The 115,343-nt window shown below is 46.3% G+C and carries 105 protein-coding genes, 3 tRNA genes, 6 pseudogenes, 2 CRISPR repeat arrays, 2 riboswitches and 2 other annotated features (2 of these 120 only partly in view); of the genes and pseudogenes, 64 read left to right on the forward strand and 50 right to left on the reverse strand.

Features of this window, described 5'->3' with window-relative positions:
• From ACX4JR_RS04395 to hydF, 3 genes are all read left to right on the forward strand, one after another.
• Positions 1-1,049, forward strand: the 3' portion of a protein-coding gene (locus ACX4JR_RS04395; RefSeq protein WP_476059200.1) for an IS1182 family transposase. The gene continues 385 nt to the left of window position 1, outside the view; the window shows 1,049 of its 1,434 coding nt (coding positions 386-1,434); its start codon lies beyond the left edge, outside the window; the stop codon is at positions 1,047-1,049.
• Positions 1,050-1,216: 167 nt separating this feature from the next.
• The gene (locus ACX4JR_RS04400; RefSeq protein ID WP_476060468.1) at positions 1,217-2,632 is read left to right on the forward strand and encodes an aspartate ammonia-lyase; all 1,416 of its coding nucleotides are present in this window, start codon (positions 1,217-1,219) and stop codon (positions 2,630-2,632) included.
• A gap of 18 nt (positions 2,633-2,650) precedes the next feature.
• On the forward strand, positions 2,651-3,874 hold the full coding sequence (hydF, locus tag ACX4JR_RS04405) for a [FeFe] hydrogenase H-cluster maturation GTPase HydF (RefSeq protein WP_476059834.1): 1,224 nt from the start codon (positions 2,651-2,653) through the stop codon (positions 3,872-3,874).
• Here hydF and ACX4JR_RS04410 read toward each other — a convergent pair.
• A complete protein-coding gene (locus tag ACX4JR_RS04410; RefSeq protein WP_476059835.1) occupies positions 3,853-4,506 on the reverse strand; it encodes an HAD family hydrolase in 654 nt (217 codons plus the stop codon). The genes hydF and ACX4JR_RS04410 overlap by 22 nt on opposite strands.
• A gap of 168 nt (positions 4,507-4,674) precedes the next feature.
• Positions 4,675-4,740, forward strand: a riboswitch (Fluoride riboswitch).
• Positions 4,741-4,802: 62 nt separating this feature from the next.
• Between ACX4JR_RS04410 and crcB the strand changes: the two genes are divergently transcribed.
• The 4 genes from crcB (at position 4,803) to glnA (ending at position 7,901) form a co-directional block, all read left to right on the forward strand.
• A complete protein-coding gene (gene crcB / locus ACX4JR_RS04415; RefSeq protein WP_476059836.1) occupies positions 4,803-5,174 on the forward strand; it encodes a fluoride efflux transporter CrcB in 372 nt (123 codons plus the stop codon).
• A gap of 360 nt (positions 5,175-5,534) precedes the next feature.
• The gene (locus ACX4JR_RS04420; protein WP_476059837.1) at positions 5,535-5,714 is read left to right on the forward strand and encodes a hypothetical protein; all 180 of its coding nucleotides are present in this window, start codon (positions 5,535-5,537) and stop codon (positions 5,712-5,714) included.
• 168 nt (positions 5,715-5,882) lie between these two features.
• The gene (locus ACX4JR_RS04425; RefSeq protein WP_476059838.1) at positions 5,883-6,464 is read left to right on the forward strand and encodes an ANTAR domain-containing response regulator; all 582 of its coding nucleotides are present in this window, start codon (positions 5,883-5,885) and stop codon (positions 6,462-6,464) included.
• Between the two features lie 105 nt (positions 6,465-6,569).
• Positions 6,570-7,901, forward strand: coding sequence for a type I glutamate--ammonia ligase (gene glnA / locus ACX4JR_RS04430; protein ID WP_476059839.1), 1,332 nt, complete (start codon positions 6,570-6,572; stop codon positions 7,899-7,901).
• 244 nt (positions 7,902-8,145) lie between these two features.
• On the opposite strand, the gene acsB is transcribed toward glnA, so the two are convergent.
• Both acsB and cooS read right to left on the reverse strand, forming a co-directional pair.
• Positions 8,146-10,344: an acetyl-CoA decarbonylase/synthase complex subunit alpha/beta gene (gene acsB / locus ACX4JR_RS04435; protein WP_476059840.1), complete on the reverse strand. Its 2,199-nt coding sequence runs from the start codon at positions 10,342-10,344 to the stop codon at positions 8,146-8,148.
• A 36-nt stretch (positions 10,345-10,380) separates the two neighbouring features.
• Entirely contained in the window at positions 10,381-12,402 is a 2,022-nt protein-coding gene (cooS, locus tag ACX4JR_RS04440) for an anaerobic carbon-monoxide dehydrogenase catalytic subunit (RefSeq protein WP_476059841.1), read from the reverse strand.
• A 432-nt stretch (positions 12,403-12,834) separates the two neighbouring features.
• On the opposite strand from cooS, the gene ACX4JR_RS04445 reads away from it, so the two are divergent.
• The gene (locus ACX4JR_RS04445; RefSeq protein ID WP_476059842.1) at positions 12,835-12,975 is read left to right on the forward strand and encodes a hypothetical protein; all 141 of its coding nucleotides are present in this window, start codon (positions 12,835-12,837) and stop codon (positions 12,973-12,975) included.
• Positions 12,976-13,033: 58 nt separating this feature from the next.
• On the opposite strand, the gene ACX4JR_RS04450 is transcribed toward ACX4JR_RS04445, so the two are convergent.
• A complete protein-coding gene (locus ACX4JR_RS04450; protein ID WP_476059843.1) occupies positions 13,034-13,468 on the reverse strand; it encodes a CBS domain-containing protein in 435 nt (144 codons plus the stop codon).
• A 287-nt stretch (positions 13,469-13,755) separates the two neighbouring features.
• On the opposite strand from ACX4JR_RS04450, the gene ACX4JR_RS04455 reads away from it, so the two are divergent.
• Positions 13,756-14,103, forward strand: a complete 348-nt coding sequence (locus ACX4JR_RS04455; protein WP_476059844.1) for a hypothetical protein — start codon at positions 13,756-13,758, stop codon at positions 14,101-14,103.
• A gap of 254 nt (positions 14,104-14,357) precedes the next feature.
• The gene (locus ACX4JR_RS04460) at positions 14,358-15,155 is read left to right on the forward strand and encodes a carbon-nitrogen hydrolase family protein (protein ID WP_476059845.1); all 798 of its coding nucleotides are present in this window, start codon (positions 14,358-14,360) and stop codon (positions 15,153-15,155) included.
• A gap of 244 nt (positions 15,156-15,399) precedes the next feature.
• Here ACX4JR_RS04460 and ACX4JR_RS04465 read toward each other — a convergent pair whose 3' ends face one another.
• Positions 15,400-15,774 (reverse strand): PepSY-associated TM helix domain-containing protein, encoded by a 375-nt coding sequence (locus ACX4JR_RS04465; RefSeq protein ID WP_476059846.1) that lies wholly within the window; start codon positions 15,772-15,774, stop codon positions 15,400-15,402.
• 300 nt (positions 15,775-16,074) lie between these two features.
• Between ACX4JR_RS04465 and ACX4JR_RS04470 the strand changes: the two genes are divergently transcribed.
• The 7 genes and pseudogenes from ACX4JR_RS04470 to ACX4JR_RS04500 all read left to right on the forward strand — a co-directional run bounded on the left by ACX4JR_RS04470 (position 16,075) and on the right by ACX4JR_RS04500 (position 21,401).
• The gene (locus ACX4JR_RS04470; protein ID WP_476059847.1) at positions 16,075-16,248 is read left to right on the forward strand and encodes a Spo0E family sporulation regulatory protein-aspartic acid phosphatase; all 174 of its coding nucleotides are present in this window, start codon (positions 16,075-16,077) and stop codon (positions 16,246-16,248) included.
• 307 nt (positions 16,249-16,555) lie between these two features.
• Positions 16,556-16,762, forward strand: coding sequence for a hypothetical protein (locus ACX4JR_RS04475; RefSeq protein WP_476059848.1), 207 nt, complete (start codon positions 16,556-16,558; stop codon positions 16,760-16,762).
• A 175-nt stretch (positions 16,763-16,937) separates the two neighbouring features.
• Positions 16,938-17,073 (forward strand): annotated as a pseudogene (locus tag ACX4JR_RS04480) (IS256 family transposase); the annotation flags it as partial.
• Positions 17,074-17,562: 489 nt separating this feature from the next.
• Positions 17,563-18,747, forward strand: coding sequence for a methyl-accepting chemotaxis protein (locus tag ACX4JR_RS04485; RefSeq protein ID WP_476059849.1), 1,185 nt, complete (start codon positions 17,563-17,565; stop codon positions 18,745-18,747).
• A gap of 246 nt (positions 18,748-18,993) precedes the next feature.
• A complete protein-coding gene (locus ACX4JR_RS04490) occupies positions 18,994-19,221 on the forward strand; it encodes a hypothetical protein (protein WP_476059850.1) in 228 nt (75 codons plus the stop codon).
• Between the two features lie 487 nt (positions 19,222-19,708).
• Positions 19,709-20,995, forward strand: coding sequence for a group II intron reverse transcriptase/maturase (ltrA, locus tag ACX4JR_RS04495; RefSeq protein ID WP_476059851.1), 1,287 nt, complete (start codon positions 19,709-19,711; stop codon positions 20,993-20,995).
• A 256-nt stretch (positions 20,996-21,251) separates the two neighbouring features.
• Positions 21,252-21,401: a DUF2786 domain-containing protein gene (locus ACX4JR_RS04500; RefSeq protein ID WP_476060469.1), complete on the forward strand. Its 150-nt coding sequence runs from the start codon at positions 21,252-21,254 to the stop codon at positions 21,399-21,401.
• Positions 21,402-21,494: 93 nt separating this feature from the next.
• Here the strand turns inward: ACX4JR_RS04500 and ACX4JR_RS04505 are convergent, their stop codons facing one another.
• From ACX4JR_RS04505 to ACX4JR_RS04520, 4 genes are all read right to left on the reverse strand, one after another.
• Entirely contained in the window at positions 21,495-22,514 is a 1,020-nt protein-coding gene (locus tag ACX4JR_RS04505; protein WP_476059852.1) for a recombinase family protein, read from the reverse strand.
• A gap of 37 nt (positions 22,515-22,551) precedes the next feature.
• Positions 22,552-23,232 carry a recombinase family protein gene (locus ACX4JR_RS04510; protein ID WP_476059853.1) on the reverse strand — a complete coding sequence of 227 codons (681 nt, stop codon included), beginning with the start codon at positions 23,230-23,232 and terminating at the stop codon, positions 22,552-22,554.
• Positions 23,233-23,588: 356 nt separating this feature from the next.
• Positions 23,589-24,347 (reverse strand): IS21-like element helper ATPase IstB, encoded by a 759-nt coding sequence (istB, locus tag ACX4JR_RS04515; RefSeq protein WP_476059854.1) that lies wholly within the window; start codon positions 24,345-24,347, stop codon positions 23,589-23,591.
• Entirely contained in the window at positions 24,329-25,321 is a 993-nt protein-coding gene (locus ACX4JR_RS04520) for a Mu transposase domain-containing protein (RefSeq protein ID WP_476059855.1), read from the reverse strand. The genes istB and ACX4JR_RS04520 overlap by 19 nt, the downstream gene beginning before the upstream one ends.
• 776 nt (positions 25,322-26,097) lie before the next feature.
• Here ACX4JR_RS04520 and ACX4JR_RS04525 point away from each other — a divergent pair.
• On the forward strand, positions 26,098-26,880 hold the full coding sequence (locus ACX4JR_RS04525) for a hypothetical protein (RefSeq protein ID WP_476059856.1): 783 nt from the start codon (positions 26,098-26,100) through the stop codon (positions 26,878-26,880).
• A 34-nt stretch (positions 26,881-26,914) separates the two neighbouring features.
• Positions 26,915-27,871, forward strand: a complete 957-nt coding sequence (locus ACX4JR_RS04530) for a hypothetical protein (RefSeq protein ID WP_476059857.1) — start codon at positions 26,915-26,917, stop codon at positions 27,869-27,871.
• A gap of 159 nt (positions 27,872-28,030) precedes the next feature.
• Here ACX4JR_RS04530 and ACX4JR_RS04535 read toward each other — a convergent pair whose 3' ends face one another.
• A complete protein-coding gene (locus ACX4JR_RS04535; protein ID WP_476059858.1) occupies positions 28,031-28,528 on the reverse strand; it encodes a DUF3231 family protein in 498 nt (165 codons plus the stop codon).
• A 299-nt stretch (positions 28,529-28,827) separates the two neighbouring features.
• Positions 28,828-29,286, reverse strand: coding sequence for a ferritin-like domain-containing protein (locus ACX4JR_RS04540; RefSeq protein ID WP_476059859.1), 459 nt, complete (start codon positions 29,284-29,286; stop codon positions 28,828-28,830).
• 266 nt (positions 29,287-29,552) lie between these two features.
• On the opposite strand from ACX4JR_RS04540, the gene ACX4JR_RS04545 reads away from it, so the two are divergent.
• Both ACX4JR_RS04545 and ACX4JR_RS04550 read left to right on the forward strand, forming a co-directional pair.
• Complete coding sequence (locus ACX4JR_RS04545; protein WP_476059860.1) at positions 29,553-29,825, forward strand: hypothetical protein; 273 nt, start codon at positions 29,553-29,555, stop codon at positions 29,823-29,825.
• A complete protein-coding gene (locus ACX4JR_RS04550; RefSeq protein WP_476059861.1) occupies positions 29,818-30,372 on the forward strand; it encodes an HNH endonuclease in 555 nt (184 codons plus the stop codon). Before ACX4JR_RS04545 ends, ACX4JR_RS04550 begins: the two co-directional genes overlap by 8 nt.
• Before the next feature lie 102 nt (positions 30,373-30,474).
• Here the strand turns inward: ACX4JR_RS04550 and ACX4JR_RS04555 are convergent.
• The 8 genes and pseudogenes from ACX4JR_RS04555 to polA all read right to left on the reverse strand — a co-directional run bounded on the left by ACX4JR_RS04555 (position 30,475) and on the right by polA (position 37,940).
• A tRNA-Leu gene (locus tag ACX4JR_RS04555) sits at positions 30,475-30,559 on the reverse strand.
• Positions 30,560-30,662: 103 nt separating this feature from the next.
• Positions 30,663-30,836: a hypothetical protein gene (locus ACX4JR_RS04560; RefSeq protein ID WP_476057841.1), complete on the reverse strand. Its 174-nt coding sequence runs from the start codon at positions 30,834-30,836 to the stop codon at positions 30,663-30,665.
• 54 nt (positions 30,837-30,890) lie between these two features.
• Complete coding sequence (locus ACX4JR_RS04565) at positions 30,891-32,318, reverse strand: ISLre2 family transposase (protein ID WP_476057840.1); 1,428 nt, start codon at positions 32,316-32,318, stop codon at positions 30,891-30,893.
• A gap of 128 nt (positions 32,319-32,446) precedes the next feature.
• Positions 32,447-33,013, reverse strand: coding sequence for a lytic transglycosylase domain-containing protein (locus ACX4JR_RS04570; protein ID WP_476059862.1), 567 nt, complete (start codon positions 33,011-33,013; stop codon positions 32,447-32,449).
• 63 nt (positions 33,014-33,076) lie between these two features.
• Positions 33,077-33,706 carry a dephospho-CoA kinase gene (gene coaE / locus ACX4JR_RS04575; RefSeq protein ID WP_476059863.1) on the reverse strand — a complete coding sequence of 210 codons (630 nt, stop codon included), beginning with the start codon at positions 33,704-33,706 and terminating at the stop codon, positions 33,077-33,079.
• 14 nt (positions 33,707-33,720) lie between these two features.
• Positions 33,721-34,389: pseudogene (gene ytaF / locus ACX4JR_RS04580) on the reverse strand (sporulation membrane protein YtaF); the annotation flags it as partial.
• Positions 34,390-34,449: 60 nt separating this feature from the next.
• Positions 34,450-35,277, reverse strand: coding sequence for a DNA-formamidopyrimidine glycosylase (gene mutM / locus ACX4JR_RS04585; RefSeq protein WP_476059864.1), 828 nt, complete (start codon positions 35,275-35,277; stop codon positions 34,450-34,452).
• Positions 35,278-35,288: 11 nt separating this feature from the next.
• Complete coding sequence (gene polA / locus ACX4JR_RS04590; protein ID WP_476059865.1) at positions 35,289-37,940, reverse strand: DNA polymerase I; 2,652 nt, start codon at positions 37,938-37,940, stop codon at positions 35,289-35,291.
• 138 nt (positions 37,941-38,078) lie between these two features.
• On the opposite strand from polA, the gene ACX4JR_RS04595 reads away from it, so the two are divergent.
• From ACX4JR_RS04595 to ACX4JR_RS04615, 5 genes and pseudogenes are all read left to right on the forward strand, one after another.
• On the forward strand, positions 38,079-39,599 hold the full coding sequence (locus ACX4JR_RS04595) for a S41 family peptidase (RefSeq protein ID WP_476059866.1): 1,521 nt from the start codon (positions 38,079-38,081) through the stop codon (positions 39,597-39,599).
• A 60-nt stretch (positions 39,600-39,659) separates the two neighbouring features.
• A pseudogene (locus tag ACX4JR_RS04600) lies at positions 39,660-39,725 on the forward strand (SEC-C metal-binding domain-containing protein); the annotation flags it as partial.
• An 18-nt stretch (positions 39,726-39,743) separates the two neighbouring features.
• Complete coding sequence (locus tag ACX4JR_RS04605) at positions 39,744-40,874, forward strand: DUF7986 domain-containing protein (protein WP_476060470.1); 1,131 nt, start codon at positions 39,744-39,746, stop codon at positions 40,872-40,874.
• A gap of 91 nt (positions 40,875-40,965) precedes the next feature.
• Positions 40,966-41,556, forward strand: a complete 591-nt coding sequence (locus tag ACX4JR_RS04610; RefSeq protein ID WP_476060471.1) for a DedA family protein — start codon at positions 40,966-40,968, stop codon at positions 41,554-41,556.
• Between the two features lie 16 nt (positions 41,557-41,572).
• Complete coding sequence (locus ACX4JR_RS04615) at positions 41,573-42,181, forward strand: DedA family protein (protein WP_476059867.1); 609 nt, start codon at positions 41,573-41,575, stop codon at positions 42,179-42,181.
• A gap of 88 nt (positions 42,182-42,269) precedes the next feature.
• Here the strand turns inward: ACX4JR_RS04615 and ACX4JR_RS04620 are convergent, their stop codons facing one another.
• Positions 42,270-42,983, reverse strand: a complete 714-nt coding sequence (locus ACX4JR_RS04620; RefSeq protein WP_476059868.1) for a polysaccharide deacetylase family protein — start codon at positions 42,981-42,983, stop codon at positions 42,270-42,272.
• A 121-nt stretch (positions 42,984-43,104) separates the two neighbouring features.
• Here ACX4JR_RS04620 and ACX4JR_RS04625 point away from each other — a divergent pair, with 121 nt between their 5' ends.
• Positions 43,105-44,217, forward strand: a complete 1,113-nt coding sequence (locus ACX4JR_RS04625; protein ID WP_476059869.1) for a D-alanyl-D-alanine carboxypeptidase family protein — start codon at positions 43,105-43,107, stop codon at positions 44,215-44,217.
• 81 nt (positions 44,218-44,298) lie between these two features.
• Here ACX4JR_RS04625 and acs read toward each other — a convergent pair whose 3' ends face one another.
• The 5 genes from acs to ACX4JR_RS04650 form a co-directional block, all read right to left on the reverse strand.
• A complete protein-coding gene (gene acs, locus ACX4JR_RS04630) occupies positions 44,299-46,266 on the reverse strand; it encodes an acetate--CoA ligase (RefSeq protein ID WP_476059870.1) in 1,968 nt (655 codons plus the stop codon).
• Between the two features lie 148 nt (positions 46,267-46,414).
• Positions 46,415-47,554, reverse strand: coding sequence for an acyl-CoA dehydrogenase (locus tag ACX4JR_RS04635; RefSeq protein ID WP_476059871.1), 1,140 nt, complete (start codon positions 47,552-47,554; stop codon positions 46,415-46,417).
• Positions 47,555-47,614: 60 nt separating this feature from the next.
• A complete protein-coding gene (locus ACX4JR_RS04640) occupies positions 47,615-49,567 on the reverse strand; it encodes an acetoacetate--CoA ligase (protein WP_476059872.1) in 1,953 nt (650 codons plus the stop codon).
• Positions 49,568-49,746: 179 nt separating this feature from the next.
• Entirely contained in the window at positions 49,747-51,099 is a 1,353-nt protein-coding gene (locus ACX4JR_RS04645) for a sigma-54-dependent transcriptional regulator (RefSeq protein ID WP_476059873.1), read from the reverse strand.
• A gap of 32 nt (positions 51,100-51,131) precedes the next feature.
• Complete coding sequence (locus ACX4JR_RS04650; RefSeq protein ID WP_476059874.1) at positions 51,132-52,838, reverse strand: ATP-binding protein; 1,707 nt, start codon at positions 52,836-52,838, stop codon at positions 51,132-51,134.
• A 628-nt stretch (positions 52,839-53,466) separates the two neighbouring features.
• Between ACX4JR_RS04650 and ACX4JR_RS04655 the strand changes: the two genes are divergently transcribed.
• From ACX4JR_RS04655 to ACX4JR_RS04670, 4 genes are read left to right on the forward strand one after another with little or no spacing between them, the layout of a single operon-like run.
• The gene (locus ACX4JR_RS04655) at positions 53,467-55,011 is read left to right on the forward strand and encodes an acyl-CoA carboxylase subunit beta (RefSeq protein WP_476059875.1); all 1,545 of its coding nucleotides are present in this window, start codon (positions 53,467-53,469) and stop codon (positions 55,009-55,011) included.
• A gap of 49 nt (positions 55,012-55,060) precedes the next feature.
• Positions 55,061-55,843, forward strand: a complete 783-nt coding sequence (locus ACX4JR_RS04660; protein ID WP_476059876.1) for an enoyl-CoA hydratase-related protein — start codon at positions 55,061-55,063, stop codon at positions 55,841-55,843.
• Positions 55,844-55,848: 5 nt separating this feature from the next.
• On the forward strand, positions 55,849-56,865 hold the full coding sequence (locus ACX4JR_RS04665; RefSeq protein WP_476059877.1) for a beta/alpha barrel domain-containing protein: 1,017 nt from the start codon (positions 55,849-55,851) through the stop codon (positions 56,863-56,865).
• Between the two features lie 11 nt (positions 56,866-56,876).
• Positions 56,877-57,767: a hydroxymethylglutaryl-CoA lyase gene (locus ACX4JR_RS04670; protein ID WP_476059878.1), complete on the forward strand. Its 891-nt coding sequence runs from the start codon at positions 56,877-56,879 to the stop codon at positions 57,765-57,767.
• 370 nt (positions 57,768-58,137) lie between these two features.
• Here the strand turns inward: ACX4JR_RS04670 and ACX4JR_RS04675 are convergent, their stop codons facing one another.
• The gene (locus ACX4JR_RS04675; protein ID WP_476059472.1) at positions 58,138-59,361 is read right to left on the reverse strand and encodes an IS110 family RNA-guided transposase; all 1,224 of its coding nucleotides are present in this window, start codon (positions 59,359-59,361) and stop codon (positions 58,138-58,140) included.
• A gap of 212 nt (positions 59,362-59,573) precedes the next feature.
• Positions 59,574-61,022, reverse strand: a complete 1,449-nt coding sequence (locus tag ACX4JR_RS04680) for an IS1182 family transposase (RefSeq protein ID WP_476059879.1) — start codon at positions 61,020-61,022, stop codon at positions 59,574-59,576.
• Positions 61,023-61,125: 103 nt separating this feature from the next.
• Between ACX4JR_RS04680 and ACX4JR_RS04685 the strand changes: the two genes are divergently transcribed.
• From ACX4JR_RS04685 to ACX4JR_RS04710, 6 genes and pseudogenes are all read left to right on the forward strand, one after another.
• Positions 61,126-61,317, forward strand: a complete 192-nt coding sequence (locus ACX4JR_RS04685; RefSeq protein WP_476059880.1) for a biotin/lipoyl-containing protein — start codon at positions 61,126-61,128, stop codon at positions 61,315-61,317.
• Between the two features lie 317 nt (positions 61,318-61,634).
• A pseudogene (locus ACX4JR_RS04690) lies at positions 61,635-61,718 on the forward strand (electron transfer flavoprotein subunit beta); the annotation flags it as partial.
• Between the two features lie 130 nt (positions 61,719-61,848).
• Positions 61,849-62,005 (forward strand): annotated as a pseudogene (locus ACX4JR_RS04695) (thiolase family protein); the annotation flags it as partial.
• A 132-nt stretch (positions 62,006-62,137) separates the two neighbouring features.
• Positions 62,138-63,565, forward strand: a complete 1,428-nt coding sequence (locus tag ACX4JR_RS04700; RefSeq protein ID WP_476057840.1) for an ISLre2 family transposase — start codon at positions 62,138-62,140, stop codon at positions 63,563-63,565.
• Positions 63,566-63,619: 54 nt separating this feature from the next.
• The gene (locus ACX4JR_RS04705; protein WP_476057841.1) at positions 63,620-63,793 is read left to right on the forward strand and encodes a hypothetical protein; all 174 of its coding nucleotides are present in this window, start codon (positions 63,620-63,622) and stop codon (positions 63,791-63,793) included.
• A 90-nt stretch (positions 63,794-63,883) separates the two neighbouring features.
• Positions 63,884-63,958, forward strand: a tRNA-Val gene (locus tag ACX4JR_RS04710).
• 120 nt (positions 63,959-64,078) lie between these two features.
• On the opposite strand, the pseudogene ACX4JR_RS04715 reads toward ACX4JR_RS04710, so the two are convergent.
• Both ACX4JR_RS04715 and ACX4JR_RS04720 read right to left on the reverse strand, forming a co-directional pair.
• Positions 64,079-65,313: pseudogene (locus tag ACX4JR_RS04715) on the reverse strand (tyrosine-type recombinase/integrase).
• Between the two features lie 68 nt (positions 65,314-65,381).
• Complete coding sequence (locus ACX4JR_RS04720) at positions 65,382-65,834, reverse strand: HIRAN domain-containing protein (protein WP_476059881.1); 453 nt, start codon at positions 65,832-65,834, stop codon at positions 65,382-65,384.
• A gap of 169 nt (positions 65,835-66,003) precedes the next feature.
• On the opposite strand from ACX4JR_RS04720, the gene ACX4JR_RS04725 reads away from it, so the two are divergent.
• From ACX4JR_RS04725 to ACX4JR_RS04735, 3 genes are read left to right on the forward strand one after another with little or no spacing between them, the layout of a single operon-like run.
• Positions 66,004-66,231 (forward strand): helix-turn-helix domain-containing protein, encoded by a 228-nt coding sequence (locus ACX4JR_RS04725; RefSeq protein WP_476059882.1) that lies wholly within the window; start codon positions 66,004-66,006, stop codon positions 66,229-66,231.
• Positions 66,224-66,457 (forward strand): type II toxin-antitoxin system HicB family antitoxin, encoded by a 234-nt coding sequence (locus tag ACX4JR_RS04730; protein WP_476059883.1) that lies wholly within the window; start codon positions 66,224-66,226, stop codon positions 66,455-66,457. Before ACX4JR_RS04725 ends, ACX4JR_RS04730 begins: the two co-directional genes overlap by 8 nt.
• Positions 66,454-66,687, forward strand: a complete 234-nt coding sequence (locus ACX4JR_RS04735) for a type II toxin-antitoxin system HicA family toxin (RefSeq protein ID WP_476059884.1) — start codon at positions 66,454-66,456, stop codon at positions 66,685-66,687. Before ACX4JR_RS04730 ends, ACX4JR_RS04735 begins: the two co-directional genes overlap by 4 nt.
• Positions 66,688-66,915: 228 nt before the next feature.
• Here the strand turns inward: ACX4JR_RS04735 and ACX4JR_RS04740 are convergent, their stop codons facing one another.
• The 3 genes from ACX4JR_RS04740 to ACX4JR_RS04750 all read right to left on the reverse strand — a co-directional run bounded on the left by ACX4JR_RS04740 (position 66,916) and on the right by ACX4JR_RS04750 (position 67,870).
• A complete protein-coding gene (locus ACX4JR_RS04740; protein ID WP_476059885.1) occupies positions 66,916-67,068 on the reverse strand; it encodes a hypothetical protein in 153 nt (50 codons plus the stop codon).
• Between the two features lie 255 nt (positions 67,069-67,323).
• Positions 67,324-67,497, reverse strand: a complete 174-nt coding sequence (locus tag ACX4JR_RS04745; RefSeq protein WP_476059886.1) for a hypothetical protein — start codon at positions 67,495-67,497, stop codon at positions 67,324-67,326.
• A gap of 82 nt (positions 67,498-67,579) precedes the next feature.
• On the reverse strand, positions 67,580-67,870 hold the full coding sequence (locus ACX4JR_RS04750) for a hypothetical protein (protein WP_476059887.1): 291 nt from the start codon (positions 67,868-67,870) through the stop codon (positions 67,580-67,582).
• A 299-nt stretch (positions 67,871-68,169) separates the two neighbouring features.
• Here ACX4JR_RS04750 and ACX4JR_RS04755 point away from each other — a divergent pair, with 299 nt between their 5' ends.
• Entirely contained in the window at positions 68,170-68,754 is a 585-nt protein-coding gene (locus ACX4JR_RS04755) for a hypothetical protein (protein WP_476059888.1), read from the forward strand.
• 2 nt (positions 68,755-68,756) lie between these two features.
• Here the strand turns inward: ACX4JR_RS04755 and ACX4JR_RS04760 are convergent, their stop codons facing one another.
• Positions 68,757-68,978, reverse strand: a complete 222-nt coding sequence (locus ACX4JR_RS04760) for a hypothetical protein (RefSeq protein ID WP_476059889.1) — start codon at positions 68,976-68,978, stop codon at positions 68,757-68,759.
• Positions 68,979-69,445: 467 nt separating this feature from the next.
• On the opposite strand from ACX4JR_RS04760, the gene ytxC reads away from it, so the two are divergent.
• Positions 69,446-70,339: a putative sporulation protein YtxC gene (gene ytxC, locus ACX4JR_RS04765; protein WP_476059890.1), complete on the forward strand. Its 894-nt coding sequence runs from the start codon at positions 69,446-69,448 to the stop codon at positions 70,337-70,339.
• A 100-nt stretch (positions 70,340-70,439) separates the two neighbouring features.
• Complete coding sequence (locus ACX4JR_RS04770) at positions 70,440-71,357, forward strand: selenium metabolism-associated LysR family transcriptional regulator (protein ID WP_476060472.1); 918 nt, start codon at positions 70,440-70,442, stop codon at positions 71,355-71,357.
• A 59-nt stretch (positions 71,358-71,416) separates the two neighbouring features.
• Here the strand turns inward: ACX4JR_RS04770 and ACX4JR_RS04775 are convergent, their stop codons facing one another.
• The 9 genes from ACX4JR_RS04775 to ACX4JR_RS04815 form a co-directional block, all read right to left on the reverse strand.
• On the reverse strand, positions 71,417-73,138 hold the full coding sequence (locus ACX4JR_RS04775; RefSeq protein WP_476059891.1) for an NADH-dependent [FeFe] hydrogenase, group A6: 1,722 nt from the start codon (positions 73,136-73,138) through the stop codon (positions 71,417-71,419).
• 23 nt (positions 73,139-73,161) lie between these two features.
• Positions 73,162-74,955, reverse strand: a complete 1,794-nt coding sequence (nuoF, locus tag ACX4JR_RS04780) for an NADH-quinone oxidoreductase subunit NuoF (RefSeq protein WP_476059892.1) — start codon at positions 74,953-74,955, stop codon at positions 73,162-73,164.
• Positions 74,956-74,968: 13 nt separating this feature from the next.
• Entirely contained in the window at positions 74,969-75,328 is a 360-nt protein-coding gene (locus tag ACX4JR_RS04785; RefSeq protein WP_476059893.1) for a (2Fe-2S) ferredoxin domain-containing protein, read from the reverse strand.
• Positions 75,267-75,875, reverse strand: a complete 609-nt coding sequence (locus tag ACX4JR_RS04790; RefSeq protein ID WP_476059894.1) for an ATP-binding protein — start codon at positions 75,873-75,875, stop codon at positions 75,267-75,269. The genes ACX4JR_RS04785 and ACX4JR_RS04790 overlap by 62 nt, the downstream gene beginning before the upstream one ends.
• Positions 75,876-75,906: 31 nt before the next feature.
• Entirely contained in the window at positions 75,907-76,401 is a 495-nt protein-coding gene (locus ACX4JR_RS04795) for an NADH-quinone oxidoreductase subunit NuoE family protein (protein WP_476059895.1), read from the reverse strand.
• Between the two features lie 115 nt (positions 76,402-76,516).
• A complete protein-coding gene (locus tag ACX4JR_RS04800) occupies positions 76,517-76,879 on the reverse strand; it encodes a DRTGG domain-containing protein (RefSeq protein ID WP_476059896.1) in 363 nt (120 codons plus the stop codon).
• Positions 76,863-78,197 carry a [Fe-Fe] hydrogenase large subunit C-terminal domain-containing protein gene (locus tag ACX4JR_RS04805; RefSeq protein ID WP_476059897.1) on the reverse strand — a complete coding sequence of 445 codons (1,335 nt, stop codon included), beginning with the start codon at positions 78,195-78,197 and terminating at the stop codon, positions 76,863-76,865. Before ACX4JR_RS04805 ends, ACX4JR_RS04800 begins: the two co-directional genes overlap by 17 nt.
• Entirely contained in the window at positions 78,197-78,640 is a 444-nt protein-coding gene (locus tag ACX4JR_RS04810) for an ATP-binding protein (protein WP_476059898.1), read from the reverse strand. The genes ACX4JR_RS04805 and ACX4JR_RS04810 overlap by 1 nt, the downstream gene beginning before the upstream one ends.
• A gap of 19 nt (positions 78,641-78,659) precedes the next feature.
• Positions 78,660-79,001: a DRTGG domain-containing protein gene (locus ACX4JR_RS04815; RefSeq protein ID WP_476060473.1), complete on the reverse strand. Its 342-nt coding sequence runs from the start codon at positions 78,999-79,001 to the stop codon at positions 78,660-78,662.
• Positions 79,002-79,349: 348 nt separating this feature from the next.
• Positions 79,350-79,569, forward strand: a binding site (T-box leader).
• A gap of 50 nt (positions 79,570-79,619) precedes the next feature.
• Between ACX4JR_RS04815 and thrS the strand changes: the two genes are divergently transcribed.
• The 14 genes from thrS to ACX4JR_RS04885 all read left to right on the forward strand — a co-directional run bounded on the left by thrS (position 79,620) and on the right by ACX4JR_RS04885 (position 96,838).
• On the forward strand, positions 79,620-81,530 hold the full coding sequence (thrS, locus tag ACX4JR_RS04820) for a threonine--tRNA ligase (protein ID WP_476059899.1): 1,911 nt from the start codon (positions 79,620-79,622) through the stop codon (positions 81,528-81,530).
• A gap of 276 nt (positions 81,531-81,806) precedes the next feature.
• Positions 81,807-82,331 (forward strand): translation initiation factor IF-3, encoded by a 525-nt coding sequence (gene infC, locus ACX4JR_RS04825; protein ID WP_476060474.1) that lies wholly within the window; start codon positions 81,807-81,809, stop codon positions 82,329-82,331.
• A gap of 15 nt (positions 82,332-82,346) precedes the next feature.
• A complete protein-coding gene (rpmI, locus tag ACX4JR_RS04830; protein ID WP_476059900.1) occupies positions 82,347-82,541 on the forward strand; it encodes a 50S ribosomal protein L35 in 195 nt (64 codons plus the stop codon).
• A gap of 34 nt (positions 82,542-82,575) precedes the next feature.
• Positions 82,576-82,935, forward strand: a complete 360-nt coding sequence (gene rplT / locus ACX4JR_RS04835) for a 50S ribosomal protein L20 (protein ID WP_476059901.1) — start codon at positions 82,576-82,578, stop codon at positions 82,933-82,935.
• Between the two features lie 218 nt (positions 82,936-83,153).
• Positions 83,154-83,954: a TrmH family RNA methyltransferase gene (locus tag ACX4JR_RS04840; RefSeq protein WP_476059902.1), complete on the forward strand. Its 801-nt coding sequence runs from the start codon at positions 83,154-83,156 to the stop codon at positions 83,952-83,954.
• 120 nt (positions 83,955-84,074) lie between these two features.
• Positions 84,075-84,167, forward strand: coding sequence for a YqzL family protein (locus ACX4JR_RS04845; RefSeq protein WP_476059903.1), 93 nt, complete (start codon positions 84,075-84,077; stop codon positions 84,165-84,167).
• An 18-nt stretch (positions 84,168-84,185) separates the two neighbouring features.
• Positions 84,186-84,449 (forward strand) — a binding site (T-box leader).
• 78 nt (positions 84,450-84,527) lie between these two features.
• The gene (pheS, locus tag ACX4JR_RS04850) at positions 84,528-85,550 is read left to right on the forward strand and encodes a phenylalanine--tRNA ligase subunit alpha (RefSeq protein ID WP_476059904.1); all 1,023 of its coding nucleotides are present in this window, start codon (positions 84,528-84,530) and stop codon (positions 85,548-85,550) included.
• Positions 85,551-85,588: 38 nt separating this feature from the next.
• Complete coding sequence (pheT, locus tag ACX4JR_RS04855) at positions 85,589-88,015, forward strand: phenylalanine--tRNA ligase subunit beta (RefSeq protein ID WP_476059905.1); 2,427 nt, start codon at positions 85,589-85,591, stop codon at positions 88,013-88,015.
• Positions 88,016-88,152: 137 nt separating this feature from the next.
• Positions 88,153-88,482 carry a cell division protein ZapA gene (locus tag ACX4JR_RS04860; RefSeq protein WP_476059906.1) on the forward strand — a complete coding sequence of 110 codons (330 nt, stop codon included), beginning with the start codon at positions 88,153-88,155 and terminating at the stop codon, positions 88,480-88,482.
• 101 nt (positions 88,483-88,583) lie between these two features.
• Positions 88,584-90,305, forward strand: coding sequence for a DNA polymerase/3'-5' exonuclease PolX (gene polX, locus ACX4JR_RS04865; RefSeq protein ID WP_476059907.1), 1,722 nt, complete (start codon positions 88,584-88,586; stop codon positions 90,303-90,305).
• Positions 90,298-90,900 (forward strand): DNA-3-methyladenine glycosylase, encoded by a 603-nt coding sequence (locus tag ACX4JR_RS04870; protein WP_476059908.1) that lies wholly within the window; start codon positions 90,298-90,300, stop codon positions 90,898-90,900. Before polX ends, ACX4JR_RS04870 begins: the two co-directional genes overlap by 8 nt.
• 31 nt (positions 90,901-90,931) lie before the next feature.
• The gene (locus tag ACX4JR_RS04875) at positions 90,932-91,885 is read left to right on the forward strand and encodes an NGG1p interacting factor NIF3 (protein ID WP_476059909.1); all 954 of its coding nucleotides are present in this window, start codon (positions 90,932-90,934) and stop codon (positions 91,883-91,885) included.
• A gap of 16 nt (positions 91,886-91,901) precedes the next feature.
• Entirely contained in the window at positions 91,902-94,439 is a 2,538-nt protein-coding gene (locus ACX4JR_RS04880; protein ID WP_476059910.1) for a U32 family peptidase, read from the forward strand.
• A gap of 38 nt (positions 94,440-94,477) precedes the next feature.
• Positions 94,478-96,838 (forward strand): endonuclease MutS2, encoded by a 2,361-nt coding sequence (locus tag ACX4JR_RS04885; RefSeq protein ID WP_476059911.1) that lies wholly within the window; start codon positions 94,478-94,480, stop codon positions 96,836-96,838.
• Between the two features lie 46 nt (positions 96,839-96,884).
• Here the strand turns inward: ACX4JR_RS04885 and ACX4JR_RS04890 are convergent, their stop codons facing one another.
• Positions 96,885-97,301: a secondary thiamine-phosphate synthase enzyme YjbQ gene (locus ACX4JR_RS04890; RefSeq protein ID WP_476059912.1), complete on the reverse strand. Its 417-nt coding sequence runs from the start codon at positions 97,299-97,301 to the stop codon at positions 96,885-96,887.
• Positions 97,302-97,325: 24 nt separating this feature from the next.
• Positions 97,326-99,668: a transglycosylase domain-containing protein gene (locus ACX4JR_RS04895; RefSeq protein WP_476059913.1), complete on the reverse strand. Its 2,343-nt coding sequence runs from the start codon at positions 99,666-99,668 to the stop codon at positions 97,326-97,328.
• A gap of 205 nt (positions 99,669-99,873) precedes the next feature.
• Between ACX4JR_RS04895 and ACX4JR_RS04900 the strand changes: the two genes are divergently transcribed.
• The 3 genes from ACX4JR_RS04900 (at position 99,874) to cobT (ending at position 102,905) form a co-directional block, all read left to right on the forward strand.
• On the forward strand, positions 99,874-100,398 hold the full coding sequence (locus ACX4JR_RS04900; RefSeq protein WP_476059914.1) for a ferredoxin domain-containing protein: 525 nt from the start codon (positions 99,874-99,876) through the stop codon (positions 100,396-100,398).
• The gene (gene fni / locus ACX4JR_RS04905) at positions 100,398-101,483 is read left to right on the forward strand and encodes a type 2 isopentenyl-diphosphate Delta-isomerase (protein ID WP_476059915.1); all 1,086 of its coding nucleotides are present in this window, start codon (positions 100,398-100,400) and stop codon (positions 101,481-101,483) included. Before ACX4JR_RS04900 ends, fni begins: the two co-directional genes overlap by 1 nt.
• A 53-nt stretch (positions 101,484-101,536) precedes the next feature.
• A riboswitch (cobalamin riboswitch) is annotated at positions 101,537-101,743 on the forward strand.
• Positions 101,744-101,834: 91 nt separating this feature from the next.
• The gene (cobT, locus tag ACX4JR_RS04910; protein ID WP_476059916.1) at positions 101,835-102,905 is read left to right on the forward strand and encodes a nicotinate-nucleotide--dimethylbenzimidazole phosphoribosyltransferase; all 1,071 of its coding nucleotides are present in this window, start codon (positions 101,835-101,837) and stop codon (positions 102,903-102,905) included.
• A gap of 58 nt (positions 102,906-102,963) precedes the next feature.
• On the opposite strand, the gene fbp is transcribed toward cobT, so the two are convergent.
• Together fbp and ACX4JR_RS04920 are read right to left on the reverse strand one after the other, a co-directional pair.
• Complete coding sequence (fbp, locus tag ACX4JR_RS04915; RefSeq protein ID WP_476059917.1) at positions 102,964-104,070, reverse strand: fructose-1,6-bisphosphate aldolase/phosphatase; 1,107 nt, start codon at positions 104,068-104,070, stop codon at positions 102,964-102,966.
• A gap of 140 nt (positions 104,071-104,210) precedes the next feature.
• A complete protein-coding gene (locus ACX4JR_RS04920; protein ID WP_476059918.1) occupies positions 104,211-104,762 on the reverse strand; it encodes a pyruvate kinase alpha/beta domain-containing protein in 552 nt (183 codons plus the stop codon).
• A gap of 150 nt (positions 104,763-104,912) precedes the next feature.
• Between ACX4JR_RS04920 and pyrE the strand changes: the two genes are divergently transcribed.
• Positions 104,913-105,494, forward strand: coding sequence for an orotate phosphoribosyltransferase (gene pyrE / locus ACX4JR_RS04925; protein WP_476059919.1), 582 nt, complete (start codon positions 104,913-104,915; stop codon positions 105,492-105,494).
• Positions 105,495-105,551: 57 nt separating this feature from the next.
• Here the strand turns inward: pyrE and ACX4JR_RS04930 are convergent.
• Positions 105,552-105,628 (reverse strand) — tRNA-Ala (locus tag ACX4JR_RS04930).
• Between the two features lie 105 nt (positions 105,629-105,733).
• Here ACX4JR_RS04930 and ACX4JR_RS04935 point away from each other — a divergent pair.
• Positions 105,734-106,360 (forward strand): EcsC family protein, encoded by a 627-nt coding sequence (locus ACX4JR_RS04935; RefSeq protein WP_476059920.1) that lies wholly within the window; start codon positions 105,734-105,736, stop codon positions 106,358-106,360.
• Between the two features lie 40 nt (positions 106,361-106,400).
• On the opposite strand, the gene ACX4JR_RS04940 is transcribed toward ACX4JR_RS04935, so the two are convergent.
• A complete protein-coding gene (locus tag ACX4JR_RS04940; protein ID WP_476059921.1) occupies positions 106,401-106,640 on the reverse strand; it encodes a hypothetical protein in 240 nt (79 codons plus the stop codon).
• A gap of 438 nt (positions 106,641-107,078) precedes the next feature.
• Positions 107,079-109,634: direct repeats of the CRISPR family, unit length 30 nt; unit sequence GTTTGTAGCCTACCTATAAGGGATTGAAAC.
• 93 nt (positions 109,635-109,727) lie between these two features.
• Here ACX4JR_RS04940 and ACX4JR_RS04945 point away from each other — a divergent pair.
• Positions 109,728-110,977 (forward strand): IS3 family transposase gene (locus ACX4JR_RS04945; RefSeq protein ID WP_476059922.1). Its coding sequence is split into 2 segments (ribosomal slippage): positions 109,728-110,037 and positions 110,037-110,977, totalling 1,251 coding nucleotides; the frame shifts between segments, so codons are not numbered across the junction.
• A gap of 295 nt (positions 110,978-111,272) precedes the next feature.
• A CRISPR array of direct repeats spans positions 111,273-112,245; the repeat unit is 30 nt; unit sequence GTTTGTAGCCTACCTATAAGGGATTGAAAC.
• A 247-nt stretch (positions 112,246-112,492) separates the two neighbouring features.
• On the opposite strand, the gene ACX4JR_RS04950 is transcribed toward ACX4JR_RS04945, so the two are convergent.
• Positions 112,493-113,332, reverse strand: a complete 840-nt coding sequence (locus ACX4JR_RS04950) for a hypothetical protein (protein ID WP_476059923.1) — start codon at positions 113,330-113,332, stop codon at positions 112,493-112,495.
• Between the two features lie 117 nt (positions 113,333-113,449).
• Positions 113,450-115,042: an ABC transporter substrate-binding protein gene (locus ACX4JR_RS04955; RefSeq protein WP_476059924.1), complete on the reverse strand. Its 1,593-nt coding sequence runs from the start codon at positions 115,040-115,042 to the stop codon at positions 113,450-113,452.
• A gap of 181 nt (positions 115,043-115,223) precedes the next feature.
• On the opposite strand from ACX4JR_RS04955, the gene ACX4JR_RS04960 reads away from it, so the two are divergent.
• On the forward strand, positions 115,224-115,343 hold the 5' portion of the coding sequence (locus ACX4JR_RS04960; protein ID WP_476059925.1) for a TIM barrel protein. 738 nt of this gene lie beyond the right edge of the window; 120 of the gene's 858 nt are visible here — the first part of the coding sequence; the start codon lies at positions 115,224-115,226; its stop codon lies beyond the right edge, outside the window.

Here is a 115,343-nt window from a genome sequence, read left to right on the forward strand (position 1 = left end):
TTATGCAAGCAATTAAGAAAGGACTAATAGATGGAAAAGAGTTATTTACGGACTCTACACATTTAAAGGCCAATGCCAACAAAAATAAATTCACACTCGAAAAAGTGAAACGTTCAACTCAAGCTTATTTGGAAGAACTGGAGCATTCAGTGGAGGATGATAGAAAAAAGCATGGAAAAAAGCCGTTGAAACCAAAAGAAGAACAACTTGAAAAAAACAAAGAAATACGGGTGAGCACCACGGACCCGGAAAGTGGCTACATGGTTAGGGACGGCAAACCCCAGGGTTTTTATTACCTTAACCACGTAACGGTTGATGGAAAGCTAAGCTTGATTACCGACGTATATGTTACCCCCGGAAATGTGCATGATTCTGCACCTTACATAGACCGTTTGGACCGTCAGATAAAGCGCTTTGGCTTTGAAGTGGAAGCAGTAGCCCTGGATGCCGGGTATTTAACCATGCCTATATGCCATGAACTGCAAAAAAGAGATATTTTTGCTGTTATAGCCCATCGACGTTACCATCCTAAGAAAGGCTTATTTCACAAATGGCAATTCAAATATGATAAGGAAAATGACTGCTATATATGTCCTGCCAAACAGAAACTTACCTACCGTACCACCAACCGCCAGGGGTTCCGGGAATATGTTTCAGACCCCCGGATATGCAAAATCTGCAAATATTTATCTAAATGCACCCATTCCAAAAGCTATACTAAAGTAATTACTCGACACGTTTGGGAAGATAGCAAAGACTGGGTAAGACAGAACCGCCTCAGTGAGCGGGGGAAAGCCTTATACAAAAGAAGAAAAGAAACTGTTGAGCGGAGTTTTGCTGATGCCAAAGAACTCCACGGGTTACGCTATGCCCGTTATAGGGGTAGAGCAAAAGTTATGGAACAGTGTTTATTGACAGCTGCCTGTCAGAATATGAAAAAGATGGCAAATTATCTCTGGAAGAGGGGTAACCCTCCTTTTTTACCACTGCTGGTTCGGATAATACAAAAGTTTTCGCAAAAGCAATTTAGCTTGAAATATGCAATGTAAAGTTAAACCCGGGGCAAAACCCGGGTTTGTCAGCAATCTCGGTTTATTTTATAAACTAGGGTTTTTGTGTTAAAAAGATAGGTCTTTTAACATTCAGCGGCAGGGAGGGAACCTCCCGCTAAATGAAGAATTTACTTCGTATCCAGTTGCATAAGAGGTGATCAACTCTGGCATACCGGGTTGAACAAGATCTAATTGGAAAAAAGAAAATTCCTGCAGAAGCTTATTACGGCATCCATACCGCCAGGGCGGCGGAAAATTTTAATGTTTCCGGGCAGAGGGTTCACCCTGAATTAATTAAGGCCCTGGCCGTAGTTAAGCAGGCCGCCGCTGAAACCAACATGGCGCTGGGGCTGCTGGATCATCAAATTGGCAGTGCAATTTTCCAGGCGGCAGCAGAGGTGGCGGAAGGCAAATTTGCCGATCAATTTATTGTGGATGCCCTGCAGGGTGGCGCAGGAACTTCTACCAATATGAATGTAAATGAAGTGATAGCTAACAGGGCCATTGAAATATTAGGCGGCACCAAGGGGGATTATTCGCTGGTTCACCCGGTTAATCACGTAAATATGTCGCAGTCTACCAATGACGTTTATCCTACCGCTCTGCGCATTGCCGCCATCAGGTTGCTGCAAGGCCTGTCTGAAGCTTGTGCGGAATTGCAGGGGGCATTGCAAGCTAAGGAGGCCGAGTTTGCCGGCATATTAAAGGTAGGTCGTACCGAAATGCAGGATGCCGTGCCCATTACCCTGGGACAAGAATTTTCCGCCTGGGCCGAAGCAATTGCCAGGGATCGGTGGCGCCTTTACAAGGTGGAAGAAAGGCTACGGCAAATTAATTTGGGGGGCACTGCGGTGGGCACCGGCCTGAATGCCGAGCCCCAATATATCTATTCGGTGGTCGAGCGGTTAAGGGCTTTGACGGGTCTGGGATTAGCCCGCAATGAAAATATGATTGACGGGACACAAAACGCCGATGTGTTTGTGGAGGTTTCCGGTTTAATCAAAGCATGTGCCGCCAGCCTGGCAAAAGTCTCATCTGATTTACGCTTGCTGTCCTCGGGGCCCAGGGCCGGCCTGGGTGAAATTAAATTACCCGACCTGCAGGCCGGTTCTTCCATAATGCCGGGAAAAGTTAACCCGGTGCTGCCGGAAATGGTTACTCAAGTGGCCTACCAGGTCATGGCCGGGGATTTGGCCATCACGCTGGCGGCCCAGGCCGGTCAGCTGGAGCTCAATGCCTTTTTACCCCTGGTGGCGGCAAATTTATTGCCGGCCATGGAAAGCTTGAGCAAGGCCGTGCACCTGCTGGCGGAGCGCTGTATTAAAGGTATCGAAGCTGTATCAGAAAAATGTCTTTCTCATTTACATAACAGTGTGAGTATAATAACCGTTATTTCGCCTCACGTTGGTTACGATGCGTCATCCGCTCTGGCCCAAAAAGCCCTGGAAACCGGGCGGCCGGTAAAAGAAGTAATTTTAGAGGCGGGTCTTTTCACCGAAACAGAGTTGGAGCAGTTGCTCAGCCCGAAGGAAGTCACCCGTCCGGGCATACCCGGCAAAAGAAATAAAAAAAGATCTTAACACCCGGGAGGTTAATTTATGGATAGTACACCAAGGGGGAACAGGTTGCATATTGCCATCTTTGGCCGCCGCAACGCCGGAAAATCAAGCCTCATAAATGCATTAACCAACCAGAATATTGCAGTTGTTTCCCATGTGCCGGGGACCACCACCGACCCGGTTTATAAAGCTATGGAGATACTGCCGGTGGGCCCGGTGATAATAATTGACACAGCTGGAATTGATGATACAGGTTATCTCGGGGAATTAAGGGTGCAGCGTTCCCGGGAAGTGCTGAACAAAGCCGATATGGTTCTCCTGGTTATTGATGCCCGTGAAGGTATAACGGAATATGACCTGGATATTGCTAAGAAGTGCCGGGAGAAAAAATTGCCTTTAGTGGCTGTGCTGAATAAAGTTGATATCCACCCGGTAACCGCGGAACAAATAAAAAAAACCGAGGATAAACTCGGTGTAAAGCCGGTAGTTGTAAGTGCCCTCACCAAGACAGGAATACCGGAGCTGAAGATTGCCATTGTCAGGAACGCTCCGCCAAAGTGGGATAAGCAAACTATCGTGGGTGATTTGCTTAACCCGGGGGATATAGCGGTTCTGGTGGTACCTATCGATTTGGCGGCCCCTAAAGGACGTTTAATTTTACCCCAGGTACAGACCATCCGTGATATTTTAGATCACGACGCCATGGCTTATGTGGTTAAGGAAAGGGAATTAAAAGAGTGCATGGCTACCTTAAGTAAAAAACCCAAGATTGTTATTACCGATTCCCAGGCCTTCTTAAAGGCCGATGCCGATACGCCGCCGGATGTATTGTTGACTTCCTTTTCCATCCTGTTTGCCCGTTATAAAGGGGACCTGGAAACTCTGGTGAAGGGGGCCAGGGCCATTGAAAAACTTAAGCCCGGTGATAAAGTTTTGATTGCCGAAGCCTGTACTCATCACCGGGTGGAAGATGATATAGGAACGGTAAAAATACCCCGCTGGCTGCGCCAAATTGTTGGCGGGCAGCTGGATTTTCACTGGAGCAGTGGCGGCCACTTTCCCGGTGATCTCGCGCAGTACAAGCTGGTGGTGCACTGCGGCGGGTGTATGATCAACCGCCGGGAAATGCTTTCCCGCATTATGCAAGTGCAGCAGGCCGGCGTTCCCATTGTCAATTACGGTGTTTGTATTGCCTACGTGCACGGTATTCTCAGGCGGGCACTGTCACCTTTTCCCCTGCTTCAGGAGATGTTGGATGAGTAATTATCTATAATGGGAAGAATGTCATTTAGATTTTGCAGCAAGAAATCGGGCTGATGGGCCAACAACTGCTCCTTGGTAGATATTCCCCAGGTTATCCCTGCCGTTTTTACAGCGGCGGCTTTACCGGCTTTTATATCATAAGGGCTGTCCCCAACAAAAAGAACATTTCGGGAATCAAGTTGTAAGAGCCTTAGTGCATTTTTTACCGGCTCAGGGTGAGGCTTATGTTGTTGACAGTCGTCAGAGCTGACAACTTCAGCAAAAAATTCCTGCAGCCCAAAAAACTTTAACTCTCTCAAGCAATTGACTCGGTTTTTGGAAGTTACCACTGCTAGCTTAAGACCTTTTTTCCTTAGCTGGTGCAAAACCTCCCGCACACCGGGGTATGCCCTGATGAGCCGGTCATGAAGCCGGTCATAAGCCTTATGATAAAGGCTCATGGCCTTTTTAACCTTATCCGGGGCAAACATGGCACAAATGTCTTTAAATGGGCGCCCTACTTGCTGCATAATTTTGGGAAGGGGTACATCCAAGCCCAATTCTTCGATAAAGGTGATGCGATAACATTCTTCAATTAGTGGCAAAGTATCTACCAGTGTCCCATCCAGGTCAAAAAGAATCCCTTTAATCATAGTTCACCAAGCTTTACATAAAAATATAATGTTATGGAGTAACTTTGGTTTCGATAAAAATTTGCATTTTCCTTTTTTAAAAAAGTTTTTACTACCCATATAATTTATTTTTTAAAAAGTCTTGACGTGAAACCAATATTTTTTAGTATAATTAAATAAATATAATTAAAAAAAAAAGGCGATGGGGTTCGCCTTTAATTACCACCGCTGGTGGTTGATGACCCCTACTAAAGGTAATTTTTAGTAGGGGTTTTTGTTTTTTGGTAGAAAATATTAAAAGAAACAGGAGGTAGGAAATGAAAATTATAGCAATTGCAGTTGCAGGCATGTGTGGGGCCCTGGCCCGCTACTTTTTGTCGGGATGGATTTCATCTATAAATGGCAGTAGCTTTCCTTACGGCACGCTGGTGGTGAATATTATAGGTAGTTTTTTAATAAGTTTTATTACCATTTTGTTAGTTGAAAAGCTGGCTGTGGATCCCATTTGGCGAGTGTCAATTACAATTGGTTTTTTAGGTTCTTTTACCACCTTTGCAACCTTTGAGTATGAAACACTGCGCCTGCTTCAAAACGGGTTAACTTGGCTGGCTTTGGGTAATATTTTGGGCAGCGTAACCCTGGGGTTGGGTGCTGTTTCCCTTGGTTTCTTAGTTGCAAGAGCGCTTTAGAAAGGAATGTCAATTTATGGTTAAGATTAGCGAGAAGTCGAAACTTTTACCCAGGTTAGAAGAGATGATAACGGAAGAATTAATCCCATAATACAAGACGTTGACGTTATCAAATATCGCCCCAATATAAAGAAATAATATCTTTAAGACATATGAAAAATTATTAAAAATTCAAAAAATTATATTGCATTTAACTATTGTTATTGATATTATAGTAATACTCCAAAATAAATAATGCTGTTGCGTCAACGGGGACGCAAAAATAGGCAAAGAAGCCCTCACTGGTTTGCAGTGGGGGTTTTTGTGTTTTTAGTATAAAGCCTTTGACGGAAAAATTTCTTAAAAAAGGAGGGATGTAGGATGACGGGATGTCCTATTGCTTATGCCCATCCATGTAGTTCTTGTGCTCAATTTGGAAACTGTGCCCCCAGCCAGGCGGTGGAAAAGTTAAACCAGTTGGAGGCCCTCGTGAATGAATTAAAGGAAATGGTAATTCAGATGCAAAAACCGAGCCAGGTTAGCGGTAATGACAAAAATTAGAGTTGGAAAAGGGTTGCATTTTTAACTGGCTAAGTATATAATTAACATAACAATATGGATGCCAAGGTACAATGATGTATCTTAGTTAGGCAATGATGCCCTCTCCGGTATACTTTTCTCTGGGGGAGGGCATTTTTGTTATATAATTGCTATATGGGAGGCACTCTCATGCGCCAACGAAGGGTGGTTCTAGCGGACAGTGATGCCACCTCGCGAAATAAAATTAAGGCTTTGATAATGCAGCTAGGATACACCGTGGTGGGAGTGGCCGGGGACGGGGTAACAGCCCTGAAACTGGTTAGGGCCAGACAGCCGGAGCTTGTGGTGCTGGAAACATCCCTGCCCGGGATGGACGGCCTGCAAGTGGCTGAGATTGTTTGGGAAGATAGATTGGCCCCCGTGATATTAATAACTTCTTATATTGACCAGACCATTCTGGAGAAAGCCAAGGCGGCCAGGGGGGCTGCTTTATTACAAAAGCCGGTGGATGAAGTTTCTCTGTTACCGGCTATGGAACTAGCCAGAAGCAATTTTGAGGAATTATGCAGGGCAGAAGATAAAATTAAGGAATTAAAGGAGGCACTGGAAACCAGGAAAGTTGTTGAAAGGGCTAAAGGTATTTTAATGGAGACCTTGGGGCTTACAGAAGCGGAGGCCTTCAGGCGCATGCAAAAGCAAAGTATGAATAAACGGGTTTCTATGCGGGCAATAGCCGAAGCGGTCATAATGGCCCACAACTTAAAACAGTAGTACAAAGGAGTACAATTTAAGGCAATGGCGCCTTCTTCGGGATTTGTAAATAATCCTGAGGGGGCGTTTTATTGTTTTAAAACAAATGGAGAGGTGGAAATTGATATGCATCATGAACAAAAAAGTGAATTAATAAGTAAAGCCCGGGAAGCGGGTGTTAAATTCATACGCTTGCAGTTTACGGACATTTTAGGAGTTTTAAAAAATGTTGCCATACCAATTGACCAGCTGGAAAAGGCCCTGGATGGGGAATTAATGTTTGACGGTTCCTCCATTTTGGGGTTTACTCGGATTGAAGAGTCCGACATGTATTTACGTCCGGATCCGAATACTTTTCAGATATTTCCGTGGCGCCCCAAGGAAGGGGCTGTAGCCCGTTTGATATGTGATATTTATAATCCCGACGGCACTCCTTTTGAAGGGTGTCCGAGAAATGCCCTTAAAAAGGTTTTGGCTAAAGCTGCAGAAATGGGCTATACCATGCAGGTGGGACCTGAGCTTGAATTTTTCCTCTTTTACGTGGATGAAGAGGGCCTTCCCACACTAAAAACTCATGATAAGGCCGGGTATTTTGACTTGACACCCGTGGACCTGGGGGAAGATGCCCGCAGGAGCATTATCCTTACTCTGGAAGAAATGGGATTTGAGATAGAGGCTTCTCACCACGAAGTGGCTCCTGGACAGCATGAAATTGACTTTAAGTATTCCGACGCCTTGGATACTGCTGACAAAATTGCAACTTTTAGGTTTGTGGTACGTACCATTGCCCAGAGACATGGTCTTCACGCAACCTTTATGCCCAAGCCTGTTTTCGGTATAAACGGCAGCGGCATGCATACAAATCAATCCTTGTTCAAGGGCAATGAAAATGCTTTTTATGATCCTAAAGATCCCCGCCAGCTTAGTCCCATAGCATATAGTTATATAGCCGGCCTGCTTAAACATGCACCGGCCCTGGCGGCAATTACCAACCCGACGGTAAATTCTTATAAGAGGCTGGTGCCGGGTTACGAGGCTCCCGTTTATGTAGCCTGGAGTGAACGTAACAGGAGCCCGTTAATTCGCATTCCTGCCAAGAGGGGTATGAGTACCAGGGTAGAATTACGCAATCCCGATCCTTCTTGTAACCCGTACCTGGCCATAGCAGCTATGTTAAATGCCGGGCTGGACGGGATACAAAACAACCTTCAGCCCCCGGAGCCCTGCGACCGTAACATATATAAAATGACTTCCGAGGAGCTCAAAGAAAACAATATCCTAAGTTTACCTGCTAATCTCCGGGAGGCCTTGGACAGACTGGATGAAGACCCTGTGATCATTGATGCTCTGGGAGATCATATATATAAAATTTACAAGCAATTAAAGTTGAAAGAGTGGGATTGTTATAGAACTCAGGTACACCAGTGGGAAGTTGATAATTACCTAGAAATGTTCTAGGTTAAAAGTTTCAAAAGTTTTTTTCCATCCTCCTTAGCCCCCAGGCGGTAAATTTTTTTCTGCCGGGGGCTTTTTTTGTAAAAAAATTGCCCGGCATTTGGGGGGAAATGCCGGGTGAAAAATGGTATGCTCCAACACCCGGCGTTAATACCGGGTGTTGGGCACGGAGAAAGTATAAGTTATGCCAGGAGGTTTAGAGATGTAAACCAACATCGGTGAATGGTATCATTCACCGATACTTAATTTACATTAACGGATCCATGGTTAAGGCCGGGTGGCCTTTTTCTTCCAGGAAGGGCAGTATTTCTTCTCCGCTGGTGCCCACTGTCTCATCGGCAATTTTGTCCACAAAGTCCTTGCCCAAACCTTCCCGCTCGGCTGCTTCTTCCAGCATTTCCCGCAGTTCTTCCTTCAGTGCCTTGGGCATCCAGACCAGGCGGGCCAGCCCGCCGTCGGCAGGAACGAACTTGGGCGAGCCAAGATATGACTTGGCGATACCCATGAACCCGGGCATCTGGGCGCCGCCTCCTATGGTCCCGGCCAGGGTACTGAAGGTCATTCCGGACGGGGTCATGCCGGAGTGCTCGCGGTTAACTACCATGAAGCCGTTGCACTCGGGAACCATGGCCAGGATGCACTCAAAGCAGCCGCAGGAGGTCATGGGATGCTCCATGATGGTGTAGAAATTAACGGCTTCGACACTGCGCTGCGAGTTTTTATAGACGAAGTCGTTAAAGGATTTCCACTGACCTTTGACCTCGTCGATAACGCCCTCCTTGGGAATGGGCTGGTTGTTGCCGTGCGGGTTAATTTCATAGGCCGCCTTGGCATCCAGCCAGCTTACGGCACCGCACAGTCCCACCCGCTCGGGGGCGATAACGCAAACATGGGTGGGGGCGAAGGACTGGCACAGGGTGCAGGAGTAGAAGGTATCCACCTTTTCGTCCTTCAGTTCTTTCAGGCGCTCGTCCCGCCTCTGGTAGTACTTCCGGGCCACTTCCCGCATCTCCAGGACTTTTTCCTCATCGGTATAAATGGTGACCTGTACCCGGTCTACGATGGAGGCAAATTCAGCCTTGAATTTGGCGTATAGTATATCGCCTATATGTTTCAGGCGGAATCCCTTTCCAAAGGCATCCTTGCTGATGCGCACCCACATGATGTCCCTCTGGCCCACGTGCCACAGGCCTTCACCGTAGTTGGTAAAGTAGTGGATCTGGCGCTCGAGAACGGGTTCGAAGTCTTCCTGGAACTTCTTGCCGTATATGTCAACCACTATACCCAGGGGCATGCGGCCGCCGGCTTCTACGGTGTCGATATCGGGGCCGATGAGTTCAATCTTGCCGTCTTCCACTTCGTTTTCACCGGCCATGCGCACCAGCTCGAAGCTGGGAGTCTTGGTCCCGCCGAACTCCACGTACATGTCCTTCTTGCGGATGCTCTCGCCCTCGAAGGCGGGGCCGATGGTGATGGGTACGTCGATGCTGATGGATGTAATCTTAACTCCACGGGTCTCCAGGGCCTTCTGGACGATCTTATCGTAATCCGGCTCACTGATAAACCAGTCGGGAATCTGCTTGTCTTCCGGGAGTTCCTGGTCGGTTATAACGGGGAAACCTACGTTAATGCAGCCCATGGCGGCAGCGGTTTTTACCATGTCGTGCTCGCCCAGGTAGAGCACGAAGGCTAGAATCCTGTCGCGCTGGTACTGGCGCTGTGCGTCATAATCTCCCGGCTTGATGCCGCCGAACATCATGCCGGCCCGGAGGGCGTAGTTGGCCGCGTGCACCACCTGGGTGAAGTTGCCCAGGGGATAGGCTATATAGTCAACGCCCAGCTTGACGTTTTCTTCCAGGAGTTGTTCTATAATTTCATCGCAGAGGAAGATCATGAGGCCCTTACCCATTAAGTCGTCGACTATTTTTTTGGCTGCCTTGGAGTCCTTGGCCCGGCCGAGAATTACGGCCTCACCCGGGATGGTCCAGTCAACCATCTTGATGCCGTACTGGCGGACCACCGGGTCGCCGATGAACCCGGTCCACGGTGGAACGTGCAGCGGGTTTTCCGGGCTGTGCTTCAGGTAGCGCACGGCCTCGATAATCTCTGCCGCGTACCAGGTGGCTTCACCCCACTTGCGGGCGTTTGCAAAGGTTTTTTCTTCTTTGACGGCGTGGCGCATGCGGTTTAACACCGGCACGCAGTCACCCAGGGTTTTGATTTCTTCACCGCTCAGGCAGCGGATTACGGGCAGGTAGTAGGCGGTATCGGGGTATCCTACCGGATGATCTTCACCATATTGGCGAATGGCCTGGTTAAGCAGTATTTCTGCGTAGCTGAGTGCGGTTATGGTACCTTCATAGGCTTCTTTAAAAAGCCTTTTCGGCTCTTTGCCCGGTTCTATGGCACCTTCGAACAGCTTGTCAAAGCCAGTGGCTTCGGTCATTTTCTTTCCTCCCTTCGACCTGGGAATCCCCGCCTTTTACCAGCACTGGCACAGGGCAGTTTCCTGGTCTTCAGCTACTTTACGGTGTATGCGGAGCTTCCATGTCCTGTATTCCAGGGCATTGAGAAGTTTTTTACAGGCGACCTTTATATCGGGTTCAAGAATGAAGTAACCACCGAAAACGTCTCCGGCAATCTGGGTCAGAATGCTGTAAATCAAATCAGAACCTTCCACGGGAGGCATTGTACCTACATGGGTGGGCAAGCCGATGGTTACGCACCAGGTACCGATACTGGTGGCCTTACCGCTCATTGCCTCCGGGGCGGATGCAACGAAAGGCACCTTGGGAGTGTCAACGCCGAGATCGTCTGCCATCAACATAAGCAATTCTGCGGCGCGGGAGTTGTCCACGCAGGAACCTATATGGAATACCGGCGGCACTCCTGTGTTGAGATTTGCCTTTTCCGTAATGCGAGCCAGGAATTTTTTCAACCCGTCTCCGCAGTATTTATCGACATTGGTAGGATCCATCAAGCCGGCTTTAGCACAGGCCTGGGCATGGCACCCGGTGGAAATAACGAACACGTCGTTTTTAAGCATTTCCTTGGTGATTTCAATGTGCGCTTGGTCCTGGAAGGTTTTTAAGTTATTGCACCCGGCCATCAGGATGACACCGTTGAGTTCGCCGGATAAAATGGCATCATTGAGGACTCTTACTGGATTGTCGGGATTTACGGTCTTAAATAATTCAAAAAGTGCTTCGAGGCTCCAGCCCGCCACTACTTTGTTTTTGACGTTGGGAATGTGGACCGGGCGGGCGCCGCGTTCTTTATAAGCCTCAATGGCGTGCTGGATAACTTGCTTGGCGTTTTCCATGGCCTTGGATTCCTGGTAGTCTATATGAATGGTGCCGGGGTTCTTGACTATGTCGGAAGTAGTAATCAGCCTGGTGCCGAAGCACTGAGCTACAGTGTTCAGCCCGGGCATGATGCACTGGACGTCTACCACCATGGCGTCTACCGCACCGGTGCAAATGGCCAGTTCTTGTGAGGAAAAAGAGGTAACCAAAGGAATGCCCTGGCGCATCAAAACTTCATTGCCGGTGCAGCAAATACCGACCAGGTTGATGCCCTCGGCCCCTGCTGCCTTGGCTTCGTCTTCCATCTCCTTGGCAGCGGCTACAACCATTTCGCTGAGTAACGGGTTATGACCGTGCAGTACTATATTAACTTTTTTGGGGTCCAGTACGCCCATGTTGGCTTCGCTGACAATGGGTTTGGGGGTGCCGAATATGATATCGGAAAGGTCGGTGGCAATCCATTTGCCGGCCAGGTCGGCCAAACCTACCCGTACAGCGCTGAATACCAGGTTGACCGGGTCGTTATCCATACCCACGTGGGCCTGGGTTACAAGGTCGGAAATGGTGGCGTGGATACCGTGGGGCATTACGTTGTTGAATCTATAGACTTCATTCCTCTTATCGGTAACCATTTTGGTTATCCAGGTGGTTTCTCCCTCGCCCTTCAGGCGCCTGAAATCATCACATGCCTTATGAGCCAGTTCTTTAACTAATGTTTGAGTATCTTTGCCTTCCGTTTCAATGCCAACCTTATTGCAAATGCGAACCAATTTTTCTTCGTCTTTAATTCCGTAATCCGGGGCCTTTCCTTCGGCAATCAGTTCCAAGGTGTGGGCGATGTGGTTGCCGTGTTGGGCGTGGGATGCACAGCCTGTCAGAATCATCAAGCCAACACTTCTGGCCACAATAGTCCAGGAGTTAGCCCCGCAGATACCTCTACTGGCCGGGCCTTCATCCGACTTGATACGGCAGGGTCCCATCATGCAAAAACGGCAGCATATGCCCTTGTAGCCGAATTGGCACTGGGGCTGCTGGGCTACTGCCCGGTCAAAAGCCGTAACAACTCCTTGTTCTTGGGCAATGTCTATCATTTCAACTACTGCGGGGTCTATAGAGCGTTTAATATTTTTAGGATCAATAACCCTTGGGGTTTCGCCTGACGGCCTGCATGTCAGGCTGGGATCTCTAAACCTTGGCATTAATTTGACCTCCTTTGAATTATGCTTTCCTTTGCACTATTAAATAAATGCCGGAGACTTTTACCCTTCCTTCCCAAAAACCACCTGCCTTCTCCCAAAGTTTGTGCGACTAGTTTTTGCTAAAGACATTATTATTCATGTTAAACCAGCAATAGAATTTTGGGCAAATGTTAAATAATCCTGTACAGCTTCAAAATTATGAAATATAGTTTAAATATGCTGGTTAAGCTATCAATAACATAATTTCATAATTAATCATAATTTTTTTAATGTTAATAAAAGCTGTAAGGATCACGGGTTTACAATGGCTTAACAAAAAAAATTATATGTGATAGTAAAAGGCAGGGAGTGTTGTCCCTGCCTTTTTTCAGGCCGGTATTACCGTATTTGATATTTTGCTTCAGGACATAATAACCCATAGGGGTGAAATAAATGGGCTTTAGAACTAAGATACACAAGTGGTTGATACATTTTTGGGAGGAACCTTTTTTTAAGGTGGAATTGGCCAGGGTAGAAATGTCTAAAAAACTTTTATTATTCGATAATGAGAATGGGAGAGAAGGTAAAGATTAACTTGTTAAAAAGGATCATGTTATAAAGCCCGACCTGGTCGGGCTTTATATATTTGCAACTACATTTGTGGGGCAGAGGGTTGGGAGATTTCGGACAGGGCCTGTCCGGCTTCATTTTGATAGATGTCCTGTACAGCCAAATCTCCCAGGGATATTATGCCGGTTAATTTATTATTTTCAACTACAGGAAGGCGGCGAATTTGATGCTGTGCCATTAAGTTAGCGGCTTCGTGAATATCCATTTGGGGAGTTCCCGTAACTACATTTCTGGACATTACTGACTCTACTTTTGTAGTGGCGGGATCAAGTCCCTGGGCTGTGGCTCTTAGTGAAATATCCCTGTCGGTAATAATCCCCACGCATTCCCCGTTTTGTACTACCGGTACCGAGCCCACATTGTAACGGCTCATTATTTGTGCTGCTTCTTGTACTGACTGCTGCGGGCTTACCGTGGCAACATTTTTAGTCATAATTTCTTGTAAAGATTGAGCCATTGAGATCCCTCCTGCTGGTTTTGTTGGGTTTGCATCATGTTTAGTATACCTGTTGATTGAAATATTTATGCGCTGGTTATAAAATTTTTGGTGTTATAAGTGTCTCATTCTATCAGCTTGCTTAAATGAATTAGATAAATAAATGGACCTGAAATTAATGCGAAAAATAAAAAGGAGTATATAAGAATAAAATAAACTGATAAGTTAAATATAATCTTGCTTATTAAAATTTATTATGATAAATTGTATATGATTAATTATTAAATAAATGGAGGATAAAACTTAAAATGGTCTTTATTGAATATAATGCAGGGAAGGGTAGTTTAAGGCCTGGTTCAGCAAAATTAACAAAAACGCATTTAATTTTGAGTGCCGATTTGCAGGATAAAATGGATAAACCAAATGTTCAAGTAGCGTATGATCCTGAAATCGAAACTATCAGATTAAGAGCGGTTGAAAACGGTGGCTTGAAAATAGCTAATGGAAAAATTCAAAGTAAAGGATTTTGTAAGTATTTTGGAATAACCAAGAGGGGAACATTTAATGCTAAATGGGATGATAATGAAAAGGCAGTATTTATAACATTAAAAGATGCGGGGGGAAAAGATAAAAATATTAAGGCAGAAGGGAAGTAGAAGGGGAAGTCGTCCTTCTATTTTTTTCGTTAACCAGCAGATATATTGACTCCCTCGATGTTGGCAGGTTATGTATATAGAGCTTTTTGCAAAATTAATCAGTCTCAATGGCAATTTAATACATTATATATCATCAATTTAACGCCCCACTAAAGGGGCGTTGTTCACGCTGGTGCTGTTTACCGTTTAAATCTTTTTTGCCTTTTTTATTTTGCCCGGAACTGTTTGCAAAGTTTGAAAGAGAGTGTGGCAAAGTGATTAATGTTTTAGGCATACAACTGGCTAACCGAAATGCTGTATCTAAAAAAGATACAGATTATAATCTTGAGCGGGCCAGGGAACTCATATTAGATCAACCGGGCTATGATCTTTATGTTTTGCCGGAACTTTCAACAACAGGTTATGGGGAGCAAACTTTTGCTCACCTGTCCCATCTGGCTGAAAACATTAATAACGGGCCCAGTTTTGCATGCTTTTCCTCCCTGGCGAAAAGGCTCAAATGTCATATTTGTTATGGTTTTCCCCGTATAACCGGCAAGGGATATACCATAGCCCAGGCAGTGGTAAATACCTCAGGTGAAATAATAGCCTTATATGATAAAATTCATATTGCCCAGTTTGGCCGTTCTATGGAAAAAGTTTATTTTGTCCGTGGGAATAGAATACGCACCTTTCGGCTGGGTTCCGTTTCGGTGGGTATCATTATTTGTTATGATATCAGGTTTCCGGAGTTAACCAGAAAAATGGCTTTGTCTCATGGAATTGACCTCTTGTTGCATCCCGTCGCCTTTTTCCGGGATAATTCCTACCCCAGCTGGCATCATTTCGTGATAACCCGGGCACTGGAGAACCAAATTTACCTGTTAAGTATTAACCGCGCCGGCAAAGATTTCGGCCAGTCAATATTTTGCCCCCCTTGGATAGATTTTACGGTCCGGCCCAAAGTGCTGGGTGATGGAGAGCAAATTGTGTCCTGTGAAATTGATTTAGATTTCATTGCACAGGTAAGAAAGGAATATAACTTCAGGGCGGACCGCCTGAACAATTATTAGGCTCAATAAACTTTGGAAGAAGAAAATTTTCCCAGAAGATAGAAAATAATTTGCAGATTATATCTGCTAGTTGACGTTAGAGGTAAAAAATGTAGAATATTATTTGTGTTTAGGTAGAGGCGAGGCCTCTGCCCGCTCCAGCCTCATGGTACATACTTTTTAGGCGCTCCGGATGGGGCGTTTTTTTGTTGTGTTGGCTTATCAAATAGTTTTTGCTGGATTATGGCCATGACAGTTGTTATCACTAATTTCTGGTGCGAATATATAAAATTATACCTGTAAGGGTGCTCATAATTAACGCCAGGGCGGTTAAATCGGCAATTATCGTAAAAGATCTCCCAAAGATTCTAATTGCGTGTAAGGTTTTAAGGAAGCTAGCCCTGGGATTTGACCTGTATTCGCGTGGATTAACACCTGCCGTGCTTTTAGAACCAAAGCGTGCCTTCTGCAAAGCCGCTTTTTTACCGGCCTGTCCTTGCATGTACTGTACTTTCTCAAGTGGGCCAGATTGTATTTGATGATTCAATAATAAGCCCGTTACAGCCACATTCAGGAAAAATACAGCCGCCAGCAGGCCGAAAATACGGTGAATTTTTCGAATCGTGCGCGTGCTGAACAATTGCTTAACCTCCCTGGTTGAATTGTAAACCTTATTTGTTTTATATTATATGAGCATTTCTTTATTTTAAAGATGCGGAAGGAGGAATAAATCCTCCTGGTTTAAATGGGCTCGGGCCGGATCTTTTTGTTAATCGGTTTCAAGGATGAGAAAAAATTATAAATTTATGTTTATCTGGGAGGAATTGGGGTATCGAGCAAAAAATTCAGGCCAAACCGGCGTATTACGTGGGCGGTTGTTATATATTTTCTTCTCTGTGGGCAATCTAAAACTGATTTTCACAGGGAAGGAGAAATTTTATTGTTTAAAGAATTGGAAGAAATTTTAACCAGAATTCAGGAACTGCGGAAGAAGTTACAAGATGTGGCGAAGGATAAAGGCCTGACTGACCCGGAAGTTATAGCGGTCAGCCGGATGCTGGATGTTGTGTTGAACGAGTATGAACGGTTGTTGAGGGAGAAAGGAAAGAAGTAAGGCTTTCTTTGAGTGCCTGTCTGCGCAGTTCCCTCAAAAAGAGCAAATGAACTGCGAACCAAAACCGGCGTAAAGTCTGGTATACCGCCCTAGAAGGGGCGGTTTTTAGTTTGACGTGATCTGTGGCTTTATAAGGCGGAAGCAAAATAAGGGTAAAGGAATTTTTTAATGCAAATTATGGAAGACTTATAGTTTGTTACTTTAGTCCCATATATTTAGGATAATAGATTTATTTACATGACCCAATTTCTATACTTAAATAAAAATAAGAATTTATAAGTAAAAAATTGTAACTTTTTGGGCAGATATGATGAAATTAGAAGAAATACGAAAACGATTAATTTCATATGGATATCACCCTGACGAAGTTGAATATGCAATTATAGAAGTTCTTCAGTATAAAAAACCTGAATCTTTAAGCAAAATGGATTTAAAGATATTAAGTAATATGTTAGAGGAAAGAATGCAAATAACTAGAGCTGAAACTAAAAAATATTCTCTATTAATGAAATAAGTACCATGTTGCTACTATATCAATTTTATTTTTATCAGTTCCCTCCCCAAAAAAGTTACTTGTTAATGACCTCTTTCCGCAAGGAAGGAGGTTTTTCTTTATCTAACGTGGTCGGAATAAGTCAGTAAATTTAGGTCATAGCTAAAGACAAAAGGAACGAGTCTTTGGAAGCCCTGAAAAGATTATTTGCCTGGCCACCATGGAAGCGGCAGAAAATGGACCATGTCGGTCAGGAATTGGAAGAAAACTGCATATTCCAATTCGCCATCTACTTTGGCGACAGGTTGGAAGCAGAAATGATGACCATATAATGAGTTTATCGCTTTTGTTCTCCTCAGGGATAGCAGTTGCTTGGAAATAGGGAAGAAAGGCAGCTTTAATGCTGTCCCTGCTGCTCCCGGCGGAACCCCACCAGGCGCTCGGGTTGCTCTCCAGCATTGCCTTGTCCTCCTGGGTGGGTAAGGGGAGAGTGATGTAGATGTGCTGTTCGATAAAAAATAAGCTTCGGCAAAATGCCGGGATTTTTATTTTTTAGGGAAGCGAAAATGTAATGAAAAAAGCAAATAATATGTCCGGGACGGTGAAGAATGGTATACGAGCATTCCTGTAATCATTTGAATCGAAGTTGACCATTTAAAAGACTTCCTGGTAAAAAGAAATAGAACCCACACTTGCCAGGAGATCTGAGAAAAATTGATAAGATTGGTATTTCGAACCGATTGCTTAAATTCCGTGACAGGGGTAGACTTATACAAGATAATGAATTAGCTAAAAGATACAAAATATGGGAGATGAGAGTTATGTTTTTTAAAAAGCAACAGTCAAAGTCTTCTATGGATAAAAATACCAAAAACGATAAGGCAGATTTTATTTCTGCTGTAGCAACTTTTTCTTTAGCTCATTGTGAACTTATTTCTTTTCATGCCATGCTTAAAGTGCAAGAAATAACACAGAAGGCGACCGAACTTGCTTCATCAAGCCAAGAAATGTCTGCAATGACTGAAGAAGTTTTATCCTCTGTTCAACAGATCAATACTTCAATGCAACAAGTTACTGCTGAAGCAGAAGAAGGTGTAAATAAGATTAATGAACTTGGTGAGCTTGGCAAGCAAACCGAAATAGTATTGCAGGAAATGGTAAATAATGTTGAGGAATTAAGTGATCATGTAACACATATTGATGATATCAGTCAAAATGTATCGGATATAGCAGACCAAACCAATTTGCTGGCATTGAATGCTGCCATTGAAGCGGCCAGGGCAGGGGAAGCTGGTAGAGGTTTTAATGTTGTTGCAGAAGAAGTTCGCAAGTTAGCCGGTCAAACCAAGGATGCCGTTACCAATGTGAAACAGACTTCTGACCAGATGAACGCAAAAGCATCTATCACGAAGAGTAATATATCAAAAGTTCAAGATACCTTTAAACAGTACTTAGATAGCTCTAATAGCATAAGAGAAATTATCCAGGAGAATACCAAACAAGCTGAAGAATGTGCAGTAATGGTAGAAAATATTACAGGTGCTATGCAACAGCAAACTAATGCTGCGGAAAATCTAGCTAATATATCTCAAAAACTGACCGAGACCTGTGAATTTATTAGTAACTTGCTAAAAAATGAAGCTAATCATTTGGTTAAAATAGTAGCTCCTATCTTAAAGGTATCTGATAGTAAATCAACAATAAACATTCTAGCCGCAAGGTTAGTAGACCATGCCAATTTTGTAAGAAACACAATAGCTGAAGCAGGAAAAGGTACAAAGATTGCGAACCATACCGAATGTGCTTTTGGAAAATGGTACGAAGCTAACAAAGCCAGGTACGGTCATTTAGAGGCTTTTGTAGAAATAGATGAACCGCATAAAAGGGTACATGGTGCTGCTGAAAATTTAGCCAGGGAATGTACGGCGAAAAATGTTGAGGATTTAATGAACGCTTCGGGTGATCTCTTGAAAGCATTCGTGAAGTTATATAATGCATTTATATAGAGAAGCCAATACTAGAAGAAAGGATTATTTCTGGCATAAGGGAGTATAAATCATTTTGTATAAATCTCATCTTTTAAATTTGTTATCCTTGAAGAGAACCAAAGCGTTAAACTCTTGGGGCGAAGCTTCAACAAGTGGTCATGATACCGGCTTCGCTCCACCATTTGTAAAACCACTTGCAAAAACAAAGGCGGGACTACCCGCACATATGTTCAGATAGTACAGGGCTACCGGAAAAACGGCAAAGTGCGCCAGAAAGTAATTGCCAACCTCGGGCGGCTGGAAAAACTGCAGGAGGGTGAAATCGATAACCTTATAGAACACCTCGGTAAGATTTCCAAAGAAGCCTGGATTAAAAGCCGCCCGAAGAATATTGTAAAACGGCCTTTTTGTGCCTTAAAAAGTTCAGTGTTTATGCGGGTTCCTGGAATCGGGGTGTCAAACTTGAGGAGCGCCGTGCTAAGCTTTCGGTAAGCCAGCAGGTTGAAACGTACCTGCCACGGCAATTTCCCATTCACCGTGAAGTCACCGGGCAAACGTGCAGGGGTGACCCGAAGCGTTAAGCTGCCCGGAAAGGCCGAAAGGTCGAGACGTGATGCGGGCCGTAGCGCAAGCGAACCCGAGGTGGCCCCGAAAAGACAGCTGCTGTCGGCGACCCTGCCTCAAGATGGGGAAGCCTGACACTTGCCGTGAAGTAATGGGAACATGCAGCGGCAAGGACAGCCGTGGTGATTAGGGGCGGCACGTATCAAAGGCTTACTGAAGGAACACGGGAGGCCTTTCAGGGCTTGAAGGTGGCACCTTCAAAGGCCGGGATATAAGGTTCGAGCGGCCGAAATTCCCAGCCTGCCCTGGAAGGAGTCGGAGGTGTCCATAGTATCTGTGAAGGCGGGACAACATAACCCGCCGGAGAAAAGGGACACTGCTTCACCAACGTTTACATGTTAAGGAGGGCCGCCGATTGCTTAAAGAGCTAACACGGTCACGAGAAAAAGTCCGAACCTTACAGCGTAAACTTTACATCAAGGCCAAGCAGGAAAAAGGATTTCGCTTCTACAGCCTCCATGACAAAATATACCGGGCAGATATACTGAGATGTGCGTGGCAGCAATGTCGGGCTAATAAAGGTACTCCAGGTGTTGACGGCGTAGATTTCGAAACCATTGAAAAGACTATCGGTGTGGAAAACTTTCTCCCCCAGATAGCAAATGAACTGCGCAACAACTCCTACCGCCCTTCACCGGTAAAGCGGGTATATATTCCCAAGCCTAACGGTGCCCAAAGACCGCTAGGTATACCTACGGTAAAAGACCGGGTTGTCCAAATGGCCTGCCTGCTGGTTATTATGCCAATCTTTGAGCCAGACTTTCTAGACTGTTCCTACGGCTTTCGGCCCAAGCGAAGTGCCCATCAAGCCATAAACGCCATCACGGAAGATATTAAACAAGGATTTACTGCAGTTTATGATGCAGACCTCACTAAATGTTTTGATAGCATTCCGCATCAGAAGATAATGGATGCTCTGAAAGAACGAATCGCCGATGGTAAAATCCTGAATCTGATACGGAGGTGGCTTACTGCCCCAATAGTAGAGCCGGGTGGCCCCAAACAAGGGAAAAAGAACTACCAGGGTACACCGCAAGGAGGAGTTATATCCCCGCTATTGGCCAATATAGTTCTCAACAAACTGGATCAGGAATGGTATCGGCCAGGTGGGCCGGGGGAAAAATACAATGCCCGGCTTGTGCGGTACGCGGATGACTTTGTCATACTAGCCCGCCATATTGGTACCCCAATTAAAAATGAAGTTGAGCGTATCATTTCCGGCTTGGGTCTAGCCCTAAACGAAGAAAAGACCCATATACTGGACCTTGAAGCCGGAGACACTCTTAATTTTCTCGGGTATAGCATAAAACTGGGGCAAGGTAAAGGCCGCCCTATACAGCTTAAGCCGAGCAATAAAGCACTTGCCAAAATCCGGGGCCGCATTCGGGAGATAATCTCCCGTGAACGTCTTTACCATGGTATAAAGGGCATTATTGCTGAAATAAACCCGGTATTGAGGGGATGGAAGCAATACTTCAAGCTCACCAATGTAAGCCGAGTGTTCTGGAAATTGGATTTCTACGTTACAGCTCGATTCTACCGGGTGGGCCTTAAAACCAGCCAGAGATACAGCAAAACCTTTAAGCCAGGGGTCTACATTACTCTGAAGAAAATGGGGTTATACAGTCTGGTCTCGGGCTGACCTGCGAATGCCTGATGTGAATGGTGTCGGATAGCCGTATGCGGGAAAACCGCACGTACGGTTAGATGAGGGGCCATCTGGTACTGCAACCATGGTTGGGTTAGTGAGGCACTCCCAGAGGAAACGGGGAGCGAACGGATAGGCTTGACCTAAAGTTGTTCTTACCAGGGCCTACTCTACTTAAACAACTAAAAGAGATGGAGAAAGGGGAGGGTTAAGAAACGGTGGAACAAAAAATCCTTGACAAGATACGTAAATTGTTGGCACTGACCAAAGCACCTATCAAGAGAAAGCTCAGGCCGCCTTATTAAAGGCTCAGGAATTGATGGCACAGCACGGGCTAACCATGGCAGAAATCCAGCAAGATAATATCCAAGACAAACAGGTGGTAGACGTTTGTATTTAAAAAAAACGTAGAAATACTTGGTACGAAAAGAGTCTATCTGCTGTTATTGGAGAAAACTTCCGACCTACACTTGCCTGGGTCGTGGGATTTACTTTATCGGCTTAAAAGAAGATGTGGAAATAGCCAACAGCATTTAGGATTCGCTATATCTTCAATCGGGACAATTCCCCGAACCTCCAAACGGTCTGGATACACCCACAGCTTAACTTGTAATCTGTCAAGTAATTCCTCCCAAGTCATTACTCTCTGTGGGAATCCGACCGTTAAATGTTTTTCATCGTGAACTTTCACAAAAGCAATATTCTCGGTAACAGTATTCTCATCCGGCTGATAGCGGACATCAAATAGCTCTCCCTCAATCGCTTCTTTGACTACAGCGATATTTTGTTCTAGCTTTGTAAGATTTTCCATCTCCGGCCAGTAATGTTCATACCGCTTGCGAATAGCAAGTTCCTGTTCCTTCAATTCATTGATTTGCCGTTTATACTCTTCATGAGACAAAGCTCCATCAACATAAACTGTAGCAAGCCTTTTCTGTTTTTCCTGTAACTGTGAAATCTGCTCCGTTATAGGAGAGAGTAGGGTTTCTAGTTCTTCCTTTCTGCGTTCCAGCGAACCGACATACTCATCAATAGCTTTACGCATCTGGTCTTTATTTTGAAGCATATCAATAATTCGTTTCTTGACTTCTGTGGTAACTGCTTCACCATCAAGGACTGGAATGGTACACCTCGGACTGCCGTCAAGGTGGTGCTGTTTAAGTTTTCCGTTACACTTAAACACCAGCTTCGTCCCTTTGTTATACATAGTATCGTGAAACGGGCGCTGACAGAGACTGCAGAAGATACGTCCAGCAAGTATCGGCTTGGGTCTCTTGCGATTAAACCCTCCTCTTGACTTAACTCTCTTTTCCTGTGCTTTTTCCCACAGCATCTTATCAACAATAGGTGGGAAGTCTACTTCAAACCACCCATCAGTTTTTTCCTTTTTCACTTTTTCAACTTGTTCTGGACTTAACTGCACTTTATCACCCCTCCAGAGATAATTTGTTCCAGCGTATGCAGTATGAGTAAGAATACGCTGGATTGTAGCGTCACTCCAATGTGCCTGCATCTTACCGGCGCGTCCTTTACGAGTTTTACGAAGTTGATTAGGCGTGGGTATTCCTAAACTCGGTTAACTTTTCCGCAATCTGTACCATACCCATAGGTTTTCCTGTTTCGTCTCCATAGACATACCACTGGTAAATGAGTTTGACTATCCTCGCTTCATCTTCAACATTTTCCCATTTTTCCTCTTTATCATTCCACCTATAACCTAAAGGTTGAGAACCTCCAGCGAATTTTCCAGCTTTCGCTAACTTTTTCTTACCGGTTATCGTTCTTAATTTGATAACTTCTCTTTCATACTCTGCAAAGGTAGCGAGGATATTTGACTGTAGCTTACCTTCGGGAGTATCATCGTTAGACCCCTGCACGAAAATAAAACCATCACCTTTGATACCGCAACGTCTTACCTTTCGCGCTTCATCTCTCAACGCGGCAAACAACGCAAGAGAGCGGGATAGTCTATCCTGACGGTAAACAAAGATAGCATCATATTCTCCTGACTGGTATTTCTCCCAAAGTTGATGAAGCACTGGTCTTTCATCTATACCCAGTGCTCCGCTGTAACCGTCTTCTTTGAAAATGTCTTCTTCTGTAACGTGATAACCTCGTCTTCGTGCTTCCTCCATACAGATTTCAGCTTGAGTATCAAGAGAGGTTCCATCTGCTTGGTCTTCTGTGGATACCCTGCAAAGTATCGCAGCTCGTTTTGGTAATCCCTTCATAGTACCACCTTGTTCTTAGCCTATATTTACAAACGATTGAACAAACTTATTTTTCATTTTCCTGTAAGACTCTGTTTGGCAAGTATAAATAACGAATTTGGCAATTAAAAAATACACAGTTTGGTTGCCATCACGCAATTTAAAGTATATTCCTTGGAGAGCCTTTGAGGCTAAAATCCATGTTAGCAGGCGGCGCCGAAGGGTAGCCTTGACGGCCGGGGCCCCCGCATGTGGTACAATGGTGATTCCGGCGGGGTTAGTTATAATGACATATTCCCCGGAGCCGCCCCGTCGGCACCCAATAATCAGTCAAGGCCGCCGCTCCCTTCGAAAAAAGGTTAAATCCCGCGAATTAGTTAAGATAAAGTGTTTTTTGTTTGGCTTCTTTCCTCCGGCATGGCCGACAGCGCTTTTTGCAGGCGATAGCTTTCACCTTCAAAGGCCAGTATGTGAGCATGGTGGACCAGCCGGTCAATCAGGGCGGCCGTAAGCCGGTTGTCACCCAGTACTGTATTCCACTGGCCGAATTGCAAGTTAGAGGTAACGATTATGCTCTGGCGCTCGTAAGCCTGGGCCACAACATTAAACAACAGTTCCGCCCCGTCACGGTGCAGGGGCACAAACCCCAGCTCGTCAATTATGACAAGATCTGCTTTTTTCAAAGCATCCATTGCTTTGCCTAAACGGCCCTGGCGGTGGCTTTCCAACAAGGTGTTTGCAAGGTCAAGACAGCGATAAAAGCAAACCGTTTTCCCTTCTGTGCAAGCCTTGATTCCCAAGGCGATAGCCAGATGGGTTTTTCCCGTGCCCACGGCCCCCAGAGCCAATACGTTTTCGCGGCGTTTAATAAAGCTGAGGTCCGTAAGATCAGTTATGGCGGTATTCTCCGGCAGGGTAACCGGCTGCCAATCAAAATCACCCAGGGTCTTATGCACAGGGAAGCCGGCTTTCTTGACCAGGCGCTTGATTTTGTTGGCCCAGCGCGTCTCCAGCTCGACCTTAAACAGGTCGGTAAGGTACTGTTCCCGGTCACTGTAGGGGATGTCCAGGTAAATCCGGGGCACTTGAGCAAGTTTCAAGGCCTTACACTGTTCTTTCAAAGACGCTCCGGCCATGGGGTTTCACCCCCTTCCTTCCGGGGCACCAGCAGGTCATAGACGTTGACCTGGGGCATATATTGCCGCACGCTGTCCGGTGTATAGTTTTCGTTTAATTGCTCAAGGGGCTTGTCCGGGTTGGCAGCCTGGTACAGTAAATGCCGGATAAAGGCCTGGTCTGCCCACCGGTGGCTTTGGGCTTTCTCAAGGGCCCCAGAAATTAAGTCCATGGTGAATTTCTCTTCCAGCAGGGTATGGATGAACTTAAGCCGCTCCCGGTATGCTGAGGGGTTCCCTTGTTCCAGATAGTTGCGTACCGGCTCGGTAAGAAAACGGTACATGGTGGCGTGTCTTGCCCCCCTGGGCTTTTTGATAAAGATGCTGAAGTATCCCCTCCAGTCAATTGGCTTGGTTTTCATGGTGTACTCCCGGGGAAAAGTGCCCAGGCACTGCTGGTTCCGGTCCAGGATCTCTACCCGGTCCCACCACAGCTTTAGCAGGACCGTATCCCCAATCCGGGCACCAGGGATGTTGTAAACTTCGCCCTGACAGGTGATCTTGCCGTATTTGCCCACCCGGGCGGTTTCAATCTCCACCGCTTCAAAGGGAACCGTGGGCAGGGGCAAAAGAGCCTTTTTCTCTTCTTCCCAAAGCTCTGCTATGGGTACGCCCTTGGCGTAATGGGTGCGGTTCAGGTCTTCCAGGGCTTTTTTGTAAAGTTCCCGGGTTAGTTGTTCGAAGCTTGATATTTCCCGGTAGGGTACCAGCCAGTTGCGGCGGGTGTAACCGACCTTGTTTTCCACATTGCCCTTTTCGTTGCCCTTGCCCCTGCTGCAGAATTCCGGCTCAAACCGGTAGTGGAGCATGAACCTGGTGAAGGCTTCGGTTAGTTCCCGTTCTTCCCCCTTACCAATTCGAACAACGGCCGCCGGGAGGTTGTCAAAGCGAATGCGCTGGGGAACACCGCCAATCATTTCAAAAACCTGGATCATGGCGTGGAGAAAACACTGGGTATTCTCGCTGGGTACCGGAACGCAGAAGCCGGCATTGCTGTAGGGAAAGGAAAAGGCAAGGTACTTTGAAACTATGAAACTATGCTCGATAGTCGCAAACCCAATAATATCAATAGTTTACTGAGTTGCAGTATTTCACAGTTTCATTTTTATGAATTCAAAACTATGACCCTATTATCACCTGATACGTCGAAAATCCAATAATATCAACGTATAGAAGGATTACAGGTTATTACTCCACTAAGATTAAAACTCTAACTGGAGTTTGACATCTCAGAATGAGAAGTCCTTGCAAATCAAGGGTTGAGGGTACTTCCAGATTTTAGACCCCCTTTTGTTGTAACACGTGCTTAACCCAGCAACGACAAAGCTTTTCGGAGTCACTGTCAAACTCAAGTCTAACCTCGATAGATTAAACTATGACCAATACTCTCTTGTGGTAGGTATGTTTAACGAAGAAAGTTCCTTCACACGTTCCTTCCTGTTCCTTATAAAACTGGAAAAACGGACGCAACAGTCCGCTTTCAGGTGGTTATTATTGATTTAATTGCCTGCCCAGTTTCGACTCCGATTGGCGACATAGTGAAAAAAACTGTTTACCCAGGCATCTTTACTGTGTTAATAATTTCAATGATTATTTTAAAGGTTGTTTTTGTTTGGCTTAAGGTGTTATTAGAAACAACTGTTGTTGTGTATAGTAAAATATGATACAATGTTAGGAGAAAAAGAAATATTTGTAAAGGAAGTGATAATCAATGGCGTTTGAATCAAGCTTACCTGCTTACACAACAATAGAAAATATACTAAAACTAATTAATGCCTTAAGACTAAAAAACAACGATGAGGAAGAGGCTAAACCTCTATTTGGTATGGGTGATTCTGCTTTTAGGAATACAAAATCTGCATTACGGAGCTTTGGAATTATTAAAGATTCAAACATGGATTTTACTGATGTAGGACGTCAGATTGCTTACGCTGAAAATGATGAGGAAAGGAAAAACATTATTTTTTCAATAGTATTGAATTATCCTCCTTATGAGTCTTTGTTACATAATATTGCTACAAAAGAAGAGGCAGAAACAGAACTCAGTTCAATTATTGGGTTTTGGGGAAAGTTTGGGTATGGTAGTACTGAACGAAATAGAAAAGACGGTGCAAGCTTATTTGGTAATATTATAGAGTACATTGGGCTTGGTAGATTTATAAAAGGGCGCGGTAAGTTTCCAACACGAATCGTCTGGAACCCGAATTTTAAATCTAAACTTCAAGACAGTACTACCCAGACTCCTGATAAACCAGATAAAAAGCATGACGAAAATTCCATACCTCAAAGTGAAACTGAAATGTTTGAAAGAAATACTGTTAACGAGATACCAAAACACAAAAGAGAAACAGCTTATTTTAATCCAGTTGATTATTTAAACACAACTCAAGGCCCAAGTATAATAATCAAGGTTGATATGACAAGTTGGCCAGAAGAAAAGATTAAAAACTTTTTCAAATTTGCATATGGACACTTCGATATTGAGGATGAGTAATATGGCGTATAAATTACCTTCACATAATGTTCCATTGATTCTGGTTGCTGACATTGTTACTTTTTTAGGCGCGTATCGAAATAGTACAATAGAACAAATATGTAATTTTACAGGTAAAAGCGTTTCTTATGTCAGGAGTGGGCTGGCTATTGCAAGTATCTTAGGAATGATAAGGCAAAATAATGAAGAATTCATAGAAGTTGCTAAGGAGTGTTCTAGTTTACTAGGAAGAACACCTAATCAAGAAGCTAAAATTACTGTAGTAAGGAAATATCTTCAGCAGTGGGAGCCTTTTATTATATTTCTAAGATTTTGTTTAAACGGTGATTCCTTGGATGATGCATCAAGAAAAGTTTATGTATTGTTTGATTTTCAAGGAAAAGATTCTAGATTTTTAAAAAACCTATTTTTGTCTTGGGGCACTACAACAGGAATATTTCGTATAAATGATAATCGACTAACATTGTCTGATGAAATAAATATTGAAACAAAAAATATTTCCAAAGATATTTTATCTCTAGATGAAGATATGGCAATTCGATTAGAAGTTGCCAAAGTATTGGGAGAAGAAACATTTTCTTATCTCGGTCATGATGAAATATACGAATTGATTGACGCATTTAAGAAGCAGAAAAAGGACCCCAGAGGGGCTATCGAATGTGCTGGGAGAGCATTTGAAGACTTCTTAAGGCAGATTTCAATTGACGTCGGGATAGACGTTACTAAAGCTAATGGTATTGGTCAGGTCATTAATAGGCTATATAATAACAAGGATGATAAAGGCATATTAGATAATAAAGTGCATCATAAACATTTTTCTATTGGAAGTGCTATAGGCGACATTAGAAATATGGCAGGACACAGTAAAGAGTCAAAAACAATGGAAAGATGGAATTTAACGGAAAACGCTAGTCGAGCTTATATATACTTAATTTTAAGCGCTATTAAAAGCATTTATTTGTACGTAAAAAATAATGAATATCTTTTTTGAATAATAGGAGTTCATTTCTATGCTATATACTTGAACACTGGAGACAACTTAAAGATACGATAAAAGAAGCAAACTGTCCTAAAAGAATTCGAAAACCGGAGGATGATCCGTTGATGCAAATCACAAGCATTATGTTTAAACTGCGCAATGATAGTATGCTTAGCTTCTTTTGTCACATATAGGTGGGACATATAACCAGCCTTTTGATTTGCCGTAGGAGGTAAGTTTATCATATAGATTTATTTCTATTTCTAGCATTTTAATAAACATGTTTTTTAAATGTTCTTTTTCGACCGCTAATATACTTTTTGTTTGCTGAATTATAAAATTTTGTATTCCCGAATAAATAATGCGAAACATTACTTCATCTCGTAATATTTCAGTATTAGTAGGAGTGTTTGCTGACTTTGGTGGTCTTGGGGGTAAAGGAATAGCAAAATAATTCATTTGTTTTTCGATAAGTTCTATTTCATTATTGAGGATTTTTAATCCCATAGTTAATATGGCTTTAAAATCGTTATCGTGGGCGAAGTTCTGAAAAATTTGTGTTATTTCTAAAGTATCATATCTCTGAGCAAGATGTTGCCATAAGCAAAATACCTCCCCGCAATGGGGTTTTTCTTTTGTATTCTTGCAAAATGAACTTATAAATTGCATTATATAACAACACTCCTGTGAGTAGTTTGTTACAGTTCTATTTATGCTTAAGCTTAGTTTGAACCATTGACTAAAATTTATTCAAATTTGTATCGAGTTATTACACACAGCAAAGAAATTGATTACTTGTTTAGGATGTGCAGAAAAAGGTGGTGCTAATGCAAGTTAGATTTGAAGCATTAAAAGCAGGTAGTTGCTGTTTGCGATAAAAACCTATCTACAAATTCGCACCTTGTCGGGATCTAAACATGGCGACTATTTATACCAACCTAGATAACTTTAGCAAACGGGAGTTCTTGTTATTGAACTTCTAAGGTCAGTATCTTGTTGTCTAGCCATAGCTGCATCAAGTGAGCTTCCAGCATATTTGTCGCCGCAATCTCAGCTATAAATTTATTTCTTTCCTGAGTATCTTGCTCCAATTGAGATACAAGTTTTGAATACCCCTCGTGAGATTTCTTTTCAATAAAACTATAGGCTTTTAACAATTCCTTGGTGTCGGCTACGGTGTTTAAGGCAATACCAAATAATTTTCCAATTATGTCTCCACCATCAACTGTCATGGAGGGTTTCCCGCCGAGGTTGCGAATTATGTTGTTAATTTTAGCAATGTGCTCTTCTTCAACCTCCATAAACCGCCTAAAGGCTCGCTTAATTTCTTTATCCTCGTATTCCATAAAGTTTTTATACATACCTAGGTGGCCATGTTCGAGAGTTAAAATTTTATTAAATTCTTTTATCAATTTCTTATCATCCATAAACTTATACTCCCATCAGGTAATATTTATATTATTGTTTCAATAATTTGTGTTTCTTATTACCTTATTTGCTCCTTGTCCTTAATTGTTGAGGATAACAAAGAAAATACGCCTTGTGCGCTGCTGCCGGGAGGGATTGAGAGTGGTAATTAAAAACGGCTTCTGGATACGGCGTCCGCGGAGGTCGGTTCGGGTGGTAAGGTGCCGGGCCCTGCTCGGCGGGCTGAAGCGTTTATGGTAACAACCTGGTTAAAAGGGGGATGGGGATGAACGCGGAAGTATTCCGGCAGACTGAAGGCTTGTTATATCGCTACTGGAAAAAGAAAATGCGAATTGAGAGGTTGAAATCAATTATCCAGAAGATACACGACCAGGCCGAAGAGATAAAGGGGAACTTTCCGAGGCCAGCCCTGTCCCCCGGGTTGTGGCCAGGTACAGGGGGGACGGGAGAACAGTTCCGGTCGGCAAGTCGAAGGGACTGGAGGACGCGCTGGCCGATTATGATTCCCTTATATCTGACCTTCAGGCACAATGCGTGAGATTACGCCGGCGGGAGTGGAGCTTAAGGCTCCGGGTGATTATACAGGAAAGCAGGCCAGGGAAACACCACCTATCGGGCGAGAGAAACACGGTCTGCTTTTAGTTTTGCGGTTTAAGGTGATCCGGGGAGCCGTTGGAGGAATAGGGAGAATGCCTAGACGTCCAAAGAAACCCTGCGCTTATCCTGGTTGCCCGGAACTAGTTGAAGCCGGGACACGGCACTGTGAGAGGCACAAGAAGCAGGAGCGGAAAAGGTACGACCAGCAAAGGGGAACGGCGGCGCAGCGGGGTTACGACGCTTGGTGGAGACGGGCAAGAGAGATGTTCTTAAGGCATAACCCGCTGTGTGTTGAATGCCAGAAGCAAGGTAGAATTACGCCTGCAGCAGTGGTGGATCATATCATTCCGCACAAAGGGGATCCCGAACTGTTTTGGGATAAGAATAACTGGCAGGCTTTGTGTAGGCAGTGTCACGATAGAAAGACCGCCAAAAAGGCCTGGGTGGCGGGAGTAAAAAATAAAGACGCTCTCATAGAGCGTCTTTGAGCAATATAAACAAAAAAGGCTGCGATAATGTCACAGCCTTTTTTGTGAGGGTTAAAACTTAAACTCCGTTTGTATCTCTTCGCACAATGTGCGAGATTGGAATGGTGTCGGAGGCGGGACTTGAACCCGCACGGGTTACCCCACACGCCCCTCAAACGTGCGCGTCTGCCGATTCCGCCACTCCGACACATCATTTTTTTTTGCCGTGCAAAGACAATTATAACAAATATGCCTTTCTAAAGCAAGAGATATTTCATGGAATGTCCGTGTCAAGATTCAGTAGGTATCTTTTAACATGAGACCTCACCGCTTAAAACATTAGTTTTACGGCGGCGGCCTTGACAGCCACCCCGCATGTGATATAGTTTCAGTACCGACGGGGCGGCTCCGGGGAACATGCTGCATACTTTAGCATACCCCGCCGGCTTGTACATTTTATCACATGCGGGGACCCCGGCTGTCAAGGCTACCCTCCGGCGCCGCCTGAAAACCTCAAAGGCTCTCCAAGGAACATGCTTTTACAAAAGAGCAGAAAAGCTGGGACGGCTAAGTTCACGTAAAACATACTTAATCCACAGCCGGTCAGCAAAAGGACCCTTTAAAGCCGGAACAGACGCCTGCAGCCATTTTTCCACATCCTCTGTTTTTTGTTTTTCGACTGGCTTTAACTGCGCAATTTCTCTCAATTTCCGGTGTTTCACCGGCCAGCGCAAAGTATAATTGCCAAGCTCCCCGTTTGCCTTAGCGGCCAAAACACGGGCCATCCGGTCTCCTCCAGGGATTGTCCACCTGGCTCCCAGGCGTTTCATCCGCCGGGCCACGTTGTGTTGAATCTGCCCTTCAATGGTGCCCAAACGTTTTGCTCCCGGCGAGGCAGCGATCCCCGCCCAGTTTTCCTCAAGATAATGCAGAAGTTTGGTGATCCTCTTCTTCCGGTTGCCCCTGGTGTTTTTTGCTGCTTCCGTAAGAACTCTTTGGGTCTCCTCCCAGTTACCCTGGGAAATGGCCAGGGCCACCTTCCGGTAGGTTTCTTCGTCGTACCAGAGGGCCTCGGTTAAATGCCTGCTCAGGTGGTATGGGTCTAAGCGATACACAGCGCCGGGAAAGTAATCAATTCCCTGCTTGGACCAGTCTGCCCCGTCGCCGCCGATGAAGATCCTTTCGGTTTGGCTCAGGTCCCATTTTCCCCCGGCTACGGCATAGTTTTCTTCCCAGGCTGCCTTACCGTCATTTAGGCTGCTTAAAACAAGCTTGTTTTTCAGGGCGAAGCGACCTTGGCCAATTTGTTCCTTCCCTTCGTAGACGACCATATGCTTAATTTCTCCTCTTTTCTCTTTTGTCTTCTGCAGGCGGATTATCACTCCGTCGGCTTCGATACACAGCTCCGGGGTTACCTCTTTCCCGCCGGGAGCTTCGCCCTTTTCAAAAACCGCTGCCCTTTTTTCTTCTCCTTCTTGCTGCAAGACTTCTCCCACTTCTTGGGTAGCCTGCCAGACGGTCATGGGACTTAGGCCGGAAACAAGGTGGTTTAAGATCTCGGCGGCACGGGCAAAGGAAAGTTCGGTGCTTAGTTTGACGGCCAGTTCTTTTAAACGGGGGGTGATCTTGGCCCGGGCTGGCCAGCCCAGCAGCTCGTCTAAAAAGAATTTGGTTTCCCCGGTTTTTTTGTTCCTGTACAGGCGCCTTTTGAAGAGAAATTCCCCAAAGGTGCTTACTGCTGTTTTAGCCCGAAAGCCGACCACTTCCCAGGTGCTCCGGTCACGTTCATTCATCAGGCGGGTATCGATCTGTTCCAGGGCCCAGGTGAAAATTTGGTTGCAGACTGCCTGGCACAGCTCATGGATGCCTTTTTCAAGCTCATAAAAGTCTTTGCACTCGCCAATTAATTTAGTTAGGCCAGAACCGAATAGAAGGACTGCCCCCACTATGTGGCGAATATTTAACATGAGACCTCGCCCTCCTTTAATTTCCGTTGGAGTGTTTTTGGGGTGAGGTCTCATTTCTATTTCTAGGAGGTTGATTTCCTTCTGGTGCCTACTGAAATTTTACACGGCCTCATGGAATTTAAATCATATTACTTGGAATAAAGAAATTTATAAATCTTATAAGTTGTTATCACTTTTCGCACAAAATTACGGGTTTCGGGAAAGGGGATTTGAGAAATCGCAAGCTGTTTTTCATGCCAGTTTTTTTCAGCCAGCCACTTTCTCACGTTTCCACGGCCGCCATTATAGGCGGCCAACATAGGCAGGATGTTGCCGTCGAATTCTTCAAGCAAGTTTGCCACGTACCAGGCTCCGAGGCGAATATTGGTTTCCACATCGTAGAGTTGGTCCGGGTGAAAGGACTCTATGCCTGTCTGATTTGCAATCCAGGTTCCGGTTTCGGGCATTATTTGCATCAGGCCCCTGGCTCCCTTTTTCGAGCGGGCCCGGGGATCAAAGTTACTTTCATTTTTAATAATGGCAGCCAGGAAAAGAGGGTCCAGGTTATGTTCCCTGGCATATTTTTCGATTGTTTGCCGGTAGGGGAGGGGGTAGAAAAAACGTCCAATATCCTTGATATTTAAAGCTATGATTATCAAGGTAATTAAAAAAAGTAACCTGCCTGATTTTAATTTTCTTCTGTAGGTGACTGCCAAATATTATCACTCCCGGGTCTTATGGTTGTTTAAAATTATGCCTGTCAAACAGGTAAAATGTTATTAAGTCATAGAGCTTTGGCGTTGGATTACATTTTCCCATAGTTCTTTGACCCGGTTGCGGGTTTTTTCCAATGAACCGCTATTGTCTATCAGGCGATGGGCTTTCTTTATTTTTTCTGCCTGGGGCATTTGGCTTGCTATCCGGCTGCGGGCCCGTTCTTCGTCAATATTGTTCCGCTTCATGATCCTCTGAATCTGAACCGGCATGTCCACCGTTACCAGCCAAACCTCGTCTACCAGCTTTTCCATGCCGGTTTCAAATAATAGCGGTGCTTCAATTATTAAAGCCGGGGCCTTCGGGCCCCGGTTGTTTTTATATCGAGATATGGCTTCCTCCACTTCCTGAATAATAAGCGGGTGCATTATTGAATTTAGTTTTTGCCGGGCTTCGGAATCTTTAAAAACGATATCCGCCAAAGCCTGGCGGTTTAAAGTACCGTTCTTATGTAATACCTTTGGCCCGAATGTATTAACAATTTTCTCCAGTGCGGGCTTTCCCGGTTCTACAATGGCCCTGGATATCTCGTCCGTATCTATGACTTCGGCCCCCAGGCCTTTTAAATACCGTGCCAGTGTACTTTTGCCGCTGCCAATGTTTCCGGTCAATCCAATAATCATGTATATCACCATTATAAATTATAGCTTTACGGGTAAATATTAAAAATCCCCAGGGCAATTAGAATGCACCCCGGAACTGCACTTAACTGCCTTCCCAGTGCCGTAGCTGCCACGCTCCTTCCTAAAAATAGCCCGGTATAAGTGAGGAAGAGATGCCCGGCCCCTACAATGACGGCTGTCAGCCAGACGGAAAAACCAAACATGGATACCGCAAATCCTGCTGCGAAAGCATCCATTGACAGTGCCAATCCTAAGAGAAGAGCTTCCCCGGGAGAGATTACCCCCGACCGGTCCAGGTCGGCCCGGGTGGGCTCCCGCAGTACCTGTATCACCAGTCCAAGGGAGCGGATGTGAATTTCCATTACCGGGGAGTGTATTTCTTCGGGATTTAACGTTTTTTTTCGGTGGTCCCGCAGAGATTGAATAAGCACCCAAATGCCGGTGCCCATTAGCAGGATACCGCCCAGGCGGTGAGCAAATGTTTCTGATATATAGTTTGCCAGGGTGTGTCCTGCCAGCATGGAAAGAGTTATGGCTGCCATGGACATACAGCTGATAATTAATACTGAAATCAAGGGTAACTTGATATTACGAACTCCGTAAGCCGTTCCGGCCCCAAACGCGTCCATGTTTAGTGCCAGGGCAAATAAAACCAGGGTCAGCAATTCCATAAATTTATGACTTTCCCTCCTTTGCTTTTGGCTACGTAAACATAAGTATGGAGGGAAAGCCTGAAACGTGCCTGACCCAGCTGTTTAATGATTTTTTTGACAGCGGGGGCAAAAATAAGTACTGCGCCCGCCCAGCTTTACTTTGGAAATAATGGTCTTGCATTCCAGGCAGGGTTGACCTTCTCTTCCGTAAACACGCAGCAATTCCCCGTAGTTACCGGCCCTGCCGTCGCCGTTTACGTAGTCACGGAAAGTTGTACCGCGGTTTTCAATACCCTCACGCAGTACATCCTGTATAGCGTGGTAAAGGTTGGTAACCTCCCTTGGATTTAAGGAACTGGCCATTCGTGCAGGGTTTATACGGGCACGATGCAATGCTTCATCTGCATATATATTTCCAAGGCCGGCAATAAATGTTTGATCCAGTAAAAGACTTTTTATTTTTGCCCGGTGTTTGCGCAGCTCCCGTCGTAAGAAATTGCTAGTGAAATTATCACTAAGGGGTTCAACCCCCAGGTCTTTTAGTCCCGGAACCGTATGAAGGTTATCCGAGGGAGTAAGAATGATTCTGCCGAATTGGCGCACATCAATAAAGTGCAGTTCCTTTCCATTTTCAAATTTAAATATTACATGGGTATGTTTACCCGGGCAGGAGGGTGACATGTATAAAAGTCTCCCGGTCATGCGCAGGTGAATTACCAATGTAAGGTCGCCGGTTAGACGAACAAGCAGGTATTTACCCCTTCGTGACAACCCGGTAATTTTCTTCCCCAAGATTTGCCGCTTAAATTTTTGGGGATCCTCCAATCGAATAATTTTCGGTAGATATACACTTATCCCGGTTATTTCGCGGCCTACCAGTTTATTTTCCAGAGATCGTTTAATTGTTTCCACTTCCGGTAGTTCGGGCATATTAACATCTCCTAGAGCTTTTTCACGTCATACCAGTTAGGTCCTGCCTTTAAATCTACAACCAAAGGCACATTCAAGGTGACTGCATTTTCCATGCATTCCCGAACGATCTCTTTTAATACCGGCAATTCATCTTCCGGTACGTCAAATATTAACTCGTCGTGTACCTGCAGGATCATCTTTGCCTGGAGGTTTCGTTTTTCCAATTCCCTTTGGGTTTTAACCATAGCCAGTTTGATAATGTCGGCGGCGCTACCCTGAATAGGGGTATTTACCGCGGTTCGTTCACCGAAATTACGGACGTTCCGGTTGGGACTGAAGAGGTCGGGCAGATAGCGCCGGCGGTTCAAAATGGTTGTTACATAACCCTTTTTCCGTGCTTCGGCTATGGTTTTTTCGATATATTGTTTTACTCCGGCATAGCGGGCAAAGTAGTTTTCTATGTATCGTTTTGCCTCAGCGCGGCTAACCTTGATATCCCGGGAAAGACCGAATTCACTCATCCCGTAAATAATACCAAAATTTACTGCCTTTGCCCTGTTGCGCATTTCTCTGGTTACCTGATCCATACTGACGCCGAATACTTCGGAAGCCGTCCTGGTATGTATATCCTGTCCCTGGTAGAATGCTTCCCGAAGTACGGCATCACTGGACATATGGGCAAGGATGCGCAATTCGATTTGGGAATAATCGGCTGTTAGGATGAGGTTGCCCGGCCTTCGCGGCACAAATACTTTTCTGATTTTTCTGCCCTGTTCAAGCCGGATGGGTATGTTTTGCAGGTTTGGCTCGGCACTGGAAAGGCGCCCGGTGGCTGTAACTGTCTGGTGGAAAGTGGTATGTATCCTACCTGTTTTCGGGTTTATAAGTTGTGCCAAGCTGTCTACATAAGTGGATTTAAGTTTTACCAGCTGGCGGTGGGCAATAATTTTTTCCACTATGGGGTGGCTTCCCGCCAATTCTTCCAAAACCGCTGCGTCGGTGGAATAGCCGGTTTTGGTTCGTTTTATTACCGGGAGCTGCAACTTTTCAAAAAGTATATAGCCTAGTTGGCGTGTGGAATTTATATTAAATTCTTCGCCGGCAAGGGAATATATTTCTCCGGTAATTTTGTTAATCTGCCTATTTAATTCGCCGGACATTTCTTTTAATTTGATTATATCTACGGTTACTCCGGCTATTTCCATTTTTGCCAGCACTGAAATTAGGGGAAGTTCCACCTCATAATAAAGTTGTAAAAGGTTATTTTCAGCAAGGCGCTTTTCAAGGAGCCCTTTTATTTTAAATATGCTTTCAGCTGCTGCCGTAATATTTTTTCCTTCCAGGGAAGGAAGTACAATATTTAAGTGCTGCAGCGCCAGGTTACTTAAGTCCAGCCCTGCTGAGCCGGGGTTCAGTAAATATGCCGCAACCAAGGTGTCAAAGGCTAGCCCTGTAAACGATATCCCATGATGATTAAGCTGCCGGATTATACTTTTGGCATCATGACAATACTTTTTAATTGCGGGGTCGGAAATGATATCCTTTAAAATACCTGGTATTTTACCATTATCCAACGGCAGGAAGAAGTTATTCCCCGGCGATAGGGTTATTGCTGCAGAAAATATCTTCCCTTCTGGCTGTCCCTCAACGGTTAGGGCAATTTCTCCGGCTGCCTTTACCTTTTCCCTTAATTCATTTAATTCTTCCAAATTCCTTATAATGGAATGCGGAGCCTTATATGCATTTAGGCCTTCCGTTTTAATTTTTTTATTTTTAGTTTTATCGTCCTCCTTTTTTTTGTTCGGTTTATCTCTGGCTTCTTCCACAATATTTTTAATGAGCGACTTGAATTCAAGTTTGCTGAAAATTTTAAGCAATTGCGGGTAATTAGGTCCTTTCCAGCGGCAGCTTTCTATATCTATTTCCACCGGAACTTGGCGTATGATGGTGGCTAATTCCTTGGACATGAGGGCCTGGTCCTTATACTCCTCCAGTTTGTTACGCCACCGGGCAGGTAGTTCTTCTTTTTTCTCTATAAGTTCCTCCAAACTTTCGTAATTCTGTAGTAATTTGGCAGCCGTTTTGGGTCCTATCCCCGGTACTCCCGGTATGTTATCTGAAGAGTCACCCATAAGACCCTTTAAGTCGGCAAATCGTTTCGGGGACACGCCGAATTTCTTTTTTACAGCCTCAATGTCGTATTCTTCCAATTCGCTGATTCCCTTTTTAATATGCAAGACCCTGGTCCGGGAAGAAACCAGCTGCAAGGCGTCGCGATCTCCGGTTAATATCAGACAGTTAAGGCCTTTTTTTTCTGCCGCCGCAGTTATGGTTCCGATTAGGTCGTCTGCCTCGTAATTTTCTACTTCAAAAATGGGAATTTGCATGGCTCTTAAAATATCTTTTAAAAGTGGAAATTGGGGACGGAGTTCGGCGGGAGTGGCCTTTCTATGCATTTTGTAATCGATAAATCGGCTGTGCCTGAATGTAATTTTTCCCTTATCAAAAGCCACCGCTACCAGTTCGGGATTTCGTTCTTTTAAAACCTTAAAAAGCATGGTAGTGAATCCGTAGGCGGCATTGGTTATTATTCCTTCGCTGGTTGAGAGCAAGGGTATGGCGTGAAATGCCCTGTGGGCAAGACTGTTTCCGTCAATGACCAGTATAGTTTCTTGTGACATAAGTGCACCTTCCCGGAAAGATATTTTCTATTATTTTCACCGCTTCGGGCTAAAATACCTGCAATTCTGTGTGTTAGAAGGCAGGACTTTTTGGAACGCACTAGAATAAATTGGTAAACTGCTTAAGGAGTGATTTTATTGCCTAGGTATGTCCTGCCGGTTATTCTTGCGATTATTTTGGTGTTTATGGGGATACAAGCTGCATTTGCCTGCGATTCTATTTCCGATGGAACGCTTGTACTGGAAGAGATAATGGAGTACTTGACCCGGTATCATTTGGAGGAACCTGAAGTAGATGAACTGGTAAATGGTGCTATTAAGGGAATGTTGGATATACTGGGAGATCCTTTTACCGAATATTTTAGTCCAGAGGAACTGGAACAATTTACCCGTTCTTTGGATGGCAGTTTGTTCGGGATAGGGGTGGAATTAAGCCCCGGTGTTTCCTATCCGGGGGTACTACGGGTTATACCGCGTTCCCCGGCTGAAAAAGCTGGGATTAAGGCAGGCGACTTAATTGTAGCAGTGGACGGCATGGATTTGAAAAATCTGGACCTCTTGGAAGTGGTGCAAAAAATCCGTGGCCCGGAGGGTACTTCTGTGAAAATCACGGTTGACCGCCCGGGTAAGGGAAGAATTAATTTCATCATTATCAGGAAAAATGTTAGTATACCGACGGTAGAGTTCCGCGTGTTTAGCAGCCGGGTGGGATATATTAATGTTAGTTTCTTTGGTTCCAAAACTGCTGACGAGTTTGATAAGGCCTTACACGATTTGTTGTCCCGAGGAATAAATTGCTTGGTACTTGATTTACGAAATAACAGGGGAGGATATCTTCAGGCTGCAGTAGATATAGCTTCGCAATTTCTTCCTCCCGGTAGCCCGGTAGTCTTAACGGAAGATAGAAAGGGAAACAGGAAGACATATGTAACTTCGGGATACCCTGCGGCTTTGAGAATGCCCGTGGCCGTCCTGGTTAATAACGATACAGCCAGTGCAGCTGAGGTACTTGCGGGAGCGCTGCGGGATCACGGTTTGGCCAGGCTGGTCGGAGATTGTACATTCGGCAAGGGAGTGCTGCAAACGGTAATTCCCCTGGAAACGGGCGGGGCTTTAAAAGTGACAACACACCGGTATTTTACGCCTTCCGGTATTAACCTTGACGGTAACGGTTTAATACCGGACCGGGAAATACTCATTCCCGAGTTGCAGGTAGCGGCTGCATTGCAGGTATTAAAAAATAATAATATACTGGAGCTGGAATTTAATATTAAGGATAGTAAAATACGGGTAAATGGACAGGAAATAGAATATCCTTTTATGCCTTTGGTGGAGTCGGGCCATTTATTTCTGCCTTTAAGATTGACCCTTGAGACGTTGGGGTACCGTGTCAGCCCATCAGAAAAAGGTGTCAGGATTTCCGGCTTTGGCGATACTATGGAAGTGTATCCCGGCAGCAGCAATTTGAGGTTGAATGATGAAGAAAAGGTATTAAATAGGGCTGTTTTGATAGACCGGGGAGTAAGGTATATATCTTATCAAGCTTTAAAGTTACTTGATTTGGAAATTGAGAGTGGCCCCGGTAAAGTGTACGTTCGTTCACTGCAGGCGGGAACCCCGGAGGGTATTTGCAGGAAAACAGTATCAAGTGTGGAATAATATTATAATATAATATATTTATTTTTATAAATCCCCGCCAATGCGGGGGGAGGTGTTGTAATGTCGGGGGGAAGATTACCCTGCCCGTGTGGCAGTGGGAAAACATATACTCAGTGCTGCGGAAAAAACACTAATGTCATTTCTTTGACTCAGTTTCGTTTGCGCAAGGTAGGGCTGGATTTGCGCAAAAAACTGGGTGATTATGTAGGCAGGCCCGAATTTGCCAGGGATGCTACCCGGGCCCAGGATTTATATTTCAGGTATCTGGATACAAATATGGATGACTTTGACGATGATTTCTTGATGGAACGTTATTATGAGTGGTTTATATTTGATTTTAGGCTTCCCGATGGAGACAGGATTATAGATAAATTTAAAAGGTCCCCGTCGCTCAGTGCAGATGAAAAGATGCTGCTGGATGATTGGTCCCGGGCTCCTAACAGTCTTTATGAAGTAAAAGCTGTTTTTCCGGGAAAATTAGTCCTTGAAGATTTACTTTTGCGGAAACAGCTCGTAGTTACGGAAAATAATGCGGTTAGGGAAATAAATCCTGGGTTCATTCTTTATATGCGGATACTTTCCGTGGGAGAGGAAAATGAATTTTCCACCAGTGGCTTGGCCTTGCCTCCTAGCTGCAGGAATATATTGCTAAAAGGGCTGTTTATCGATGCCTCCCGGTTTTGGGAGGATGGAAATTATACTAAAGACTGGTATTTTTACCTGCGGGAGCGTAGTCACATAGTAAACAGCATGGTTATGCAATTAACTATTGACCCCGTGCTGGAATGGTTAGATATCGAAGAGGAGGATTATCCGGAAGAAGAGTACAGCCGGGAATTTGAATTGGGCTACCGCTGCGTAGTGCCCGAAGATTTTCCATGGCGTGAGCCCAGCTATCAAAAGGTAGCCCGGGAGGTGGCGGAGGAACTATTTCTTTATAAGTATGGTTGTCAGCAAGTAAGCAATGCCCTGCGCTTGTGGTATGATTATACATCCCTGGAAAGGCCTTCTTTTCGCAAGCCTGAGGCATGGGTAGCTACCTTGGTATATGCCATTTCCAGGCTGGAGGGAGACGGCAGGGAAAACCAGAATACATTGGCTAAGAGATACGGTGTATCACCTTCCACCATCTCCGGCAAGTACCGTTCCATGTGTAAGATTTTGGGTCTAAAAGAATGTGATGAAAGGTATTCAACATGCGGTAAGTCGAAGAACTTGGGTCTTGTAAATAACGCCATATCTTTTTTGTCCTGTTACCTTTCCAAGAGAAAATAATATTTTAGACTTCTCCCAGACCCTAGTGGGGAGAAGTTTTACTTAATTTTGGCCAGGAGGAATTTGTTTGTTTGAATTGATTAATTCTTTAATGGAAATAGTGACGATTCGGGTTACTGAATTTATTTCTGCTTTGGGATATTGGGGCCTGGCCATTGGTATGGCCATTGAAAGTGCCAATATTCCATTGCCCAGTGAAATAATCCTGCCCTTTGGAGGGTACCTTGTTTCTACCGGCAGGCTTACTTTCTGGGGTGCCGTAATGGCCGGGACCCTTGGTGGGCTTGGCGGTTCTATCATTTCATATTATATTGGATTGTTTGGTGGGCGGCCTTTTTTACAAAAATACGGGCGGTACATGGGAATATCAGAAAAGCATTTTGTTCTGGCTGAAAGATGGTTTGAACGTTATGGCGAGGCCACCGTTTTTTTTACCCGATTGATACCGGTGGTGCGTACGTTTATTTCCCTGCCGGCTGGAATTGCCCGGATGAATATAGGCCGGTTCATAATTTACAGTTTCCTGGGGTCCCTTCCGTGGTCAATAGCGCTGGTGTACCTGGGGGTTAAGCTGGGGCAGCACTGGGATGCCCTTAAGCCCTGGTTCCACCGTTTTGACCTTATTGTGGCAGCCGGTATATTGGTGTTGCTGGTTTTTTGGTGGATGCGGCGCCGCAAGTAGCTGGGGAGGAACACCGTTGTCGTACGAAAATTTGACCTTGAACTTGGTAGCAAAGTATGGTTACGTTGGCCTTGGCCTGGGAATGTTAATGGAATTTACCGGGCTGCCGTTTCCCGGTGAAATAGCCCTTGGTTTTGCCGGTTTCATGATATGGCGGGGGGCTTTAGTTTTTGCTCCCACCTGGGCCGTGGTGCTGGGCTTTTCCTGGCTGGGGTCTCTGGTTGCTTATTTTTTGGGAGCTTGCCTGGGCCGGCCTTTTATTTTGAAATATGGAAAATATGGCGGCTTAAATGAAAAGAAATTGAAAAAAATGGAAATATGGTTCAGCCGCCACCGGGTTCATGTGCTGGTATTTGGCCGCTTTGTTTCCGGAGTACGGCCGCTGAGTGCATACGTGGCTGGAATGACCGGTATGCCGTGGTTCTCTTTTGCCATCCTTTCCTTTTTGGGAACAACGTTATGGACTTCCACATTTCTATTTGCCGGAGTTTTATTAGGAGCCAATTGGGAGAGAATAAAATCATATTCCTTTTTATTGGGATTGGTTTTTTTAGTTCTGTCTATTACGCTGGGACTGTTCTTTTGGCATCGCCGGGGCCGCGGCGATGGGAATGGGGAGAAATAAATTGCCCCGGGGGTCTTCCGGGGTTAGTAAAACATGTTACTTGGCCGGGAATTAACCGGTCATTTTTTTTGCATAATAGACAGTGGGTCTAATTCGTGATTGCGGGGCCATAGGACAGCAATTCTGAAAGGGTGGCCGGGTGATAACGTTGTTTTTTTAGTGTTACTATCATCTTGGCAACTAATTTTTCTGTATAATCAGTTTTACCTTCCAAGGGTATGGATATAATTACGCCGGGCCGTAGCCATTCTTTATTTTTTTCGTCCAAGCTATTTATAGTTTTATCGCTACCTATGATCTTGTATCCTAGCGAGTAAACCGTATCGAGCAGGGCAGTTCCCGGAGCCGGTTCCTTGAACCGTACCAAAGAAGGTGCACTTCCTGTTAATTTCCAGAATGCTTCCTTAGTCTCTTCCATATATTCCGGCAGATTTACATTTTTTTTAGGGCCGATATCCAGTAAAATGCCTGTTTCATGTCCTTTTAACGCTATCTGGCGAACAAGGTCGGAATTTTTTCGGGCCCATTCGGGGGTTATAAAAAATGTTGCCTTGCTTTGCTGCTCTTCCAGGGTCCGGATTACCGGTGCTACTTTCGCTTGCGTCCCGGGGTTAACATCGAAGGTTAAAGCCATTGCTTTTTCTTTTGTTTGCACTTGGCTTATAACCTTACTGGTGACGCTGACGGTACTGGGGATATGTTGTTTTACCATCATGGAAAATAACAGGGCCGTTGATGTTAATATAACCAGTGAAATGAAGCTTCGTAGTATTTTAGCAAGGTTAAAATAATATACCCGCATAATTCCCCTCCTCTGTTTTTTTCTTAATGAAAGGGTATTGCTACTGGGATTCGGTTATGTCTCGAGGGGAATAAATTTATCTGGGAAGGAGCGATAGAAAGTGGGGCCAGTAAGTAGGATTATGATATATTTAATAATTTCTTTAATGGGGATTTTAATTTTTCCGACCGGTGGGAGAGCAGTACCCAGGGTGGCCGCTGACGCGGCTGTTTTGGTGGATGCTTCCACCGGGCAAGTGCTTTACGAAAAAAACGGTGCCAAGCGCCGGGCACCGGCCAGCCTGACAAAGATTACAACCTGTATTATTGCCCTGGAGTACGGGCATCTGGGAGAGGTGGTTACCGTTAGCAGAAAGGCCGGTGCAACATCCATCGGCTCAAATATTGGCCTGAATCGGGGGGATAAGATTACCCTGGGAAATCTGGTTGAGGCCGCTTTAATTTCTTCGGCCAATGATTCAACAGTGGCTATTGCCGAACACATCGGCGGCAGTCACGAAGCTTTTATTCATTTGATGAATAAAAAGGCTATTGCTTTGGGTGCTTTTAATACTCGCTTTAAGAATACCAACGGTTACAGCAGTCCCAACCATTATTCCACGGCCAGGGATTTGGCTGTTATTACCCGTTATGCCCTTCAAAATCCTGCTTTTAACAGGCTGGTGAAAACCAAGAAGGCTACTATTGTCTGGTGTGACCCCGCAAAGGAAAAGGAAGTTACAAATACTAACAGGTTGCTGGTAAATCAGGAATACCCGGGAATTGACGGGGTGAAAACCGGCACTGCCGTCCGGGCGGGAAAGTGTCTTATAGCTTCCGCCACCAGGGACGGACGCCGGTTGATTGCGGTTGTTTTGCACAGCCCCAGCAGATATAGGGATGCTGTCAAGCTATTAGATTACGGGTTCACGGGTACGGTACCACAGGTATTATGTCGAAAGGGGCAGGTACTGGCAGAGGTTCCCGTAAGCAGGGGTGTTCAGCCCATTGTTCATGCCGTAGCCAGGAATGAAGTATCGGTATACCTTGATAAAGAAAACCCCCCTGAAATACAGAAAAAATTCATCTTATCCAGGCTGACTGCCCCGGTAAATAAAGGAGACGTGATTGGAAAGGTTATATACGCTACGGAACAGGGTGAACTGGCAAGGGCCGACTTGGTAGCAGGAGAAAGTGTTCGCCGCCCCTGGTGGCCGGTACGAATATGGCATAATGTTAAAAACACAAAACCATAATATAAAATGTTTGGTAAAAAATACAGGTCTTTTTCTGATAAAAGAAAGTCCCGCTAAAAGTGGGACTTTCAAAAATTTAAATTACATTTTACTTTTCTGTACAATCTCCTTAATTTTTTCTATAGTTCCAACATCCTCCAGGCCTGTAATGTCGCTCTTAATTTTACCTTCTGAAACTATTTCTTTCAACAGCCGGCGCATAATTTTCCCGCTGGCGGTTTTGGGCATAACGTCGGTGAAAAATATTTTTGAGGGTGCCGCGATTTTACCGATATTTTCGACTATACTATTTCTTATATTTTTCTCCATTTCCTCGTTGCCTTCATAACCCTGGCGCAAGGTCACAAAGACCACCGGCATCAGGCCCTTGATTTGATCCGGCACACCGATAACGGCAGCCTCGGCCACACCTTCGCACTGGGTGACGGCGCTTTCCATTTCCATGGTGCTGAGGCGGTGTCCGGCCACGTTGAAGACGTCGTCAATACGTCCAGTGACCCAGAAATGCCCGTCTTTGTCTTTAATGGCGGCATCGTTGGCAAAATAACAGTCTTCAACTTGGCTGAAATATTCCTTGATGTACCTTTCCGGTTCCTTCCACAATGTTCTCACCATCATTGGAATGGGACGTCTTATAACCAGGTTCCCCGGTGTATTTGGGGGAAGTGAATTGCCGTTGTCATCAACAACGTCTATTTGGGCTCCGAGGTACTGAATGCCGCAAGAACCGGGCTTCATGGCCGTAAGCCAGGCGGCTCCCGCCAGCGGACATCCCGCCGTTTCTGTCTGACCCCAGGTGTTATTGATATAGACCTTTTTATTACCCAGCTTTTCATGGGCCCAGTGCCACGCTTCGGGGTTGAAAGGCTCGCCCACCAGGGAAATTACATCCAGGCAGGATAAATTATAAGGCTTCATATAATCCTCTCCGAAGCGCATCAACATCCTAATAGCCGTCGGCGCAGTAAAAAGTTTATTTACCCTGTACTTGTCAATAATTTGATAAAAGCGGTCAGGTTTAGGATAATCAAGGGCTCCTTCGTAAAAAATTGTGGTTACCCCGTTGGCCAGGGCTCCTGCAATGCCCCAAATATGCATGGTGAGCCAGCCTATATCTGCAGTACACCAAAACATGTCGTCTGGATGGTGATCCATGTGATATTTGGCATAAATATAGTTATTAACTACGAAGGCCACGCTGGAATGAACGATGCCTTTTGGTTTGCCAGTGGTACCACTGGTATAGAAAACCAGTCCCGGTTCATTGGCCTCTATGGGCTCCGGTTCGCATTCTATACTGGTCTTACCGATTAAATCACCCCACCAGTAATCGCGTCCTTTCTGCATGTTAACTTCCAGGCCGGTTCTTTTAACCACAATCACTGACTTGATACTTTCAATGTCCTCTATTGCCTTATCTACGTTGTCTTTTAAAGGAATAATTCTTCCCCTCCGGTAACTGCCATCGGCAGTGACCACCACCTGAGGTTTATAATTGATTAACCGGTCTCTTAAGGCTCGTACCGAGAAACCAGAAAACACGGTGTTGAACAATATGCCGAGACGGTAACAAGCCAGAACGGAAATTACGGTTTCCGCAAGGTTGGGCATATATATGGCTACGGCATCGCCTTTTTTTAACCCGAAACTTTTTAAAACATTGGCAAATTTATTTACTTCAGCCAGAAGCATGCTGTAGGTATAAAACTTGGTATCGTAATTTTCTCCTTCCCAGATGAGGGCCAGTTTGTTGCCCGCCCCGTTTTTAATGTGTCTGTCAAGTAAGTTGTAGCACGGGTTGGTGATACCGCCCACGAAGAATTTGAAGTACGGTAATTTTCCTTCTATTGTTTTTTCCCAGGGCTTAATCCAGTAAAGTTCACTGGCCACATCGGACCAAAAGCCAGCCGGGTCTTCCCACGATTTTCTAAGGATTTCATTGAATTTTTCCACGCTTCCTGCATTAGTTTTCTTTGCTTTTTCGGGATCCGGGTAATAAAGCTTACTTTCACTGATCATTTTAAGTTCTTCCGGTTTAATTCCTCTCATTATAATACCCCCTTTTTTAGAATATTTAATATTTTCTAAATATAAAAGCTTTTTTAAAAATATATCCCCCCTAATACCACTTAATTTTTAGTTATTTTTTGCTAAGAAAATATTTTGTTAGCAAATTGTTATCTAACATCATCCCTTACTAACACCCTAGTTGCCTGGCAATAACAATACGATTAACCTCTGAAGTACCCTCACCAATTTCCAGGAGTTTTGCATCTCGCAGGTAGCGCTCCACCGGAAACTCTTTCATATATCCATATCCGCCGTGTACTTGAATAGCCTCCAGTGCCGCTCTTGTGGCCATTTCAGAGGCAAAAACCTTTGCCATGGCAGCCTCTTTAGTAAAGGGCAGTCCATTATCTTTAAGCCACGCTGCCTTTAAATACATTAACCGGGCCAGCTCAATATTAGTGGCTATGTCTGCCAGTTTAAATTGTATGGCTTGAAACTTGGATATAGACCGGCCAAATTGCTCCCTCTCCCTGGCATACTTAAGAGCGGCATCCAAACAAGCTTGTGCTATGCCTACTGCCATAGCAGCAATTGCAATCCGCCCCCCGTCTAAAACCTGTAAAAATTGCTTAAATCCCTTATTTAACTCTCCTAAAAGGTTTTCCTTGGGTACACGGACGTTATCGAAAAAGAGTTCGGTTGTATTAGAACCATGAAGGCCAAGTTTTTCATAACTTGATCTTATGGTAAAACCCGGTGCATCAGTGGGAACTATAATTGAGCTAATCCCCCTTTTACCCAGAGATTTATCTGTTACTGCGGTTATAGTGACAAAGCGGGCATAAGCAGCATTAGTAATAAAACACTTGGAACCGTTAATTATCCACTCGTCTCCTTCCAAAACAGCAACAGTTTTAGTAGCGCCGGCATCTGAGCCGGCGTTGGGTTCGGTTAGCCCAAAGGCACCGACTGCTTCTCCTTTACATAGTGGAGTTAAATACTGCTTCTTTTGTTCTTCGGTACCAAATAGATAGATAGGCATACATCCCAATGAAATATGTGCCTCATAGGTGAGCCCGGTGGAAGCGCAAGCTTTGGTAATTTCTTCAAGAGCAAGGCAATAACTTACGTAATCAGCACCCGCCCCACCGTATTCTTCCGGAAAAGGTAGTCCCATAAGGTCCAGGTCTGCCATCTTTTTAATCAAATCCTGTGGAAACTCTCCAGTACGGTCAATTTCAGCAGCTCGTTTGGCAATTTCATTTTGAGCAAAATCACGAACTGTATCTCTAATCATTTTTTGGTCATTGGTTAGCTCAAAATTCATAAAAAAACCCCTCCCTAATTCTTAAGCAATAATTACATATTTTCACAGCATCAAAAATATTTACTTTTGTAGTTCGGGAATGTTCTTGTAATATTCAAGGGCCTCGGGGTTGGCCAGAGCGTCCTTGTTAAGGACGGGGCGATTGTGGATGATGTTTCGCACGGCCAATTCCACTTTTTTGCCGTTTATTGTATAGGGAATGCCTTTAACTTTGATAATTTTGGCAGGTACATGGCGTGGGCTCGCATTTTCCCTGATAACTTTTTTAATTTTCTTCACCAGCTCGTCACTTAACTCAATTTCACCTGCCAGCTTGACAAAGAGAATAACCCGGACATCATTATTCCAGTCCTGGCCAACTACCAGACTATCCTCAATTTCAGGCAGACTTTCTACCTGGCGGTAAATTTCAGCGGTACCTATTCTTACGCCACCAGGGTTAAGGGTGGCGTCGGAACGCCCGTAAATAATGAGGCCCCCGGTGTCCGTAAGTTCAACATAATCCCCATGTCGCCATACATTTGGATAGAATTCGAAATAGGCACTTTTATATTTTTTGTTGTTTTCATCATTCCAGAAGCCAATAGGCATGGATGGGAAGGGTGCTGTGCAAACCAGCTCACCCTTTTGTTGAAAAACCGAATTGCCTTCCTCATCGTAAACTTCTACTTTCATACCCAGTCCCCGGCATTGCAACTCCCCGGCATACACGGGTCCTATGGGGTTGCCCAGTGCAAAACATGAAATTATATCCGTGCCCCCCGAAATGGAAGATAGGCAAAGGTCCTCTTTGATATCCCTGTACACATAATGGAAACTTTCCACGGAAAGAGGTGACCCCGTAGAAAGAATTGCTCTTAAGTTGCTAAGATCATACTCCTGTCTCGGTTTGACCCCTGCAGCTTCTAAAGATGCCAAGTACCTGGCGCTGGTGCCAAATATTGTAATATTTTCATCCTGGACATATTTAAAAAGAGTTCCCGGATCGGGATAAAAGGGTGAGCCGTCGTAAAGCATTACGGTAGCCCCAACCGCCAAGGAACTTACCAGCCAGTTCCACATCATCCAGCCGCAGGTTGTAAAATAGAAAATATTATCTTCTCGCTTTAAATCGGTGTGTAGAATAAGCTCTTTGAGATGTTGAATGAGGGTACCTCCGGCTCCATGAACAATACATTTGGGTACCCCCGTGGTGCCCGAGGAATACATAATATATACCGGATGGTCAAAGGGAAGTTGCTCGAATTGAATTTCCAGATTGGATTTCGCAGAAAGAAAATCCTTATAATAGATACTGTTAGGAATGCCGCTGATATCAGGTTCTTTCTCGGTATAAGGGACTATAATAACCTTTTCGATGGAGGGAATATCTTTCGAAATTCCGGATATCTTAGTTAAACAATCAAAAAGTTTGCCGTTATAATAATAACCGTTTGCTGTTACCAACACCTTGGGTTTGATTTGCCCGAAGCGGTCTAAAACTCCCTTAATACCGAAATCAGGTGAACATGATGACCAAATGGCACCAATACTGGTTGTTGCCAACATGGCGACTACAGTTTCAACCATGTTGGGCATAAATCCGGTAACCCGGTCTCCTTTTTTAATTCCAATTTTTCTAAGGGATTGGGCCATTCGGGCAACCTGTTCATAGAGTTCCCGGTAGGTTATTCTTGCTGTATCTCCTATTTCGCTTTTAAATACAATTGCCGTTTGGTCATCGCGGTAACGCAATAAATTTTCTGCAAAATTTAATTTCGCTCCGGAAAACCATTTTGCACCGAGCATGTCCTCCAGGCTGTTTACGACTTCCTTATAGGGCTGGGAGACGATAATATCTCCGAATTCCCACATAGATTCCCAGAATTGAGGAATATTAGTTATTGACCAGTGATAAAGTTCGGGGTAAGAAGAAATGTTTTTTTGGTACTTATTATTTATATAGTTAATAAATCGAGTCATATTTGTCTTTTCGATCCGTTCCTTTGACGGCACCCATAGTGGCTTTTTCATTTTATTTTTCAAACCCCCTTATTTTTTAAAAATTCTGTCATTTGCAGGTTTCAAGCAAACTTTATGCCAAGCAGTATTAGCGATATTTTTGGAATTTTTCTTTAACAAAATGCGTAAAAAATTACACACAAAAAAATAAAAGGTGCAAAAAATTTTTCGCACCTTTCTCTCGGGAACCGTTATCCCAGGTTATACTTTTTAATTTTCAATTGAAGAGTTCTACGGGAGATACCTAACATTTTTGCTGCCTGAGTTCGATTCCCATTGCACTGAGCCAGTACCTCTTTAATTATTTTTATTTCCGTCTGGTCTCGGCTTTCTTTTATGTTGAAAGTGAGGTTATTATTTTTTTCTGAATGGGAAGAAAGTGTGCCCAAAAGAGGTGGAACATCCTCCATTCTGATAACAGGGCCGTCTGCCATAATAACTAATTGTTCTACTACATTGCGCAACTCCCGAACATTGCCGGGCCAGGTATAATTATAAAAATAATCCAAGACAGCAGGGTGAAATTCCTTTAATTTTTTCTTATCATATTTACCAGCAAAGGTAATAAGAAAGTGTTTTGCCAAGATAGGTATATCTTCTTTCCTTTCCCTCAACGGGGGTAGTAATATGGGAAAAACGGCAAGGCGAAAGTAAAGGTCTTCTCGGAACTCCCCCTTTTTTACTAAGTAAGATAGATCTCTATTGGTACTGGCAATGATACGGACATCTACCGGGGTCGGTTTGGTACTTCCCAGGCGGTCTACCACCTTTTCTTCCAGAACCCGTAAAATTTTAACCTGGGTATTTAGTTCCATATCCCCTATTTCATCAAGTAACAGAGTCCCACCGTGGGCAAGTTCGAATTTTCCGGGTTTTCGGCCCCTGGCTCCTGTAAAGGCACCTTCTTCATAACCGAAAAGTTCGCTTTCTAGAAGGTTTTCTGGCAGGGCAGCACAGTTGACTGCTATAAATGGCTTTTCCCGCCGCGGGCTTTTGGCATGAATGGCCCGGGCGATTAGTTCTTTCCCTGTGCCGCTCTCACCTAAAATAAGGACATTTGCTTCCGTTGGGGCTACTTTTTGTACTAAGTGCCAGACTTCAAGCATTTTCCTGCTTTCAGCGATTATTCTGTTTTTAGAAAGCTCTGTAGTTACCGTGTTGGATTCGGTGCCAATGGGCGAATAAACTTTTATTGCCTGCCTGATTAACAGGCGCATCTCTTCGATATTGAAAGGTTTTGTTATATAATCATAAGCACCGTATTTCATGGTTTCGACGGCTGTAGGGACTGAAGCATAGGCAGTAATAATTATTACAGGAATTGAAGGAAACATTTTTTTAATGTTTTTTAAAGCCAGTACTCCGTCTTCATTATCCAGCCTTAAGTCCAGGATAACCAAGTCAATATGTTTGGATTTCAATATGGATATTGCTTCCTTTTGATTCTTGGCTCCCAGGACTTCAAATTCTTCTATAAAGGACTCTTGTAATAGCCAGATCATGTGAGGTTCGTCATCGATAACTAAGAGTCGATATTGATTCAAATATACCTCCTCCCTAATATAATTTCATTGATTTACAGTTTATCGTTACCTGGAAGTAGATTAAATTGTCTAACAGGTAAGTGAAGGAAAAAAGTTGTTCCCTGGTTTACCTTACTGATGAATTCGATAATTCCTTGGTGTTCGTCAATTACCCGGTGAACCAGGGAAAGACCTAGCCCGGTTCCCTTTTCCTTAGTGCTGTAAAATGCGTCAAAGATGTAAGGTTGGCATTTTTCATCAATGCCCATGCCCGTGTCACTTATTACAACCTCGATAAATTTATCTCCCTGCTGGTATTGGGTTGATATTTCCAATATCCCACCTTGGGGCATGGCCTGTATAGCGTTGAGGATGATATTTATCAGGGCCTGTTTTATTTGAGTTTCGTCAGCTTCAATGGCGGGGAGAGGGGAAAATCGTGTTTTTATTTTTATATTTTGGTTTTCCAGGGTAACGGCGAAGAAGGCAATAACGTTATTTAACAAGTTATTTATATTTACCAATGTAAAATCCGGTTGGGAAAACCGGGCAAAGTCCAGAAGGGCTTCAATTGAATTATTTACCCTAACTAACTCTTGGGTAGCGATACGTAAAAACGAATACAAAAAATCTCTGTCTCCCAATCTTCGGGGTAAAATTTGTAATGAGCCTAATACTATTGCTAAAGGATTTCTGATTTCATGGGCAATGGATGCTGATAATTCTCCCAATGCAGCCAGTTTGTCCGCCCTTTTCATTTTGTTTTCTTCTTCCTTTAAACACTCCAAATCTTCAAAAAGAGTAACCGTTCCTGATATTTCATTTTCCGATTTTAAGAACGCAATTAAAAAATTAATATCCCTTATATGTCCGGAGGGTAGTGTAATAGTACTTTGGGAAAAGTATTGATTTTTATTATTCTGAATAAGTTGATTAATTATTTTACTTATTTCCCTAAAACCTATTCTGTCTAAAAATATGTGATAATCATTATAATATTGGGGGTGTAAAGATTTTAATTCCAGGCCAAGAATCTCTTCCAATCCTTGGTTTACAAAAATAATCCGATTGTCGGCGTCGGCTATAATAATGCCAATGTTGAGACTATTTAGAAAAGTCTTAAGATAGCGTTGCATTTGTATTACCGTCCAGTATAATTGTTCTTCCAGAGAACTGTTCAAAATTAGAATTTTGGAACAAAATAAAAGTAAGCCGGTTAACCCCAGAACTGGTTGTATATTGGGAGAAAAAAATATTTTTTGGGCACCACGGCCAATTTGCTTGTAAATGTCTTCAATGGTTTCATTAGCCCAGGTAAACCCAATAACTTTTCCTCTTCGAATTAGCGGATGCACACAATTCATTATTTCTCCCCGGACCATTGAACCTACGCCTACGATTTCTCTTCCTTGCAACATAGCTTTTCTGCCTATATGGTCTTTATCAATGGAAATTCCAACTTTCTTAGAATACTTTTCTCCGGGACCATATGTTATTATGGCATCCAGTTCCTTTGAATAATACCCTACTCCTACGCCCGGAAATGCTGCAGCTATGGTATCGGTAAAGGGATACAGGGCATTACTTAACATCTTAATTTTTTCTTCCTTTTTAAGGGAAGTGATGTCATCTTGGTTACAGATTTGTCTTAAAAGGTCGTTATAAGTCCCTTTTAAATGTTGGTCTAAGATTCTAGTAATGCCAAAAAGCTTTGCTCCTTTCTCTTCTAGCAGGGCGGCCTCAGCTTTCTGAAAGAGCAAATATCTGTTGCGAGAAATTACAATCACCTCCCGGGTTGGAGAAGTTTTACAGTGCAATTCTGTAAATATTTTCCTTGCGCCAAATTCCGTTTCTAACAGGTAGAAGCTAATAACTACGGGCTTTTACATTTTTATATATGTGTTAATATATCCAGAATATTTTTACCTTTCTCAGCCTGGCCATCGCTTATAAAACTATGAATTTTGCATGCCGGCAAACCCGGATTTTTTAGTCAACCATCGATTTTAGAAATTTATTTATTAGCACTTCTGTACTATTTTTTTAACTATATTTTAACGTTTTGATGGTTAGATGTGTAGGTGGTTAATCAAATTTTGGTAAAACTGGAAAATTATTTAATTTTTGCTCAAGGTTTCACTGTAAAAAGATGTGAAAAATTTTTCACACCTCTTATTTTTTTTTGCGTAATTTTTTACGCACCTCACCAAGCGATACCCAAAAAATATTGCTCAAGCTTCTTGGTACTAAATTTGCTTAACATCAAGTGACAGAATTTTTAAAAAATTAGGGAGGGGTTTGAATTAAAAATATTCTTAAATATGGATAAAACGAATTACTTATACAGTATAAAATCTTATCTCTTCTTATAAGCGGGAGGGGTAAAAAATGAATCAAAAAACATTAAGAATTTTGGAGCAAGAATTAAAAGAAAAAAGATCCATGATAAAAAAGGGCGGGGCCCCTAAATATCATGAAAGTAACGCCAAAAAAGGTAAAATGTTTGTCCGGGAGAGGCTGAAACTTTTATTGGATAAGGATACTTTTGTAGAGGACGGCCTGTGGGCAAACAATCTGGTCGAAGGGCTCCCTGCAGATGGGGTCGTCACCGGGGTAGGTAAAATTCACGGGCGGACAGTATGTGTTATGGCCAATGATTCTACCGTTAAAGCTGGTTCTTGGGGCTGGCGTACCGTGGAAAAGATAATCAGGATACAGGAAACTGCCATGGATATGAAAGTACCCATGCTTTATATAGTTGATTCAGCAGGTGCCAGGATTACTGACCAGGTTGAAATGTTTCCTGGAAGAAGAGGCGCGGGGCGTATTTTTTATAACGAGGTTCGTATGTCCGGCATGGTTCCGCAAATATGCCTCCTTTTCGGCCCTTCTGCTGCCGGCGGGGCGTATATACCTGCCTTTTGTGATGTGGTATTCATGGTGGAGGGAAATGCTAGCATGTACCTGGGGTCGCCCCGCATGGCGCAAATGGTAATTTATGAAAACGTTACCCTTGAAGAGATGGGCGGGGCTCGGATGCACTGCACCGTCAGCGGCTGCGGGGACTTGCTTTGCAGTTCGGAAAAAGAGGCCATTGAGGCCTGCAGGCGCTATCTAACCTACTTCCCGCAGAATTACAAAGAAAAGGTTCCGGTGGTGGAAGCTCTTCCCCCGGTGGAGGGAAGAGATATAGAAGATATAGTGCCCGTCAGGGAAAACCAGGCCTTTGATATGTATGAACTGATTTTCAGGTTAATTGATAAAGACAGCTGGTTTGAAATTAAAAAACTTTTCGCCCCTGAAATAATAACCGGCCTGGCCCGGTTAGGGGGGCGGACCATAGGCGTCCTGGCCAATCAATCCATGGTAAAGGGAGGAGTCCTCTTTGTGGATTCTGCCGATAAGGCCGCCCGGTTTATGAATTTGTGTGACGCGTTCAATATACCGTTGCTATTCCTGATGGACGTTCCCGGGTTCATGGTGGGCTCGGAGGTTGAGCGCCAGGGCATAATCCGGCACGGGGCCAAAATGATATCGGCCATGTCGGAGGCCACGGTGCCCAAGATTTCAGTGGTGGTGCGCAAGGCATACGGGGCCGGGCTGTACGCCATGTGCGGGCCGGCCTTTGAACCGGATTGTTGCATGGCCCTGCCCACCGCCCAGATTGCGGTAATGGGGCCGGAAGCGGCGGTTAATGCCGTTTACGAAAACAAGATCAAGGCCCTGCCGGAAGAAGAAAGACGGGCTTTTATTGAACAAAAGCGAGCCGAATACAAAAAAGACATAGATATTTACCGCCTGGCGTCAGAACTGGTTGTGGACGAAATAGTTAGCGGCGACAGGCTGCGGGAGGAACTCATTCGCCGGTTTGAGCTCTATGCCTCCAAGGAGCAAGCCTTCAGCGAGCGCAAGCACCCTGTTTACCCCGTATAGACGATTAGATTGCAATTGCAGCCAGCCAGTTTTAGAGGAAGGTGATGAAATGAATTATGAAACCGTAAAGTTAACCCGGGAGGGGCACATTGCCATTATTTCCTTTAACAGACCGGAGGCTTTAAATGCTCTTAGCACGCAAATGGCCAGGGACTTGCTGGCCATACTGGAAGAATTAGAGTTGGATAATGACGTCTTCTCAGCCGTACTTACCGCAGAGGGTGAAAGGGCTTTTTGTGTAGGTGCTGACTTGAAAGAAAGAAAAACCATGAGCAAGGATGATATGAAAAAGCAACGAGCGCTGTTTGTAAAGACATTTACCGCCGTTGCTCAATTTTCTAAACCCCTTGTGGCGGCGGTAAACGGCCATGCCCTGGGGGGAGGTTGTGAGTTCGCCCTGTGCTGCGATTTCATAATAGCATCGGAAAAAGCTACCTTTGGCCTGCCGGAGGTTTGTTTGGCCATTATCCCCGGCGGGGGCGGGACCCAGCTTTTGCCCCGGATAATAGGTCGCAATAGAGCTAAAGAATTAATTTTTACGGGGCGGCGTATTTCCGCCGAAGAAGCATATAAGCTGGGACTGGTCAATTATGTGGTGCCGCCGGAAGAGCTAAGGGAAAAAGCTGTAAAAATAATGGAAGAAATTAGCAAAAACGGGCCCATAGCCCTTCAACAGGCTAAACGTTCCATTAACCTGGGGCTGGAGCTTGACCTGAACACGGCCTTGGCCCTGGAGGCTGAATGTTATAATGTTTGTCTTGCCACTGAAGACAGGGACGAGGGATTAAGGGCATTTAATGAAAAGAGAAGGCCGGTTTATAAAGGGAGGTAGAATTAATGGCCACACTAAATTATCCTAAAAAGGTGGAAATTGGGGAGATTACTGTCCGGGACGGTTTTCAACACGAAGAAAAGTTCATTCCAACCAGGGCCAAGCTTTGGGTTCTGGAAGAACTTATCCTTGCCGGGTTTAAGCGTCTGGAAGTTACGAATTTTGGAAATCCCAAGGCTATGCCCCAATTTGCCGATGCAGAGGAATTATTCAAACTTATCCGTACCAGTAAACGGGTTAAGCACTTACTGGACGATGTGGAATTAACTGCCATCACCATTAATGAAAGGGCGGTGGACCGGGCCATTGAGGCTAAAAAGAATGGGTACGGCCCAGACCGCATCTTACAAATGGTTTCCACTTCCGAGCCCCACCAGTATAGGAACTCCGGCATGAGTCACAAAGAATACTGGGCCATGACCGAGCGTTGCATTAAAAAAGCCCATGATGCAGGAATAAAAGTAAACGGTACTATCAGTACCATTTGGGGCTGTCCCATAGCCGGTCCCACCGAATTGAAGGATGCGGTGGAATTTACCAAGCGTTACCTGGAAATTGGTGCCGATGATATCGAACATGCCGACCATGACGGTTCTGCGCCCCCAAACAAGGTATACGAATATTTCTCCATGATTTTGGATGCCATCCCCAATCCAGAATTGCACGTGGCCCATTTCCATGTCACCAGGGGGTGGGGGCTGGCCAACGTCCTTGCAGCCCTGCAGGCTGGGATCATTCGCTTTGAAAGTACAATGGGTGGTATTGGTGGCCAGCCGGCCAATTTCGTAGACGGCTGCCCGGTGGGCGGAACCGGCTCCTATTATTACCAAGATCCCAATATCGTGGGGCTGGTATCCACCGAGGACATGGTGGTTATGATGGATGAAATGGGAATTGACACCGGGGTAAATGTCGATCACGTTTTGAAGATAGGTCGAACAGTGGAAAGGATTTGTGGGCGCCGGCTCCGCAGCGAGTGTATCAAGTCCGGGCGCATTCCCAAAGGACCCACAGGATTCTAGGAGGAAAAAAATTGCAGTGGCCTGAAAAGGTTCTCATCCGAGAGGTGGGGCCCAGAGACGGGTTACAGAACGAAGAGAAATTTTTGCCCACGGAAAAGAAAATCAAATTGATAAAGACCCTGGCGCAAGCCGGGGTCACTGCCATTGAGGTTACTTCCTTCGTTAACCCGAAGGCCATCCCCCAGTTGAGGGATGCGGAGCAGGTACTGGAAGGTCTCGGTGGCATTTCTTCCCGGGTAAAGCTGAGTGCCTTAGTAGGAAACATAAGAGGGATGCAGCGGGCGCTGAATACTTCCATACAGGAAGCAGTGGTGGTGATTTCCGCCAGCGAGTCCCATAATCTGGCAAATATTAAAATGCCCGTTGCTCGGTCGTTAGATATTCTGAGAGATATAAGCCAATTGGCCCAAGGTAGTGGAATTAATCTTCGCGGTGCGGTAGCTACCTCCTTTGGCTGCCCCTACCAGGGAGAGGTAACTTTATCGGAAATTCAAAGGGTAGTTGAAGGAATGCTAACTTTTGGCATCAGGGAAATAACCCTTGCCGACACTGCGGGAATGGGGGAACCTCGCCAGGTGTACCATTTGCTAGTAGAATTAAAGGGATTGTACCCGGAAGTTATCTGGGCCCTCCACTTTCACGACAACCGGGGGCTGGGTCTGGCTAACACCGTTACCGGCCTTATGGCGGGGGTGACAATTCTGGAAAGTTCCGTAGGAGGGGCCGGGGGATGTCCCTTTATCCCCGGGGCAACTGGGAACGTGGCCACGGAAAACCTGGTGAACATGCTCCATCAAATGGGTATTTCTACCGGCATAAACCTGGAAGAGCTTTGTAGTTGTACCCGTTGGTTGGAGCGGGAATTGGGAAGAAAACTACCGGCGAAGATATGTGGTGGGTAATTATAAATAATAATGTAGTATGGGGGATTATAACTATTCAGGTATATTAGTGCACATATCAAACAACCTTATTATATCCAGGAAAGTACATGAACGCTAGGGTAAGGTTAAACATTTGCTAGGCTTGTCCCAGGGGCATATTCTGTGCATAACAAAATTTGTAAAGATATATTTTAAGGAGGGCTATAAATATGAGATTGCTGACAAACCCGGGTTTTGCCCCGGGTTTAACTTTACATTGCATATTTCAAGCTAAATTGCTTTTGCGAAAACTTTTGTATTATCCGAACCAGCAGTGGTAAAAAAGACGTGCTATGAAAAGTCAATAGGCTAAAGCAAAAAGATCTTTGACAATCACATAGGGTCCTGGTCACTCTTTACTGCCGGGTGGGGACCATTGATAATTCGGGTCATACGGTCGGTTATCTTTCCAGAGAGAGTAAATTAAATGCACAAGTCGTCTGGCAACTGCTCCGGTAGCAACGCTTGAATGCTTTCCCTGGCTGCGTTTTAACTCATAATAGGCCCTCAATTCCGGGTTAAAGCGGCGGGCTGAAACAGCGGCCAACCACAGACTGTTTCTCAACACAGGTGAACCGCGTTTAGACATGCGGTTGCGAGTGCCTTCAAACAGCCCTGATGCCCTTACTGAAGCATCTAAACCGGCATAGGCCACGAGAGTCCGGGCGTTGGGGAAGCGTGTAATATCGTCTACTTCTCCGATGATTGCAGCAGCTAGTACAGGACCGATACCAGGGATAGTTTCAATAACGTGGCGGTATGGAGTATCTTCGCTGGGGCGAAGCTCCTCCATAACCTCATTGATTGCATCCTCGATAACCTTTATCTGCTCCTCAATGAACTCAATTTGCTCAACCAGCAGGCGCAGCTGGAGCGTGAAAGCGTCCAGAGCCAGGGTAATGCCGAAGGTGCCTTTAGCCAGAGACTGAATCTTTCTAGCTCTTTCTTTACCGAGGCGGCCGCGGGAATGTTCTTTCAAGAAAGCGGATAACTCTGAAAGATCCATTTCGGTCAGAGCTTCCGGTTCGGGGCAAGATTTAAGCAGTTCTCTGGAAGTCCGGATAAAGACATCTGAGAAACAGCCGGGGTATTCTGGAAAGATCCGGTCGAGGATGCCCAGCACCCTGTTTTTAAGCCCACCGACCTGGCGAACGAACTCAAAACGGAGTCGAGAGAGTGTCTGCAATTTGAGAACCGTTTCGGAAGCAAGCTTTAGTTTAGGAGCACGTCCTAATCGCAGCAAGTCAGCAAGAAGCAGAGCATCCTTCTGGTCGGTCTTGGTTTTACGCACATAGAGATTACGCAAAGCATCTGACTGGATAGGGTTGATAACATGAAGCTGAAATCCCAGCTCACTGAGGTGGCAGTAGATAGGGAGCCAGTAGTGTCCGGTGGCCTCCAGGCAGAACTTAACGCCGTCAGGCTTGATACCCAGCCTTTCCAATGCCTGCAGAAGCTTATTCAATCCCCTCTGGCTGTTATCCATATGCATCTGCAGGACAACATCGCCAGCGTCATTGACGAAGCACACCTCATGGCGATACTTGGCCACATCAACACCACCGTAAATCATTTTTTGCATCCCCACTTTCACTGAATTCAGGCAGGGTTCCCGCAACCCTTACGAGCCACTCAACCTTGCTCGTAACTCGCGGCATACAGCAAGCTGTATCCACAACGTGCTCATTCGAGTCCTCTCGTATGGGCGGGGCTTCACTCTTTCAATCAGGACAGCTAAAGCTTCCTAAGGAGGGCGATCGAAGCCCCCTGCCTCTACGAGAATATTTATCCGAGTTGCCCCGGGATTCCTATGTGGTTGTCAGGGGTCAAGTCTATTGGCTTTGAGCTGACTAATCTAAACTCTATAGTACAAGGAGGGTTACCCCTCTTCCAGAGATAATTTGCCATCTTTTTCATATTCTGACAGGCAGCTGTCAATAAGCACTGCTCCATAACTTTTGCTCTACCCCTATAACGGGCATAGCGTAACCCGTGGAGTTCTTTGGCATCAGCAAAACTCCGCTCAACAGTTTCTTTTCTTCTTTTGTATAAGGCTTTCCCCCGCTCACTGAGGCGGTTCTGTCTTACCCAGTCTTTGCTATCTTCCCAAACGTGTCGAGTAATTACTTTAGTATAGCTTTTGGAATGGGTGCATTTAGATAAATATTTGCAGATTTTGCATATCCGGGGGTCTGAAACATATTCCCGGAACCCCTGGCGGTTGGTGGTACGGTAGGTAAGTTTCTGTTTGGCAGGACATATATAGCAGTCATTTTCCTTATCATATTTGAATTGCCATTTGTGAAATAAGCCTTTCTTAGGATGGTAACGTCGATGGGCTATAACAGCAAAAATATCTCTTTTTTGCAGTTCATGGCATATAGGCATGGTTAAATACCCGGCATCCAGGGCTACTGCTTCCACTTCAAAGCCAAAGCGCTTTATCTGACGGTCCAAACGGCCTATGTAAGGTGCAGAATCATGCACATTTCCGGGGGTAACATATACGTCGGTAATCAAGCTTAGCTTTCCATCAACCGTTACGTGGTTAAGGTAATAAAAACCCTGGGGTTTGCCGTCCCTAACCATGTAGCCACTTTCCGGGTCCGTGGTGCTCACCCGTATTTCTTTGTTTTTTTCAAGTTGTTCTTCTTTTGGTTTCAACGGCTTTTTTCCATGCTTTTTTCTATCATCCTCCACTGAATGCTCCAGTTCTTCCAAATAAGCTTGAGTTGAACGTTTCACTTTTTTGAGTGTGAATTTATTTTTGTTGGCATTGGCCTTTAAATGTGTAGAGTCCGTAAATAACTCTTTTCCATCTATTAGTCCTTTCTTAATTGCTTGCATAACTATTTCATCAAATATTTCCTGACAAATATTTGTGCCATTAAATCTACGCCGCCGGTTCTGGCTAATGGTGGAATGATGAGGAACTTTATCTGTTAGGGAAAGGCCCAAAAACCAACGGTAAGCTATGTTAACCTCTATTTCTTTAACCAGTTGCCGTTCAGATCTTATGCCAAAGAGGTAGCCAATAAAAAGCATTTTAAAAAGCATTACGGGATCTACACAAGGACGACCGTTATCCGGGCAATATAGGTGTTTGACCTTTTCTCTTATGAAGTTAAAGTCTATGAAGCGACTTATTTTCCTCAGCAAGTGATCTTCAGGTACCAGTTGTTCTAGGCAAACAAGTTCCAGTTGTCCTTGGCGGTACTCTGGTTTTTTTAACATGTTTGTTCGCTCCTAATTCTTATTTACTCAATTTTACCATAAAATAAAAGGCTGTTGACTTGTTTTTGTCAACAGCCTCATAAATATGGATGTATTTGCACCTATGGTCGGTAAGATAGTTTCGATTGATGTCAATAAGGGTGATCAAATTAAGGTAAATGATGCAGTTGCTACCATTGAAGCCATGAAAATGTACGTTAAAATATACGCTCCTGGAAATGGCACGGTTAAAGAAATAAAGGTAGCTCCTGGTGATGTGGTCACCCCTGATACCGTAGTTATGACTCTTGAATAAGGCGAAGGAAGAAACTCTTATTTCAATATTTTATTAATAGTTTTTGGCAGCTACCAATTTTATTACCTTGGGGGGTCTAACCCATTATTTACCCCCTGCTTGTTTTGGGTGGGGTCTTGTGGAGGTTTGCGGCTTACCCCACCCATGTTGTTTTGAATTTTTTGTTTGTTGTGAGTGAGCATAATGTTTCCCACTTTGCTTAAAAACTGGAAGCAGTAAGAACTGATTAATTATAATCCAAAAGTAAAAAATGAATTAACTAACCCGAGAGGTCCCTATCCCTAAAGAATAAGAGTGAAACGCGCCAGGTTGGTTTTCAAAAAGGACTGAACGAACCCCGCTATCCCTCCATGAAGGGCATCATGAAAGCCAAGAAAAAACCCATGGACAAAAAAACTCTGGAAAAAGGTTCATAAGTTAAGCTGCCGGAGTTCTCCCGGAAAGGAAGGCCTGTGCACCCTAACCCTCCTTTGGCTCTTTATATACCTGCGGAGGTTCCGGCAGCTTTTATTTTACTAGGGAGGGAATACGGTGGCTGAAGCTGTAATTGTCAGCTCGGTGCGAACTGCGGTAGGTAGATTTGGTGGAGCTCCCGGCAGTTGAATTGGGCAAGGAGATTATTAAAGAAGCCTTTCGCCGCGCTGGTATCAATGGCCAGTTGGTTGATGAAATTATTATGGGTAATGTGCCAAAGCAAATAGTTCGGCTTATGGCCGTGTAAAATTTCAGTAGGCACCAGAAGGAAATCAACCTCCTAGAAATAGAAATGAGACCTCACCCCAAAAACACTCCAACGGAAATTAAAGGAGGGCGAGGTCTCATGTTAAATATTCGCCACATAGTGGGGGCAGTCCTTCTATTCGGTTCTGGCCTAACTAAATTAATTGGCGAGTGCAAAGACTTTTATGAGCTTGAAAAAGGCATCCATGAGCTGTGCCAGGCAGTCTGCAACCAAATTTTCACCTGGGCCCTGGAACAGATCGATACCCGCCTGATGAATGAACGTGACCGGAGCACCTGGGAAGTGGTCGGCTTTCGGGCTAAAACAGCAGTAAGCACCTTTGGGGAATTTCTCTTCAAAAGGCGCCTGTACAGGAACAAAAAAACCGGGGAAACCAAATTCTTTTTAGACGAGCTGCTGGGCTGGCCAGCCCGGGCCAAGATCACCCCCCGTTTAAAAGAACTGGCCGTCAAACTAAGCACCGAACTTTCCTTTGCCCGTGCCGCCGAGATCTTAAACCACCTTGTTTCCGGCCTAAGTCCCATGACCGTCTGGCAGGCTACCCAAGAAGTGGGAGAAGTCTTGCAGCAAGAAGGAGAAGAAAAAAGGGCAGCGGTTTTTGAAAAGGGCGAAGCTCCCGGCGGGAAAGAGGTAACCCCGGAGCTGTGTATCGAAGCCGACGGAGTGATAATCCGCCTGCAGAAGACAAAAGAGAAAAGAGGAGAAATTAAGCATATGGTCGTCTACGAAGGGAAGGAACAAATTGGCCAAGGTCGCTTCGCCCTGAAAAACAAGCTTGTTTTAAGCAGCCTAAATGACGGTAAGGCAGCCTGGGAAGAAAACTATGCCGTAGCCGGGGGAAAATGGGACCTGAGCCAAACCGAAAGGATCTTCATCGGCGGCGACGGGGCAGACTGGTCCAAGCAGGGAATTGATTACTTTCCCGGCGCTGTGTATCGCTTAGACCCATACCACCTGAGCAGGCATTTAACCGAGGCCCTCTGGTACGACGAAGAAACCTACCGGAAGGTGGCCCTGGCCATTTCCCAGGGTAACTGGGAGGAGACCCAAAGAGTTCTTACGGAAGCAGCAAAAAACACCAGGGGCAACCGGAAGAAGAGGATCACCAAACTTCTGCATTATCTTGAGGAAAACTGGGCGGGGATCGCTGCCTCGCCGGGAGCAAAACGTTTGGGCACCATTGAAGGGCAGATTCAACACAACGTGGCCCGGCGGATGAAACGCCTGGGAGCCAGGTGGACAATCCCTGGAGGAGACCGGATGGCCCGTGTTTTGGCCGCTAAGGCAAACGGGGAGCTTGGCAATTATACTTTGCGCTGGCCGGTGAAACACCGGAAATTGAGAGAAATTGCGCAGTTAAAGCCAGTCGAAAAACAAAAAACAGAGGATGTGGAAAAATGGCTGCAGGCGTCTGTTCCGGCTTTAAAGGGTCCTTTTGCTGACCGGCTGTGGATTAAGTATGTTTTACGTGAACTTAGCCGTCCCAGCTTTTCTGCTCTTTTGTAAAAGCATGTTCCTTGGAGAGCCTTTGAGGTTTTCAGGCGGCGCCGGAGGGTAGCCTTGACAGCCGGGGTCCCCGCATGTGATAAAATGTACAAGCCGGCGGGGTATGCTAAAGTATGCAGCATGTTCCCCGGAGCCGCCCCGTCGGTACTGAAACTATATCACATGCGGGGTGGCTGTCAAGGCCGCCGCCGTAAAACTAATGTTTTAAGCGGTGAGGTCTCATGTTAAAAGATACCTACTGAATCTTGACACGGACTCGGCTTATTTTAATCTTGACTTCTGCCCGAATTTATTGCATAATAAAACACGGAACGGTTTGGGCGGGTAGTTCAGTGGGAGAACGTCTGCTTGACGCGCAGAAGGTCGTGGGTTCAATTCCCTCCCCGCCCACCAGTAAAATCAAGGGTTTTGGGGTTTTTGAACAGGCGACAATACACGTTTTGACAGCAATTTTACTGCAATGGGAATTAAAAACCCACCAGGTCGCTCTGGTGGGAAAGAAGGTTTTATTTTTTACCCGTCCTGGTGGGCGGTTTTTTCTTTGTTAAGGTTCAGCATATCGTTTAACTTGCTTGCTGCCTTTTTCTTTAAACCATCTGCCACGTGAGTATAAATGTCCAGGGTAATGCTGATTTTGGTATGCCCAAGAAGTTCCTGCACTATCTTGGGATGTTCGCCTGCCTCCAGCAGCAGCGTGGCAAAGGTATGTCTCAGGTTGTGAAAGCTGACATGCTCCAGCCCGGCTTTTTTAGAATTGCCTCGTACCGTTTGGTGAAGTTCCGCGGGTCCAGCGGCCTGCCGTCCTCCGTGCAGAATACCAGGCCGTTGTCCTGGTAAGCGGAGCCCAGGGCCAGCTTTTTCTGCGCCTGCCGGGCCTTGTGGGCCCTCAATTCCTTGAGAATATCCTCCGGCAGTGGTATACCTCTTTTGGCTTGTTTGGTTTTCGGTTCCTGGAAGACTAACTCCGTCTTTCGGGGGCCGTTTTGCTTTTGTATGCGGGATAATGTCTGCCGTACCCGGATAACCCCTGTTTCTAAATTCACATCATCCCACCGCAGGGCCAGAAGTTCACCGCGCCTTAACCCGGTGCCCAACTCTACCAAAAACGCCGTATATAACCGGTGGCTCCGGGCAACCTCCAGGAAGCGTTTCACTTCCTCCAGGGTTAGGGGGCGGATTTCCTTGTAGCGCAGCTTGGGCAGTTCCACCGCGTCAGCCACGTTGCGGGTAATAAGCTGTTCCTTCACGGCTTGCTTTAAAGCTCCGCTGATTACCTGGTGCATTAAGTGAATCATCCGGCTTGACAGGCCGCCGCTCCCGTCCACCCGGCCATTTTCAAGTTTACTGTTGTACAGCCGCTGTAAGTCGCTTGTCTGTAACTGCTGCAGGGGGATGTTTCCAATCGCCGGGATGATGTGCAGCCGGGCCGTGTTTGAGTAAAGGTTCCAGATGGAGGGCCTCAGCTTGGGTCTTTTGTAATCGTTCAGCCAGCGGGTAATCCACTCGCCGACGGTTACTTTGTGGGGCTCCACAAACGTCCCGGCCTGCATCTCCGCTTTGGCCTTGTCTATTTTTTCCTGCACTTCCCGCCGCGTTTTGCCATAGAATGTTTTCCGCTTTAGCTTACCGGTTGCGGGATCCCGCCCAATTGTCAGCTGCGCCATCCAGCGCCCGTCTTTACGTTTGGTTATTACCACAATTGCATGTATGCGCCCCTTCTTCGTGCGCCAGACAAATGCGTCAGCCATGCTATTACCTCCTTGTTGGTTACTCTATCGGGTTTAGAAAGGGGAGGGGCCGGGGCCCCGTCCCCTTGTTAGGCCACCAGGTTAAAACTTATATTTGCTCCGTAGTATCTGTACCGCTTGCCGGCTTCCGGGCCACCAGTGATGTTCTCAAGCCGGGCTTTAAGCTCCAGTCCCTTATCAAGTACCGGGGCCAGCACCCTGGCGTATTCTTTTTTCAGGTATCCCAGCTTATAACTGCCTTTACCCAGGACCTCCACCACCACGGCCACGGCGTTGGGGTCATGCTGGTTTTCCGGCTCTCGTACCAGGTGGATGACTATCTGCCCTTTTTGGTATTTTCTCAGCCGAGCCAGGGCCACCTGCCGGTTACCGTGGGTTATACCCCGGACCTTGGTAAAGTATGTACCCTGCTTAACCATTGCCCAGGCAGTTTTCGTGGCCTTGGGCCGGGGCTGCCCCAGCTGGTGCAGCCGGTTGGCTATGAGCATCACTGTCCGCCGCATTATCGTAAGTTTTTCCATTTATACCTGCCTCCCTCTAATCTTTAATAACTCTGATAAATCTTTGCTATTACTAAGATTATTATAACCATATTAAAGATAATAGTCAACAGGTTTGCAAAAATTTCTTTGAGTTTTTAAAGATTTTTTGTTACAATAAAAGAAACTTTTGAGAGGGGGCAGGGGTTAGGTGATTAGTTATAAGCCATTCCAAAAACTACTTATAGACCGGGATATTAAAAAACAGGACCTTATTAAAAAGGCAAATATCTCATGGGCAACTATGGCTAAACTAAACACAAACCAGTATGTTTCCCTGGAAGTGATAGACAGGTTGTGTAAAGCCCTCAACTGCCAACCAGGAGACTTGCTGGAGTATATCCCGGACAAAGAGGGAGAGGGGGAGGAAAATGCCTAAGCGCAGGTTTAAGGTTATCCTGGAGTGGAATGAAGAGGAGGGAGGATACACGGTAACGGTCCCGGCTTTGCCCGGCTGTATTACCGAAGGGGATACCATCCAGGAAGCCCTGGACAATGCCAGGGAGGCTATTTCCGGCTACCTGAAGGCGTTAAAGAAACAAGGCCGCCCGCTACCTGATAAGGATACGGAATTGTTCTTTGGTGAGGTTGAAGTTTCTGTATGATGTCCCCGCGCCTTCCCAGGGTGCCCGGCAAAGACGTGGTAAGGGCCCTTACAAGGGCCGGCTTCGTCCTGGTGGAGATAGAGGGCAGCCACCACTACCTGGAGCCCCCGGGCGGCGGGACCCTGGTTACCGTGCCGGTGCACGGGAAGAAAATCCTCAAGCCCAAAACCCTTAAAAGCATCTTAAAACAGGCCGGCCTTACGGTTGAAGAATTAATCAAGCTGCTTTAAGGCCGGTAATGCCGGGCTATTATTTTGTCCGGGCAGGGCAACTTCCAGGAAAATTTTCCTTCAGAAAAATAAAAATGCTTCGTACGAAGAACGCACGAAGCGGACAGCCGGCTGGAGTGGAAATATTAACCTGGTGGAAAATTTTCCACCGGTTCGGTTCTTTGTGTAACTGTTACCCCTGTTACTGTTACTTTTATCATTGTTACGGTTGTTACGTCCGGTAACGGCCTATATCCCTCTACCAAAACTTGCGGAAACATATGCGAAGCCGCCCGCCCGGTCTATGTCCACGGGCTGGTAAGGATTTAACCCGCCCCTTCCAGTGCGCGCACTTTTCGCGCACCTGCACAGTTTGTGCAGTTCGCGTTCGTTATTCTTCATGGGGTGATTTCGACAAATAGACCCCTGCAAAACGAACAGCCAGGGCCCTTATAGCTTACTCCTTAAATTACCTTTAAACCTAGTAATCACAAGGCTTTTAGCCATTCCGGTACCCATTGCGGTACCGGCTTTTTGTTACGTTTCGCTCCACTTATTCCGGAATATAGCGCAAATTGCGACGCATTTTCCGAAACAAAGCGAAACACTTTTGCCCCTTTTCGCTCTTTTTAGTGCGTGAAAATGCGTGTTTTTTCGCTACCGCCTCTTTTTCCAGGGCGGCATTACCGCACCCCGGGAGACTTCCACTGCCGCGTTAAGGCTCATGCTAACCGGGCCAACGGTTAATCCCTGAATGGTAAATTCCCGCGGATACCACGGACAAACAATAACAGCCGTTTTACCGTCCTCCAGCCAGCCGTCAAAATACAATTCAAGCTCTCCACAAAAAGGGCATACCAGGGACCTATTTCTTAAACGACAGGATTTAAATGTAAAAGATTCTTAGCGGTTGTTATAGGTTATTGACATCCTTCAAAATTGCCAGTCCCAAAAGGATTAAAAAGGCCAGACTTGTAATTTTATCAATAAGATTTATATATATTTTTTTATTATCCGGTGAAGTTGAGGGGGAGCTTTCAGCAAAAAATTTAAGAAAATCTTCTAATGGCCCGGCAACTATGATGGCCATGGATATATACAGGGGAGCGGTTTTATTTTCTGTAATGTAAAAATAAATGGAAGAAGCAATTACAGAAGTTCCTAAAAGGTAATTTAGAAAGTGCAAGGCCTTCATGATGTCCAATTTAATTCACTCCCGTATAAAAAATATGACTTATCTTTATCATATTCTGGACCCGGTGTTATTGTCCGAAGCATTGATATGCCAATATATTAGACCACCAGGAAGCTTCTTCTGGTGGCCTTATGATTTTTTATAATAAATTTTTTTCTGGTTTTTGAGGAATTTTTACATTTAGGGTATTTTCGGGTGATATTCAGGGGGTGGATCACATTATTAACAGGGCGGAAAATAACCTTACGGCAAAGGTTTTTGTAACCTTGTTTAATTCTGTCGAGTTATCCCCAAGGGCATTAATTTTTTTGGGTTTGGAAAAGAGGGAGCGTGATGATGCAAGGATAGAATTATTTTGGAAGGGGTTTCGTGATTATGCCGTTGAACACAAGGATTGCCGGGAAAAATTTCTTGAAGAGTATAGGAAAATAATTCCCGGGATACGAAATGCGCTAAAGGGCACAAGGTTACACATTCGGGATAACTTTTATACCGCCCATAACAGGGATAAACTTTTTAATGAATTGCGCAATACGGAAATAGATGCCGTCATTTTTACCCGGGACAGGATATATATAGGAGAGGCGAAGCGAAAGGAAAAATTGGGCTTTAACGGGAGGAATATATTAGCCCACCAGATTATAAGACAGAGGGTAATGGTGGAAATATTAAAAGCCCTCACCGGCGATAAGCGGGAAGTTGTGCCATTTGTTGTATGTGACCGGAGTAAAATGAGGTCCATAGGGCGGATGGAACAGGTAAAGGCCCTGGAAATTTTGGACGGCAGGGTGCCGCACATCACTTGCTGGCAGGATGTTCTGGAACGGGCCCGGGGAGCGCCGGGTATAGAAAATTTACGAAGGGAAGTGGAGGTAATCTTAAGTGCCGATTAAAGTCACATTGTTTTTAAAGCCGGGCCCAAAAAATAAAGAACAATACATATAAGCAAGAATATTCCTACCAGCTTTATGGTTTTAGTGCGATTATCCCGCTTTCTTTTTTGCAGTTCCCTTTGGCGAAGTAGTTCTTTTTTTTCCGGGGATATATAATTTAGACTTTTTAACTTTTTATGCCTGCGGGGCTTGAATTCTATTACTTTCCCGTTATTTTGGGTCATAAAAAACACTTCCTGAGGGTTTTTGTAATATATTCAACGGAAAAAAGGTTTTTCCTCTCCAATTCCCAGACGATCTTTAAACCTTTCCTTGAAAAGATATGATGGTGGAAACACTGGTTTATGGCAGTCATTTTACTAACTGTGCCGGCATAATCTTCCATAGAAGTTCAGTGTAAAATTTAATTATTATCCAAGTAATTAAAAAGTAATTATATATTATGAAAATATGGAAGTTGTATCTAAAATGGGCTGGGAAATTTAATATGAGTTGTTCTCAATTAACATAGATTTTTTTCTAAAACGGTGTTATAACCCTTGTCTAATCCTTTAGCATTCAAAAACAAAAAATTTTTTTCCCTGGGAGTAATAAAATTATTTGCTAGCATTGTAGAGTTACGTTTGGCTTATACTTGTATCACAATCTCCTCCAAAGAAATTTTATTTTTTTACAGGGGAGTGAGCAGGCCGTGACTGAAAGTATTATTATTGGCGCTACCCGGCATATGGATATTTTGCATGAGCGGCTATGTGAGGAATTCAAACCGCTGGCAAAGGAAGGGCTTCGATTTAATTTGGAAAAAAATCCAGCCGGGAAGTTTACTTTTCTGGCCTGCCATTTTTTTAATTCTGAAGTAAATCGAGGCAAAAAGAATATTCGTTCCTTATACTTAAAAAATGTGGTCAATGCTATTTGTGAGATAATACTAAACCACTGGAAAAAAGTTATTTTAGAAGAAATTATTAGGGAAACTTATTATTATTTCAATGCTGAAGAGCGGGATATCATTCTGTTAAATGCCCTGGAATACATATCCGGTAACGAAATAGTAGCTAAAGATTTATTACGCTTTAAATACAAAAGAAAAATTTTAAATGAGCTATATGAATTTCTTAATTCCAATAATTATATTATTATTGACGGCTTTATCCGGTTTCGTTTAAAGGATTATATAAACGACCTGTACGAAGCGGCGGAACAGGCTGTGGATGATTTCTTGATGGAAAGGGAGTACAAGGAGTTTATCCAGCTTTTAAAATACTTTGTCGACATTCAGGATCCTCGGGTGGATTGTGTGAATGTGGTATTAGAATCCGAAGAGGTTTTTAAATTATACAACGAAAAGGGTGAACTCATTGACAGTGATTGTATGGAAGGATTTATAGCGGATTTTATAGGTGGTGGGATTAATTATGAGGACCTTTTAATAAGCTCCCTTATTACCATTGCCCCCAATGAAATTATTTTCCACTTTAATACGGATAATAAGCATAAAACTGCAGTAGATATGATAAGCAAGATTTTTTCCGGCAGGGTAAGGCAGTGTGAAGGCTGTTCCCTTTGTAAAAAAGGCGATAACTAAGGCGGGATTATCCCCGCCTTTTGATTTGCAGGATATTATGTAATAAAGTTAGAAAATTAAAACATAGATGTTCCGGGGGATGGGGTGAGTTCAGCTGAATATAAAGCAACTAGAAACTTTTTTGTTAGTGGCACAACTGAAAAGTTTTACTAAGGCAGCCTCCCAGCTTTCTTTAAGCCAACCGGCTGTTAGTTCGCAAATAAAGGCACTGGAGGAAGATTTACAAATATCCCTTTTTGAGCGCAATGAGCGCGGGGTAGTTTTAACGGAGGCCGGGCGCTTTTTATATACTGAAGCCAGCCAGCTAATAAGAAATTACCATAAAATTAAGGCATCCTTAGACGAATTGCGGGGTCTTAAAACCGGTCACTTATTGCTGGGGGCCAGTACCGTTCCTGGAGAGTGCTTGTTACCTCAGCTTATAGGAGGATTCAGGGAAAAATATCCAGGGATCAGGGTGAGTTTACGGGTGGGAAATAGTGATACTGTAGCCGGCTGGCTAAAAGAAAAGGAAGTAGATTTTGGATTATTAGGAAATGTAGTTGAGGACAGGGGGGTAGAATCTACCCCATGGGTGGATGACCCTCTGGTGGTAGTGACGCCGCCCTGGCATCCCGTGGCGGGACAGGAAGTTTCAATAAAAGATATAATGCGAGAGCCTTTTATCGTACGGGAACCGGGTTCGGCAACCCGGGCCGTAATGGAGCAGAGGCTTTTAGAGAACAATATCTTGCTGGATGAATTTCCTAACGTCCTTGAGTTAGGTAGTAATCAAGCAATAATAAATGCTGTGCGGGCAGGTTTGGGAGTGGGTGTGATATCCTGGTGGACTGCCAGGGACTGGCTGGATAATGGTTTATTGGAGAAGATAAATATTTCCGGCCTGGAGATGCGTCATAAATTATATGTAGCCTGGAGCAGGCAAAAAAACGAAGGGCTTGCCTCTGCAGCCTTCCGCAGCTTTATTTTGAATAAGGATATTTACCGTAGGTTTTTACAGGTACCAAATTCGTCTTAAGTTTAGAAGAGGAACCTTAAAAAGGCTCCTCTTACCAAACGTGCTTCTCGATAAAAGGATTAATATTTACTTTTTTCTTTATAATGGGTATGCAGAAGCTCATGGGACTTGTGTCCCAGCGGCTCTCCCAGGAATTCTTTGTAAAGTATTTGAACTGCCGGGTTTTCATGGGATTTTCTTATCTTTAATTGCTCGTCCGCCCTGTATATGCCGGCAATTCTTTTTTCTCTTATTTCTATATTTGTGGGGATGGGCTGTCCGCCCCCACCGATGCAGCCGCCGGGACAGGCCATTATCTCCACAAAGTGATATTGTTCCCCTTCTTTAATGGCATCAAGGAGTTGTCTGGCATTTCCGAGGCCGTGGGCTACTGCAACCCGCAGGGTTGTGTCGCCCAAGTTAACTTCAGCTTCTTTGATTCCTCTGAGGCCCCTTACTTCTTTGAAATTAATATCCGGTAATTCCTGACCGGTAACCAGTTCATAGGCGGTTCGCAAGGCTGCCTCCATTACTCCACCTGTAGCTCCAAAAATTACTCCGGCCCCGGTGGAAATACCCATGGGGTCATCATAGGGCTCTTCCGGTAGTACAGGTAGATTTATACCTGCCTGCTTGAACATGCGGGCCAATTCCCTGGTAGTTAGTACCACATCTACATCTTTATACCCGCTGGCTCTCATTTCCGGGCGCTCTGCCTCAAATTTTTTCGCCGTGCAGGGCATTACGGAGACACAAAATATTTTTGCAGGATCAATTCCGGCCTTAGTTGCGTAATATGTCTTGGCCAGTGCTCCAAACATTTGTTGAGGGGACTTGCAGGTAGAAAGATTATCCAGCAATTCCGGGTAAAAATGTTCTATAAAGTTAATCCACCCGGGGCTGCATGAAGTTAATAAGGGGAGTTTGCCCCCGTTATTTAACCGGCTGATTAATTCATTTCCTTCTTCAATTATAGTTACGTCAGCAGTAAAATCAGTATCAAACACTTTATCAAATCCCAGGCGTTTCAGGCCGGCCACCAGTTGTCCGGTAACCACGCTACCCGGCTCCAGCCCGAACTCTTCTCCTATGGCCACCCTTACAGCCGGAGCCGTTTGGACAATAACATGGGTGTCCGGGTCAGCCAATGCAGACCAAACTTCTTCACACTGGTCTTTTTCATGAATGGCTGCCGTGGGGCAGACCAGGGCACACTGCCCGCAGGCGACACAGAGGGTGTCCCCCAGGGGTTCCAGAAAGGCAGGGGCTACAATGGTATTAAATCCCCTTTCTTGGGCAGCTATGGCTGATACCGTTTGAGTGGTCTCACAGATACTAATACACCGCCTGCACAGTATGCACTTGCCCGGATCCCGAACCAGAGACGGGCTGGAGCTATCAGCTTCATAGGGGGGCATTTCTCCGGAATATTCTATTTCACGGATTCCCATCTCGCTGGCCAGGTTTTGCAGCTCGCAATTGGTGTTGCGAGTGCAGGTAAGGCATTCCATGCGGTGGTTGGAAAGAATGAGTTCCAGGTTCATTTTCCGGGCCTCGAGAACAGCCCGGCTGTTGGTGATAACTTCCATGCCGTCCGCCGCCGGGGTAACACATGCCGCCTGCAAGGTGCGGGTGCCTTTTACTTCTACCAGGCAAAGACGGCAGGCGCCTACTTCATTTATTTCCTCCAAAAAGCAAAGGGTGGGGATTTTTATGCCTGCCTTCTCTGCCGCTTTTAAAAGGCTGGTTCCGGCTTCCACTTCTACCCGCTTGTTGTCTATGGTCAATGTAACCAAAGGCATTATATCCCTCCAGTAAAACCTGTTTAAAGGTTTATTACAGCATTGAATTTACATTTTTCCTTGCATGTTCCGCATTTAGCGCACAATTGCAGGTTAATGATATGTGGCTTCCTTTTTTCACCGCTGATTGCTTCGGACGGGCAGACCTTGCTGCACAGCCCGCACCCGGTGCACTTGTTGGGGTCAATGTAGTAGGAGACCAGGGCCCGGCAAACCCCTGCGGGGCATTTTTTATCTTTTATGTGGGCCTCATATTCGTGGCGGAAGTGGCGAATGGTACTCAGCACCGGATTGGGGGCTGTTTGGCCTAAACCGCAGAGGGCTGAATTTTTGATGCCAAAAGCCAGTTTTTCCAGCCGCTCAATATCTCCCTCACGCCCTTGTCCCTCAATTATACGTTCCAATATTTCCAGCATTCGCTTGGTGCCCACCCGGCAGGGAGAACATTTGCCGCATGATTCATCTTGGACAAATTCAAGGAAAAACCTGGCCAGGTCCACCATACAGGTATCTTCATCCACAACAATCATCCCGCCGGAGCCCATGATTGCCCCCAGCTGGGTTAGGGACTCATAATCTACCGGGGTATCCAGGTATTCGGCGGGTATACAGCCCCCTGAGGGCCCGCCTGTTTGAATTGCCTTTAACCGTTTTCCACCGGGGATTCCCCCGCCGATTTCATAAATGATTTCCCTGAGAGTGGTACCCATGGGCACCTCCACCAGGCCGGTGTTATTTATCTTACCTGCCAGGGCAAAAACTTTGGTCCCCTTGCTTTTTTCGGTTCCGATACTATTAAACCACTGGGGGCCGTTTAGAATAATGGGCGGGATGTTGGCCCATGTTTCTACATTGTTAATTACGGTGGGCTTGCCCCAGAGCCCGGCCTGGGCCGGAAACGGAGGTCGCGGCCTGGGCTCGCCCCGGCGCCCTTCAATTGAGGCCAGAAGGGCGGTTTCCTCACCACAAACAAAGGCTCCCGCACCTACACGGATATCTATGTTAAAGCTAAAGCCGGTACCAAAAATGTTCTCTCCCAACAGGCCGTATTCCCTGGCCTTGCGGATGGCTATCTCCAGGCGTTCTACGGCCAGGGGATATTCGGCCCTGACGTAGATATAGCCCTGGTTGGAGCCAATGGAGTAGCCGCAAATGGCCATGGCCTCCAGCACAGTATGGGGATCGCCTTCCAGTATACTTCTGTCCATAAAGGCCCCGGGATCGCCCTCGTCGGCATTGCATACCACGTATTTAGGGTAGCCTTCGGCTTTTGCCGTAAATTCCCACTTTACGCCAGTGGGGAAGCCGGCTCCTCCCCGTCCCCTCAGTCCGGATGTTTTTATACAGTCAATTACTTCTTCAGGAGTCATCCTGGAAAGAACTTTTCCCAGTGCTTTATAACCGTCACGGGCAATATATTCCTCAACCGATTCCGGATTTATTAAGCCGGTATTGCGCAGGGCTATGCGGGTTTGCCGTTTAAAAAAGTCCATATCTTCCAGGTTTACGGCAGCCTGTCCATTTTCACTATCCTTTTGAGTAAGGCGTTTCACAATTTTACCCTTCAAAAGGTGCTGGTCTACTATTTCCGCGGTATCCTCGGGGGTTAATTTACGGTAAAAAGTACCTTCGGGGTAGACCACCATCACCGGGCCCAAGTCGCAGGGCCCCATGCAACCGGTTTCTACCACCATAATTTCGTTTTCTAGTCCTCTTTTTACAATATTTGTCTTGAGTGCCGACTGTACCGCTTTGCAGTCGGAGGATATACATCCGGCTCCGGCACAAACAAGTACGTGTGACCGGTAAGTCTCCATGTGGCTACCCTCCTTAATCCTTTATTGTCCATTTTTTAACTATCTGACCGTTTAATAAATGATCGGAAACTATACGTTTAATTTTTTCCTCGTCCACATTAATGTAGGTAACTTTTTCCTGGCCCGGGTAATCAACCTGAACTACGGGCTCGTACTGGCAAAGTCCCAGGCAGCTGGTTTGGGTTACCAGAACATCGTTGACATTTTGGTTATTTAGTTCTGTCAACAGTGTTTTCATAACCTGCCGGGCCCCGGCGGCAATACCACATGTTCCCATGCCGACGGCTATTACAGTACTACCTTTTCCTTCCCTAACTTTCATTTGCTTTTTTAATTTCTCCCGTAGCTTTTCCAACTCTTCCAGAGATTTCACTCACAGAACCCCCTCTCAGGGAATTTATTCTTTTTTGCACGTAACCCTCAACCCATACCAGTACCGCCGGTGTATTCAACGGCACACCGGCGAGAAAATCCTTTAACTCCTTGGTACTAAAGTTGAAAATTTTATTATTAAAAATATGGCGGTAAGTAATATTTACATCACTGGTGGTGGCCATAAGAACGGAAATAGTTTCCCCTATGTTGCCCAGCGGAGGCCGGTCGATATGATGGTAGGAGAAACTGGCTTTAATTTCAGTTCCTTTTTCGGGAACTGAAGATATTTTGAGATCACCGCCGCACCTTTGTGTAGCGGCGTGAAGCAAGGGAATACCCAATCCTATACGTTTTCCTTTGCCGGAATAAAAAGGATCCGTTACCCGGAGAATATCTCCGGGCACCATACCTGCACCATTATCGTAAACGAAGAACTCCAGCCGGTCGTTTTCAGGTTTTTCTTCTACCGAAATGTTTATTATAGTTGCTCCTGCTTCCAGGGAGTTCCTGGCTATGTCCAAAATGTGCTGGGCAATTTCTTCCAAAACCGGTCACTCCCGCTTTAATGAATGACCTTTATTCATAAGCATTTAAAATTTCCATTACTTTGTCAGGCTTTTGTCGCCCGTATACATCTTCATCAACAGTCATCACCGGGCCCAGGCCGCAGGCCCCCAGGCACCTGACCACATCCAGAGAGAATTTTCCGTCACTGGTAGTGCTCCCCGGCCTGAGATCCAAATCTTGATGTAACCGGTTAAGCAGTTGTTTTGCCCCGCGAACGTAGCAAGCCGTTCCGGCGCACACGGAAATTTTATGCCTGCCCTTGGGCTTGGTGGTAAAAAGGGAATAAAATGAAACCACTCCGTAAATGGTGGCCAGGGGTATATCCAATCCATTGGCTATCCTGACTTGAACTTCCCGGGGAAGATAGCCGATTAATTGCTGGGCCTTATGCAAAACTTGAATGAGTGCCCCGGGCTCGTTTTTATACTCATCGATTATTTTGTCAAGTTGGCGGTACTGTTCCTCATTAATTGCAGTGGCACACTGGCAATTATTTTTGCTCAATTCATTTACCCTCCCATCTCTATTAATTGCCTTTCGGTTAATTGGCCGGGCTTTGTCTTTGTTATCACCTCCAACAACAGATAATCAAGAAAAAAAATTATATTTTGAAAATTACTTAGCAAGAATCGCCGGTAATACGGTACCTTTTGAATAATTGATAGATTTTTCCGGCAGCGGTGAAGGTGTCCAGGGGAGTGGAGAAAAGCGGGATCCCTTCCTGTTCGGCTGTTTCTATAACGTCCCGGTCCGGGAGGCGTCCTCCGGTAATAATAACCCCGCTTAATCCTGCCAGGCTCGCAACGGCGATTACATTGCGGTGTTTTTGGATAGTCAGCCAAAGTTGCCCCGGCTTGGCTTTAGCAAGTACGTCACTGAGTAAGTCTCCACAGTAAGCGCCTTGTATTGAATCCTTTTCGATATATAGGGAAGTAAGTGATGTTAATTCAAGTGCGGAGCTGATATCATTCCAGAGGGACATCGCGTTTTTCCTCCTCCGCTGCGTCTTTTCTGCCCATGGCCGGGGGCGGTTTATGTGCCAGCTCAACCATTTCTTTGGCCAGGTCCCGTAATTTTTCTCGTAGTTTAAAGACACAATAGGTTTTTTGGGCATATCCTCTGACAATATCTTCTGCCAGTGCCTTACAATTGGGCGAGCCGCAGGAGCCGCAGTCCAATCCTGGAAGTTCCTGGACAATCTTTTCCACGTCAGATAGCATTTGAATGGCTTTAGTCACATCGTTGGAGAGCTGCATTACCGGGCGGGGATTAATGGGTTTGTCAAGGTACCATTCTTCATTAATTGATGGTACTTTAACCGGATTTTTATCTGCCAGCAAGCTGTTCAGGTTTTCCATGCGCACCCGGGATACAAACGGGTTTTGGGGTACAAGAGGCCCTCCAATACATCCACCGGTACATGCCTGGGCCTCCACATAATTAATATCCGTTAGTTCTCCCCGCTCTATTTCTTCCAGGACGCTTATTACGTTGTGGATTCCGTCAACCGCCAGTGAAAAGCCCCCTTCTATGGCGCGGTTTTCCCCTCCTGATTTTCCCCATCCAATTCCCCGGGGAGTGGAATAAAAGGGCAGGGGAGGGGCTTTAATCCGGTCCAGTTTATGGAGCAGATTACCGTATATTGAGGACATGGAAATTGCCCCGTCCACTTCAGATTTTGTACCGAAGGGCTGTTTAACTGCCGTTACTTTTGCCGGGCAAGGGGTGATAAAAAATATACCTATTTTTTCCGGTGCCACATTGAATTTGCGGGCCTTTTCCTTCCTGGCTATCCGGGCGGCCACTTCCATGGGTGTTTCTACAGGAATTATCTGGTCAAGCAGTCCCGGAAAGCGTACTTGCATCAGCCTGACCACGGCCGGGCAGGCGGACGATATATAGGGCTTGCGAGGTGCACTGCGCAGGAATTTGCTGATCATATCCGATACGATTTCCGCTGCCACGGCCACTTCAAAGACATCGTCAAACCCGATTTCAATAAGGGCACGAAGTACATGGCCGGGCATTATCTCCGGCTTAAACTGGGCATACAGGGAAGGTGCGGGAAGGGCTATGGATACCTGGTAATCTTTTATTTTTTGCAAGTCATCAGTAAGAGCAATCTTGGCGTGATTGGGGCAGATACGAATGCACTCGCCGCAATCTATACAGCGCTCCTCTATGATCCGGGCACGACCTTTACGTACTCTTATTGCCTCTGTGGGGCACCTTTTAATGCAATTAGTGCAGCCTTTACAATTTTCCTCATCCAGTCTTACCGAGTGGAAGTATTTTTGCACTAATTACCACCACTTTTTTGCTTATTGGCTTTTGGGGTGTAAATTATGGCTTTAAGCCGAGTTCCTTTATTAACGGTGGAGTCTATTTTTAATTCGTGTGAGAATTTTTTTATATTGGGCAACCCCATTCCAGCCCCGAAGCCCATTTCCCGGATATGGGGCGGTGCCGTGGAATAACCTTCCTGCATGGCCAGGGAAATGTCGGGTATGCCCGGGCCCTCATCCCTGGCTTCGATTATGATACGATGAGGTGAAATGTCGGCTGTTAAAATTCCCCGGTAAGCGTGGATAACGATATTGAGCTCGGCTTCATAGGTAACAATCAGGGCTTGCCTTATGGTATCGTATTCCATGCCGATCATTTGTAAAGTTTGTTTTAACCGGCTGGCTGCTTCGCCTGCCCGGGAAAAATCCATACCTTTAATGTTAAAGCGCAATTGCATGTTGAATTATCACTCCGCCCTAGGAGCTTCGCAGCCCGGCCTGGAATAGAAGGCCGCAGCTCTCAAAGAGAAAGCGGTTTGTTACCATTACGGGAAGTTCCCTTTCTCTGGAAGCTTGAACAATTTCCGGGCCCGGATTTTTGCCCCTTACGAAAACTATAGCCCGCGCTTTGACCATTTCAGCAACTTTAATAATTTGAATGTTGGTAAGGCCGGTAAGTAAAAGACAGCCGGGCCTGGAAAAACAAAGGGAATCGCTTATTAAATCGCAGGCAAACCCTGAGTTAACCTCAATGTCCAGCATATCTTCTCCGTACAGAATTTCGGCCTCTAAAATGCGCTTTATTTCAGATAGAGTAATGGTTGCTCACCCCATAAATATTTTTTTTGACTAATCCCTAACTTTAATAAATATTTATTATTGCTAGCCATAAAGACTCTTTATAACAGAATAATATCTTTTTTCCGAAAGTCAATAAAATTTTTGCTAATTAGTCATAAAATCTATTCGAGTGGTCAATTCGGGAGCTGAATGGTTGATATAAGGGTTAAGTGGTAAAACCCGGCGTTGATTAATGCTTATTAAAAAAAGAGCGCCGGCATAATCGCGGAGGTGGGTTTTAAAATTGACATAATTTCGGGCAATAATTATAATATCAAATGTAATCTTGGCAGGTATGTAAATAAAATTGTCTTGTTAGTTAATAGAGCACAGGCGATGAAGGGGACGAGTAGGTCCTTTACGGTTCAAAGAGAGGGGATGTCACTGGCTGCGAGCATCCCTGAACGCAGGGGGGCCGAAAACCACCCCGGAGCTGTCCAGCTGAACCAAAGAGTAAGCCGGGCCGGCTGAAAGCCGTTATTACTCGTGGAGAGGGGGAATTCTTTCCCCAATCAGGGTGGAACCGCGGGAATGCTCCGTCCCTGGCTGAATGTGTCGGGGACGGTTTTCTTATTTATACGAAAAGGGGTGACGAAAGTGATTAAAATAACACTTAAAGACGGTTCGGTGCGCGAATATGAAAAAGGTGCCCAATTAATTGATATTGCCAGGGATATAAGCCCCCGGCTGGCCAAAGAAGCTATTGTGGCCAGGGTAAACGGAAAGCTTACCGACCTCAATGCGAGTCTTAATCAAGATGCCGAAGTGGAATTTTTAGACTTTAGCACGGAAGAGGGGCAAGAAGTTTTTCGCCACAGTACCGCACACGTGATGGCCCAGGCTGTAAAAAGGCTTTATCCGGAAACCAGGCTGGCCATCGGCCCGGCCATCTCCCAAGGTTTTTATTATGACTTTGATTCACCGGAATCTTTTTCACCCGAGCACCTGGAAAAGATTGAAGAGGAAATGAAAAAAATAATAAAAGAAGATCTCCCTTTCGAGAGGTACGAATTATCCAGGGAAGAAGCGCTTAAAAAATTTAGAGGTGCGGGAGAAAACTATAAGGTGGAGTTAATCAATGAATTGCCGGAAGATGCCGTAATTTCCTGTTACCGGCAAGGAGAGTTTGAGGATCTTTGTACGGGCCCGCACGTTCCCTCTACCGGCAGGCTGAAAGCTTTTAAGCTGCTGAGTACCGCCGGGGCCTACTGGCGGGGAGATGAGAGGAATAAGATGCTTCAGCGCATTTACGGGACTTCATTTCCGAAAAAGTCTCTGCTGGAAGAGCACCTGCACCGGCTGGAGGAAGCCAAAAGGCGGGATCATCGTAAACTGGGCAGAGAACTTGACCTTTTCAGCCTTCACGAAGAAGGTCCCGGATTTCCCTTTTTCCACCACAAGGGCATGGTTATACGCAACGAATTGGAAAACTTCTGGCGGGAAGAGCACCGTAAGAGGGGCTACCAGGAAATACGCACCCCTATAATCCTTAACCGGGAGCTGTGGGAGAGAAGCGGCCACTGGGAGCACTATAAGGAAAATATGTACTTTACACAAATTGATGATAAAGACTATGCTATAAAGCCCATGAATTGTCCCGGCAGCATGATTGTTTATAAGACCGCCATGCACAGTTACCGGGAACTTCCCATCCGCACGGCGGAACTGGGTTTGGTGCACAGGCACGAGTTGAGCGGAGTTCTGCACGGCCTGATGCGTGTCAGGTGCTTTACCCAGGATGATGCCCACATTTTCATGCTTCCCTCCCAGGTAAAGGATGAGATAATCGGGGTAATTGACCTGGTGGATGAATTTTATAAAGTCTTTGGCTTTGATTATTATGTGGAACTTTCTACCAAGCCGGAAAAGGCCATGGGCTCGGACGAAATATGGGAAATGGCAACCAATGCCCTCATAGAGGCCATGCAGGCCAAAGGGCTGGAATATAAGGTAAACGAGGGGGACGGTGCGTTTTACGGTCCCAAGATAGACTTTCATTTGAAGGATTGCCTTGGTCGTACCTGGCAGTGCGGAACCATACAATTGGATTTCCTGATGCCGGAAAAATTTGAGCTGACCTATATAGGTGAGGATGGGCAGAAGCACCGCCCGGTTATGATTCACAGGGTAATCTTCGGGAGCATAGAGCGCTTTATCGGCATTCTTATAGAACATTATGCAGGAGCCTTCCCTACATGGCTGGCCCCGGTGCAGGTAAAGGTACTGCCCATTGCCGACAGGCACCACCTTTATGCCCGGGCTGTTGCGGATAAGCTGTTTGAATTGGGAGTTCGCGTGGAAGTGGATGACCGCAATGAAAAAGTAAACTATAAAATTCGGGAGGCCCAGACCCAAAAGATTCCCTACATGTTAGTGGTGGGAGATAAGGAGGTTGACGGTGGTTTGGTGGCTGTGCGGCACCGCTCCCGCGGCGACCTGGGTGCCAGGCCGGTGGATGAATTCGCGGCAGATTTGCTAAGGGAAATTAAAAGCCGGGAGAACAGGTAAAGCCTTTAAATCTTGGAACCTTCAAAGGAAATTGAACATAATTTTTGTACATTTTAAGCAGCCCCCAGCCTTGGCAGCTTGACTCCGGGGAACGGTCGTGCTATAATTTTCGCGATAAAAAATCATACTTCAAAGTAGAAGCCATCCGCTTCTCACCTTATGACGCCTCCGGCAGTCCATAAGGTTGCGTGCAAAAGCATGTAGGTGGTTAAGTGTGTTTTTTCGCGGGTGGTATCACCCGCTTTTTATTTTAACTTTTATTGGAGGTGAAACATTATTTCAAGGGAGCATCGGGTCAACTATGACATCAGGGCTCCGGAAGTACGCGTTGTGGATGAGGACGGTAAGCAGTTAGGTATTATGCCCACGAAGGAAGCCCTGCGGTTGGCCGAGGAAAGACAGCAAGACCTGGTGGAAGTGGCGCCGCAAGCAAAGCCCCCGGTTTGCCGGATTATGGATTACGGGAAGTATAAGTACGAGCAGAGCAAGCGGGAGAAGGAAGCCAGGAAAAAACAAAAGATCATTACTGTTAAGGAAGTTAAGCTGCGGCCCAATATTGAAGAACATGATTTAAAGGTCAAAACCAGGAATGTCACGCGCTTTTTAAAGGCCGGCGATAAGGTCAAGGTGACCATTATGTTTCGGGGGCGGGAAATTGTGCACCCCAAGAACGGCGAGGCTCTTTTAAACAGGGTGGCTGAGGAGATAGGGGACCTGGCTACGGTGGAAAAGCAGCCCAAGCTGGAAGGAAGAAACATGTTTATGATTCTGGCACCTAACCAAGCAAAAAAAGAGGACTAGAAAGGAGCGAGCACAGTGCCCAAGATAAAAACCCATCGTGGAGCTGCCAAGCGCTTTAAGCGGACAGCCAAGGGAAAATTTAAGGCTTCTCATGCTTTTCACAGTCATATTTTAGGCAAAAAGACGGCCAAGCGCAAGCGTAGATTGCGCAAAGCAACGATTTTGCACCCGTCGGACGAGCGAAGGATTGCACGCCTTTTGCCTTATTAATGCAACATAATTGTCTGCAAAGGAGGAATGTATCATGCCACGGGCAAGGAGCGGAGTAGTTACCCGTAAAAGGCATAAAAAGATTTTAAAACTGGCTAAGGGTTACCGGGGGGCCAGGAGCAAGCTTTACCGGGTGGCCAACCAGGCGGTAATGAAGGCATTGGCTTATGCTTACAGGGACCGCCGGCAGCGCAAGCGTGAGTTTCGCAAATTGTGGATTGCCCGCATTAATGCTGCTGCGAGGAGCAACGGCCTTTCCTATAACAGGTTTATAAACGGCTTGAGGCGGGCAGGCGTGGATATTAACCGCAAAATGCTGGCCGACCTGGCTGTAAACGATACAGAAGCCTTCAGTCAATTGGTTGAGGTGGCCAAATCAAAATTAAACAGCTAAAGTGTAATAACTGTTTTAGGGTGTTAAACTAAGCATGGTGGTAAGATGCCATGCTTTTTAATTTATTTTTAAAGAAAATCAAGGTGTGCTAGTGGCGGACGCCATGGAGGAACAGGTCCTCAAGTCCCTGGGTATAAGGAATTTCGATTTAGCAATTGTAGCCATCGGGCGCAATAACAGATTTAAGAAATTGGAAAGTTAGGGAAGGGTGTTAGAGCTTGCCACTGGTTGAAAGCAAAAATAACAGCCGGATTAAATATGTAAAAAAACTGGCCCGCCGCCGCTTCAGGGAACGGGAGGGAAAATTTGTTTTGGAGGGCTTTCGGGCGGTGGAAGAAGTGCTCGAGTTAAGCGGGGCAGTGGAATTTATATTGTTTTCCCCCTCTGCCAGGGCCACCGGCCGGGGTGAGCAATTGTTTGCAGCCGCCAAGGAAGCGGGCATTGTTGCGGTGGAAGTGGCGGAAAACATTATGCGTGATCTGGCCGGTACAGAAACCCCCCAGGGGGTACTGGCGGTGGTATGCCGCCGGGAAGTATCTTTGGACGATATTTTGTCAACTTCCCCGTCGCTGCTGGTGCTGGTGGACGGGGTGCAGGATCCCGGCAACCTGGGGACCATAGTCAGGACTTCCGCAGGTGCCGGGGCCCAGGGATTGATACTGCTTCCCGGTACGGTGGACCTGTATAATCCCAAAACCTTACGTTCCACAATGGGTAATATTTTTAAACTCCCGGTGGTTATGGCCGGGCAGCGGTCTGAAGTATTAAAAAAAATAAGGAATGCGGGGCTTGAGCTTGTGGTAGGGGACCCCAGAGCTGAGAAGGCCGTTTTTGAGATTGATTTGACCGGGCCGGTGGTAATTGCCGTGGGTAATGAAGCCCGGGGGGTGCAGGAGGATATATTAATGCACTCCCGGTACAGGGTACATATTCCCATGTCGGCGGGGGTGGATTCTTTAAACGTTGCCGTGGCAGCGGGAATCATGCTGTATGAAGTTGTCCGGCAAAGATATAACTAGCTGGCAAGACATTTGCTAGCGATAGTCTTTATTTTCAGTTAACTTTCTTGTTTTGATAATGGCCGTATGGTATAATCGAAGCAGGGAAGTCTCAAAAATCCACGGAAAGGTTGTGCTTAAGTGTTGTTCACCGCCGAATTTTTTTGGAGGCTGTTTGAGGCTACCGGTTCCATTCGCGCGTATATGTTGTACAGGAGATTGGCCCTTCATTAATGGTTAATTACATAGAGTTTAACGGCGATGAAGGGGAGAGTAGGCTTATCGTGGTCTTTCAGGGAGGAAAGGCCGGCGACTGAGAGCCTTTCTAAGGCCGGGTGAGCTGAAGTTCACCCCGGAGCTGCAGCTGAACGTGAGGTTTGCACCAGTAGGTGTAGCCGGTATTCCCGCCGTTACCGGGGGCCGGGCGGTGTTGTTTCTCCGTCCGGAAAAGGGGTTTGCGCCAGGAGCCAGGGCGCAAAAACCAGGGTGGTACCGCGGAGAAGATCCGTCCCTGAAGGGGCGGGTTTTTTGTTTGGGAAATGATATCATACAAATAATGCCAAAATAGGGTTCTAACCTGGAGGAGGTTTAACGGTGGAAGAAAAGCTGAAAGCAATGGCAGAGGAGGCAAAAAAGCTTCTCGATAACGCCGGCAGCATGGAGGCCTTGAATAATATCAGGGTTAGATTTTTAGGTAAAAAGGGGGAGCTGACAAAGGTTTTAAGGGGCATGGGCTCTCTGTCTCCGGAAGAACGGCCCCGGGTGGGGCAGCTGGCCAACTGGGTCCGGGCGGAACTGGAAGAGCATCTAAGTCGGCGGATGTCCGAAATAAAAGACAAAGAGCTGGAGGACCGGCTGGCCAGGGAGCGCATTGACGTTACCTTGCCCGGCACGCCCTTTTCCCTGGGGAAGAACCACCCGCTGACCCGGGTCCAGGAGGAAATTGAGGATATTTTCCTCGGGCTGGGGTTCAGCATTATGGAGGGTCCGGAAATAGAAACCGATTATTACAACTTTGAGGCCCTCAACATACCTAAAGACCACCCGGCCAGGGACATGCAGGACACCTTCTTCACCGGGCCGGAGGTTCTGCTGCGCACCCATACCTCGCCCATCCAGGTGCGTACCATGGAAAAGACGGCCCCCCGGGTGCCTTTAAAGGTGATTGCCCCCGGGCGGGTATACAGAAGGGATGACGATGCCACCCACTCGCCCATGTTCCACCAGGTGGAAGGGCTTGCCGTGGATACCCGGATAACTTTTGCCGATCTTAAAGGGGTGCTTCAGGTATTTGCTGAGGAAATGTTCGGGAGTGAGACCCGCACCCGGTTCAGGCCCAGTTATTTTCCCTTTACGGAGCCCAGCGCCGAAATGGATATTTCTTGCGTAATGTGCGGCGGCAAGGGCTGCCGGGTATGTTCCCACACCGGCTGGCTGGAAGTACTGGGCTGCGGCATGGTGCACCCCCGGGTGCTGGAAGTGTCCGGGTATGATTCAGAAAAATTCACCGGCTTTGCCTTCGGCATGGGTGTGGAACGCATTGCCATGCTGAAGTACGGTGTAGACGACTTGCGCCTGCTTTTTGAGAACGATTTAAGATTTCTGGCCCAAATATAAGCCGTACTGCAAGAGGTATCAAGGAGGAATGTTGAGCTGTGCGAGTATCTTATAAATGGCTGCAAGAATATGTAGACATTCCGGTATCGCCTTCCCAGCTGGCCGAGCGCCTTACCGCTGCCGGGCTGGCGGTGGAAGGTTACGAGGACCTGGGAGCGGAAATAGAAAAGGTATATACGGGAAGAATTCTTAAAATAGCACCCCATCCCAATGCCGACAGGCTGGTGGTTTGTACCGTCGATGTGGGCGGCCCGGAGAATTTACAGATTGTTACCGGCGCCACCAATATAAGGGAGAATGATATTGTACCGGTGGCGGTGGAAGGGGCCCGCTTGGCAGGGGGCGTCAAAATTAAAAAGACCAAGTTACGCGGGGTGGAATCCCGGGGCATGTTATGCTCAGGCGAGGAACTGGGGTTGGATCCGGACAGCATGCCTGCCGGCCAGGCCCACGGGATTATGATTCTTCCTCCGGATACGCCGGTGGGGAAAGACGCCAGGCCTTATGCCGGTCTGGACGATGTTATACTGGAGCTTGAGCTTACCCCCAACCGGGGAGACTGCTTGAGTATGGTGGGGGTGGCCCGGGAAGTGGCGGCCATTTTTAATACTGAATTGAAAATACCCCGCCCGGAATTAAAGTCCCTGGCTGAGTCCATAGAAGGTAAAGTCACTGTTGACATTGAGGACCCGGAGCTTTGCCGCCGGTACGTGGCCAAGCTTTTAACCAATGTGAAGATATTTCCCTCCCCCGGGTGGATGCAGGAACGCTTGCGGGCGGCAGGGGTGCGGCCCATAAATAATGTTGTGGATGTCACCAACTACGTGATGATGGAACTGGGACAGCCCCTGCATGCCTTTGATTTTCAAAAGCTGAAGGACGGGCACATTATTGTGCGCCGGGCAGGCCAGGGAGAAAAGATGGTTTCCCTGGACGGAGAGGAGCGCATCCTTTCCAGTGAGATGCTGGTAATTGCCGACCCTGCCGGCCCCGTGGCCATCGCCGGTGTCATGGGGGGGCTGGAGTCGGAGGTTACCGAAGAGACTACTATGGTTCTTTTAGAGTCCGCCAATTTTGACCCTGTCAGCGTACGGCGCACTTCCAAAGCCCTGAGCCTGCGCTCAGAATCATCCCTTAGATTTGAAAAGGGAGTAGACGTTAACGGGTGCCTGCGGGCGGCGGAGCGGGCAGCCCAGTTGCTTCAGGCCATGGGTGCGTGCGATGTAGTGGCGGGAGAGATTGATAACTACCCCCGCCCCCTTACGGAAAAAACTATAGCGGTACGCCCTTCCAGGGTTAGCCATTTGCTGGGAAAAGATATTCCGGCTGCGGAATGCAAGGATATCCTTTTCAGGCTGCAATTTAAAGTGCAGGAGGGCGCCGGTGAAGAATTGTTGGTTACCGTGCCCACATTCAGGCCGGATATTTCCCTGGAAGTGGACTTGATTGAAGAAATAGCCCGCATCCACGGCTATGACAGCGTGCCGGAGACCTTGCCCACAGGCAAATCCACCCGGGGCGCCAGGACCGCCAAGCAGTCCCTCATCCAAAAAATAAGACAAGTATTGTCCGGCTGTGGACTGTATGAAATTATCACATATAGTTTTCATTCCAAAGAAGTGTTCGATCGCCTGGGGGTACCCGCTGGCAGCCATTTAAGGGATGCGGTGGCACTGCAAAATCCTCTTAGTGAAGAGCAGGCCGTGATGCGCACCCTCATGCTCCCCGGCATGCTGGATGTCCTGCAGCGTAATTACAATCGCCGCAACTACAGCGGCGGCGTATTCGGACTAGGCAGGGTATTTTATCCCAAGCCTGGGGAAGGATTGCCGGAAGAGCGGGAAAAGCTGGCGGCTGCAGTCATGGGGAAGACCCAAAGGGCCTGGAACAGCCCGCCCCGGGAAATGGATTTTTACTACGCCAAGGGTATATTGGAAACGCTTTTTAACATGTTAGGTATAACGGGTTATACTTTTGAGCCTGCAGCCGCGGAGTACGGTTATCATCCCGGCCGCACGGCCCAGGTTAAGATTAAAGGTAAGGATGCGGGTATCCTGGGAGAAATTCATCCCCGGGTACTGGAAAACTACGAACTTCCGGAAAGGGTTGCGGCCTTTGAGCTGGATTTGGAAATTCTCCTGGAAAGCGCCGGCAAGGTGGGCAGGTATCGTCCTTTGCCCAAGTTCCCCGGAGTAGACCGGGACCTGGCGGTGGTTGTCCCCGAAGATGTCCTTGTTCGTGATGTACTGCGGGCAATTAAAAAGGCCGGCGGTGAATTGCTCAGGAAAGTGGAACTCTTTGACGTATACAAGGGTAAGCAGGTTAAGGAAGGCTATCAAAGCCTGGCATTTTCTTTAAAATTTCAAGCTGAAGACCGTACCCTCACCGATGCGGAAATTAACGAACTCATAAATACCATAACCTCCCGCCTGGCCAAGGAAACGGGTGCGGAGTTAAGGAGTTAAACGGGAAAATTTCCGGGGGGCATTTGCCCCCCAACTATTTTTCGACGAGCTGTGATATTTTTTTCTTTTGGGAAGGAATAATGGCAATAAAACTAGAAATCAATGGAGCAGGGAGAAATGTCTGGGAGGGCTTTCCATTGTCCCGGCAGAATCGAGTGGATGTAGAAATTTTTGGGGAACATTACAAATTAAGGGGTGATGCCACCCCGGAGCACATGGTGCGGGTTGCCCGTTATGTGGACCAGACCATGCGCAAGGTTATGCAGCGTAATCCAAGGTTGTCGGTACATAAGGCGGCAGTGTTATCTGCTATCAATATTGCTGACGAATTGTTGCGATTCCTGGACAACGAGGCGGCTGCCGCCGGGGAGCCGGCGGGTGGCAGTGATTTGCCGGAAACGGGTAAAATTGCGGGAGAGAATCAAGCCCAGGGAGTTAAAAGTAAAAAGAAGAAAAAGAAAAAGTGAGGTAATACCCATGAAGCCGGCTTCGTGGGTTTTTTGTTGGTTAGAGCCGTGGATTTTGGGAGAAATTTAAATTGAGAAAGTGCAAAGTGGGGCGTTTTTAAGTGCGCAACATAGAAGTAGTATGGGCTTTGAAGGAAATAGCGGATTTAATGGAGTTTAAAGGGGAGGATTTCTTTAAAATACGGGCTTACAGGCGGGCTGCCAAGGCGCTGGCGGGAATTACCGGCTCAGTGGAAGAAATGTACCGCAGCGGTACTTTGAAAAACGTGCCGGGCGTGGGCAAAAACATATTGGCAAAGATAGGAGAGCTGTTGGAAACGGGGGAGTGCGGGCTGCTGCGGCGCCTGCGGGAAGAAATTCCGCCGGAGATGCTGCAAGTTATGGCAGTGCCGGGCATGGGGCCGAAGCGGGCGAAGATATTATACGAACAACTGAATGTTTCTTCCTTGGCAGAACTGGAGGAGGCCGCGCGTAAAAAGCAAATCCGTACTTTGCCCGGCATGGGGGCCAAGCGCGAGCTTGAGATATTGCAAAACATAAAAATGCTAAAGGCAAGTAAAGGCAGTTTTCTTTTAAATGTGGCCGGGGAACTGGCCGGCGAATTCGTCGAATTTATAAAGGGCCTCCCCGGTGTCCGGCAGGTCTCCATAGCAGGAAGCCTGCGGCGCTGGCGGGAAACGGTGAAGGACGTGGACCTTTTGGTTGCCACTTATTCCCCGGAAGAAGTGCTTTCATTTTTTAGCAGGCATCCCCTGGTGGCTGGTATATTGCACCGGGACAACAAGCGGGTAAAATTGATGTCCCGGTGGGGGATTCCCGTAGAAGTTTTAACGGTTTCCCCTGCCGGTTTTTTCCCCGCGCTGGTATGGGCCACGGGAAGTTTCGAACATTGGGTTGCCCTGCGGAGTTTAGCTGCTCAAAGGGGAATGACCCTGGAAGAAACGCGCTTACTCAATAATAAGGGTGAGGAAATTTCTGTTTCGTCGGAGGAAGATATCTATAAATATCTCGGGCTGTCCTTTATTCCCCCGGAGATGCGGGAAGACAGGGGAGAAATTGCCCTGGCCCGCTCGGGGGCTTTGCCCGAGCTGGTGGAGGAAAAACACATACGGGGTGATCTCCATGTGCACTCCAACTGGAGCGACGGGGGGAATTCCATAGAAGAACTAGTGGCCAGGGCCCGGGAAAAGGGGTACAGTTATATTGCCATTACGGACCACTCCCGGTCTTTAAAGGTTGCCCGGGGATTATCCATTGAGCGATTGAGGCAGCAGCAGGAATATATTGCGTCCCTCAACAAGGAATTAAAGGATTTTAAAATTCTCACCGGCATTGAAGTGGATATTTTAAGTGACGGGAGTCTTGACTACCCCGATGAAATTCTGGCGGAAATGGACATTGTTATAGCCTCGGTCCATAGCGCCTTCAAACAGGACCGGGAAAAAATGACCGGGAGGATAATTGCGGCCATAGAAAACCCCCATGTGAATGTAATAGGGCATCTTACCGGCCGGCTGTTGGGCTACAGGGAAGGCTACGAGGTGGACGTTAAGAAGATAATTGAAAAGGCGGCTGAAAATAATACCGCCCTGGAAATTAATTCATCTCCCGACCGCCTGGATTTGAATGAAGATAACGCCCGCCTGGCGGCAGAGTACGGCGTCAAGCTGGTAATCGATACCGATGCCCATGACTTGAGGCGCATGGATGAAATGAATTACGGTCTGGCCGTTGCCCGGCGGGCCTGGCTGGGGCCGGAAAATATTCTGAACACCATGGAACTGCCGGAACTTCTAAAGTTTTTGGGGAGATCTGATGGGTAACGGTGTTATTGATAAAAAGAAATTGGTTCCCCTACCGCTGTCCTTCTTCGGCCGGGATACCGTAACGGTGGCCAGGGAACTCCTGGGATGCCGTCTTGTTCACCGTTCACCGGAGGGACTGTCGGTTGGTAGAATCGTAGAAACAGAGGCATATTTGCAGGGGGACCCGGCATGTCACGCCAGCCGGGGCATGACGAAACGCAACCGGCCCATGTTCGGTCCTCCCGGACATGCCTATATTTATTTCATTTACGGCATGTACTATTGTTTTAACGTGGTTACCGAAAAGGAGGGAGTAGGGGAAGCCGTGCTTATCCGCGCCCTTCAGCCCCTGGAGGGAGTCCCCTTGATGAAAAAGCGCCGGGGGAAAGACAAATTGACGGATCTTTGCTCCGGCCCTGCCAAGCTGGTCCAGGCCATGGGAATAAAAAAGGAGTATAACGGGATGGCCCTTACGGGGCCAAAACTTTTCGTAGCTCCGAGGGATATCCCGGAGCTGAACATTATCACCACCACCAGAATAGGCATAAAAGAAGGTGCCGACCTGCCTTTACGCTTTTACATTGCAGGAAATAAGTATGTCTCCAGGAAGTAGTTTAAGAAGATTTGAATAGGGGGGAATTCAGTTGAAGATAAGGGAAATTTACGAGCTTGCAGTTCAAAAGGGGATAGATAACGATCCCAGGGGCCGCGAGCAGGTGGAAAAAGTACTGGCCCGGGAAAAGAAAAAATACGAGGAATTAAAAGAAGATGAAAAAAAGGAATTTGACCGGGACCGGCTGGTCAATCCTTACAGCGATACCCGGATCCTTTTCGGGGACCCGGAGCAGGACGTTAAGCGGGCGCTGGTGGGAATTGACATGGAAATAGGGGAAATACTGCTGGCGGACCGGCTGGGAGAGAAAGGAAAGCCGGTGGACCTGGTAATTTCCCACCACCCTGAGGGCAAAGCCCTGGCCGCCCTTTATGACGTCATGCACCTGCAGGAAGATATCCTGGCCCGGTACGGGGTGCCCATTAACGTTGCCGAGGGTATAATGGCTTCCCGGATTAACGAGGTAAAAAGGGGCCTGTTGCCTTTGAACCACAACCGGGCGGTGGATGCGGCCCGGGTTTTGGGGATACCTCTTATGAGCATTCATACACCGGCGGACAATCACGTGGTTGCTTTCCTGCAAAACTTGGTGGACGAAAAGAAGCCTGAAACACTGGGAGATGTTGTTAAACTGTTAAAGACCCTGCCGGAGTACCGGGAGGCGGCGAAATACAATGCCGGCCCTACCATTGTGGTGGGAAGTAAGGAACGCCGTGCCGGTAAAATACTTGTGGATATGACCGGCGGCACCAGCGGATCTGAAGATGCCTATGCCAAGCTCGTTCAGGCCGGTGTGGGCACGCTTATTGTAATGCATATGGGAGAGAAGCACCGTAAAGAGGCGGAAAAGAACCATATAAATGTCATAATTGCCGGGCACATGGCCAGCGATTCCCTGGGGATGAACCTCCTGCTGGACGAAATAGAGTCCCGGGGTGTGGAAATAATTCCAGTAGCCGGGTTATTAAGGTACCGGCGCAAATAGCGTTGGGAGGTTAATTATGCCCAAGCCGGAATTGCTGGCTCCTGCAGGAGAATGGGATGCTTTGGTGGCCGCCGTTCAAAACGGGGCAGACGCGGTATATCTTGGGGGACGAAATTTCAGTGCTCGGAAGCTGGCCGCCAATTTTAACCGGGAAGAGCTGGCCAGGGCCGTGGAATACGCTCATATTCGGGGAGTAAGGGTATACGTTACGGTAAATACCTTGATTGCCGATGAAGAAATGGAAGAAGCCGCGGATTTTCTCTGGTTTCTGCATAACATCGGGGTGGATGCCGTAATTGTACAAGACCTGGGCCTTATCAGGCTGGCCGGGCGGGTTGTCCCCGGGCTGGAGCTACATGCCAGTACTCAAATGACGGTGCACAGCACACCTGCCGCAAAGTTATTGCGGGATGCCGGAGTGAAAAGGATAGTTTTGGCCCGGGAACTTGCCCTGGAGGAAATCAAAGAAATTAAGGACCGGGCAGGGGTAGAAGTAGAGGTATTTATTCACGGGGCCCTCTGTATTTGTTATTCAGGCCAGTGCCTCATGTCCAGCATGATTGGCGGGCGCAGCGGCAATCGCGGGCTGTGTGCCCAGCCCTGCCGGCTCCAGTACAGGCTGGAAGACGAGGCCGGTAATGTACTGGCCTCCCCGGAAGAAACAGGAGAATACCTTTTAAGCCCCCGGGATTTAAATCTTTCGGCAAACCTGCCTGACTTGGTTAATGCCGGAGTAGATTCTTTTAAAATCGAGGGAAGAATGAAAAGGCCCGAGTACGTGGCCACCGTTACCCGTATCTACAGAGCTTTAATAGATAGAGTTTTGGAAGGCAATTTTTATATTAAAGGTGAGGAGATAAATGAGCTGGCCCAAATTTTCAACCGGGATTTTACTACTGGCTATATTTACGGGCGCCCCGGCCGGGATTTGATGAGCTGTAAGCGGCCTAACAACCGCGGGGTGCTCCTGGGACGTGTCAAAAACTATTTCAGGCGGAAAGGGCTGGCGGAAATCAAGCTGGAAATACCCCTGCGGGTGGGTGACGGCCTGGAGGTATGGGTATCCCGGGGCGGGCGAGTGGGCATTGAGGTAGACAGGATTCTTTTAAGGGGTATTGAGATAAAGGAGGCCGGGGCGGGTGAAACCGTTCAAATAGAAGTAAAAGGTGATATACGTCCCGGCGATAGGGTGTTTAAAACCCATGATACGCTGCTTATGAAAAAGGCCAGGAGCACTTATGCTTCGGAAAAGGAAACGAGAAAAATTCCGGTTTCTTTTTCCGTTACCGCTGCCGTGGGAAAGCCGCTGCGCATTGTAGTAAAAGATATCGAGGGATTTAAAGGGGAGGCTATATCCACGGTCTTAGGGGAAGAGGCCCGCAAACGCCCCCTTACGGAAGATTTTTTGTTAAAGCAGCTGGACCGCTTGGGAAATACTCCTTACAGTCTTCAGGAGCTGTCCTGTGATATTAAGGGTGAAGTAATGGTGCCGGTGCGGGAAATAAATGAGGTGCGCCGGCGGGCCCTGGCTCAGTTGTCAGAAAACCGGGCCCGGGCCAGGCGAAAAGAGGATGCCCCGGAATATGTCTTCCGCAGGCACCTGAATGAGGTCCTGCTAATTTCTACCTGCCGGGAAGAGAAAGAAAACAAAATTCCTTCCCTGGCCGTTGCCGTTTCTGATCTGGCCTCTTTGCAGGCGGCGGTGCGGGCCGGGGCGGATGAAATTTATTTTGGTGGAGACGGGTTCCGGTCCAGAAAAAAAGTAACCCCGGTGGATATTGAAAATGCCAGGGACTTTTGTATTCCTAAAGGGGTGCGGCTTATATTATCCACCCCCCGTATAATGCACGACCGGGAGTACCAGGCATTCAAGCCCCTATGGGAAAAGGCATTTTCCCTGCCGTTGGACGGCGTGCTGGTTTCCAACCTTGGCTTGTTGGAACTGGCGGGCAGGGAAGGAACCTTACCCATTTATGGAGACTTTTCGCTCAATGTATTTAACAGCCAAAGCGCAGCCTTTTTGTTGGAAAAAAAGGTGCACCGGGTAACCCTTTCGCCGGAACTGACCTTCAAACAGGTGCGGGAAATTACCAGGCGGGGTAACTTTTCTGCGGAGGTGCTGGTGCAAGGGGCGGTGCCCCTGATGGTATCCAGCTATTGTGTTCTGGGAGGAGTCCTGGGGGGGCATGGTGAAAAAGATCCGTGCAGCTGTCCCTGCGGATACTGCCGGGCCAGGCTCAGGGACCGGAAGGGTATTATCTTTCCCGTGGAAATAGATAATTATTGCCGCATGCATATATTTAACTCCCGGGAGTTGTGCATGATTGAAAATATGGGTGAGATTTTAGAATCAGGGGTATCTGCTTTGCGAATTGACGCCCGCCTGCGCGATGCCGAATCAGCCGAAGCAGTGGTACGTATTTACCGGGAAGCCGTGGATAGATTCTTTAGCGGTGCTTACGGAAAGGATTTCAGTAACCGGGCCAAAAATGAACTGGCACGGTACACTCCCGCTGGATTTACAAAGGGGCATTATTTCAGGGGAGTTGTGTAGCAAAATTTATTATTCATAGATTAGGTGCGGGGAGATATATGGAACAGCGGAACCTTAAGAGATTGGAATTCGATAAAGTACTGCAAAGATTGGCCGGGCATACCCGTTCTCCTTTGGGAAGGGAACTGGTGGAAGAACTTTTGCCAAAGACGGACAGAGGTGAAATAGAGCACCTGCAGGCTGAAACCACCGAGGGCAGGGAATTACTCAGGCTGGAGCCCGGGGCCGACATGGGCGGCTGGTACGATATCAGGGATGAGGTAAAGCGTGCCGCCCGTGGAGTGGTTTTGGAGGCCAAGGAGCTGGAAAATATAGGCAAAACCCTGTCTGCCAGCAGGAGGATAAAGAATTTTCTGCTGGAGCGGAGGGAGAAATATCCCATACTGGGTAAAATTGCCCAAAAGCTCGGCAATTTCAGTGCCCTGGAAAAACAAATAAGTAAAGCCATTCTTCCTGGAGGGGAAATAGCAGATAACGCCTCTCCCCGGCTGTCCTCCATACGGAGGCGGCTGGCTTTGGCCCAGCAGCAAATTAAAGAGCGCTTGGATAAAATTATTCGTTCCCCCGATTATCAAAAATACCTGCAGGATCCCATTATTACCGTGCGGGAAGGACGTTACGTGGTGCCGGTCAAGCAGGAACACCGGGCCCGGATTCCGGGGATAGTGCATGATCAATCAGCCAGCGGGGCTACAGTCTTTGTGGAGCCCATGGGTGTGGTAGAGGCCAACAATGAAGTACGCCGCCTGCTGGCGGCGGAGAAGCAGGAAATTTATAAGATCCTGGCATCCCTTACCGAGGGGGTGGCCAGGCAGGCCGGTGAATTATTCTGCGCCCTGGAAGGTTTGGGGCGATTGGATTTTATTATGGCCAAGGCGCGTTACAGCGAGCAGCTGGGAGCATGGGCGCCTGAGCTTAAAGACGAGCCTGTGCTTGATATACGAAAGGGGCGTCACCCGCTGCTGCCGGGGGATGTGGTGCCTATAAATGTTCACCTGGGGATTGATTTTGATATTCTGGTAATAACCGGCCCCAATACCGGCGGCAAGACCGTGACCTTAAAAACCGTAGGATTACTGGTGCTGATGGCCCAGGCGGGACTACATATTCCCGCCGGTGAGGGTACTGTTATAGGAGTTTTCGACCAGGTCTTTGCCGATATCGGGGATGAACAAAGTATTGAGCAATCCTTGAGCACTTTTTCTTCCCACATGAGTAATATTGTGGGGATTATAAGCCGGGCGGGGCCCGGGAGCCTCATACTCCTGGATGAGTTGGGAGCGGGCACCGATCCTGCGGAAGGGGCCGCTTTGGCCCAGTCAATTTTGGAATACTTGCATAATTCCGGTGCACGTACCATTGCCACCACCCATTATAGCGAACTGAAGGAATTTGCCTACACCCGGGAGCGGGTGGAAAATGCAAGCGTGGAGTTTGATCCTGTTACTTTGAGGCCCACCTATCGCTTGCTCCTCGGTAAGCCCGGGCGGAGCAATGCCTTTGAAATTGCCCGGCGCCTGGGACTGGATGAGGCGATAGTTAAGAGAGCCAAAAATTTTATGACCAAAGAACAGGTTGAAGTCGCGGAACTTATGCACGACCTGGAAATTGCCAAACACCGGGCCGAGGCCGAGCGGGCCGCTGCGGAAGAACTCAGGCGCGAGGCGGACATATTAAGGGAACGGTACCGCCGGCAGGAAGAAGAACTGGAATCCCGCCGGCAGGAGATTTTAGAAAAAGCCCGGAATGAGGCCCGCGAGATAGTGCGCAGGGCCAGGCTCGAGTCCGAGGAGATAATAAAACAGCTGCGCAGGCAACTGGAGGAAGAAACGGCCCGTAACCGTGAAATGGCAATAAAGAGTGCCCGGGAACAGCTTAAGAAAATGCGGGGCCGTTACGCTGAAAAAGAGGAAGAGAAAGCTAAGGGTGAAGGCCGGGCTCCAAAGGATGTAAAACCGGGGATGGAAGTATTTGTTCCCAGGTTTAATCAAAAGGGAATTATCCTCGAATACCCCGGTGACAATAAAGAAGTTCAGGTTCAGGTGGGAATTGTTAAAGTAAATCTCCCTCTTTCTGATTTAAGGTTGTTGGAAAAAGAAGATAATGATATCTCTCGCACTGGTGTTGCCAGCCTGGTTAAAAATAAGGTTCGGGAAATAAGGAGCAAGCTGGATTTAAGGGGTATGCGGGCCGCCGATGCCCTGGATAAACTGGATAAGTATCTTGATGATGCCGAATTGGCGGGGCTGAACAAAGTATTTATAGTACACGGGAAGGGAACAGGTGCCCTGCGGTCGGCCATCCACGAACAGCTGAAAACCCACCGGAGGGTAAAGTCTTACCGCCTTGGGGAGCATGGAGAGGGAGGCCTTGGCGTGACAGTTGTAGAATTGAAGTAATTAAGGGGGTCTGCCCTGGTTTTCCAGGTCAGACCCCCTTCTTGTTTTACTCGCCTATGATTTTTACCAGGACCCGTTTTCTTCTCATTCCATCAAACTCACCGTAAAAAATTTGTTCCCACGGCCCCAGGTCCAGCCTGCCGTTCGTTATTGCCACCACCACTTCTCTGCCCATTATGGTGCGCTTCAAATGGGCATCTGCGTTATTTTCACCTACATTATGACGGTAACGGGAGTAGGGCTTTTCCGGTGCCAGTTCTTCCAGCCAGTTTTCAAAGTCCTGGTGCAGCCCGGATTCGTCATCGTTTATAAAAACGCTGGCGGTAATGTGCATGGCGTTACAGAGTACAAAACCTTCTTTAATGCCACTTTCTTTTACGCATTCTTCCACGTCGGGGGTAATGTTGATAAATGCCCGCCTGGTTTTTGTTTCGAACCAGAGTTCTTTCCTATAATGCTTCATAATTGCTTTATCCCTCTCTTTCATTTATACTTCTACAGGTTTAAGTATTTCAATATCGTTATTTTGTTGTCTGGCCGGTTTCTCTTTTTGTTTATCGTGCCTTGTTTTATTTTCTTTATCTCCATTGAAATGTTGGCTGCCTTGGGGTTCCGGTAAAAAATACGGTAGATCTGACTCTCCATCGTTATGAAGGGGCGGCCGGTTATCGGGTCCGTGCACGTCGCACAATTCCGTTGGTACGCGAAGTTCGTAATCCTCAACTATTTCCGGGACTTTATAAGGTAATTTCAACATGACTTTTGTGATCCGGTCGGGACAATATTCTGTAGGCAGTTTTCCTGATTCCGGGCAAACTTCCACCAGTACGTGGACATTGTCTGTTTCGGTGGGTACGGACCCCCGGGCAAAGTAATCGGTAACCATGTGTTCGGGCGGTGTATTGGGCCCCGGCAGCAGTCCGGATTTGCTGTCCACGGTGGCCCTGACGATACCGTCTGGCTTTTTGAACTTCTTATCCCGAATATCTTTGTACGGAGGAATATTTTTATACACACTGCCCATTACTTCCCGCCAGATCCGGGCGGGGTAAGTTCCGCCGTAAGCCCGGGGCATACTGGTAGGCTTGTCATAGCCGATCCATACTACGCCTACCAGGTCCGGGGTATAGCCGGCAAACCATATGTCCTTACCCTCATCGGTGGTTCCGGTTTTTCCAGCCATGTCCCGGCCAATATTGGCGCCGGTGCCCGTGCCGCTGGTCACCACTGACCTCAGCATGTCGGTGATTAAGAAGGCGGTTGTGGGTTTCATGGCCTGTACTGGGTACGGCTCATATTCCTCAACCATACCGTCGGGGCTTACCACCTTTATTATGGCCGTGGGTTTGTTGTATATTCCCTGGTTGGCAAAAGCTCCGTAGGCAGCAGCCAGCTGTACGGGTGTCACTCCTTTGTACAGCCCGCCAAGGGCCATGGCCGGGCCGTGATTCTGGGCATTTAAGTTTATGCCCAGCCTGCTGGCAAATTTTAGGGCGTCGGGTATACCTACGTGATCCATTAAAAGTTTTACCGCCACCACGTTAACCGAATGGGTTAGGGCGGTGCGCAGGGTAATGAGGCCGCGGTAGCGGCCGTCGTAATTGTGGGGGGTATACGAACCATATTTTACCGGGACATCATCGATTACCGATGCCGGTCCCATACCCCCCATTTCAATGGCGGGCCCGTAGGCAATAATTGGCTTGAAGGCGGAGCCCGGCTGGCGGGGGATTGTTGCCCGGTTTAATCCCCTTTTGTGCGAGTGTTCCCTCCCCCCCGCAAGGGCTCTTATGGCGCCGTTTGAGGGGTCCAAAATTACCATGGCCCCCTGGGGCTGCAATATACCGCTGGCATCTCTTTGGGAGGCCGGGAAGTTATTGGGATTGGCCATGGCTTTTTCAACAACGGCTTGAATCTTAGGGTCAAGGGTGGTATAAACCTCCAGTCCTCCTTTAAAAACCATTTCTTCCCCATATTTTTGTACCAGCTTATTAATAACGTAATCAACAAAATAAGGGTACGGGTACCTGCTTTCTTCTGGCTCGCCTTTCCGCAGGGGAATTTCCTCTTGTTTAGCTTTGGAAGCTTTTTCCGCACTGGCAAATCCATATTTAACCATATTGTCAAGGATTAAATTCCTGCGTGATTTTGCGGCCTCATAGTTCTGGAAGGGAGAATAAACGCTCGGGGCTTTGGGCAGAGCGGCCAGAGTAGCTGCCTCATTTAATGAGGTAACATCCTTAATGTCTTTGTTAAAGTATGTTTGGGCTGCGGCTTGAACCCCGTAAGCTCCTTCTCCCAGGTATATTCTGTTCAGGTACATTTCAAAGATTTCATCCTTGGAAAAATGGTGTTCCATTTTAAAGGCCAGCAGAACTTCTTGAATTTTACGTTTAAAAGTTTGTTCAGGAGTAAGGAAGGATAATTTTACCAGTTGTTGAGTGATGGTACTCCCTCCCTGCACGATATCCCGGTGCAATATGTCATTCCAGGCGGCCCTTAACATAGCCTTCAAGCTGATTCCGTAGTGGTTATAAAAATTATGATCTTCAGCGGCCAGAAAAGCCTCTTTTACCACATCCGGTACTTCATTGAGGCTTACCGAAGTTCTATTTTCTACGCCAATTTTCGCGATCAAATTTCCATCCTTATCGTAAATCCTGGTGGCATTTGCCGGTACCAGGGCACCCGGGTCAAAGGTTGGGAGGTCCCGTATACTGACGGCCACCAGGCCAGCTGCCGCTCCGGTTCCTGCAAGAAAAACAAAGAGAACTAATATTAAAATTAATCTGCCCCATTTGATTTTTCGCTTTTTGTTTCGCCTTGCCAAAGGGCGGTTCCCCCTTTTGGTTGGATAAAATGAAGTTTACATGCATTATATCATACTGGTTTTAAAATTTTTAGCTACACGTCAGGTTTAAATGCAGCTCTTGTGATTTTAAATGGTATTTAAGGTTAAGTTTGACTGCAGGTAACCCTAATGATAATATTTTGTAGAAAAAATTATTATTGCCGCGATTTCCGGAGGTGTAAATGTGGGTAACGTTATGAAAACAGTGGCCGAACTGATGGCGGTGGCCGCAAAAACTGCTCCCAAGAGCCTGGGACAGGATTATGTGGATATAAAGATAATTTCCGGGGAAGACCTGCAGCACCTGGCGGATGAAATGCATAAATTCGGCAGGGAATCCGGCAAGGGAAATTTTGACCGGGATGCTGAAAATGTAAGAAACTCCGACGCGGTGGTTTTTATTTCCCTTAAAGAAAACAAGCCTTTAGGGCTTAATTGCGGGGCATGTGGCTATGAGCGTTGCGATGACCTGAAAAGTAATGAAGGTCCTGAGTTTGAAGGGCCGTTATGTGCCTGGCGTGTCCTGGATGTGGGAATTGCCTTGGGTTCCGCTGTAAAAACAGCAAGTATACTGAATGTAGATAACAGGATTATGTATCGCCCGGCAGTGGTGGCCAGGAAAATGGGTCTTGTCAAGGGCTCCATAGTGGTGGCCATTCCCATTTCCGCAACCAGTAAAAACATTTATTTCGACCGGCAGGCCAAGTAATGCCGGGAAGAAGTATCCTGGATTCGGAGGCGGTTATAATTTTACGACAAAAACGTAAAATAGAGCACGTATATTATGCCCTGGAATTGGAAGATACCGGGTCAACGGGATTTGCCGACCTTTTTTTGGTTCCCTGCGCGGTGCCGGAATTGCGGCTGGAACAGGTTGACTGCACGTGCTTGTTTCTCGGTAAAAAATTAAGGGCCCCTCTTTTAATTAATGCCATGACCGGCGGGCATCCGGATGTATTGGAGATTAATGCTGCCCTGGGTGAGGTGGCGTCCCGTACGGGAATTGCCGTTGCAGTGGGCTCCCAGCGGGCGGCCCTGGAAAATCCCGGTGTAAGGAAAACATATACGATTATGCGGGAAAAAAATCCCGGCGGAGTGGTGCTGGCGAATTTAGATGCGGGGTGCCGTCTCGAGGATGCTCTGGAAGCGGTGGAAATGGTGCAGGCGGACGGTATACAGTTATATTTGAACGTGGCCCAGGAACTCAGCATGCCCGAAGGAGACGTGGACTTCAGGGGTGTAATGGATAATATAGCCCGCCTGGTGGGCGAGTTGCCCGTGCCGGTTATAGTTAAAGAAGTGGGGTTTGGCATGAGCCGTGAGACGGTAAAGTCTTTGGCTGATATGGGGGTAAAGTACCTGGATATTGGCGGCCGCGGGGGTACAAATTTTGCCGCCATTGAAGGACGACGGCGGGGAAAGTCTGATGTCCCCCTTTTGGATTGGGGAATACCGACAGCACCGGCTTTATTGGAGGCGCTAAGCGTTTCGGGGAATGTGGAAATTATTGCTTCCGGCGGTATCCGCTCGGCAGGCGATGTGGCCAAGGCTCTGGTGGCGGGGGCCGGATTGGTGGGGATAGCGAGGCCCTTTTTGCAGATCTTGATGGAACGCGGGACTGAGGGCCTGGTAGAATATATTGAGGAAATGAAGACGGGCCTGCGGAGTATAATGATGGCGCTGGGCACAGGGCGCCTGGATATGTTGCGAACCAAACAGTTGGTTATTACAGGTATGACGGCCCAGTGGCTCATGCGGCGGGGAATAGATATAAACCGGTATGCCTGCAGGTAAAAAATTTTGAATTAAAGGAGGATTTTTCCCCAAAGGCATAGAACAAAATTTAAAAACACTTATGCCCAGCAGGTGCCCTTCGGGGAGAATAGGGAATCAGGTGAGAATCCTGAGCGGTCCCGCCACTGTAACCGGGAAGTGCCCGCCATTATGCCACTGGCGCGAGCGGGAAGGCACGAGAGTGTGCCACTGCCGTGCCGGGAAGGCGGCAGGGTGCGAAGCCCGGAAGCCAGGAGACCTGCCTGCTTGGGGATAGCCCTGCGGGAAAGGGCGCTGCAGTGGATGATGGTAAAGTCCACGGCCTTTTAAGGTCGTGGACTTTTAATTTTGTTAAAGGGGAGGCTTTAAAAAATGGAACTGCTAAATAAAACTATCCAATCCATTGTTAGTTTGGACCACGGTGCCATGGAAAAGGCAAAGGAAAGGCTGGATAACCTTATTAAACCCCCAGGTAGCCTGGGAATGCTCGAGGAATTGGCCGCAAAGATGGCCGGTATAACGGGACATCCCCGGCCAATGGTGGGAGGAAAATCAGTAATATTGATGGCCGGTGATCACGGCGTAGTGGAAGAAGGGGTAAGTGCCGCGCCCCAGGAGATTACCAGGCAGATGCTTCCCAATTTTGTCCGGGGAGTTGCCGGCATAGGGGTACTGGCCCGGCAGGCCGGGGTAAGGTTGGTTGTAGTGGACGTAGGCGTAAAGGGGCCTGTAAACATACCCGGGGTAATTTCTCGCAAAGTGAGGCCTGGTACCGGTAATATATCCAGAGGGCCGGCTATGGCCAGGGATGAGGCGGTGCAGGCTGTAGAAGTGGGAATTGAATTGGCAAAAACAGAAATCAGCCAAGGTGCAACCATTTTGGCAACCGGTGATATGGGAATTGGCAACACTACTCCCAGCAGTGCTATTTTAGCCGCCCTGGGTGGATATACTGCAGATGAGGTTACCGGCAGGGGTACACTGGTAAATGACGATGTGCTGGCCAGAAAACGTGAAGCGGTGATCAGGGCGCTGGAGGTTAACAGGCCGGATCCGGAGGATGGCCTGGATGTGTTGTCCAAAGTGGGAGGCCTTGAAATCGGCGGCTTAACCGGTGTTATCCTGGGTGCTGCCGCCTGCCGGGTTCCCGTTCTTTTAGACGGGTTTATTTCTACGGCTGCCGCCCTGGTGGCCGCGGCCATTGAGCCCAAGTGCAGGGATTACATGATTGCATCTCACCTGTCCGCGGAGCCCGGGCATAAATTGATGCTGGAACATTTGGGTTTAAAGCCCATGCTGTACATGAATATGCGGTTGGGAGAAGGTACCGGGGCTGTGCTGGCCATGAACTTGGTTGATGCTGCCTGCAGGATACTTAATGAAATGGCTACCTTTGCCGAGGCTAACGTTATGGATTTAGAAGAAGATAAGATTTTAAAGTAAGCGTAAAAAGGCAGCCCTAATGCAAGGGCTGCCTTTTATCAGCATTTTTACCTGCCAGTTAACTACTTGGTTTGCGAAGGTCTTCAAATCTGGATTTAAGTTTTTCCGTAACTTGCGGTAGGGTTGTGTATTCCATTTCATCCAAATGCAGGCGGTGTGGCTCGAAGGGGCCCAAGCTGCGCAAGTATTGGGCGATTTCATTTGCTTTTTCCCGGGCTTTGTCGTAGGACGGGTCAGCAAAGAAATCCTGGGGACCGTGAAGTATACCATCGGCAAGTTGGAATCCCAGGGCTACTACCCGCGGGGGGCCGTCGAACCGTGTGGGTGTGCACTGGTTCATTCCCACCGGCATCAAGGGGCCCGAGTGGGATCCCCGCATCCACCCGGATACCAGGTGAGGATTGGCAAAGGGCTCAAGGACCTCGCCCACGGCAGGGAATCCGCTCTGGCACCTTACAATCAAAACCGGGTCATCCTTGCCCACGTAGCGCCCGGCCATCAAGTTCAAACGCTGGGTACTGCTGACAGCACAAATATCTCCGCTGTCCCGGTGGAAAACCCGCTTAATACAGAATCTCCCGGGAGCTCCTATGAATACCAGCATGTCGTAAATATCTTCGGGACATGAGAACATTACTTTTCGGTTTTTAATGAGGTCACGCACATCGAACTTAAATCCGTTATGCATTTTGGGGTCAATTACCAGTCCAGCTGTATTAAACGGGTCGGCGAATATTTTGTAGAGGGGCAGGTTCCATGCTCCGGGCTCTGTTTTATCCGCCATGAATATAACCACGGGCTCGCTGGTACGCTCCTCGAACTCCATTTCCGCCACCCCGGGCCCCATTCCTTTGATGTTACCCGAAAAGGCATCGGAAAGAAGGTCCTGCCCCGCACCGTATAACTTTAAACGCTTGGCCACTTCGGTGCAAGCCTGGAAGGTATCCCATGCCAGCTGGTGTATTTCTCCGTTATTACGTCCTCCCTCGTGGGTCATAATCAGGTTGATATCATCTCCCACGTGGGTGACATAAGAGTCTATAAGGAGAGGATTGCCAGAGAGCATACCGCGCGCTTTTTCCAGCACCTCGGGGTGAACACTGGAATGGCCCACAAAACCACCAATATCAGCTTTGATTACTGTTAGTGTTATTTTTTTACCCATAGTGACCTCCTTATAGAAAAAGTAATATATACTTTTTCTATTTTATGTTCTCATTCCCTTCTAATTGAAGCAAAATTTTTGTCCTATTAGGCGGTAAATCATCATTAATCCGACATACTTTTCAATAATATGTCATAATACTAGAATTCCCTTGGTTTACAGATAATTTCTTTAACCTTGGTATCAAAGAAGTAATTGGAATGGGCGGGTTGAATCACCACTGCGGTATCGGCTCCCGAACTGGAGCCCGCTATGGCTACAATTTCCTCCCCGTAAGGAATTAAGCCGGCGTCCAGTGCCATGCCGGATATCTCTACACAAACCTTAACCCCCTGGCCAAGCATTCTCAATGTTTGGGCCATTATTTCCGAGGGGTACACTCCGCCGAATTTGTTGCGAACGGCCCGGTCAACACCGGCCAGCAAGTGGGTGGTGGTCAGGCGCTTAACACCCCTTTGGTCCAGCTGTGCTTTTACATCTGCCGGCATGCGTTCCTTGCCGGGGCCGTCAAAACCAACGTGATAAGTTACACAGCAAACATTTATATCACCGGCGGCACCGGCGACCTTTAAAGCCGTTTTTCCGGTGCTCGAGGCCACAACCACATGGCGTATCCCTAATTCCCGGGCCCTCTTGAGGGCAAGCTGAATAGTATTATCGGTGTTTTCAGGTCCTTTGCTTTTCCAATACATAAATCAATCCCCTTTCATACAATTTCATCCTTATTTTAACTAAATTAACATGTGGTAGCAACTAACGGGCTGGGGATTATAAACTATTTGACAGGGCGGGATAATTATGTGAAAATCCTTTTAAAATTACCGGACAAGGAGTGAAGCAAAATGGTTATAATGGATATGTTTAAATCCAGTATTGAGGAAGACCGCCGAAAATTATTGGAGCTTTTAAAGGAACGGGCCCTCGAGTTTGGCACCGTCACCCTGACATCCGGCAAAACCAGTAACTATTATTTTGACGGCAAGCAGGTGACCCTATACCCTCAGGGCGCGTTTTTGTTGGGTAAAATAATTATACGTAAAATAAAGGAAGATAATATTCAGGCAGTAGGAGGACTTACTCTGGGTGCCGACCCTATCGCCGGTGCTGTTGCCGCGTTGGCATACCCGCTGGGGCTGGACATCAAAACCTTTATTGTGCGCAAGGAAGCCAAGGGACACGGAAAGAAGAGGCGCATAGAGGGTCCTCCCTTAAATCCCGGAGACAGGGTGGTCATTGTGGAGGATGTTATTACCACCGGCGGCTCTGCCTTAAAAGCCGTGGAAGCAGTTAAAGATGCGGGCTGTGAGGTAGTAAAGGTAATTCCGCTGGTTGATCGCCTGGAAGGCGGAACGGAGAAAATTGAAAGAATGGGTATTAAAGTTGACCCTATATTTACAGCCAGGGACTTTGGTATAAGTCTTTGATAAAAAAACTCCCGGGACCGACTCTAAAAGCCAACGTCCCGGAAGATTTAAATTTACTGGTGGAGGCGATGGGACTCGAACCCACGAACCTTCTGAATGCGAACCAGACGCTCTCCCAGCTGAGCTACGCCCCCAATAAATATTAAGTTTTAAGCCTCATACACATATTTTAACTCCCAACCGTTAAATATTCAAGGTTTTAATAAAAAAGTATTTAATCTTTAAGGGAGGATGTCATCTTGTTTTTTAACCTATTAAGATTTATTAATCCTGTTGATGTGGAAAAAAAGGTGCGGAGTTTGAGACGGGATAATCCTGGTTTAAGTGATGAGGAACTTTCTGAGTTGGTTATAAAAGAAAGAAGTCTTTTATGCGCCATCAGTGGAACTATAACTACTCTTCCTGCCATTTTTCCCGTGGTAGGTACTCTGATCACGCTTTTAGGTGGCATCGCCCTTGATATATCGCTGGTAACTTACTTCATGATGCGTATGATAATGGAAGTGGCTGCTATCCACGGGCGTAATCTTTATCATAAAGGACTGTCCCGGGAGGCAGTATGGGTTTTTGCATCTGCCGTAGGTGCAGATGCTGTCAGTAAAACCGTTAGCCGTATATCTGTTTCTCAAATGGGCAACCGGGCCATGGTAAAAATAGTTCAGCAAATATTACTTTCCCTGGGCATCCGAAGTACTCCTAGGGTTGCACTAAGGATGATCCCGCTTATTGGGGCGGGAATTGCCGGTACCATAAATTATTTTATATGTAAAAAGATTGGCTACTGGGCAGCGAATTATTACCGGTTGCAGAAAGAGAACAAATGGGATAAGGAAACAATTGATGTAGAGTGGGATATAATTAATTAAAGTCTAAAAGAAGAAGCCCCTGCTTATCCAGGGGAATGATTCAAGATACTTTTTGTATGTTTTCATGTTTCTGCCTTTTATTGTATTGTTCTTCGGCATAATCCGAGGATATTAAATACAGGTTGACCCACAGGTCATGTTCATTGGCTTTCCCTTCCAGTTCCTTTGCCAGGTCTTTAAATTTTTTTTCTACCCTGTCTTTAAAAGCAGAAAACTCAGATAATATGTCCAACACATCCCGCTGGCTAAATGAAGCACCTTCCTTAAGCACCTTGGCCAAAGAGATACCTCCCTTCATGATTCTCCCTTTCCATATTATAAATAAATAACCATAATTTGTTAAGGGTGTAAATTTGTCTAAATATAAATGAATAAGGCCCGCGTAGGTGAGCCTTGAGATTACTGCAGGGAGTTTTGCTGAACATGAAACAAGCCCTTTATATTTTTCCTGACAGTGAATTTCTGCGTATCACGAAATATTTGAAAAAGGAAACGCTGGGAATAGAGAAGAGTGGCTTTGATAACTTATTGTAAAGCTGCATGTCCGAAATGTCGTCGATCTCCGGTAGCGCAAAAAACTCCGGGGATCGACGACATTTCATTTTGATTCGAAAACCTGATGTGGGCTGGATTTTTGCAATTGGGGAGAAGTAAGTTATAATCAATACTAAAATATTCGTGTTTAGCTTGAAATAGGATAAATACTGGGGTAAAATGGGTTTGTAGCCTACCTATAAGGGATTGAAACTCCGCCTCGCTTACAATCAGGCTTATCACCTGGCCAGTTTGTAGCCTACCTATAAGGGATTGAAACACGGGGTAACATGAGAATATGTGTCCATTGTTATTTGTTTGTAGCCTACCTATAAGGGATTGAAACCGTTGTTCATGGGCTTAAATCCTCAATGCGCAGCTAAGTTTGTAGCCTACCTATAAGGGATTGAAACAGCTCTATCAAGAACTTAAAAACCGCCTTGCCACAAGGTTTGTAGCCTATCTATAAGGGATTGAAACTCAGCAATGATTATATATGCCATTCCCCGGGAAGAAGTTTGTAGCCTACCTATAAGGGATTGAAACACTGACAAGCTGAAAAGTAAGCACGCCGCCAACACCGTTTGTAGCCTACCTATAAGGGATTGAAACTCGTAAAAGACGGCGTAATAAAAAGAACAAAGCTCGGTTTGTAGCCTACCTATAAGGGATTGAAACCGCTGTGGTGGATAATAATATGGGTTTTCTTACTCAGTTTGTAGCCTACCTATAAGGGATTGAAACCTCAAACCTCCCTGAATTTAATCTCCGGGTACTTGAGTTTGTAGCCTACCTATAAGGGATTGAAACTCAGAATTTCCTGATTGGTATACAAGATCTTCCCTAGTTTGTAGCCTACCTATAAGGGATTGAAACAAAGTGATACGGTGCCAGACGCAACGGTAGAGATACGTTTGTAGCCTACCTATAAGGGATTGAAACGCCGGTACTGGAGTTTACCGCGGTGGGTTACAGTATGTTTGTAGCCTACCTATAAGGGATTGAAACGAGAAAAAGAAGAAGTTGATAATAATTGTTCAGTAGTTTGTAGCCTACCTATAAGGGATTGAAACGTGGATGTTCCCGGCCATAATTTTGTGCAATACTGTTGTTTGTAGCCTACCTATAAGGGATTGAAACAGCTAAGGATGTATTCATTCACAACGATCACCACTTGGTTTGTAGCCTACCTATAAGGGATTGAAACGAGTAATCAATCTGATCTTCAATAGAATCAGGAGAGGTTTGTAGCCTACCTATAAGGGATTGAAACTGGTATTGGTACTCCTTGCCAAAGACAATAAAGTTCAGTTTGTAGCCTACCTATAAGGGATTGAAACATGTATCTAAAAAATCATATACCCATTCTTTTAAATCGTTTGTAGCCTACCTATAAGGGATTGAAACGATGCAGTGACTACCGTATCTCCACCATATTGAGTAGGTTTGTAGCCTACCTATAAGGGATTGAAACAAATAATCTCGAATTGTCTTGCAAACCCCTGGTGTCGTTTGTAGCCTACCTATAAGGGATTGAAACGCCACCACGGTAAGTTGGAGTGGGGCAGCCCGGTGGGTTTGTAGCCTACCTATAAGGGATTGAAACGAATCTATGCATCCAGAAGTGGCGAAGATAGCCAGGTTTGTAGCCTACCTATAAGGGATTGAAACATATGCCGTGTACTGCGTTCAAGGCTCGAAAACAACGTTTGTAGCCTACCTATAAGGGATTGAAACTTGTTATCAAACTGGTTATTAAGCTGGTGGCCCACATTGTTTGTAGCCTACCTATAAGGGATTGAAACAATACTCTCTCCAAGAAAGGAGGGATAGACTAGCGGGTTTGTAGCCTACCTATAAGGGATTGAAACACCGGAAAATGACGGTCTTGGCCGTCGGGAGATAGGAGTTTGTAGCCTACCTATAAGGGATTGAAACATCATTTTCGCCCTGCCTCGTCAGCCCATTCCAAGGTTTGTAGCCTACCTATAAGGGATTGAAACAGCTCTTAAAAGTTCGGTTGTGTAACCAGTTGAACCACGTTTGTAGCCTACCTATAAGGGATTGAAACCTTGTCGGTCCTGGGAGCGAGTGCATAGCTTTACCTAGTTTGTAGCCTACCTATAAGGGATTGAAACAAACAATGGTGCTCGGCATTTACTTCGCCTCCTTATGTTTGTAGCCTACCTATAAGGGATTGAAACCGGTTTCGACGCCCCCATTTTCATAGACAACCGGGAGGTTTGTAGCCTACCTATAAGGGATTGAAACACAGCATTCTCTTTGTTGATAACACCGAAAGCACCGGGTTTGTAGCCTACCTATAAGGGATTGAAACAGTATATAAGCGGGTTATCAGGTATAAATCCACCCTCGTTTGTAGCCTACCTATAAGGGATTGAAACAGGGGACATGACGGGAGTACCGGGCGCTATGTATTCAGTTTGTAGCCTACCTATAAGGGATTGAAACCCAATCAATAAATATGATAAATCAAAACCTTTTCCAGTTTGTAGCCTACCTATAAGGGATTGAAACAAGCATATGGACGGATACACAAGCCCGGGTATGATGCGGGCTTGTAGCCTACCTATAAGGGATTGAAACAGGTCCTTCTGGGTGAGAATGAGGTCGGCTTCATTGCTTGTAGCCTACCTATAAGGGATTGAAACGCGGCCTTGCTGATAAAGACATCTCCGAGATCTCCCTGGCTTGTAGCCTACCTATAAGGGATTGAAACTTCAAGGCCAGCAGTGCCTATTTAGCCCCCTAATTGAATTGGACAGATAGTCTTAACCCTACTAAAATTTAAAGTTATAGGGGGCTGCATTCAATGACAAGAAGAAAATATACACCGGAAATGAAAATGCAAATAGTCAAAGAAGTTATGGAAACGGGAAACGGATCCATCGTAGCCCGGCGGCACGACATTTCCTCCTCCCTTGTCAACCGGTGGGTAAGAACCTATAAAAAATACGGTACCCTTTACCCTGAAAAAGGACAGCTACAAAACAACGGAAACAACCCTTCCTCAAAAGAATATAAAACAATAATGCAAGAAAACGAAAAGCTAAAGAAGTTATTGGGCGAAAAAGACCTGGAAATTGCCATTTTGCGTGATTTATTAAAAAAAACAAACCCACACTTGCCGATAAAATAGCGGTTACTAAAAAATGGATACAGAAGGGTTACAAAGTTTCACTGGTTTTAAAAATTATTGGTATTAGCCGTTCCACCTATTACTATAACCTACATCGCAAACCCAGGTCAGAAACTCGTTCGGGTGGCCGTCCTAAATCCCGGCATACCTTAACAAAAAATAATAAAATAATTAGCAATGAACAGGTTAAGGAATGGCTTTGTGAGCTTATTGTCGCTGAAGGTGTCGCCTACGGGTATGTAAAATTAACCCATTGCCTGCGTAAAAAATATAACTTGCTAATTAATAAGAAAAAAGTTTACCGCCTCTGCAAAGAACTAAAAATACTGCGACCGCAGAGGAAAGTGAAAAGAAAGCACCCCAAAAAGCTGGCCCGCAACCGGATCGTTACCGTTTCCAACCAGTTGTGGGAAGTTGACGTGAAATATGGTTACATTGCCGGCGAGAACAGGTTCTTTTTCATTATGCCCATTATAGACGTATTTGACCGTTGCATTGTTGACTATCATATAGGGTTATCATGTGAGGCAAGAGATGCTGCAATCACCCTGAAAAGAGCACTGTTAAAACGGCAGCTTTTTACGTCCAAGCAAAAGCCGGTTATTCGGTCCGACAACGGCCCGCAATTTATCAGCAACCTCTTTGAAGGGACATGCTTAGAGTTGAATATAGAGCATGAGAGGACACCCTTTAAAACGCCTAATTTAAACGCTCACATCGAAGCCTTTCACGCAATCTTAGAGGAGGAATGCTTATCCCGGTATGAATTTTCCAGCTATGCTGAAGCGTATCAAGTTGTTAGCAACTACATTCAGTTCTATAACAAGGTTCGCATTCACTCAGCTACAAATTACCTGGCACCGGCAGAATGCTACGAGATGCTGCGGGAAAAACAATTGGAACTGAAGCCGGTTAAAGTATAAAAACAGCATGTTCCTTGGTGAGCCCTTGAGGTTTTAAGCGGCGCCGAAGGGAAGCCTTGACAGCCGGGGTCCCCGCGCGTGGTATAATTTTTTGATCGACGGGATGTACGATACCTCATGATTACATGTTCCCCGGAGCCGCCCCGTCGGCGGTTTCTTTCCAACCACGTGCAGGGTGGCAGTCAAGGCCGCCGCTTAATGCAATTTCACGAGTTTTTTTAAAAACTGGAAGTATGTAAGACTAATTGTCCAATTTTAGGGGGTCAACCCGGTGCCAGGTGATGATACATGCTGTGCTTGTAGCCTACCTATAAGGGATTGAAACTCCATGTCCTCAGCAAACTCCCAGTGGCCGAATTGCAGCTTGTAGCCTACCTATAAGGGATTGAAACTTTAGCATTATTAAACCTCCTTATCACTTTCCTGATTGCTTGTAGCCTACCTATAAGGGATTGAAACAGACAACGCAGAAATTAGCAACCCACGTGAGGGTAAAACACAGCTTGTAGCCTACCTATAAGGGATTGAAACCCGTCCCCGCTGGCGCTGCGCCCGCCGATGTAGGGGTTTGTAGCCTACCTATAAGGGATTGAAACATGAATCGTATTTTTAACGGCCCCATCCATGTAGAAAAGTTTGTAGCCTACCTATAAGGGATTGAAACACAGCCATGTAGTTGCCGGAGGGATACGCGCTCTGAGTTTGTAGCCTACCTATAAGGGATTGAAACAGTAGGGGGGGTGTGGATGAGGGAATTAATCAAAGACGTTTGTAGCCTACCTATAAGGGATTGAAACACGGGAGAAAATGAGGCTGGTAAGGTATTTGTACCTGGTTTGTAGCCTACCTATAAGGGATTGAAACTCAAGATTCTTAGGCCGAACGGCCAGGTCACCAACAGCGTTTGTAGCCTACCTATAAGGGATTGAAACACGGGAGAAAATGAGGCTGGTAAGGTATTTGTACCTGGTTTGTAGCCTACCTATAAGGGATTGAAACTCAAGATTCTTAGGCCGAACGGCCAGGTCACCAACAGCGTTTGTAGCCTACCTATAAGGGATTGAAACCCACCAGCATAATAACTACCACTCCCGCCAGAAGCGGTTTGTAGCCTACCTATAAGGGATTGAAACAAGATAATTCTGAAGAGACGCCGTTCAGAATCAATTAGTTTGTAGCCTACCTATAAGGGATTGAAACGGTGGACGGCTTGCCCGGGTCCGGAACATAGGCATAGGGTTTGTAGCCTACCTATAAGGGATTGAAACATGAATGGTTTGGTCAGTTTTGGTTGGATGAGTACCCGTTTGTAGCCTCGCTCACTTAACAGGCGGCTTAAAAAGTGCGTTCTTACGGTGATATTCGCGGCTTATTTTTTGCAAATCCCAGAAAAGATTGGGATATTTTTATTTTTATAATAATTGTATCCTGGGACTATTGAATATTTACCACAAAAAGGGCTGTTGACTTGGTTTTATAAACAATCTCAAAGGCCCGCGTAAGCGGGCCTTATTCTTAACGGATATCATAGTCTGTGACGGCTTGGTACCGCTGTTGAAGAGCTTGATTTGCCTGCTGGCTTATAAACTGGTTTTGTTGGTATTGCTGTGCATCTTGCCAGTTTTGTTGTTCTTGCCGGAAGTTTTGACCATATGCAGGGCTGTAATACCCGCTGGTAATATTACCCGGGTTGGTTACCGCGGTGGCGGCTTGATATCGCTGCTGAAGGGCCTGGTTTGCCTGCTGGCTTATAAACTGATTTTGCCGGTATTGCTCAGGATCCTGCCAGTTTTGTTGTTCTTGCCGGAAGTTTTGACCATATGCAGGGCTATAATACCCGCTGGTAATGTTACCCGGGCTGGTTGCCATTGCTGTGCTAAAATAGCCGCTTTGAGTATAAGGAGTATATTGCTGCTGGATGTTGTATCCCGCTCCAAACTGGTTGTAAGTGGTATTACCCGCAGGCTGCGTAAATTGGGCGGTTTGTTGTCCCCAACCCATTTGAGTGCCGGGCTGCTGTGTCCATCCTATTTGAGTGCCGCCCTGTTGTCCCCAGCCCATTTGAGTACCGGGCTGTGGGCTGTAGCCGTATTGCATTCCCTGTCTGGTAGCGATGCGGGACGCTATTTGCTGGGTAAGGCCGTTTATCTGGTTGAGGTCCTGGTTTACTTGGTTACATACTTGCAGTATGCGCTGCAGTTGCTGGGTAGCGTTGCTTTCGTGTTGTTGTAGCCGCGAAAGTTGGGCGGCATTACTTTGTTCAAATTGCTGAAGTTGATTTGTCATCTGCATAATGTCGTTTAGCTCCTGGCGCATTCTTTGGATTTGCTGTTGCAATTGATAGATTTGGTCCATTGCTATACCTCCTAAAAAATTTATATATTACTTGTACTTGCTTTATATTATGTTACCCAGTTATATTAACTATTAATGGAACTTTAAGGAAATAGTTTTTTGTATGGTAATATATTTTTATCCTTGTGCTGATACTGTACTGGCGGTATAAAAGTCTACCCGGGAAAGATTATCCCAGCCGGTAGGGTGCGGTACGTAGCCGGAGAGCAGGGGGTCAGTTACTGTTATCCTGTTGCTGTGGTTTAAAACGGCCCACGGGACTTCTTGTTCCAGTATGTCCAGGGCCCTTTTATATAATTCCTTTCTTAACGGCTGGTCCAGGGTATGCTGGGCGCTTACCAGTAGTGTATCCAGTTCAGGGTTGCTAAAATGACTGATATTCAAGCCGGTTTTTATGTGGACGGTGGAAAAGGAGGGGTACAGGAAGTTATCGGGGTCACCGTTGTCGCTTATCCAGCCGTAAAGGAAGGCATTTCCTTCCTGTCGGGCCAGTGCTTTCTTGTATTCATTCCAGGGGTAGGATTTTATGGTAACTTGCAGTCCTATTTTGTCCAGCTGTGTAGCCAGGGAGCGGGCTACGGCTTCTCCCCCTGCGGGATTGTATGGCCTCTGGCCGGTATAGGTTATCAAAGTGATCTTATTTGTTTTTAAAGGTACCGTGGAAAGCAACTTTCTAGCCTTTTGTATGTCGGCCGGCAGGTGGTGATAAGTACCTTCGTTCATGGGCGGGGGCAGGTATGATGCGGCCGGGACTCCTCTTCTGTTTAAGGTTTCCTTGACAAGTTTTACCCTGTCGATACTCAAATTGACTGCCTGCCGGGCGGCCCGGTAAGAAAAGGGCGGTTTATTAACGTAGAACCCCAAATAGCTAATGTCCATACCGGTGGTGTTATAAACTTTAAAGCCCTTTTGTTTTAATAGTTGTGCCTTATGAGGAGCTATATCCTGCGCTATATGTACTTGTTTTTTCAGGAGTAAATCAATTCTGGCTTTCTCTTTGGGAACTGGTATAAAAATAATAGATTCTAAGTTTGGAAGGGTACCCCAATATGAGGGATTGCGCCGGAGTATAACTTTACCGTTTTCCCACTTATCAAACTTGTAAGGGCCAGTACCCACCGGATGCCGCCAAAAATCCGCGCCGAATTTTTTAACGGCACTGGGACTAACCACGGGTGCTGCAAAGGGCATGGCCAGATTGTTTAAAAAAGGTGCATAGGGATATTTGAGGATAAATTTAACCCTATAATCATCAATAATTTCGATTTTTTTTACCGGGCCGTAAACAAACCGGGAATATATCATATTCGGGTTATTCTTTAACTGGCGTTCGGCGCTAAATTTTACCGCCCGGGCATTAAAGGGTGTACCGTCGTGAAATTGTATTCCCCGGCGGAGGTGAAACGTCCATTCCAGTCCATCTTCCGAAACCTCCCAATCCTTTGCCAGGCATGGCTGGATTTCATTGGAATCTGGCGAAAATCGTACCAGGCCCTCAAATATATTTGAGATGATCAGTGCCGAGACATCATCCCTGGCCAGGGCCGGGTCCGGAGTGCCGCAAGGATTGGAACAGGCGTAAACAAGTTCTTTGCAATTTTGTTTCGTATTAAGAACTATAGTACCGGTATTTTCTCCCTTAACGGGCATCATTAACCAGAGCAGTAATATGCAAACCATGACAAGACCTGTAAATTTTTCCTTTTTCATTTTATCCCCCCACAATTAAGGAAAAAGATGTTATTTACAAATTCTGTAAATTATTGGATATTCCTTCTTGGCAGGGGAATCAGGAGTAAATGTTTTGTAAATGATATCCAGTTGGGGTTAAGATATTTAGAAGGGGGAATATAAAACTTTTGCTTAAATGGTATTGTTGGGAGGAATAAATATGAATGTAAGGTTTGGCCCGGCGGGAAATTCACGTTCTTTTTATGAACAAGGTTATAAATCTTCCCTGGACATGCCCCGGTGGCTAAATAAATTGGGTTTGACTGCTTATGAATACCAG

It is taken from the genome of Desulfofundulus sp. JL263-se (assembly GCF_056316025.1).

Excerpts from the sequence above, each read along its gene's own strand:
- ACX4JR_RS04540 (WP_476059859.1), bottom strand. The coding sequence starts at position 29,286 with ATGGATGATAAGAAATTGATAAAAGAATTTAATAAAATTTTAACTCTC.
- coaE (WP_476059863.1), bottom strand. The coding sequence starts at position 33,706 with ATGGTGATATACATGATTATTGGATTGACCGGAAACATTGGCAGCGGC.
- ACX4JR_RS04885 (WP_476059911.1), top strand. The coding sequence starts at position 94,478 with ATGGAACAGCGGAACCTTAAGAGATTGGAATTCGATAAAGTACTGCAA.
- ACX4JR_RS04720 (WP_476059881.1), bottom strand. The coding sequence starts at position 65,834 with ATGGAAAAACTTACGATAATGCGGCGGACAGTGATGCTCATAGCCAAC.
- ACX4JR_RS04520 (WP_476059855.1), bottom strand. The coding sequence starts at position 25,321 with ATGATCCAGGTTTTTGAAATGATTGGCGGTGTTCCCCAGCGCATTCGC.
- ACX4JR_RS04565 (WP_476057840.1), bottom strand. The coding sequence starts at position 32,318 with ATGTTAAATATTCGCCACATAGTGGGGGCAGTCCTTCTATTCGGTTCT.
- ACX4JR_RS04410 (WP_476059835.1), bottom strand. The coding sequence starts at position 4,506 with ATGATTAAAGGGATTCTTTTTGACCTGGATGGGACACTGGTAGATACT.
- ACX4JR_RS04445 (WP_476059842.1), top strand. The coding sequence starts at position 12,835 with ATGGGCTTTAGAACTAAGATACACAAGTGGTTGATACATTTTTGGGAG.
- ACX4JR_RS04535 (WP_476059858.1), bottom strand. The coding sequence starts at position 28,528 with ATGCAATTTATAAGTTCATTTTGCAAGAATACAAAAGAAAAACCCCAT.
- cobT (WP_476059916.1), top strand. The coding sequence starts at position 101,835 with ATGGAACTGCTAAATAAAACTATCCAATCCATTGTTAGTTTGGACCAC.
- mutM (WP_476059864.1), bottom strand. The coding sequence starts at position 35,277 with ATGCCCGAACTACCGGAAGTGGAAACAATTAAACGATCTCTGGAAAAT.
- ACX4JR_RS04950 (WP_476059923.1), bottom strand. The coding sequence starts at position 113,332 with ATGGACCAAATCTATCAATTGCAACAGCAAATCCAAAGAATGCGCCAG.
- ACX4JR_RS04640 (WP_476059872.1), bottom strand. The coding sequence starts at position 49,567 with ATGAAAAAGCCACTATGGGTGCCGTCAAAGGAACGGATCGAAAAGACA.
- ACX4JR_RS04505 (WP_476059852.1), bottom strand. The coding sequence starts at position 22,514 with ATGCAGGCACATTGGAGTGACGCTACAATCCAGCGTATTCTTACTCAT.
- ACX4JR_RS04665 (WP_476059877.1), top strand. The coding sequence starts at position 55,849 with ATGGCCACACTAAATTATCCTAAAAAGGTGGAAATTGGGGAGATTACT.
- ACX4JR_RS04730 (WP_476059883.1), top strand. The coding sequence starts at position 66,224 with ATGCCTAAGCGCAGGTTTAAGGTTATCCTGGAGTGGAATGAAGAGGAG.
- ACX4JR_RS04810 (WP_476059898.1), bottom strand. The coding sequence starts at position 78,640 with ATGCAATTGCGCTTTAACATTAAAGGTATGGATTTTTCCCGGGCAGGC.
- ACX4JR_RS04880 (WP_476059910.1), top strand. The coding sequence starts at position 91,902 with ATGCCCAAGCCGGAATTGCTGGCTCCTGCAGGAGAATGGGATGCTTTG.
- ACX4JR_RS04420 (WP_476059837.1), top strand. The coding sequence starts at position 5,535 with ATGACGGGATGTCCTATTGCTTATGCCCATCCATGTAGTTCTTGTGCT.
- polA (WP_476059865.1), bottom strand. The coding sequence starts at position 37,940 with ATGTCACAAGAAACTATACTGGTCATTGACGGAAACAGTCTTGCCCAC.
- ACX4JR_RS04660 (WP_476059876.1), top strand. The coding sequence starts at position 55,061 with ATGAATTATGAAACCGTAAAGTTAACCCGGGAGGGGCACATTGCCATT.
- ACX4JR_RS04760 (WP_476059889.1), bottom strand. The coding sequence starts at position 68,978 with ATGACCCAAAATAACGGGAAAGTAATAGAATTCAAGCCCCGCAGGCAT.
- nuoF (WP_476059892.1), bottom strand. The coding sequence starts at position 74,955 with ATGGAGACTTACCGGTCACACGTACTTGTTTGTGCCGGAGCCGGATGT.
- hydF (WP_476059834.1), top strand. The coding sequence starts at position 2,651 with ATGGATAGTACACCAAGGGGGAACAGGTTGCATATTGCCATCTTTGGC.
- crcB (WP_476059836.1), top strand. The coding sequence starts at position 4,803 with ATGAAAATTATAGCAATTGCAGTTGCAGGCATGTGTGGGGCCCTGGCC.
- ACX4JR_RS04955 (WP_476059924.1), bottom strand. The coding sequence starts at position 115,042 with ATGAAAAAGGAAAAATTTACAGGTCTTGTCATGGTTTGCATATTACTG.
- ACX4JR_RS04920 (WP_476059918.1), bottom strand. The coding sequence starts at position 104,762 with ATGTATTGGAAAAGCAAAGGACCTGAAAACACCGATAATACTATTCAG.
- ACX4JR_RS04700 (WP_476057840.1), top strand. The coding sequence starts at position 62,138 with ATGTTAAATATTCGCCACATAGTGGGGGCAGTCCTTCTATTCGGTTCT.
- ACX4JR_RS04610 (WP_476060471.1), top strand. The coding sequence starts at position 40,966 with ATGGAAATAGTGACGATTCGGGTTACTGAATTTATTTCTGCTTTGGGA.
- ACX4JR_RS04455 (WP_476059844.1), top strand. The coding sequence starts at position 13,756 with ATGGTCTTTATTGAATATAATGCAGGGAAGGGTAGTTTAAGGCCTGGT.
- acs (WP_476059870.1), bottom strand. The coding sequence starts at position 46,266 with ATGAGAGGAATTAAACCGGAAGAACTTAAAATGATCAGTGAAAGTAAG.
- ACX4JR_RS04550 (WP_476059861.1), top strand. The coding sequence starts at position 29,818 with ATGCGTGAGATTACGCCGGCGGGAGTGGAGCTTAAGGCTCCGGGTGAT.
- ACX4JR_RS04475 (WP_476059848.1), top strand. The coding sequence starts at position 16,556 with ATGATGAAATTAGAAGAAATACGAAAACGATTAATTTCATATGGATAT.
- istB (WP_476059854.1), bottom strand. The coding sequence starts at position 24,347 with ATGGCCGGAGCGTCTTTGAAAGAACAGTGTAAGGCCTTGAAACTTGCT.
- ACX4JR_RS04450 (WP_476059843.1), bottom strand. The coding sequence starts at position 13,468 with ATGGCTCAATCTTTACAAGAAATTATGACTAAAAATGTTGCCACGGTA.
- ACX4JR_RS04545 (WP_476059860.1), top strand. The coding sequence starts at position 29,553 with ATGAACGCGGAAGTATTCCGGCAGACTGAAGGCTTGTTATATCGCTAC.
- fbp (WP_476059917.1), bottom strand. The coding sequence starts at position 104,070 with ATGGGTAAAAAAATAACACTAACAGTAATCAAAGCTGATATTGGTGGT.
- rplT (WP_476059901.1), top strand. The coding sequence starts at position 82,576 with ATGCCACGGGCAAGGAGCGGAGTAGTTACCCGTAAAAGGCATAAAAAG.
- ACX4JR_RS04735 (WP_476059884.1), top strand. The coding sequence starts at position 66,454 with ATGATGTCCCCGCGCCTTCCCAGGGTGCCCGGCAAAGACGTGGTAAGG.
- ACX4JR_RS04800 (WP_476059896.1), bottom strand. The coding sequence starts at position 76,879 with ATGTCCCTCTGGAATGATATCAGCTCCGCACTTGAATTAACATCACTT.
- ACX4JR_RS04525 (WP_476059856.1), top strand. The coding sequence starts at position 26,098 with ATGGCGTTTGAATCAAGCTTACCTGCTTACACAACAATAGAAAATATA.
- ACX4JR_RS04685 (WP_476059880.1), top strand. The coding sequence starts at position 61,126 with ATGGTCGGTAAGATAGTTTCGATTGATGTCAATAAGGGTGATCAAATT.
- cooS (WP_476059841.1), bottom strand. The coding sequence starts at position 12,402 with ATGCCAAGGTTTAGAGATCCCAGCCTGACATGCAGGCCGTCAGGCGAA.
- ACX4JR_RS04510 (WP_476059853.1), bottom strand. The coding sequence starts at position 23,232 with ATGAAGGGATTACCAAAACGAGCTGCGATACTTTGCAGGGTATCCACA.
- ACX4JR_RS04740 (WP_476059885.1), bottom strand. The coding sequence starts at position 67,068 with ATGAAGAATAACGAACGCGAACTGCACAAACTGTGCAGGTGCGCGAAA.
- glnA (WP_476059839.1), top strand. The coding sequence starts at position 6,570 with ATGCATCATGAACAAAAAAGTGAATTAATAAGTAAAGCCCGGGAAGCG.
- ACX4JR_RS04655 (WP_476059875.1), top strand. The coding sequence starts at position 53,467 with ATGAATCAAAAAACATTAAGAATTTTGGAGCAAGAATTAAAAGAAAAA.
- ACX4JR_RS04485 (WP_476059849.1), top strand. The coding sequence starts at position 17,563 with ATGTTTTTTAAAAAGCAACAGTCAAAGTCTTCTATGGATAAAAATACC.
- acsB (WP_476059840.1), bottom strand. The coding sequence starts at position 10,344 with ATGACCGAAGCCACTGGCTTTGACAAGCTGTTCGAAGGTGCCATAGAA.
- fni (WP_476059915.1), top strand. The coding sequence starts at position 100,398 with ATGCCGGGAAGAAGTATCCTGGATTCGGAGGCGGTTATAATTTTACGA.
- pyrE (WP_476059919.1), top strand. The coding sequence starts at position 104,913 with ATGGTTATAATGGATATGTTTAAATCCAGTATTGAGGAAGACCGCCGA.
- ACX4JR_RS04775 (WP_476059891.1), bottom strand. The coding sequence starts at position 73,138 with ATGCCTTTGGTTACATTGACCATAGACAACAAGCGGGTAGAAGTGGAA.
- ACX4JR_RS04870 (WP_476059908.1), top strand. The coding sequence starts at position 90,298 with ATGGGTAACGGTGTTATTGATAAAAAGAAATTGGTTCCCCTACCGCTG.
- ACX4JR_RS04625 (WP_476059869.1), top strand. The coding sequence starts at position 43,105 with ATGATATATTTAATAATTTCTTTAATGGGGATTTTAATTTTTCCGACC.
- ACX4JR_RS04635 (WP_476059871.1), bottom strand. The coding sequence starts at position 47,554 with ATGAATTTTGAGCTAACCAATGACCAAAAAATGATTAGAGATACAGTT.
- ACX4JR_RS04680 (WP_476059879.1), bottom strand. The coding sequence starts at position 61,022 with ATGTTAAAAAAACCAGAGTACCGCCAAGGACAACTGGAACTTGTTTGC.
- ACX4JR_RS04425 (WP_476059838.1), top strand. The coding sequence starts at position 5,883 with ATGCGCCAACGAAGGGTGGTTCTAGCGGACAGTGATGCCACCTCGCGA.
- ACX4JR_RS04675 (WP_476059472.1), bottom strand. The coding sequence starts at position 59,361 with ATGATTTACGGTGGTGTTGATGTGGCCAAGTATCGCCATGAGGTGTGC.
- ACX4JR_RS04890 (WP_476059912.1), bottom strand. The coding sequence starts at position 97,301 with ATGAAGCATTATAGGAAAGAACTCTGGTTCGAAACAAAAACCAGGCGG.
- ACX4JR_RS04620 (WP_476059868.1), bottom strand. The coding sequence starts at position 42,983 with ATGCGGGTATATTATTTTAACCTTGCTAAAATACTACGAAGCTTCATT.